The sequence below is a fragment of the Allokutzneria multivorans genome (assembly GCF_039537405.1).
Taxonomy (GTDB): domain Bacteria; phylum Actinomycetota; class Actinomycetes; order Mycobacteriales; family Pseudonocardiaceae; genus Allokutzneria; species Allokutzneria multivorans.
Genome location: NZ_BAABAL010000008.1, coordinates 1 through 115,343, shown reverse-complemented (window position 1 = coordinate 115,343; position 115,343 = coordinate 1). Strand labels below are relative to the sequence as shown.

The window sequence follows — 115,343 nt, the reverse complement described above, 5'->3', positions numbered from 1 at the left end:
CTGCGTCAGCGTACTTCGCGGCCGGAGCCGCCTGACGGGACGTATTCAAGCTTCTTGCTCACAGCGTCCCAGAGCAGAGCCGCGAGTTCAGCTTTCCCACCAAGTGGGAGCTCGGTGGCCACCGCGCCCGCGTCCTGCGCGCTGAGCAGCCAGCCGGAGTTCTGCTCGACCTCGAAGGCCCGCCCGTCGCCGACGGCGTTGACGACCAGCAGGTCACAGCCCTTTCGGGCCAGTTTGGCCCGGCCGTGCTCCAGCGGCGTGCCCTCGGCGTCCCCGGTCTCGGCCGCGAAACCCACGACGAGCTGTCCAGGGAAACGGTGTACAACCAGCTCGGCGAGGACGTCGGGGTTGCGGGTCAGCTCCACGACGGGGTCCGGCCGGTCGTCCGACTTCTTGATCTTGTGTTCGGCCGTGGCCACCGGGCGGAAGTCCGCGACGGCCGCGGCCATCACCACCACGTCGGCGGTCTTGGCCGCGGTGCGCACCGCCTCGCGCAGCTCCAGCGCCGTGCCGACCCGCACCAGGTCCACCCCGGCGGGCGTGGCCAGGTCGGCGGTGTGCGCGGCGACGAGCGTCACGGTGGCTCCGCGCTGCGCGGCGACCCTGGCGAGCGCGAAGCCCTGCCGCCCCGAGGAGCGGTTGCCCAGGAAGCGCACCGGGTCCAGCGGCTCGCGGGTACCACCGGCGGAGATCACCACGTGCCTGCCGTCGAGGTCGCGGGGCAGCGCGTCGCGGCGGGCCAGCAGCAGGCGGCACAGCTCGGCGATCTCGGCGGGCTCGGGAAGGCGGCCCTTGCCGCTGTCCTTGCCGGTCAGCCGCCCGCTCGCGGGTTCGGCGACGATCACGCCCCGCTCGCGCAGCAGCGCCACGTTGGCCCTGGTCGCCGGGTGCTCCCACATCTCGGTGTGCATCGCCGGGACCAGCAGCACCGGGCAGCGCGCGGTCAGCAGGGTGTTGGTCAGCAGGTCGTCGGCCAGCCCGTGCGCGGCCTTGGCCAGCAGGTCGGCGGTGGCCGGCGCGACCACGACCAGGTCGGCGTTCTGGCCGAGGCGCACGTGCGGCACCTCGGGCACGTCGGCGAAGACGCCGGTGTGCACGGGGTTGCCGGAGAGCGCCTCGAAGGTGGCCGCGCCGACGAAGTTCAACGCCGCCGAAGTCGGAACGACCCGCACCTCGTGACCGGTCTCGGTCAGCCTGCGCAGCAGGTCGCACGCCTTGAAGGCGGCGATCCCACCGGCGACGCCGAGAACGACCCGAGGGCGGGTCCCGTCCGTGTTACTCACTCGCCTTCGGTGTGCTCAAGCATCCCGGCGTGGATCTCGCGCAGCGCGATCGACAGCGGCTTCTCGCGCGGACCCGGCTCCACCAGCGGGCCGACGTACTCCAGCAGGCCCTCGCCGAGCTGGGCGTAGTAGTCGTTGATCTGCCGCGCGCGCTTGGCGGAGTAGATCACCAGGGCGTACTTCGAGCTGACCTTCTCGAGCAGGTCGTCGATCGGGGGGTTGGTGATGCCCTCGGCGCCGGTGATCGGCTGCGCGAGCGCGCCCAGCTCTGCGGGGATCGTCACTGAGATTGCTCCAAAAGTCTGCAAATCCGGGGTGCGGCCTAGTCCCGGGACGGGGCCGCCGTACTCGGTGCGGTACTGGGTGCGGCCGGGCCGACCATCAAGTTTACCAAGTCGGCGGCGGCTTGACGCACGTCGGCGTTGACCACGTGGTGGTCGAACTCCTCGGCGGCCGCCAGTTCCTCGCGCGCGACCTGGAGCCTGCGCTCCACAACCGCCTCGTCCTCGGTGCCGCGCCCGGTGAGCCGGTCGACGAGCACCTCCCAGGACGGGGGCATCAGCATGACCAGCCGGGCCTCGGGCATCGCCTCCCGGACCAGCCGGGCTCCCTGGAGTTCGATCTCCAGGACGGCCGGGCGGCCCGCCTCCAGCGCGGCCAGCACCGGCGCGCGGGGCGTGCCGTAGTGGTTGCCCGCGTACTCGGCGTGCTCCAGGATCTCGCCGGAGTCGATCATGCGGTGGAACCAGTCGCGGTCGACGAAGTGGTAGTGGGTCCCGTCGACCTCGCCGGGGCGCGGGGACCGCGTCGTCGCCGACACGCTGAAGTACAGGTCCGGGGCCATCCGGCGCACCTCGGCCAGCACGCTGGACTTGCCGACGCCGGAAGGGCCCGAGACGACGGTGAGCCGGGGCCGGACGACGATGGCGCTGTCGTCCGGCCCCGGCCGCTCCGCGGTCACTCTGCGCTGAACTCCGCGAGCAGCGCCTTGCGCTGACGGTCGCCGAGACCACGAAGACGACGGCTGTTGGCGATCTCCAGGCGCTCCATGATCTGGGCGGCGCGGACCTTGCCGACGCCGGGAAGGGCCTCCAGCAGCGCCGAGACCTTCATCTTGCCCAGGATCTCGTCGCTCTCCGCGGAGGTCAGCACCTCCTTGAGGTTGGTGCCACCGCGCTTCAGGCGCTCCTTGAGCTCAGCGCGAACGCGACGAGCAGCAGCCGCCTTCTCCAACGCTGCAGCCCGCTGCTCCTCGGTCAGCTGGGGAAGGGCCACGATCATCCTCCGTGGGGTGGGGGTTCTATCCAGTAGGAACGGTGCGGCGACCGTACCGACCGGGTCTGACAGGACACAACGCGGGTCACATCCGAACACGTCTCCAGCGACTCGCTCTAGCGACAGTGTCCGCCGTGTCCCACATTCGACATCAGTCCCGAGGATGACTACCCATTCGGGTTGTCCTCCTGCTGGCGGACGGTCAACGAACGTTAGCCGTGAATGCCCGTGAAAGCGGTATCACCCGCACGACATTCCCGCCAAACGCTCGGCACCGGGCGCAAGTACTACCAGTACCGGCGCCTTCACCGCTACTGACCCGCTACAAGGCCCCGGATCTCCTACATCACACATTTCGTACGCGAGCCGAAACAACCCCTCTTGCCAGAGGGGTCCCCGCACGGTTTTCCGAAGCCCTTTCGGGGCTGCCCGGACACTCTCAGACACGCAGCGAAGCGGCTATCGCGGCACTCGCGCGCAAAGCCGCCGAACGCACTTCCGAGACGCCGGGACCGTGCCGGAGAACGTCGCGGGAAGTGGTCGGCAGAACGTGCGCGATCTGATCTCCGAAGACCGTTCTCAGATCCGCGCCGCTCGCGCCCTGGGCACCGATGCCCGGAGCCAGCAAAGGCCCGTTGACCTGCGAAAAGTCCAGTCCAGTCCGGCCGACGGTCGCGCCGACGACGAGCCCGACCGAGCCCAGCGGATCGGCGCCGGAATTGCGCGCGGCGGCCTCGTCGACCATGGCTTGGGCGATGCTGCGGCCGTCCCCGTCCAGCGCCGCGGTCTGCACCGGCAGAGCCTCCGGATTGGACGTCCTGGCGAGCACGAACACCCCCCGCCCGGTGCGCTCGGCAAGGCTCAGCGCGGGCTCCAGAGAACCGAAGCCGAGGAAGGGTGAGAGCGTGACCGCGTCGGCCGCCAGCGGCGAGGAATCGTCCAAGTAGGCATTGGCGTACGCCGACATGGTTGACCCGATGTCACCCCGCTTGACGTCCAACAGGACCAGGGCACCGGCCTGCCGGGACTCCGCGATGACCCGCTCCAGGACGGCGACGCCCCGCGAACCGTGGGCCTCGAAGAAGGCCGACTGGGGCTTGATCACCGACACGGTGCCCGCCAGCGCCTCCACGGCGGTCAGCGCGAACCGCTCCAGACCTCCGACGTCTTGGGCGAGTCCCCAAGACTCCAGCAGGGCCGGGTGCGGGTCGACGCCCACGCACAGCGGTCCCCGCTCGGAGACCGCTGTGACGAGGCGAGCACCGAAGGGACGGGGGCTCACGCGCGGGCCTCGCGGACCGCCGCCTGGAGGTCCTGCAGCGACCGCACTCCGATGTCTCCCCTGATGAGGGCCTCGATGCCGTGCACGGCGGCAGCCGCGCCCTGGACCGTGGTGACGCACGGGATGTCCCTGGCGACGGCCGCCGTGCGGATCTCGTAGCCGTCGAGGCGGGGCCCGTGGTTGCCGTACGGAGTGTTGATCACCATGTCGACCTCACCGGCGAGGATCGTGTCGACGACGTTCTGCTCGCCCTCGAAGTGCTTGCGCACCACCGTGCACGGGATGCCGTTGCGCCGCAGCACCTCGGCCGTGCCGTCGGTGGCAAGAACTTCGAAGCCGAGGTCGGCCAGCCGCTTGACGGGGAAGATCATCGCGCGCTTGTCGCGGTTGGCCACCGAGACGAAGACCCGGCCGCTGGTGGGCAGAGACCCGTACGAAGCCGCCTGCGATTTGGCATATGCCTTACCGAAGGAGGCGTCGATGCCCATCACCTCGCCGGTGGACTTCATCTCCGGGCCGAGCAGCGAGTCCACGCCGCGCCCGTCCGGGGTGCGGAAGCGGTGGAAGGGCAGCACGGCCTCCTTGACCGCCACCGGGGCCGACACCGGCAGGTCGCCGCCGTCGCCCTTGGCGGGCAGCAGGCCCTCGTCGCGCAGCTCGGAGATCTTGGCGCCGAGCGCGATCCTGGCCGCCGCCTTGGCCAGCGGGACCGCCGTGGCCTTGGAGACGAACGGCACGGTCCGCGAGGCGCGCGGGTTGGCCTCCAGCACGTAGAGGACGTCGTCCTTGAGCGCGTACTGCACGTTGAGCAGGCCGCGCACGCCGATGCCCCTGGCGATCGCCTCGGTGGTGCGGCGGACCGCCTCCAGGTCCGTGCGGCCGAGGGTGATCGGCGGCAGCGCGCACGCCGAGTCGCCGGAGTGGATGCCGGCCTCCTCGATGTGCTCCATGACGCCGCCGAGGTAGACCTCCTGGCCGTCGCAGAGCGCGTCCACGTCGATCTCGATGGCGTCGTCCAGGAAGCGGTCGACCAGCACCGGGTGCTCCGGGCTGACCTCGGTGGCCCTGGCGATGTAGCCGGCCAGGGTGTCCTCGTCGTAGACGATCTCCATGCCGCGCCCGCCGAGCACGTAGGAGGGCCGCACGAGCACCGGGTAGCCGATCTCGTCGGCGATCCGCTTGGCGCCCTCGAAGGAGGTGGCCATGCCGTACTTCGGCGCGGGCAGCCCGGCGGCGGTGAGCACGTCGCCGAACGCGCCGCGCTCCTCGGCGAGGTGGATGGCCTCCGGCGAGGTGCCCACGATCGGCACGCCCGCGTCGGCCAGCCGCTGCGCCAGCCCCAGCGGGGTCTGCCCGCCGAGCTGCACGATCACGCCCGCGACCGTGCCGGAGCGCTGCTCGGAGTGCACGACCTCCAGGACGTCCTCGAAGGTCAGCGGCTCGAAGTAGAGGCGGTCGGAGGTGTCGTAGTCGGTGGAGACCGTCTCCGGGTTGCAGTTGATCATGACGGTCTCGAACCCAGCGGCCCGCAGCGCCATGGCCGCGTGCACGCAGGAGTAGTCGAACTCGATGCCCTGGCCGATCCGGTTCGGCCCCGAGCCCAGGATCAGCACCTTCTGCCGTTCCCGCTGCTCGGCGACCTCGCACTCCGCGTCGGGGTCCAGCTCGTAGGCGGAGTAGTGGTACGGCGTGTTCGCGGCGAACTCGGCCGCGCAGGTGTCCACGGTCTTGAAGACCGGGCGGACGCCGAGCCGGTGCCGCAGCACCCGCACGCCGTCCTCCCCCGCGAGCTCGGGGCGCAGCGCGGCGAGCTGCCGGTCGGAGAGGCCGTTGCGCTTGGCGCGGCGCAGCAGCGGCTCGTCGAGCACCGGGGCCGTCTCGATCTCCTGGCGCAGCTCGATGAGCGCGGCGATCTGGTCGACGAACCACGGGTCGATTCCGGATGCCTGGCAAACCTGCTCGACGGTGGCGCCCATGCGCAGCGCGCGGTCGACGGTGTAGAGCCGCCCGTCGTGGCCCTTCTTCAGCGCTTCGAGCGTCTGCTCCAGCGTCACGTCCGGGTCCGCCACGGTCCAGAAGCCCGCGGCCTTGGTCTCCATCGAGCGCAGGACCTTGCCCAGCGCCTCGGGGAAGTTGCGGCCCATGGACATGGCCTCGCCGACGCTCTTCATCGTCGTGGTCAGCTCGGGGTCGGCGCCGGGGAACTTCTCGAAGGCGAAGCGCGGCACCTTCACCACGACGTAGTCCAGCGTCGGCTCGAAGCTGGCCGGGGTCTCGCCGGTGATGTCGTTGCGGATCTCGTCCAGGGTGTAGCCGATGGCCAGCTTCGCGGCGATCTTGGCGATCGGGAAGCCGGTGGCCTTGGAGGCCAGCGCGCTCGACCGCGACACCCGGGGGTTCATCTCGATGACGACCATGCGGCCGGTCTCCGGGTGGATGGCGAACTGGATGTTGCAGCCGCCGGTGTCCACGCCCACCGCGCGCAGCACGTCGATGCCGACGTCGCGCATGTGCTGGTACTCGCGGTCGGTCAGCGTCATCGCCGGGGCCACGGTCACCGAGTCACCGGTGTGCACGCCCATCGGGTCGATGTTCTCGATGGAGCAGACCACGACCACGTTGTCCTTGCGGTCGCGCATGAGTTCGAGCTCGTACTCCTTCCACCCGAGCACGCTCTCCTCGATGAGCACCTCGGTGACCGGGCTCTCCGCCAGGCCGACCGAGGCCAGGCGCTCCAGGTCCTCGGGGGTGTGCGCCATGCCGGAGCCGAGGCCGCCCATGGTGAAGCTGGGCCGGATGACCACGGGCAGGCCCAGCTCGGCGACGGTCTCGCGGACCTCCTCCATGGAGTGGCACACGCGGCTGCGCGGGGTCTCGCCGCCGATGGTGGCGACGATGTCCTTGAACTTCTGCCGGTCCTCGCCGCGCTGGATGGCGTCGATGTCGGCGCCGATCAGCTCGACGCCGTACTTCTCCAGCACCCCGCGCTCGTGCAGGGCGACCGCGGTGTTGAGCGCGGTCTGCCCGCCCAGGGTGGCCAGGATGGCCTCGGGGCGCTCGGCGGCGATGACCTTCTCGACGAACTCGACGGTGATCGGCTCGACGTAGGTGGCGTCGGCGAACTCCGGGTCGGTCATGATCGTCGCCGGGTTGGAGTTGACCAGGCTGACCCGCAGGCCCTCCTCGCGCAGCACGCGGCAGGCCTGGGTCCCGGAGTAGTCGAACTCGCACGCCTGGCCGATCACGATGGGACCGGAGCCGATGACGAGGACGTGCTTGATGTCAGTGCGCTTGGGCATCTACTTCTTCCCGTCCATGAGCTCGACGAACTGGTCGAACAGGGGCGCGGCGTCGTGCGGACCCGCGGCGGCCTCCGGGTGGTACTGCACGCTGAACGCCGGAACGTCCAGGCAGCGCAGTCCTTCGACCGTGTCGTCGTTGGGGCAGTAGTGGCTGACCTGGGCGGCGCCGAACTCGGAGTCGAAGCGCTCGCCGGGGGTGCCCTCGACGGCGAAGCCGTGGTTCTGGGCGGTGATGGCGACCTTGCCGGTGGCCACGTCGATCACCGGGATGTTGATGCCCCGGTGGCCGTAGCGCATCTTGTAGGTGCCCCGGCCCAGTGCGCGGCCGAGGACCTGGTTGCCGAAGCAGATGCCGAACAGCGGCAGGCGGCGGCTCAGGAACTCCTTGGTGAGCGCGACCGCGTGGTCCTGGGTGGCGGGGTCACCCGGGCCGTTGGACAGGAACACGCCGTCCGGGGACACCGCGAGCACGTCGTCCACAGTGGACCCGAGCGGCAGCACGTGCACCTCGATGCCGCGCGCGGCCATCATGCGCGGGGTGTTGGACTTGATGCCGAGGTCCAGCGCGGCGACGGTGAAGCGGCGTTCGCCGTCGGCCTTGACCACGTAGGGCTTGGCCGTGGTGACGTCGCGGGCGAGATCGGAGCCCGCCATCTCCGGCGCTTGGCGGACCTCGGCCAGCAGCTGGTCGAGGTCGGCGACGGCGTCACCGGAGAAGACCCCGGCGCGCATGGCGCCGCGCTCGCGGATGTGCCGGGTGAGCGTGCGGGTGTCCACACCGGAGATCCCGACGATCCCCTGGTTGGTCAGCTCCTCGTCGAGGGAGCGGACGGAGCGCCAGTTCGAGGGCACGCGCGCGGGGTCGCGCACGACGTAGCCCGCGACCCAGATGCGCTCGGACTCGTCGTCCTCGTCGTTCCAGCCGGTGTTGCCGATCTGCGGCGCGGTCTGCACCACGATCTGGCGGTGGTAGGAGGGGTCGGTCAGGGTTTCCTGGTAGCCGGTCATGGCGGTGGAGAAGACCACCTCGCCGAGGCTGCGGCCGAGCGCCCCGTAGGACTCGCCTCGGAAGCTTCTGCCGTCCTCCAGCACCAGGACAGCGGGGGTGCGAGAACTCATCGCGCCGAGTTCCTCTCGGGGTCGTGATTCGGGGTCATAGTCTGCAAGGCGGCCTCCCACTCGGGGTAAACCGAACGGTCATCGCCTCGGAACCCGGTGTCCAGCAGCCAGTTCTCGTCGAGCGCCCAGGTCAGCACGAGCACGCCCTTGATGCCCATGGCCTTGCCCGCGAGGCCCCTGGCCGAGCGGGCGCCGCGGAAGGTCTGCGCGGGAATCCACAGTGGACTCGCGCCGACGCGCTCGACGTGCAGTCCCTCGGCGGTCAGCCGCGCGGTGGCCTCGGCGCGGTGGCCGATGTCGCCGACGGCGATGCGGTCGTGCCAGTCCCTGGCGTCCACGGTTCCCACGTAGACGCCCTTGAGCGGCGGCAGCAGGTCCGCGCCGATGCTGGTGGGCTGGGCGAAGAAGCCGGGCATCACGGCGGCTTGGCGGCGGGCCCGGTAGCGCCAGCCGCGCAGCATCGCCAGCAGGCTCAGCACCAGCAGGCCGACGACGATCAGGGTGAGCAGGGCGCGCATCAGCCGCACACCTTTCCCTCGTGCGCGGTGATCCGCCCGCGCAGCATGGTGAGGACCACCCGGGCGGGCAGTTCCATGCCCTCGAACGGGGTGTTGTCGGAGATGCTGGCGAAGTCCGCGCCGCGCACCGTCCACCGCGCGTCGGGGTCGACCAGCGCCAGGTTGGCGGGCTCTCCCTCGGCGAGCGGGCGGCCCTGGTCGGGCAGTCCGGCGATCTGCGCGGGGCGCTCGCTCATCACCCGCGCCACGCCGCGCCAGTCCAGCAGCTCGGTGACCACCATCGTCTGTGCCACAACCGAAAGCGCGGTCTGCAAGCCCAGCATGCCCGGCCGCGCGCTCGACCACTCGCAGTCCTTGTCCTGCGGCGCGTGCGGGGCGTGGTCGGTGGCGACGCAGTCGACGACGCCTTCGGCGAGCGCGGCCCGCAGGGCTTGGACGTCCACGGAGGTCCGCAGCGGCGGGTTGACCTTGTTGACCGGGTCGTAGCTCGCCAGCAGCTCGTCGGTCAGCAGCAGGTGGTGCGGCGTCACTTCGGCCGAGACCCCGGTGCCACGGGCCTTCGCCCAGCGCAGCACGTCGACCGTGCCGGTGGTGGAGACGTGGCAGACGTGCAGCCGACCGCCGGTGTGCTTGGCCAGCAGGCAGTCCCGCGCGACGATCGCTTCCTCGGCGACGGCGGGCCAGCCCGCGAGCCCGAGCCGCGAGGCGACCTCGCCCTCGTTCGCTTGCGCCCCCACGGTGAGCTTCGGCTCCTCGGCGTGCTGGGCGATCACCGCGTCCAGTGCCTTGCTGTACTCCAGCGCGCGGCGCATCAGCAGCGGGTCGTGCACGCAGTGCCCGTCGTCGCTGAAAACCCTGACCCCGGCGGTGGATCGGGCCATCGTGCCGAGCTCGGCGAGCTTCTCGCCCTTGAGCCCCACCGTGACCGCGCCGACCGGGTGGACGTCGACCAGGCCGACCTCCTGGCCCTTGCGCCACACGTGCTCCACGACGAGCTGCGTGTCCGCGACGGGATCGGTGTTGGCCATGGCGAACACGGCGGTGTAGCCACCGAGCGCCGCGGCGGCCGAGCCGGTCGCGATGGTCTCGGTGTCCTCACGCCCCGGCTCGCGCAGGTGCGTGTGCAGGTCGACGAACCCGGGCAGCAGGACTTTCCCTTGCGCCTCAATGACTTCGGCGTCGCCCTCGTCGAGCCCGGCGCCGATCCGCGAGATCACACCGTCCTCGATCAAGACGTCGACGGGCTCTCCTTCGCCGTAGAGGAGAACCCCCCTCAGCAGCGCGCTCACAGCGCATTCCCTTCTCCGACAAGCAAGTGATAAAGCACAGCCATCCGAACGTGCACGCCGTTGGACACCTGGTCCACGATCGCCGCACGCTCGGAGTCGGCCACGGCGGAGGAGATCTCCATGCCGCGCAGCATCGGCCCCGGGTGCAGCACGACGGCGTGCTCCGGCAGCAGCTTCATGCGGTTCTCGTTGAGCCCGTAGGCGATCGAGTACTCGCGCGCTGACGGGAAGAACCCGCCGTGCATGCGCTCGGCCTGCACGCGCAGCAGCATCACCGCGTCCAGCCCCGGCAGCTCCGCGTCCAGGTTGTAGGACACGGGCACCTTCCACGCCTCGACCCCGGCGGGCACGAGCGTGGGCGGTGCGACGAGAACGACCTCGGCGCCCAACGTGGTCAGCAGGTGGACGTTCGACCGCGCGACCCGGCTGTGCAGGATGTCGCCGACGATCCCGATCCGCCTGCCGCGCAGATCTCCCAGGCGCTCCCGCAAGGTCGCCGCGTCCAGCAGCGCCTGCGTGGGGTGCTCGTGCGTGCCGTCGCCCGCGTTGATCACGCCGGTGCCGGTGTGGCCCAGCCAGCCCGAGAGCCGGTGCGCCGCACCGGATGCCGGGTGCCGCACGATCACGCAGTCGGCTCCCGCGGCGGAGAGCGTGAGCGCGGTGTCGCGCAGGGACTCGCCCTTGTTCACCGAGGACCCGCTGGCGGAGACGTTGATCACGTCCGCGCTCATCCACTTGCCCGCGATCTCGAAGGAGACGCGGGTGCGGGTGGAGTTCTCGTAGAACATCGTGATCACCGTGCGGCCGCGCAGCGTCGGCAGCTTGCGCACCTCGCGGCCGAGCAGCGTGGCCTTGAGCTCGGCGGCGGTGTCGAGAACGGCGGTGGCGGTGTCCAGGTCCAGGTCCGCGGCGGAGAGCAGGTGCTTCACCGCGAGCCCCCCTGGCTCAGACGGTGTTGGCTCAGGAAGGCACCGTCGTCACCGTCCACTTCGGACAGGTGGACCGCGATGTCCTCGCTGCGCGCGGTCGGCACGTTCTTGCCGACGTAGTCCGCGCGGATCGGGAGTTCGCGGTGGCCCCGGTCGACCAGCACGGCCAGCTGCACCGCGCGGGGGCGGCCGTGGTCGCGCAGGGCGTCCAGCGCGGCGCGGACCGTGCGACCTGAGAACAGAACGTCGTCCACGAGGACGACGAGCCGATCGTCCACTCCGCACTCCGGGAGCTGCGTGTGCTCGAGGGGGCGCGCGGGTTTGCGGCGCAGATCGTCGCGGTAGAGCGTCACGTCGAGGGCGCCGACCGGCACCTTGACGCCGCTGAACTCCTCGATCTTCTCGGCGAGCCGCGCGGCGAGCGGGGCGCCCCGCGAGGGGATGCCGAGCAGCACCACCGACTCGTGGTCCGCCGCGTCCAACGCGGTCTTCTCGATGACCTGGTGGGCCATCCGGGCAACAGTGCGCGCGACATCCCCGGCCGACAGCAGCTCGCGCCGCTCGGCCGGGTCCGCCGCGGCACCGGAAGGTGACGCCACGGAAGGGACCTCCTTCCCCGCCTCACTGGACGGGTCCTTAAAGGACGTCTAGCAGGGCTTTTGCCCAGCCACCCGAGACCGTATCAAGAACTCGCGATCAGCCGTCCGAGTGGTGTGTCACTACTCGCCCGCCTGCCGCAGTGAGATCAGCTTGACCTGGTGAGTTCGAGCGGCAACCATTACTCTCCGTATTGGATGTGATGTTCCCTGCGGCAACTGGTGCCTGCCGACGGGGCGAACGAACGGAGAACCGCCACATGGGCGATTACGCCAAGGCGCTGGGCGCCAAGCTCCGCGCGATCCGCCAGCAGCAGGGCTTGTCGCTGCACGGCGTCGAGCAGAAGTCCGGCGGTCGCTGGAAGGCGGTCGTCGTCGGCTCCTACGAGCGCGGCGACCGAGCGGTGACGGTCCAGAAGCTGGCGGAGCTGGCCGACTTCTACGGCGTGCCGGTGGCGGAACTGCTGCCCGAGGGCCGGGTCCCGTCCGGGGCCGAACCGGCGACGAAGATCGTGATCAACCTCGAACGGCTCCAGCAGCTACCAGCGGACAAGGTGGGCCCACTGGCCCGCTACGCCGCGACGATCCAGAGCCAGCGCGGTGACTACAACGGCAAGGTGCTCTCGATCCGCACCGAGGACCTGCGGTCGCTGGCGATCATCTACGACATGACCCCCGGCGAGCTGACCGAGCAGCTCATCGACTGGGGCGTGCTCCCGCCCGAGGCCAGGCCCTCGAAAGAGGACTGAGTGGACTGACCCGGAGCAGGCACCACGACGAGGCACCCGCGAGCCAGTGGCTCACGGGTGCCTCGTGGGTTTCGGTGCCGGCGCGGGTGCTAACCGTTGAGCGAGGCCCGCAGGTGCCCGGCGATCCCGGCGATGCGGCCGAGCACCCCGTTGACGAAGCGCGGGGAGTCGTCCGTGGACAGCGTCTTGGCCAGCTCGATCGCCTCGTCGATGGCGACCGCGTCGGGCACGTCGGCGGCCCAGAGCAGCTCGTAGAGGCCGATCCGCAGGATGGCGCGGTCCACCGCGGGCATCCGGTTGAGGTTCCAGCCCTCGGCGTGCTCGGAGATCAGCTGGTCGATCCGGGGCGCGTTGTCGCGCACGCCCTCCACCAGGGTGATCGTGTAGTCGTTGACCGGGGCGACCTCGGTGGACCCGACCCGCTCGGAGATGAGCGTGACGGGGTCCACCTCGCGGGCCTCGGCCTCGTAGAGGACGTCGACGGCCCGCTTCCTGGCCTTGCTGCGCGCACCCATGTCAGCTGTTGACGCGGCCGAGGTAGCGCGCGTCGCGGGTGTCCACCTTGACCTTGTCGCCGGTGTTGACGAACAGCGGGACCTGGATCTCCGCGCCGGTCTCCAGGGTGGCGGGCTTGGTGCCGCCGGTGGAGCGGTCGCCCTGCAGGCCCGGGTCGGTGTGCTGGATCAGCAGCTCGACGGAGGCGGAGAGCTCGACGTAGAGCGGGGCGCCGTCGTTCGAGGCGACCATCGCGGAGGTGTTCTCCAGCATGTAGTCGGCGGCGTCGCCCACGATGGCACCCGAGACGGTGATCTGGTCGTAGGTGTCGCCGTCCATGAAGATGAAGTCGGCGCCGTCCTTGTACAGGAAGGTCATCTCCCGCTTGTCCACGTTGGCGGTCTCGACCTTGGTGCCGGCGTTGAAGGTCTTGTCCACGACCTTGCCGGAGAGCACGCTCTTGAGCTTGGTGCGCACGAACGCGGGGCCCTTGCCCGGCTTGACGTGCTGGAACTCCACGACGGTCCAGAGCTGGCCGCCGTCGAGCCTGAGCACCATGCCGTTCTTGAGGTCGTTGGTGGTGGTGGCCACGGTGGTGATCTCTCCTGAGGTGATGTCGGAGGGTCAGACGACCACGAGATCCTTCGTGGTCAGGGTGAGGAGTTCAGGTGCGCCCGCGCGGACGACGAGGGTGTCCTCGATACGGACGCCGCCCCGCCCAGCGAGGTACACCCCGGGCTCGACGGTGACCGCCATACCGGCGGCAAGTGTACCGACCCCCACCTTGGACAACGCCGGAGCCTCGTGGACCTGCAGGCCGACGCCGTGGCCGAGCCCGTGCAGGAAGCGCTCCCCGTGCCCGGCCCCCTCGATCACCGCGCGGGCCGCCGCGTCCACGTCGGAGACCTTCGTCCCCACCACGAGCGCACCCCGCCCGGCCGCCTGGGACGCGGCGACGAGCTCGTAGACCTCGCGCTGCCAGTCAGCGACCTCGCCGAGGGCGAAAGTCCTGGTCATGTCCGAGTGGTAGCCGTCGACCAGCGCCCCGAAGTCGATCTTGACGAAGTCCCCGCGCCGCAGCACGGCACCGGTGGGTCGGTGGTGCGGGACCGCGGAGTTCGCCCCCGCCGCCACGATCGTCTCGAACGCCGGGCCGGCCGCGCCGTGCTCCAGCATCCGGCGCTCCAGATCGCGCGCGACCTCCAGTTCGGTCCGCCCCGGGCGCAGCCCACCGTGCTCGACCAGCGCCGCCAGCGCCCGGTCCGCCGCCGCGCAGGCCATCCGCAGGGCTTCCACCTCGGCCTCGTCCTTGATCAGCCGCAGCTGCTCCACCAGCCCCGCCGCGCGCACCAGCTCCGCGCCGCCGGCCTCCTTGAGGAGGTCCAGGCCGTCCACGGTGACCTTGTGGCTCTCGAAGCCCAGCCGCCCGCTCGCCTTCTTCGCCAGCGCCGTGTCGCAGGGCCGGTCGATCACCCGCTCCAGGTCCGGCACCTGGGCGTCCGACTGCGTCAGGTACCGGCCGTCCGTGCAGAACACGCTGCGCTCGTCGCCCTCGGCGTGCAGCAACAGCGCGCCGTTGGACCCGGTGAACCCGGTGAGGTAGCGGAGGTTGAGCAGGTCGGTCACCAGCAGCGCGTCCAGCTCCTTCGCACGCAGTTCCGCGCGCAGCAGTGAACGCCTCCGGGCGTGGGTTTCTGGCATATCCGCAGCGTACGTGGGCCCTGTCGCACCGGTCGACCATCGCCGCTCTTCCGTAGGCTGCCCCAGTGCGAACCTGGATGACGCGCGGCCTCGCCCTCGGTGCCCTGCACGCCGTGGCCCACATCGCGGTCGCGGCGGTGCGCGTGCACTCCCCCGAGGCCCTGACGCTGCCCCGTGTCCTCGCGCTCTCCGTCCTCGTCCTCGCCGCCGCTGCCTGGGCTGTCTTCGACCGCGCCCGCACCAACTGGCTCCTCGCCGCCGTGGTGGCCGGTCTCGTCGCGGGCGTCCTCGGCGTCGTCGGTCAGGCGCTCCTCGTCGACGCCACCGAACTCTCCGCGCTCGGTGTCGCCCTCACCGGCGGCGCCGCGTTCACCGCCCTGCTCGTCCTGGCCCCCGCCACGCTCGGCACCGCTTTGGGCAACCGCCTCAGGGCGTCACCTTCTCCTTGATGGTGGTACCGGGATGGTGGTACCGGTCGCAGGTTCGTCAGTCTTCAAGACCCACAAACCCCCGCCCTTGCGGTCTTCAACGAGGGCAAACCCTCGGCCTCATCGGAGCAGGGGCGGTCAACGATGATCGACAGGGGGTTCGGTGACCAAGTCCTCAGCTCGACCACTTTCCGGACGGGACCTGCACGAGCCGCTTCGATCCGGCGCGTGAAACAAATTCCACCCAAGCCCCCTCGAACGTGGCGTCACAAGGCCATTCCGAGGCATCGTTGTTGTAGGGGTGCCCCCGGGTGGGTGGGGGCTGTCAACGCGCGCGCGAAGAAGTCGTGGGCGATGGGCGCGGGCCGCGGTCAGCCGCCGAGCGTGGAACCGGCGCGATAGGCGTCCCAGCGGTCGACGGGGACGTCGACAATGGGGGATTCGTTGGCGAGGGCGGCGGGTTCGGAGCCGAGGCGCCAGAGCCTGCCGTCGTCGAGCAGGAAGGCGAAGGGGCGGCCGGGGGCGCGGATCGCCGGGGCTCCGGGGCGCAGGCGGGCCAGGACGGGCAGGCGCAGCAGGGCGGGCACGGAGGTCGGGAGCAGGCGCACGGCCAGGCGTTCGGCGACCGACTTGCGCTCGACGCGGACGCGGTTGCCGCCGATGACGACGTCGATGGTGCGGTCGGGGGCGGGCAGGGCGAAGCCTTCGAGGACCTTGCGGGCGCGGGTGGTGTCGGCGCAGCCGTCGAAGCCGCGCACGTCGATGCCGAAGTGCTGGAGGTCGGTGGGCGCGCTGGGCTCGCGGGTGGCGCGGACGACGTCGAAGGACGCGCGCCCGCAAGGGTCCTCGGCGGAGATCGTCGCGTGGCCCTCGGCGGTGCGGACGAGGCCGGGACCCTCCTGCCAGGGGCCGGGGATGTGCACGGGCCGGTAGGGGTGCCGGGCGAAGGCGCGGTCCCAGAAGGTGAGGGTGGTGCCCTCGCCGGTCTCGTGGGCGATGGCGACGGCGTTGAGCGCGGGCACCCACATCCAGTCCGCGCTGAAGGCGTCGACGACCGAGCGAGTGCGGCTGGCCTGCGCGGAGCCGACCGGCACGAAGCCGTCCCTGGTCAGGGCTTGGACCTGCTCGGCGAACAGCGGGTCCTTCGCGCGCAGGACGAACTGACCGGCCCCGTTCGGCCCGGCCCCGGCGGCGGTGGTGTCGGTGAACATGAGGTGGAACCAGCCGTCGAGGTGGAACACGGCGGGCTGCCCGGCGCCGTAGGTGTTGGCGCGGCGGACCTCGCCGGAGGCCCGCACGATCGGCCCGCCCGCGGCCAGCCTGCGCCAGTTCACGCCGTCGTCGCTGGCAGCGACCCCGATGCTGTTGTCGTGGGTGTGATCGCTCGGCGCGCCGGTGTAGTAGAGGTAGTAGGTCCCGCTGACCTTGATCACCGACGGGTCGCAGGTGTGCATGGCGTCGAAGCCGCCACCGCTGCCGCTGAACACGGCGCCGACCGCCTCGAACGGCCCGGCGGGGGTGGCGGCGTCACCGTGCACGATGTCGTCGCCGGGCGGGCCCGCGCCGATGAGCTGGCTGCACCACCACATGCGGACGCGGCCGTTCTCCTGGAGCAGGGTGGGGCCGTAGTTGTAGGGCGCCTGGGGCCCGCCCGCCGCGACGACCCCAGCGCTCTGGCGCGGCCGGTCGATGCCCAGGATCGCGGGCAGCAGGTCGGCGGTGCCGCCAGCGCCGCCCCGGTTCGGCGGGACCGCGACGGGCCCGGTCATCGCGGGCGGGGGCGGTTCCGGTGGTGGGGTCGTCGTGCACGCGGACAAGATCGACGCGGCCAGGACGAGCACGCAGAGCAACGCCGCGAGCAGGTTCCGAGGCCGCCGCAGTCCCACCGCTCACCTACTTAGTGCAACGACAAAGCCGGCACAGTCTAAGCAGGCTCACCCGCACGGGTTAGAGCGAGGGAACGCAGCGTCACGCCTCGACGGGTGCGGCCACCAGCTCCACCTGGAAGCCATCAGCGTTTTCCAAGTAGGCCGCGTAGTGGTGCTCGCCGCCCGCGTGCGGGTGCCGGTCGCCGAACATCAGCCGCCAGCCGTGCTCGCGCGACTGCTCGGTCAGCCGGTCGACCGTCGCGCGGTCCCCGGCGTGCAGCGCGAGGTGGTTGAGGCCGGGCAGCATGCGGTCGTGGGTGTCCCCGGCCAGCGCGGGCGAGCGCTCGGCGACGACGTAGGTGGGGCCCAGCCGCCAGCTGATCCCGTTCTCCCACAACTGGTGCTGCCGGAAACCGAGTTCGGTGAGCAGCCAGCCGAAGGTGTCGCGCGCGTGCTCCAGGTCGCCCACCCACAGCTCGACGTGGTGCAGGCCAGTCCTCTGTGGACGCTGCACGAGCTGCACGCGGTGCGTCGCGCCGTAAGCGAAGCGCTCGCCGACGTCCAGGAAGCCCAGCCGCTCGGAGAGCTTGAGGCTGCCGGTGTTCTCCGGGTGCACCAGCGCCCACACCGTCGGCAGTGCTAGGTCGTCGAAAGCGTGGCGCAGCAGGGCTTCTGCTGCTTCCCTGGCATACCCGGAACCCCAGTGCGGGCGGCCGACGAACCAGCCGATCTCGGGCAGGTCCCCGGGCAGCTCCGCCGACGGACGGAGGTGGCCGATGCCGACCGCCGCACCGTCCACCGTGAACAGGAAGTGCCCCATGCCGTCCGGGTAGTCACCGCTGATCCGGCTGTAGACGTTGACGAAAGCAGCCTCGCGGTTGCTCAGGTCGGTACCCAGCCACTTGCTCATCTCCGGGTCGGCGAAGATCCCCGCGACGGCCTCCGCGTCCGAGGCGCGCAGCTCGCGCAGCACCATCCGCTCGGTGACTAATTCGGGGACCTTCACGATGCCGCCTCCGGTGAGATGATCCCGTCGGCGGTCATCTCGCCGCCTTCTTCGCCAGGAAGCGCAGCGCCAGTTCGTAGCCGGTGAGCCCGAGCCCGACGATCACGCCGGTCGCGATGGCGGAGATGTGGCTGTGGTGCCGGAACTCCTCGCGGGTGTGCACGTTGGAGATGTGCACCTCCACCAGGGGTTCGGTGAGCTGCGAGCAGGCGTCGCGGACGGCGATCGAGTAGTGCGTCCACGCTCCCGCGTTGAGCACCACCGGCCAGCCCGCGTCGGCCGCCTCGTGCAGCCAGCCCAGCATCTCGCCCTCGTGGTCGGTCTGCCGGACCTCGACCTCAAGGCCCAACTCCGTCCCGGTCGCCTCGCAGAGCTGGACCAGGTCGGCGTAGGTCTCGCTGCCGTAGATCAGCGGCTCGCGCGAACCGAGCCTGCCGAGGTTGGGGCCGTTGAGGACGAGGACCTTCACAGCAGCAGACCTCCACCGTCCGAAGTGGACTCGCGAGCGACCGCCGAGTACGCGGCGGCGAGCAGGCCCGGCTCGGGGCCTTCGAGGCGACCGGGCTTGGCCAGGCCGTCGAGCACGACGAAGCGCAGCACGCCGGAGCGCGTCTTCTTGTCCCCGCGCATGGTTTCCAGCAGCTGCGGGAGCGCGTCGGCGTCGTAGCTCGTCGGCAGGCCGATCGCCTTGAGCACGCGGTAGTGCCGGTCGACCGTCTCGTCGTCGAGGCGGCCCGCCAGGCGCGCCAGTTCCGCGACGAAGACCATGCCGACGCTGACCGCCGCGCCGTGGCGCCAGCGGTAGCGCTCGCGCCGTTCGATGGCGTGGCCGAGGGTGTGGCCGTAGTTGAGGATCTCGCGCAGGTTCGACTCGCGCAGGTCCGCCGCGACCACGTCCGCCTTGACCTGGATCTTGCGGCGCACCAGCTCGGCGAGCACGTCGCCGGTCGGGTCCAGCGCGGCCTCCGGGTCGGCCTCGATGAGGTCGAGGATCACCGGGTCGGCGATGAAGCCGCCCTTGACGACCTCGGCCATGCCCGCGACGAGTTCGTTGCGCGGCAACGACTCCAGCGTCGCGAGGTCGACGAAGACGGCCATCGGCTCGTGGAAGACGCCGACCAGGTTCTTGCCCGCGTCGGTGTTGATCCCGGCCTTGCCGCCCACCGCGGCGTCGACCATGCCCAGCAGCGTGGTCGGCACGTGCACCACGCGCACACCGCGCATCCAGGTGCCCGCGATGAACCCGGCCAGGTCCGTGGTCGCCCCGCCGCCGAGCGAGACGATCACGCCGCCGCGGTCCATGCCGATGCGTCCGAGCACGTCCCAGCAGAACCCGGCGACCGCCAGGCTCTTGCCGTCCTCGGCGTCGGGCAGCTCGACGCGGTGCGCGGAGGCTCCCGTCGCCTCCAGCTCCTCGCGCAGGCTCTCGGCCGTCGCGGTGAGCGTGGGCTGGTGCAGGATCGCGACGGTCCCGACGCCCTTGAGCGTCTCCAGGATCTCGCTGAGCAGCCCCCTGCCGATGACGACGTCGTAGGGCTGGGCGGTGGCGACCCGAACCCGCACGGGCTCAGTGCTCATGACTTCACTTCCAGAGCTTCGAGGGCCGCGTCAACGACCTCCTGGGGTGTGCGGGAGTCGGTGCTGACCTCGACGGTGGCCACCTCGCGGTAGAGCGGCAGCCGCGCGTCGAGCAGCGCCTTGAAGGTGGCGCGCGGGTTCACGCCCGCCAGCAGCGGACGCGCGCTGGACAGCCCGGTGCGCCGCACCCCCTCCGCCATGCCGACGCCGAGGAACACCACCACGTGGTCGGCCAGCAGCGCGCGGGTGCGCTCGGAGAGCACGGCTCCGCCGCCGAGCGCCACGACTCCGTCGTGCTCGGCGACCGCCGTGGCAACGGCGCGCTCTTCGATCTCGCGGAACGCCGCCTCACCGTCGACGGTGAAGATGTCGCTGATCGACTTGCCGGTGCCGGCGACGATGTCGGCGTCCACGTCGCGGAAGCCCACCCCCCACGCCTGCGCCAGCAGACCGCCCACGGTGGTCTTGCCCGCGCCGGGCGGACCCACGACGACCGCGCGCGGAGTCACCAGCGCTCCTTCAGCGTCGCGAGGTACGCCTCGGCGTTGCGCTTGGTCTCGGCGACCGAGTCACCGCCGAACTTCTCCAGCACCGCGTCCGCGAGCACCAGGGCCACCATCGCCTCGGCCACCACGCCGGCGGCGGGAACCGCGCACGCGTCGGAGCGCTGGCTGATCGCCACGGCGGCCTCGCCGGTCGCGGTGTCCACAGTGGACAGAGCGCGGGGCACGGTGGAGATCGGCTTCATCGCGGCGCGCACGCGCAGCGGCTCGCCGTTGGTGATGCCGCCCTCGACGCCGCCCGCGCGGTTGGACCGGCGGCTGACGCCGAGCTCGCCGTCGGAGCGGTCGATCTCGTCGTGCGCCTTGCTGCCGCGCCGCCGCGCCGTCTCGAAGCCGTCGCCGACCTCGACGCCCTTGATCGCCTGGATGCCCATGAGCGCACCGGCCAGCCGCGAGTCGAGCCTGCGGTCCCAGTGCACGTGCGAGCCGAGGCCCGGCGGCAGCCCGTAGGCCAGCACCTCGACCACACCGCCGAGGGTGTCGCCGTCGGCCTTGGCGGCGTCCACCTCGGCGACCATCGCGGCGCTGGCGTCGGCGTCGAAGACCCGCACGGGGCTCGCGTCGATCGCCTCAAGGTCCCGCGGTCCCGGGAGCACGCCCGTGGGCGCCTCCACGGTGCCGATGGACACCACGTGGCTGATCACCTCGACGCCCAGCGTCTGCCGCAGGAAGGCCCGCGCCACCGCTCCGAGCGCCGTGCGCGCGGCCGTCTCGCGAGCGCTCGCCCGCTCCAGCACCGGACGCGCGTCGTCGAAGCCGTACTTCTGCATGCCGGGGAGATCGGCGTGCCCGGGCCGGGGCCGCGTGAGCGGAGCGCTGCGGGCGAGGCCCGCCAGCTCCTCCTCGGCGACCGGGTCCGGCGACATCACCTTCTCCCAGCGAGGCCACTCGCTGTTGGCGACCTGCACGGCGACGGGGCCGCCCTGGGTGAGCCCGTGCCGGACGCCACCGAGGAAGGTGACGACGTCGGCCTCGAACTTCATCCGGGCGCCACGGCCGTGGCCAAGGCGTCTCCTGGCCAGATGGCCCGCGACATCACCACTGGTGATCTCGACCCCGGCGACCAAGCCCTCAAGCACGGCGACCAGGGCAGGTCCGTGCGACTCTCCAGCGGTGATCCAGCGCAACACGCCGTGATCCTGCCATGTCCGCGCGCGTCAGCCCTGCGGAACCCCGGCGAGCGCGAGCGCCTGCCCACTGGGTGGAACCAGCGTGAGCACGAGCGTGGCCAGCAACAACCCGGGTCCGTGCGGGACAGAATCACCCCCTTCCCGGTGACGGTGCGAGCGCGGGGAGAGCGCTCCGACTATGGCGGTAATCACCGCCGCGAGGACCACGACCACGGGCAGGGCGATCCATTCCACCGCGCCGGCGACCGCGCCGAGACTGCCGGAGAGCTTGACGTCACCCGCGCCGAGCGCAGCCGGGGACACCGCTCGCACGACCGCGTGGACGGCAAGGAAGACAACGGCTCCGCAGAGAGCGCGGACCGCCAGCGGTGGCCCTGGACCGGAGAGAGCGGCGGGGAGCAACAGCAGCCCTGCTGCCGGATATGCGGGCAACGTCAACGCATCCGGCAAGCAGGAGTGCCGGAGATCGACCACCGTCAGCGCGACGGCGAACCACGCCACCGCGAGCTGAACGGGCAGCCACCACAACGGCGCGGGCACCGCGCACGCGAGCGCCCAGAGCCCGCCGACAGCGCACTCGCACAAGGGAAAGCGCACCCGCGCGCCACGGTCGAGCCGAGCGAGGAGCAACCGCGCGCCGGCCCCCGCCGCGAACCCCGCGACGAGACCGAACAGCGCTCCGAGACCATCCATGCCCAGAGGATGCGCACGGGCAGCTCTCCCCGTCGAACGAGCGCGGCGCCTGGGTGAAAATCGTGTCACCGAGCGTCCACAGTGGACGGTCAGCGGCGAAGCCCCCGACGTACCCAATGTGGCATTTGTTTCGCTGAGCGCAACAAATGCCACATTGGGTACGAACCCGATCGGGGGGCGAGGGGTCAGGCGGACCAGATGAAGATCTGGTCGCCGTGCTCGACCTCGTCGGACTCGCGGAGCTCGGCCAGCTGCTCCGGCTTGGCCTCCACCGCGACGACGGGGCAGACCGGGGAGTAGCCGTGCCGCTCCACCTCGGCCGGGTTCCAGGTGATCATCCGCTGGCCCGCGCGGACGGTCTCGCCCTTGACCGCGTGCAGGGTGAACCCCTCGCCCTTGAGCTTCACGGTGTCGATGCCCAGGTGCACGAGCACGGCCCGGCCGGAGGGCGTCAGCACGACGAAGGCGTGCGGGTGCAGGGTCACCACGGTGCCGTCGACCGGGGCCACGGCGTCGGTGTCGGCACCCTCGGCGCGGTCGGGGTCGATGGCGATGCCGGGGCCGACCATGGACTCGGCGAAGACCGGGTCCGGCACCGACCTCATCGGGATGGCCCGGCCCTTGACCGGGCAGTGCACGGGAAGCGTCACATCAGGTCCTGGATGTCCTCGGCGATGTTGTCGGCCTCGGGGCCGACGATGACCTGCACGATGGTGCCCTGCTGCATGACGCCCATCGCGCCCGCCGCCTTGAGCGCGGCCTGGTCGACCTTGGAACCGTCGTGCACCTCGCACCGCAGCCGTGTGATGCAGGCCTCAATGTCCTCGATGTTCTCGGCCCCTCCGAGCCCGGCGAGGATCGCCGCGGCCTTGTCGTCAGCCACTCAAGTCTCCCTTGCCTCACACCCTGCGAGCAGGGCGTACGTGGTTGGGCCAGATGCTGGCACACCCGACACGAAGCCATAACGGGTGTTGACACCCCGAGGACGCCGGGAGCATCCTCCGCAGCACTGGTTTAGACCGGACCGTACCAATCCGCCAGCCTGGATTCGAGGGGAGTGAGCGTGCCGGTTCCGGAGACTCCTCCCGCACGGCTGCTGGACGGGCCGACGCCCAAGCACGCCCAGCTGCGCGAGATCCTGCGCGGACTGGCCCAGGACCAGCTGGCGCCGGGAACCCCCGTCCCGTCCGAGCGCGAACTGGCCACCCGCTACGGCGTCTCCCGGCTGACGGTGCGCGAGGCGATCAGCCAGCTGGTCACCGAAGGACTGCTGACCAGGGTCAGGGGCAAGGGCACCTTCACCGCCAAGCCGAGGGTGGACGCCCAGCTGCACCTGGCCTCCTTCACCGAGGACATCCGCAGGCGCGGGATGACCCCGACCACCGAGCTGCTCGACCACGGCGAGCTGGTCCCGCCGACGGCGACCGCGAGCGCGCTCGGGCTGGAGACGGGGCAGACCGCGTACTGGCTCTTCCGGCTGCGCCGCGCCGACGGCACCCCGATGGCCGTCGAACGCGGCTGGTACCACCCCCGCGAGGTCCCGGGGCTGTTGCGCAACGACCTCACCCGTTCCCTGTACGGCCTGCTCGCGCGGGAGTACGGGGTCCAGCTCGACCACGGTCGCCAGACCGTGTGGGCGGACGCCGCCGACCCGGTGACCGCCCGGCTGCTCGGCGTCAAACCGGGCAGCCCCGTCCTGGTCTTCCGCAGGATCTCCACCGCCGCCGGAGCTCCGGTGGAGGACATGACGTCCTGGTACCGGGGCGATCTGTACCAGGTGACCATGCAACTCGACCGGGGCCTTCCTGACCCCGGTCCCCACCCTCAGCAGGGAGGTACCCGATGAGCGCCACCCCGGGCGGTCGCGACATCAAGGGTTTGGCGGTACTGCAACGGATCGGTCGCAGCCTGATGCTGCCGATCGTCGTTCTCCCGGCGGCCGGTCTCCTGGTCCGCCTGGGAGACACCGATCTGCTCGGGGCGATCCCGGGCTTCGAGAAGGGCGCCGCGGTCATCGGCGGCGCGGGCGGTGTGCTGCTGAACTACCTGCCCCTGCTGTTCGCGGTCGGTGTCGCGGTCGGGTTCGCCAAGAAGGCCGACGGCTCCACCGCGGTGGCGGCCGTGGTCGGCTACCTCGTGCTGAGCCGGGTGATCATGGTGATCAACCCGATCGACGACCCGAACAAACCGGGCACCCAGAAGATGGCCGACGCGCTCGGGGTGATGCCCGGGAGCTGGCCCTACGGCGTGCTCACCGGCGTCATCGCCGGTCTGGTCACCGCGGTGCTGTGGCAGCGCTACTACCGGATCAAGCTGCCCGCGTACCTGGCCTTCTTCGGCGGCAGGCGGTTCGTCCCGCTGATCACCGCGGTCGTGATGATCGGCCTCGGCATCGTGATGGGCCTGCTCTACCCGCTCTTCGACAAGGGCATCACCGCGGTCGGCGAGTGGGTCACCGGCAGCACGATCGTCGGCGCGGGTGCCTACGGCGCCGCCAACCGCCTGCTGCTGCCGTTCGGCCTGCACCACATCATCAACACCTTCGTGTGGCAGGTCTTCGGCGACTACACCAACCCGGCCGGTGAGGTCCTCAAGGGCGACTACAACCGCTTCCTCGGCGGCGACACCTCGGCCGGAACGTTCATGACCGGGTTCTTCCCGATCTTCATGTTCGCCCTGCCCGCGGCGGCGCTGGCGATCTGGCACACGGCCAAGCCCGCCCAGCGCAAGATCGTCGGCGGCATCATGGCCTCGGCGGCGCTGACCGCGTTCATCACCGGCGTCACCGAGCCACTGGAGTTCGCGTTCATGTTCGTGGCGTGGCCGCTGTACCTGATCCACGTGCTGCTGACCGGCGTGTCGCTGGCGGTGTGCAACGCGCTCGGCATCCACCACGGCTTCTCCTTCTCCGCCGGTGTCATCGACTACCTGCTGAACTGGGGCAAGGCCACGAACCCGTTCCTGATCATCCCGATCGGGCTCGTCTTCGCGGTGGTGTACTACTTCCTGTTCAGGTTCGTGATCACCAAGTGGAACCTCAGGACGCCGGGCCGCGAGGACGAGACCGTGGACCCGCAGGCCGAGCCGAGCAAGGCCTGAGCACCCCCTCCAGGAAGGACCTCGCAATGCCGGAACGACGGGTCACCGTTGCCTCCTCGGTCGGACTGCACGCCCGGCCGGCCGCGCTGCTGGCCAAGGCCGCGGCGGCGCAGCCGGTCACGGTCACCATCCGCAAGGACGGGGGCGAGCCGGTGGAGGCGGCCAGCGTGCTCGGGCTGATGACGCTGGGCGCGATGCACGGTGACGAAGTGGTGCTCAGCGCCGAGGGCGAGGGTGCGGAGGACGCGCTAGAAGCGCTCGCCTCGATCATCGCCAAGGACCTCGACCAGGCCTGAGCGGCAAGACCACGGTGGGACCCGTCCGGCGGACGGGTCCCACCGGCGTATAACGGGCGGTCGACCTTCCGGGGGATATCCGGGAAAACTCTGATGTACCCCGGTTGTGCAGGGGCGATGATCGCAGGTATGGATCTCAATCTCACCGGAGCCCCGGCCGCGACCCGGGTGCCCCGGGTGGGGATCACCGTCGCGTGGCTGGGAGTCGGGGTCTCCGTCTCCCTCATGGCTGTGCTGCACAGCCAGCCCTTCCCGAGCCCGTACTCCCAGACGATCAGCACCTACGGCGTCGGCCCGTTGTCGCAGGTCTACATGTGGTCGCTGGTGGCGCTGGGCGTGGGCTCGCTCGCCTTCCTCGCGGGCATGGTCCGGTGGGAGGCCCCGTACTCACCGCTGGCGTGGACCTGCGTCGGCATCTGGAGCGGCGGCCTGCTGCTCGCGGGCGTGCTGCCGATGGACACCACCAGCACCGAGCGGACGCCGTTCGGGATGCTGCACAACCTCGCCGCCGTCGCCGCCTTCCTCGGGCTGCCGACGGCGGGCCTGGTGCTCGGCAGGCGCTACCGCGAACACCCCCGCTACGGCGGCTACGCGCGGCTGAGCAGGCGTCTCGGGATCTTCGGGTTCGTGATGCTCTTCCTCTTCGGAGTGAGCTTCTTCGGAATGATGGAACCGCTGCTGGTCGACTGGTTCCCCGGCCCGAACCCGGTCGGCCTCACCGAACGGCTGCTCGTGGTCGGCGAGGTGGTGCTGCTCGCGGTGCTGATGCGGTGGTCCTCGGAGGTCACCAGGACCGTCCGGATCACCTGACCCGGACGACCTAGCCCAGGGGCAGCGGGAGGACGTTGCCGGTGGCCCGGCGCAGGGCCGAGCGCATGGCCTCGCGCGGAGCGGGGCGGCCGGTGAACAGCTCGGACTGGCCGAAGGCCTGGTGCAGCAGCATGTCCAGGCCGGTCGCGACGGGGTTGCCCGCCTTCTCCGCCGCCGCGGCGAGCGGGGTCGGCCACGGGTGGTAGATCACGTCGAGCACGCTCGGCGCCTCGGCGAGGTCGGTGACCCACGGCTCCACGGCCTCGGTCGGCACGGTGCTGATCAGCACGGAGCAGCCGTCGACGAGCTTCGCGGGGGCGGCTTCGGCCCACGTCACCACGGTGACGGCGAGGTGCAGCCGCTCCGCGCACGCCAGGGCCTCGCGAGCGCGCGCGGGGTCGCGGACGACGAGCCGGACCTGGCGCACGCCCAGCTCGGCGAGCCCGACCAGCGCGGCCTGCGTGGTGCCACCCGCGCCCAGGATGACCGCCGGACCCGCGGCGATGGTGAAGCCCGCCGCGGCGCGCAGCGCTCCGACCACGCCGTCCACGTCGGTGCAGTCGGCACGCCAACCGGCCTCGACGGGGATGAGGGTGTTCGCGGCGCCCGCCAACCGCGCGCGGGGCGTGACCTGGGCGGCCAACGCCAGCGCGGCGCGCTTGCCGGGCATGGTGACCGACAGGCCCGCCCACTCCGGGCCGAAGCCGCTGACCAGGCCGGGCAGCGCCTCCTCCGAGCACTCGATCGACTCGTAGGTCCAGTCCAGGCCGAGCGCCTCGAAAGCGGCTCGGTGCAGCACGGGCGAGAGCGAGTGGTCGACGGGCGAACCCAGGACGGCGGCCTTGCGGGCCATCAGTAAGCGCCCTTCGCCTGGGCCTCGCGAACGTTGGCGTTGTGGTCGTCGAGGTCCTTGGCGAAGCAGGACTTGCCGTTCTTGTCGCAGCGCACGAAGTACAGGTAATCGCTGGGCTCCGGGGTGACCGCGGCGGAGATCGCGCCCGCGCCGGGCGAGCCGATCGGCGTCGGCGGCAGGCCCTGAACGGCGTAGGTGTTGTACGCCCCCGCCTTGTCGCGGTCGGCGCTGTTGGTGCGGATGTTCGGCCGGTCCAGCGGGTAGTTGACCGTGGAGTCGTACTGGAGCCTCATACCGATGGCGAGGCGGTTGCGGGTGACCTGCGCGATCTTGCCGAAGTCCGGGGTCGCGGACTCCTTCTCCACCAGCGAGGCCATGATCAGCAGCTGGTAGGGCGAGAACCCGGTCTTCTCCGCCGACTTCGGCAGCCCGGCCGCCTGGAGCCTGGCCGAGCCCGTGGTCAGCAGCGCGCGCAGCACGTTCTCCGGGGTGTCACCGGGCTTCACGTCGTACTTGCCGGGCATCAGCAGGCCCTCGAAGCGGCGACGGGGCTCGGTGACCTTGGAGGCCTCGGTGATGACCCACTCCGGCGCGCCGATCTCGGCGAGATCGGCCTTCTCCATGGCGGAGCGCACCTGCTCGACGGTCAGGCAGGTGTTCTTGCCGTTGAGCTCCGCGCAGCTGGCCTTGGCGATCATCGAGATGATGCCCTGGTTGACCTTGCCGCTGGCCACGGTCACGTCGTCGAGCTGGTTGCCGCCGCGGATCTCCATCTCGCCGACCCTGGCGTTCTTGCGCACCAGGCCCGCGACCGCGTTGGCCCCGGACATCTTCGTCTTGAGCACGTAGTAGCCGGGCTGCACCGAGCCCGCCGAGTCGTTCTCCTGCGCGGCGGCGGTGTAGGCGCGGACGCTGCCCACCACACCCGCCTCCACCAGGCTCTGCCCGGTCTGGGAGATGGTGCCCGGCTCGACCTTGACCACGACGTCGGACTCACCGGCGCCCTCGAAGTCCTCGTAGCTGGTCAGCCCGAACAGCGAGGTCACGCCGTACCAGACGCCGATGCCGAGCACGATGACCGCGGCGATCCCGCCGAGCAGCAGGACCTTGCGCCGCCGCTGCTTGTCGGCGGAGGCGGCGGCCCTGCCGCGACGCGGGCGCTCCTCGGCCGGGGCCTCGTCGAAGAGGTCGAGGTCGTTCACTCAGATCAACCCTCCTGGGTGGCAGGTCGGGTACGGGCGCGCAGGTCGAGCCATCCCTGGAGGATCTCGACGGCGGCGGCCTGGTCGATGACCGACCGCTGCTTCTTGCCGCGCACCCCTCGGTCGGAGAGCATCCGGGTCGCGGAGACCGTGGTCAACCGCTCGTCGGAGAGTCTGACGGGCACCGGTGCGATCCGCTCCGCCAGCACCCTGGCGTAGGCCGTCGCCGCCTCGGCGGCCGGGCCGTGCCGTCCGGCCAGCGTGCGCGGCAGTCCGACCACCACCTCGACCACCTCGTGCTCCCCGACCAGTCCCACGAGCTGGTCGAGATCACGACCAGCCTTCTCGTCGCGGGCCAGGGTAGCGAGGGGGCTGGCGAGCACCGGCGCGGGATCGCTGAGCGCGACGCCGACCCGCACCGAGCCCACGTCCACCCCGAGCCGCCGCCCGGGACCCGGATCGTCCGGGCCCGGGCGGTCGGGGCTGATCGCCTTCTCGTTCACGAGCCGCCGAGGGCGCGGCGCAGCGCGGTGACGGCCTCGGCGACACCGGACTTCTTCGAGCCGCCGCCCTGGGCCATGTCGGGCTTGCCGCCGCCGCGGCCGTCGATGGCCGGGAGGAAGCTCTTGACCAGCTCACCGGCCTTGAGCTTGGCGTCCCTGGCGGCCGGGGTGGTGGCGACCACGAAGCTGACCTTGTCGGTGTCCGGCTCGGCGGAGAACAGGGCGACGACGCCGTTGGCCCCGCCGAGGCGACCGCGCACCTCGGTGGTGAGGGCGCGCAGGTCGTTGCCGGAGACGCCGTCCGGAACGCGCTCGGCCACCACGACCGTCTCGCCCAGCTTCTCGCCCTTGGCGGCCAGGTCACCGGCGGACTGGAGCACGGAGGCCACGCGCATGCGGTCGATCTCGCGCTCGGCGTCGCGCAGCCGCGACAGGATGCCGGAGACGCGCTCGGGCAGCTCGTGCGTGGGCACCTTCAGCTGGTCGGCGAGCTGCGAGACGAGCAGCCGCTCCTTGCTGGTGTGCCGAAGGGCGTCCATGCCGACGAGGGCTTCGACGCGGTGCACGCCGGAGCCGATCGAGGAGTCGCCGACCAGCTTGACCATGCCGAGCTGGCCGATCCGCTTGACGTGGGTGCCACCGCAGAGCTCGCGGGAGTACTCGCCCATGTCGACGACGCGGACGTCGCTGCCGTACTTCTCGCCGAAGAGGGCGACGGCGCCCAGTTCGAGGGCCTTGTCCATGGTCGTGGTGAACGACTTCACCTCGATGTCGTCCAGGAGGTAGGCGTTGACCTCCTCCTCGACGCCGCTGAGCACGGAGGCCGACACCGGGCCGGGCGTGGTGAAGTCGAAGCGCATGCGCCCCGGCGAGTTCAGCGAACCGGCCTGGGCGGCCCGCTTGCCGTAGGCGGAGCGCACGGCGGCGTGCACCAGGTGCGTGGCCGAGTGCGAGCGCTCGACGGCCAGGCGCCGGTCCTCGTCGACGTGGGCCTGGATGACGTCGTCGATGGCGACCTCACCGGCGAGCACCTTGGCCTTGTGCACGAACAGGCCGGGAACGGCCTTCTGCACGTCGGTCACGGAGAGCTGCACGTTGTCGCCGACGAGCACGCCGGTGTCGCCGACCTGGCCACCGCTCTCGGCGTAGAACGGCGTGCGGTCCAGGACCAGCTCGACCTCGGTGCCGGTGCCGGCGCTGCGCACGGGGACGCCGCCGACCAGCAGGCCGATCACCCGCGAGTCGGAGTCCAGGTCGGTGTAGCCGAGGAACTCGGTGGTGCCGTGCTGCTCCAGCACCGAGCGGTAGACGGTGAGGTCCCCGTGCCCGGTCTTGCGCGAGGCGGCGTCGGCCTTGGCCCGCTGCCGCTGCTCGGACATCAGGCTCCGGAAGCCCTCCTCGTCCACGGTGAGGCCCTGTTCGGCGGCCATCTCCAGGGTGAGGTCGATCGGGAAGCCGAAGGTGTCGTGCAGCTGGAAGGCCTTGTCCCCGGCCAGCTGCTTGCTGCCGGCGGCCACGGTCTCGGCGGCGGCCACGTCGAAGATCCTCGAACCCGAGGTGAGGGTGGCCAGGAAGGCCTCCTCCTCGGTCCGCATCACGGCCTCGATCCGGTCGAAGTCGCTGACCAGCTCGGGGTAGGACGGGCCCATGGCGTCGCGCACCACGGCGGTGAACTCGGCCAGCACCGGCTCCTGCACGCCCAGCAGGCGGGTGGAGCGGACGATGCGGCGCAGCAGGCGGCGCAGCACGTAGCCGCGGGCCTCGTTGCCGGGGGTGACGCCGTCGGCGATGAGCATCACGCCGCTGCGGGCGTGGTCGGCGATGACGCGGAAGCGCACGTCGTCGACCGGGTCGGTGCCGTAGGTGCGGCCGGAGAACTTCTCGGCGGCGGCGATCACCGGGCGGACCAGGTCGGTCTCGTAGACGTTGTCCACGCCCTGGAGCAGGAAGGCCACCCGCTCGACGCCCATGCCGGTGTCGATGTTCTTGGCCGGGAGCTGGCCGAGGATCGGGTAGTTGTCCTTGCCCCCGCCCTCACCCCGCTCGTTCTGCATGAAGACCAGGTTCCAGATCTCCAGGTAGCGGTCCTCGTCGGCGACCGGGCCGCCCTCGACGCCGAACTCGGGGCCGCGGTCGAAGTAGATCTCCGAGCACGGGCCGCACGGGCCGGGAACGCCCATCGACCAGTAGTTGTCGGCCATGCCGCGGCGCTGGATGCGCTCGGCCGGGATGCCCGCGACCTTCTTCCACAGCTCGATGGCCTCGTCGTCGTCCTGGTAGACGGTGACCCACAGGCGCTCGGGGTCGAAGCCGTAGCCGCCGTCCTCCACCGACCCGGTCAGGAGGGTCCAGGCGTGCCGCATGGCCCCTTCCTTGAAGTAGTCGCCGAAGGAGAAGTTGCCGGCCATCTGGAAGAAGGTGTTGTGCCGCGTGGTCTTGCCGACCTCGTCGATGTCCCCGGTGCGCACGCACTTCTGCACGCTGGTGGCGGTGGCGTAGGGCGGCGGGGCCTCGCCGAGGAAGTACGGCTTGAACTGGACCATCCCGGCGTTGACGAACAACAGGTTCGGGTCGTCCAGGATCAGCGGGGCGCTGGGCACCAGGGTGTGCCCGGCCTTCTGGAAGTGGTCGAGGAAGCGCTGGCGGATCTCATGCGTCTGCACGGTGGTTCCTTAGGAGGAGGTGCGAGAAGGGGGCCCGGGTGCGGCGGGGAGCACAGCGCTGTACGGCGCGGGAGTCAGCTCCCCGCCCTGCGCGCTCGCCTGTTCCGCACGTTTCCGTCCTCTGCTTCCCAGCTCCTGCGCTCCCTGGACTGGGAGACGCGGTCCGTGCTCCTACTGTAACTGGAGTGTCGACCGGGATCGTTCGCCCTGTCGACGACCTCCTTCAGCTCACCTTCGCGCTCGTTCATGCCCGCGCGCACGTCAGCCCCGAAGGAACCGACGGCGCTGGCGAGTTCGCTGATCGCGTCGCCGAGATTGGCCGCGACACCGGCCGGGGTGAACGCCTGGGCCTTGGTGCCTGCCTTGCGCGAGAGCACGACACCGGTCAGCACGCCGATGCCGAGCCAGAACATGCGCCTCATCGACGGCCGCCTCTGGACTTGCGGGAGCCCTTGCGCGAGTGCTTGCCGGGCTTCTCGTCGGCGGCGCGGCGACGGGCGCGCACGGCCTTGCTCACGCCGTAGGACAGCGCGGCGGCCTTCACCAGCGGACCGCCGAGGGTGGCGGTGAACAGCGAGGTGAGCGCGGAGACGTTGCCGCTGACAGCGCGGGCGTTCGCGGTGATCCCGTCCACGCGCTCCAGCTGCGTGTTGACGTGGTTCAGCGTGGTGTTGGCGCCGGTGAACAGCGGGTCGGCGTTCTCGTGGGCCTTGCGCAGGGCCACGGTCGCCTCGTCGAGGGTGCGCCCGAGCTTGATCAGTGGAACCGCCAGCAGCAGCACCAGCAGCACGAAGGCGCCGGCTGCGATGAGCGCGGCGATCTGCCCTGGTGACACGTGCCCTCCTGGGGAAGTTGGGGTGGGAATCTACGGCGCGGACAGGCTACCGCGCGGTGATCTCGCGCTCTTTCGGGGCGTGTGCGCCGCGCGCCCGGGTACCCGGGTGAGGCGGATCGGCCAAAGCGGCGTGGCTCACTCAGCGGTTGACACGTGAAGCTCTGTTCACTTGGGTAAGGCTTGCCTAACTAAGATGTGGCTAGCCTAAATGGATCAATCCCCCTGCTTCACCACCGGAGGTGCCGTGTTGCCGGCCGCAGAGGCTCCGCCTCGCCCTCGCACTACCTCGACTGTCCCGTTGGCCGGAACCGGTGAGGGCCTGGCCGAGGTCGCGGCCGCGCTCACCCGCGCCGTCGGCGGGGCCAGCACCGCGCTGCGCCCGTCCGGCCCGCTGCCCTCGGGCTCCCCGCAGGACGTGCTCGGCGCGGTCACGAGCAGGCTCGGGCCCGCGGTGATCCCCGCGACCGGTATCGGCGCGGACGCCGCGCTGCACCGCGTCGCCAGGCTGCTCGTGGAGCAGGGCATCGACCTGACGCACCCCTTCGCCGCCGCGCACCTCCAGCCGCCGCCGCTCGCGGTCGCGGTGGCCGCCGACGCGCTGGCCGGGGCGAGCAACGCCTCGCAGGACACCTACGACTCCGGTCCGGCCGGGATCGCGGTCGAGCGCTGGCTGGTCTCGGCGCTCGCCGGGCTCGCGGGGCTGGAGAAGCGCGCGGACGGCGTGCTCACGCCGGGCGGTTCGCTGTCCAACCTGATGGCGATCATGCTGGCCAGGGACTCGGTGGCGCGGCGGCTGGGCATCGACATCCGGACCGACGGCGTTGCCGCGCTCGGCAAGCCGGTGGTGTTCTGCTCGGAGCTGGCCCACTTCTCCACGCACCGGGCGTGCGCGGTGCTCGGGCTCGGCGAGGCGGCGGTGCGCGCGGTCCCGGTGGACGCCGAGCGCAGGATGCGCCCGGACGCGCTGGCGGAGATGCTGGCGGAGCTGAACGCCGACGAGATCCCGTTGGCGGTGGTGGCGACGGCGGGCACCACCGACTTCGGCTCGGTCGACCCGCTCTCGGAGATCTGCGAGATCGCCCGCGAGCACGGCATGTGGTTCCACGCGGACGCGGCCTACGGCTTCGGGGCGCTGTTCTCCGACCGGCTCGCGCCGAAGGTGGCCGGGCTCCAGCTGGCCGACTCGATCACGGTGGACCTGCACAAGATCGGTTGGCAGCCCTCGGCGGCGAGCGTGCTCCTGGTGGCCGACGGCACCGCCTTCACCTCCCTGGAGCGCCAGGTCGACTACCTCAACCCGGCCGATGACGGCGAGCAGGGCTACGACGGCCTGCTGGGCGTGAGCTTGCAGACCACGCGACGCCCCGACGCGGTGAAGGTCGCGACGACGCTGCTCGCCTACGGGCGCACCGGACTCGGTTCGATGCTCGACACCTGCCACGACCTCGCGCTGCACGCCGAGGCGCGCATCCAGGACGAGCCCGAGCTGGAGCTTGTCGCGGGCGCGAACCTGACCACGGTCGTCTTCCGCTACCGGGGCTCCGACGAGCTGAACGGCGCGCTGCGGCGAGAGCTGCTGCGATCGGGGCGGGCCCTGCTCGGCCGCACGTCCGCGTTCGTCGACAAGCCAGGTTCTCCTTCCGTCACTTGCCTGAAGTTCACGTTGCTCAACCCGAACGCCGGTGTCGCCGACATCGACGCGCTGATCGACTTGGTCATCAGCACTGGCCGCACGCTCGCGCACCAGGAGGGCGCAGCATGACCACCACCACAGAAGCGCTTGTACTGCAAGACGATCCGCTCGATCATCCGGACGCCCGCGCGACGGCCGAGCACGCGCACCTCGAAGCGCTGCTGCGCTGCTGGCTCCAGGAGACCGGCGTGGACGTGCTGCCTGGGCCGCTCTCCGTGGAGCTGCCCTCGTCCGGGCTGGCGCTCGTCACCGAGGTCACGCACTGCTCCCCCACCGGGTGGCACCGCTTCGCGCCCGTGCGCATCCGGCGCGCTGACGGCGGCGAGCTGTCCCCCGCCGATCCCGTGCTCGCGGTGAACCTGATCGGCACCGAGGCCGCTGCGCGCGGAGGTGCTCGCACTGGTGGTGTTCCGACCGGCGAGGTCGCTGATCTCGTTGAGCGGACTGCGGAATCGGTGCGGCGCATGACGGAGTTCGTCGCTGATCGTCGCTCCGCGCCGGACGATCACGCGGACGCGTTCCTCAACGCGGAGCAGGCTCTGCTGTTGGGGCACCTGCACCACCCGGCGCCGAAGAGCCGGGACGGCGTGCACCCCGACGAGGCGCGCGCGTACGCGGCCGAGCTGCGCGGGAAGTTCCGGCTGTCGTGGTTCGCGGCCGACCCGTCCGTGGTGTCGCACGACGCCGTCGAAGGCGCGCCGTCGCTGGGCGGGCGGGACACCGTGCAGTTGATGGCGGACCTCGCGGAGGGCGGCCCGAACGACGGCCGCGTGCTCATCCCGGCGCACCCGTGGCAGGCGCGGAACCTGTTGCTGCGCCCCAGGATCAAGGCTCTCGTCGAGTCCGGTCAGCTCCAGCCGCTCGGCGAGTTGGGGCCGGAGTGGTACGCCAGCTCCAGCCTGCGCACGGTGTACCGCTCGGACGCGCCGGTGATGCTGAAGCTGTCGCTGGGCCTGCGCATCACCAACTCGCGGCGGGAGTCCACGCGCACGGAGCTCAAGCGCGGCCTGGAGATCAACCGGCTGATCGACGCCGGGCACACCGCGTCGACCTACGGCGCTTTCCCGGGCTTCTCGATCGTCCGCGACCCGGCGTGGATCGCGGTGGACGAGCCCGGTCGCGCGGGTGGTCCGGAGATCACCGGGCTCGACGTGGCGGTGCGCGAGGTCCCGGCCGACGTCACCGACTACCGCTGCCTCGCCGGGCTGGTCGCGCCGCGCCCGGGTCTCGGTCGGAGCGCGCTGGGCGAGATCGTGGCAGCTCAAGGTTCCGGCGCGGCTTCGCGGTGGGTCGCCGACTACACCGACCGCGTGCTCGTTCCGATGCTGCACCTGTACTCCGCGACCGGTATCGGCCTTGAGGCTCACCAGCAGAACACGTTGGTGCGCCTGGACTCCAGCGGTGGGGTCGCGGGGTCGGCGTTCCGGGACAACCAGGGCTACTACCTGGCTTCCTCGTACCTGCCCGCGCTGTTGGAGCGCCTCGGCATCGAGGAGTCCACGCTCGCGGTGGTCGATGACTCCATTGTGGACGAACGGCTTTCCTACTACCTGCTGCGCAACCAGGCGCTGGCGATCATCGGCTGCCTCGGCGTGGAGGGTCTGGCCGACGAGCGCGAGCTGCTGTCGGTGATGGCCGGTCGGCTCACCGCCGCGCTGCCCGCGCTCGCCGATGCTGGCCCGGACGGCGACCGGCTCGCGACGCGCTGGCTGAGCGCGGACAGCTTGCCCGGCAAGGGGAATCTGCTGACGCGCCTGCACGGCATCGATGAGGTGCTCGCCCCGCTGGACGCGCAGTCCGTGTACCTGGACATGCCCAATCCGCTCGTTCAGGTGATCTCGTGATCCCGATACCCGCGCTCTCCGGCGAGTGGACCTTGCGCCTGGTGTCGCCCGACGGCGATGACCTGGAGCTGCTGCACCGCTGGATGAACGAGCCGCACGTGTCCCGCTTCTGGAAGCAGGACTGGCCGATCGAGAAGTGGCGGGAGGAGCTGGCGGGACAGCTCTCCGGCGATCACTCCCGGCCGTGCCTGCTGCTCAAGGACGGCGAGCCCGTGGTGTACGTGGAGATCTACCGCGTCGTCCGCGACCAGCTCGCCGCTGCCTACGCCGCGCTCCCCGGCGACATCGGCGTGCACCTCGCGATCGGCGACCCGAAGTGGACCGGACGCGGGATCGCCAGTACGACTATGCCGTTGCTGGCCAAGGCTTTGCTGGACGCCGACGAGAACTGTCGGCGCGTCGTGCTAGAACCTGATGTGCGCAACGTGCCCGCGATCCGGGCGCTGCGCAGCGGGGGTTTTCACCACCGAGGTGAGATCACCCTGCCCACCAAAACGGCCGCGCTGCTGGTCTACCCACGAACTGAGGAGGACTTGCCGTGACCGACCAGGTCGAGAGCAAACACGACGTCATCGCGATCGGCGCGGGGCCGTTCAACCTGGGCCTCGCCGCCCTTGCGTCCACTGTGGACGATCTGGACCTCGTGGTGCTGGAGTCGCGGTCGGACTTCCGGTGGCACCCCGGGCTGATGTTCGACGACGCGATGCTCCAGGTGAGCTTCCTCGCCGACCTGGTGAGCCTGGTCGCGCCGACGAACCCGCTGTCCTTCCTGTCCTACCTGCACGACACGGACCGGATGTACCCGTTCTACGTGCGCGAGCAGTTCCACCCGACGCGGCGCGAGTACGAGCACTACCTGCGCTGGGCCGTGTCGAAGCTGCCGTCCGTGCGGTGGTCGCACCGCGTGGAGGCGGTCCGCTGGGACACGGGCGCCTCACTGTTCACCGTGCACGTGGTGCACGCGGACGGGCGCCGTTCGGTCATGCAGGCCAAGGACATCGTGCTCGGTGTCGGCACCGAGCCGAACGTGCCCGAGTCGCTGGCCGCGCTGCCCGGCGACAAGCTGCTGCACACCGCCGACTACCTGCACCGCACCCCGGACGTCGAGGCCGCGGGCCGGGTGACGGTGATCGGCTCCGGCCAGTCCGGCGCCGAGGTCGCCCTGGACCTGTTGCGGCGCAACGCCTCCGGCGGCGGGGCGATGAGCTGGCTGACCAGGACGGTGTCCTTCGCGCCGCTGGACTACACCAAGCTCGTGCTGGAGATGACCACTCCGTCCTACATCCGCTACTTCCACGACCTGCCGCAGAGCAAGCGCGACGACCTGGTGGCCGAGCAGTGGCGGCACTACAAGGGCATCTCCACCGAGACCCTTGAGGCCATCCACGACGTGCTCTACCAGCGCGATCTGGCCACGGGCCTTGCCGATGTGGAGCTGCGCAACGGCATCGCGATCGAGGGGTCCACTGTGGACTCCGCAGGGCGGGCCGTGCTGACCTGCCGCCACCGCGACACCGGTCGCACGTTCGAGCACGTGACCGACCTCGTGGTCGCCGCGACCGGCTACAAGCAGCGCAAGCCCGCTTTCCTGTCGCCGGTGGAGAACCTGGTGCGGCGCGACGAGAAGGGCCGCTACAAGGTCGCGCTCGACCACTCCATCGAGCTGGACCCGTCGGTCAGCGGACGCGTTTTCGTGTCCAACGCGGACCTGCACAGCCACGGTGTCGCCGCGCCCGACCTGGGCATCGGCGCGTTCCGCAACGCCACGATCCTCAACTCGGTGAGCGGGCGGGAGCTGTACCGGCTGCCGAAGAACACCGCGTACACCAGCTTCACCGTTCCGGGAGGTGCCGGGTGACCAGCGACCGCGAACTGTGGCGGCAGTGCTCCATCGCGTTGCTGGCCAAGGCGATCGGCGAGCTGTCCTTCGAGGGCATCCTGACGCCGGTCTCGTTGGAGGACGGTGCTTGGGAGTTGCGTTTCCCGGGCGCGCGTTATGTTTTCTCCGCGTCTCGGACGGCTTTTGGTGGCTGGCGGGTCGACCCGTCGTCGGTGACCCGTGCCGCGTCGGGGATTCTCGGCGACGACATCGCCCAGCAGGCCGACAACGTGCAGCAGTTCTTCACCGACGCCGCGCCCGGAGTGGGAATCCATCCGTCCACTTTGGCCAACTACCTCAACGAGGTCACGTCGACGCTGACCGCCGACGTGGCGATGACGCGCACCGCTGTGCCTTCGGCGGAGCTGGCTTCGTTGGACCACGCGGAGCTGGACGGCCACCTCACCGGTCACCCGTGGCTCGTGGCGAACAAGGGCCGCGTCGGGTTCTCCGCCTCGGATCAGGCCGTGTACGCGCCGGAGGCTCGCCAGCGCATTCAGCTCCCCTGGATCGCCGTGCACCGTGGCTTGGCGGAATTCCGTGGCACGCCAAAGCTTTCTGAGCACGTGGTGGTGTCGCAGGAGCTGGACGAGTCCACGCGCGCCGAGTTCACCAAGGTGCTCACCGACCGCGGTTTGGACGCCGAAGCCTACGTGTGGCTGCCGGTGCACCCGTGGCAGCTGGACCACGTGGTGCGCACGCTGTGGGCGCCGGAACTGGCCACTGACCGCATCGTGGTGCTCGGTTCGTCGACCGATCACTACCGGCCGACGCAGTCCATTCGCACGATGTGCAATGTGGACAGACCGAAGCGGCTCCAGGTCAAGCTGCCGCTGCGCATCCTCAACACCGCCGTGTGGCGCGGGATTCCGCCGCACTGCACGCTCGCGGCGCCGGTGGTGACGCAGTGGCTGCGCGGGCTCTGGAACTCCGACAAGCTCCTGGCGGAGTGGGGCGCGGTGATGCTCGGCGAGGTCGCGTCGGTGACCGTGCGCCACCCTTCGCTGTCCACTGTGGACGGAGCACCGTACACGTGGCTGGAGACGCTGGGCTGCATCTGGCGCGAACCCGTGCCCGAGGCCGGGCACTCGTGGTCGCTCGCGGCGCTGCTGCACGTCGACCCGGCGGGCCGGCCGCTGGTCAGCGAGTACATCGCGCGCTCCGGCGGTGACGCGGAGGCGTGGTTCGCCGCGTTGACGCGCGTGCTCGTGCGGCCGCTGCTGCACGTGCTCTACCGCTACGGGATCACCGTGAACCCGCACGGCGAGAACGTGCTGATCGTCAGCGGCCCGGACGGACTGCCCGCGCAGGCGGTGATCAAGGACCTCATCGACGACGTGAACGTGTCGGTGGAGCCGGTCGCCGAGCGCGGCCCCGAACCCGACTCGCACGACCGCGTCCTGCCGCGCAAGCCGTGGCGCATCCTGCGGCAGTACTTCGTCGACGCGCTGCTGGTCGGCGTGTTCCGGCCGCTGTCGGAGCTGCTCGAAGCGCACCACGGCCTGCCTTCGGAGCGGCTGTGGGGCATCGTGCGCGGCGAGATCGAGGCCTATCGCGCGCGGTTCCCCGACGTCGCGGAGCGGATGGACGCCGGCGACCTGCTCGGGCCGACGTTCGCGCGCTACCCGCTCAACGGCGACCGCCTGGTGCAGACCGGGTACGTGGAGCTGTCGTACCGGCACGCCATCCACCCCAACGGCACGGTCCCCAACCCCCTGCACTCCGTCACCCCCATCCCACCCCGGGACGGCTGGTAGCTCTTAAGCCCTGAACGACCCGTTTGGTGCGTTGAACGCACTGAACGGGTCGTTCAGCGCGCTCAACGCACCAATGGGGCCGTTGGCGTTGTGTGTGGTCAGGGACGCAGACGTACCCAATGCGGCATTCGTTACGTCTGGCGAAACAAATGCCACATTGGGTACACCGCAGCAACCTCGACACCCACGCAAAGAAGATCCGCGAAGGCTCTGCGCGCCGTCAGGTTCACCAGTCTTCAAGACCACCCAACACCCTTCGCCGAGGTCTCCAACGACGGCAAACCGTCGGCTGCCTCGAAGTAGGGGGCGGTTAGCGATAAGCGAAAGCGGGGTTTGTGGGTCTTGAAGACGCCCCAACCCTCCGGGCCTACGCCAACGGCTCGTTTGGTGCGTTGAGCGCACTGAACGGGTCGTTCGGCGCGCTCAACGCACCAATGGGGCCGTTGGCGTTGTGGGGGGGCGCGCCATTGAGGCCCGGGGTTTGCTGGCGTTGAAGACCGCTGGGGTGGGGGTTTGTGGGTCTTGAAGACTGGCGAACCCGGCGGCTTGAGGGACGGGTGCGCTGCGATCTCCGGCGCCTCGCCCCCGTCGGTGGTGCGTACCCAATGTGGCATTTGTTTCGTCTGACGCAACAAATGTCACATTGGGTTCACTCCGGCTGGGGCAGGAGGTGCAGGAGGGGGGCGGTGAGCGTGGTGCGGCCGTGCCAGTGCAGGCGCGCGGTGGCTCCCTCGCGGATGAGCACGGCGGAGGTGGAGGCGGTGCGCGTGGAGGCGGTGCCGGGGGTGTCGCGCAGGCGGTCGGAGAGGTCGCCGGGCTGGGTGGAGATCGGCACGATCCACCGCCAAGCGCGCTGCTGGGCGAGCCGGGCGAGCACGTGCGGCGGGACGGGCGCGAAGACGGCGATGGCGGTGCGCTCGCGCAGCCAGGGGACCTGGGCGTCGAGGGCGTCGACGTCGCGCGCGCCCTCCTCGTCGGGCTCCTCGGACAGGATGTCGAAGGCCAGGTGGTAGGCGAGCAGTGTGCGGTGGTCGCCGAAGACGTCGTCCAGTGTGATCGGTTTGCCGCCCGCCGTGGTCAGCGGCGAGGAAGCGTCGACATCGGGCCCCTGCGGGAGGGCGGCGCGGAGGGCTGCGACGGCGGCAGCGGCAGCGCGCAGCTCCCCCTCGGCCGCCAGCAGTTCGGCGCGGGCGCGCCGGTAGTCCGCGCTGGCGGCGACGTGCACTGTGCTCATGCGGAAAGAACTTAGTCCGAACGGCGGCACTGCGGAGCCGGTTCGGTCAACGCATCAACGCGACGCGAGCGCGTTGGGCAGCATCGACGGGCAACCGCCCACGTAGGACGGGTCGTACTCGAAGTGCCACGGCTCGTTCTGGTAGCGCCTGCACCACCCGTGCTTGCCGTTGCTGCGCTCCACCCACGACGCGGCGGACAGCGGCTGGATGTCCACGGCGATCCCCTTGACGTGGTTGGACGCCTCGGGGGTCAGCACGTACTTGCTGGCCTGGTCGGCGCTGCCGAAGCGGCGGACCGCGCTGTCGAACTCGGCCTGTTGCTGCCACGCGCTGCGCTTGCCGTCGTTGAGGCACATCTTGACGTTCTCGGCGGCGGCCTTGCCCTTCAAGGAGTTCCACGCGGCGAGCACGTCATCGCGCAGGCCCCGAGGAGCTTCGTCGGAGTAGCGCTGGTCCAACGCGCACTTCGGTGCTTCGTCATCTCCAGTGACGTTGACCAGTTCCACGTAGGCCTCACCGGGCATCGGCCTGGTCGGCTCCATGTAGAACAGCACACCCAATCCGACGAGCAGCGTGACCGCTAGGGTCACCACGATTCGCATCCGGCCGTTTCTCCTCTAAACATGCTGCTGCACAAGTGTTTCACAGCGGTGTGTGGCGTGGTGCCTGCCGGTCGCCGCCGGAGCGCGGCGCCCCAGCTCCGTGCCGTGAAGCAGGGCGACGAGCGCGAGCGCGATCACCGGCGCGCCCACGGCGGCGATGACGATCGAGTCGTCCAAGCGCTCAGCGGCCGTGGTGGCCGACCCGAGCATCACGCGACCGACGAGCGGCACGATCGAGGGAACGAAGAGCGCTCCGATGAACCACGCGGGGTGCGGGTGGACACGGCCACGTCCGGCGAACGCGGCGACAAGGCAGCCGATGAGCGCGGCAACCAAGCAGCCGCCAAGCGTGTCGCTGGGCCGGTGCCAGCCGAGTCCGACGGTCGCCACGGCGACCGCGGCGACGACGACCGAGCCACCGCCGAGCACGAACGGGCGCACTTTGCGCGGGCTGACCAGCGCCAACGCGACCAGCACGGCCATCGCGCCGGTCACGTGCCCGCTGGGGAAGCTGTTGTGCCCGGCGACCGAGGTGACGTAGAGGTCGGGCCGCTCCAGCAGCACTTCCTTGAGCAGCTCGGTCGTCAGCGTCGAGCCGCCGATCACCGCGACGACGGTGACCGCGCCGACGAACCTGGCCCGGAACACCCCGACGCCGAGGGTGAACAGCGCGACGGCTCCGAGCAGGAAGGTGCCCATCCCGCCTTTGAGCAGGTAGGAGAACGCGGGGTCGGTCAGGCCGCCGGTCTGGGCCTGGTGCACGGCGCCGTTCTCCGCGCGCTGCCCGGTGACCGTGTGCACGTAGGCGAGAAAGGTCACGCCGAGCGCGATCAGGGCTCCTAACGCGCCCGCGACGGGAAGCGGCCAGGTCCTGGGCTGTGCTTCGTCGCTGGTTGCCATGACGCTGGTTGCCATGACACCGATGCTCCAGCCGTGGTGTCCGCGTTCTGTGCTGGGTTTGTCATGGTTGTGCAACAGACCTGGATAATGGGCCGCGTGGCGATTGTCCTGGTAGTCGAGGACGACCGTGCCGTGCGCGAAGCGCTCCAGCTGTCTCTTCGCAGGCAGGGGCACGATGTGCACGTGGCGGACAGCGGTGAGCAGGGCTTGGCGTTCCTCCGGGAGCAACGCCCGGACCTGGTGCTCGTCGACCTCATGTTGCCCGGCATCGACGGCTTCGAGACCTGTCGCCGCATCCGCGCCGAGGGTGATCTGCCGATCATCGTGCTGACCGCGCGCAGCGACGACTTCGACGTGGTGGCGGGTCTGGAGGCGGGCGCGGACGACTACGTGGTCAAGCCCGTGGAACCGAGGGTGCTCGACGCGCGCATCCGCGCCGTGCTGCGCAGAGCCGCGAGCGAGCAGCAGACCAGCGACGAGCACTTCGGCGACCTGGTCGTGGACCGCACCGCGCTGGTCGTCACCAAGAGCGGCGAGCCGGTCCCGCTCACGCCGACGGAGCTGAAGCTGCTGCTGGAGCTGACCAGGACGCCCGGCCGGGTGCTGTCCCGCCAGCAGCTGCTGAGCGCGGTGTGGGAGCACGACTACCTCGGTGACTCGCGGCTGGTCGACGCGTGCGTGCAGCGGCTCCGCTCCAAGATCGAGGACGATCCGGCGAGCCCGAGGCACGTGCGCACGGTGCGCGGCTTCGGCTACCGGTTCGACCGGGTGTAGCGGGTGGCGGGCAGGCGGTGGTCGGTCGGGCTGAGGCTGCGGCTGGTCGCCGCGTTCGCGGTCGTCGCGCTCGGCGCGGTGATCGCCACCACCGGCGCGAGCTACCTCTCCGCGCGCAACACGATCTTGCAGGGCGTCCAGGACCGGGCGATGGACACGTTGCGCACGCAGGTCAGCACGTTCGCGGCCACCGTGCCGCTGCCACCGACCCAACGCGACCTCGACGCGTTCCAGCGCAGGCTCAGCGGCTACGTCGCGGTGTTCTACCGGGACCTCCGCTCCACCGGCGGACCGCCGACCGAGGAGCTGCCCGCCGAGTTCCGCGCCGCCGTGCACGACAACGACCGCGTGCTGTTCCAACGCGGGTTGTGGTCGGAGACGGCGCCGTTCCTGATGGTCGGCATGACCGTGCGCACGCAGAACACCGTGGGCGCCGTCGAGCCGACCGGCTTGGAGATCTACGCGCAGATCAGCCTGGCCAGCTCGCAGTCCGACATCTCCGAACTGGCGGCGTGGGCGTGGGTGACCGGCGCGATCGCCTTGCTCGTCGCGGTCGGCATAGCGCTGCTCGCGGCGCGCAGCGTGCTCCGGCCGGTGCGCGAGCTGAACTTGGCCGCGCGCGGCCTCGCCGACGGGCAGTTCGACACGCGGTTGCGGGTGCGCGGCGGTGACGAGCTGGCCGAGCTGGCGCACACCTTCAACACCTCAGCGGCCACCTTGCAGCACAACGTCGGGGAACTACGGCGGATGGAGTCGGACGCGCGGCGCTTTGTCGCCGATGTCTCGCACGAGCTGCGCACACCGCTGACCGCGATGACCGCCGTGATCGAGATCCTGGAGCAGGAGACCGATCACATGCCGCCGGACTCCGCCGTGGCCGCGCGCTTGGTGGCCGGGGAGACGCGCAAGCTGTCCCGGCTCGTGCAGGACCTGATGGAGATCTCGCGCTTCGACGCGGGCCGCGCCGGGCTCGAACTCGACGAGTGGGACGTGGCGACCGCTGTGCGGGACACGATCGCCGCGCGCGGCTGGCAGGACTCCGTCTCCGTGGAGCTGCCGGAGGGTTTGGTGGCGCGGGTGGACCGTCGGCGGCTGGACATCGTGGTGGCCAACCTGGTCGGCAACGCGCTGCGCCACGGTGCTCCGCCGGTGCTGGTGCGGCTGTGGCGGGAGGACGACGGCGTGGTGATCGAGGTCAGCGACAACGGCCCCGGTCTGCCGGAATCGGTGTTGCCGCACGTGTTCGACCGCTTCTACAAGGCGGACTCCGCGCGGGCGCGCTCCGAGGGCAGCGGGCTCGGGCTGGCCATCGCGCGCGAGAACGCCCGGCTGCACGGTGGTTCGCTGACCGCCGGGAACCACCCCGGCGGGGGCGCGCGGTTCGTGCTCCGGTTGCCGGAGGTGTTGGTGTGAAACGCTTTCTCGTGCTCGTCTCACTGTTCTTGTTGGTGAGCTGCGGGGTTCGGCCGACCGAGATCGTGCGCGCGGGACCGGCTCCGATCCTGCCCGCCGGTGGTGAGGGCGCGGTGCTGTACTTCCTCTCCGGCGAGCAGTTGCAGCCCGCGAGCCGGGCCACCGGCCAGCCCCTCGCCCCCGCTCAGGCGGTGGAGTTGCTGTTGGGCGGGCCGACGGATGCCGAGCGCTCGGCGGGGCTGGTGACCAAGCTGCCGTTCACCTCGGGCCGGGTCACCCTGTCCGGCACCACGTTGACCATGCCGATCCCCGTGCTCGGCCTGCCCGAGGAGGCGGTGCAGCAGCTCGTGTGCACGGCTGTCCGGGCGCTCGCACCGACCGAACAGCACCTGGGCCTGTTCCTGGCCGGGCGCACCGGTCCCCTCGGTTACCGCGAGTGCTCCGCCATGACCTAGGGAGCGTCGTCGCGGGTCATGCGGCGGAGCTTGGGGAGGCGTTCGGCCAGCACGCGCTCGGCCCCGTGGTTGGTGGGGTGGTAGTAGTCCTTGCCGACCAGCTCGTCGGGGGCGTACTGCTGCGCGAGGACTCCGCCGGGCGCGTCGTGCGGATAGCGGTAGCTCTGCGCGTGCCCCAGGCGTTCCGCGCCCTTGTAGTGGCCGTCGCGCAGGTGGGGTGGCACCGGGCCGACCGCGCCCTTGCGCACGTCGCTGGACGCCTCGTTGATGGCGACTATCACCGCGTTGGACTTCGGCGCGGTGGCGAGGTGGATCGTGGCCTGCGCGAGTGCCAAGCGTCCTTCGGGGAGGCCGATGAGCTGCACGGCCTGCGCGGCGGCGACGGCGGCCTGGAGCGCGGTGGGGTCGGCCATGCCGATGTCCTCGCTGGCGTGCACGACGAGACGGCGGGCGATGAAGCGCGGGTCCTCGCCCGCCTCGATCATGCGTGCCAGGTAGTGCAGCGCCGCGTCCGGGTCGGAGCCCCTGATGGACTTGATGAACGCGCTGATCACGTCGTAGTGCTGGTCGCCGTCGCGGTCGTAGCGCACCGCCGCTTTGTCCACAGTGGACTCCAGCGTGGCGAGGTCGATCTCCGCCGCGCCCGTGGAGCTGGCCGACTCGGCTGCTGCTTCCAGTGCCGTCAACGCCCGGCGCGCGTCACCAGCGGCGAGCCGGACGAGGTGGTCCTCGGCGTCCTGCGCGAGGCTCGGCGCTCCCCCGAGCCCGCGCTCGTCCTCGACCGCCCTGCGCACCACCGCGCGCACGTCGTCGTCGGTGAGCGAACGGAGCTGGAGCACCAAGGACCGCGAGAGCAGGGGTGACACCACCGAGAAGAACGGGTTCTCCGTGGTCGCCGCGACGAGCAGCACGACCCGGTCCTCCACCGCGCCGAGCAGCGCGTCCTGCTGCGTCTTGGAGAAGCGGTGCACCTCGTCGATGAACAGCACCGTGGACTCCGACGTTCTGCCGAGGCGACGACGAGCTTCCTCGATCACCGCGCGCACCTCTTTGACGCCCGCCGACAGCGCGGAGAGTGCGACGAAGCGCCGCCCCGTCGCCTTGGAGACGAGCGTGGCCAAGGTGGTCTTCCCCGTGCCGGGCGGGCCGTAGAGCAGCACCGATGCGGGCGCGGCACCTTCGACCAGCCTGCGCAGCGGTGCTCCCGGGCCGAGCAGGTGCTGCTGGCCCACCACCTCCTCCAGCGAGCGGGGGCGCATGCGCACGGCCAGCGGCGCGTTCGCGGCGAGCTGCTCGTCGGCCTTCTCGGCCACCTCCTGCCCGAACAGCCCCTCCTGCCCAGAAGGACCGCTGTCGAAGAGTGCGTCGTCCACGCCCGCGACGCTACCCGCCACCCCTGACACTCCCGCCACCGCTCGGTACCCCGCCTCCAGAGGTCTCTAACGACAGCAAACCGGTTGAGCGCGATCACGGCCAGGGTCGGGGCTCACGACGGGGTTTGTAGTGGTTGATGACAGCAGCGGTGGGGGTTCGGGGGTCTTGAAGACTGGGGAACCCGCCTGGTTACGTGGGCGGAGGGGTGGGGTGGGCGGGAGTGTCGCCGTGGGGGCTCGCGGCGTGAGAGACTCGTTTCCCGTGTCGTCTTCCACCCTTCGCGCGCGCGTCGTGTTGCTGGCCGGTCCGTCCGGCTCCGGGAAGTCCACCCTCGCCGCCCACCTGGGCTGGCCCGTGCTCCGGTTGGACGACTTCTACCGCGAGGGCCGCGATCCCCGGCTGCCCAGGGACGACGCCGGGGCGGTGGACTGGGACCACCCGGAGGCCTGGAACGCCGAGGACGCCGTCACCGCGATCACCGAGTTGGCCGAGTCGGGCGAGGTGCGGGCGCCGATCTACGACATCGCCTCGGACAGCCGGTCGGGCGAGCGCACGGTCTCGGTGCAGGACTCGCCGCTGTTCATCGCGGAAGGGCTCTTCGCGGACCGCATCGTGGACGGCTGCCGTGACGCCGGGGTGCTCGCCGACGCGCTCGTGCTGGCGCCGTCGGCCTCGCTGACGGCGGCGCGCCGGTTCGCCAGAGACGTGGCGGAGGCGCGCAAGCCGGTGCCGGTGCTGCTCCGCCGAGGTCTGCGCCTGTGGCGGGAGCAGCCGCAGGTCGTGCAGCGGTGCGTCGCCGCCGGGATGCGGCGCAGCAAGCCTACGGCGGCGCGCGCGGAACTGCGACTGCTTGCCTCTCCGAATGCCTTGTGGGGCAACGAAAAGGTCAGTTGAGCCGATTTCGCCCGTAGTCGATCTACCTTCGAGTCGTTCCGCGAACGAAGGAGATCGGAATGCGCGTCTTTTCCCGGTTCGCCAGCGTGGTCGCCGCCGCGGCGCTCGTGCTGACGTCCCTCGCGGTGCCCGCGTCGGCCGCCCCGCTGGTGAGGTACCGGACCGGCCTGCACTTCGGCCTGTGCCTGGACGTGCGCGGCGGGGCCGGAGCCTCCGGCCAGGACATGCAGCTGTGGCACTGCGGCGAGGTCCCCGGCCAGCGCTGGGAGAAGCGCGGCGAGCAGTTGGCGAGCGACCTCAACCGCGGGCTGTGCCTGGACGTGCGCGGCGGGATCGGCGCCGCCGGTCAGGACGTGCAGCTCTGGCGCTGCGGCAACATCGCGGGGCAACGGTGGGTTCGGGACGGTCTGTTGCTCAGGAGCGGACTGAACTACCACCTGTGCCTGGACGTCCGCGGCGGGTCGGGCAAACCGGACCAGGACGTGCAGCTGTGGACCTGCGACTCGAACAACGCGGCGCAGCACTGGTACGAGGTCTGAGCACCTGAACGGCGGGGTTGCTCGCTGATGAACACCTGATCGTCGGGCTTCCGCTCACGGCTCGGTTGCCGGTAAGCCAGAAACATGAGCATTCCTCTCGACAGGCGCACCCTGCTGCGCGCCACGGGGGTCGCGGTCGGCGCGGCCGGGCTGACGGCCCTGCCCGCCACCGCGACCTCCGGCGAGGTCTTCCAGCACGGCCTGGCCTCGGGTGATCCGTTGCCGACGACCGTGCTGCTGTGGACCAGGGTCACTCCGACGCCGGCGTCGCTGCCGGGCTCCGGGGTCGGCCCGAGCGTCGACGTCCAGTGGCAGGTCGCGGCGGACCGGGCCTTCACCCGGGTGGTGGCCGGCGGCACCGTCGCGACCGGCCCGGACCGCGACCACACGGTCAAGGTGGACGCGACGGGGTTGAGCCCCGCGACGACCTACTACTTCCGATTTCGGCTCAACGAAGCCGTTTCGGACGTTGGCACCACCAAGACGGCTCCGGCGGCGGAGGCGAACGTCCAGCACCTGCGCTTCGGCGTGGTGTCGTGCGCGAACTGGCAGGCGGGGCACTTCGCGGCCTACCGCCACCTCGCCGAGCGCGGTGATCTGGACCTGGTGGTGCACCTCGGCGACTACCTCTACGAGTACGGGCCCGGCGAGTTCCCGGTCGGCTACGCCGTGCGCCCGCACGTCCCGCCGCGCGAAGCACTGACGCTGTCGGACTACCGCCAGCGCCACGCGCAGTACAAGACGGACCCGAACCTGCGCGCGCTGCACGCGGCGGCGCCGTGGACGATCACCTGGGACGACCACGAGTCGGCCAACGACGCCTGGTCGGGCGGGGCGGGCAACCACGACCCGGCGACCGAGGGCGACTGGGCGAGCCGTCGCGCTGCCGCGCGCAGGGCGTACTTCGAATGGATGCCGGTGCGCAACACCGGTGACCGGCTCTACCGCAAGCTGCGCTTCGGCAAGCTCGCCGAGCTCTCCATGTTGGACCTGCGTTCCCACCGCTCCAAGCAGGTGAAGATCCTGTCCGGCGAGGCTGACGACCCGAACCGCTCGATCGCGGGCGCGGAGCAGCTGTCGTGGCTGATCGACGGGCTGGTCTCCTCGACGGCGAGGTGGAAGCTCGTCGGCACCCGGTGATGATCTCGCCGACGCTGATCCCGCCGCTGCCCTCGCACGTCCTGGGGCCGCTGCTGTCGTTGCTGGGCCTGCCCGCCGAGGGCGGAGTGGTCTTCACCGACCAGTGGGACGGCTACACCGCCGACCGCCGCGCACTGCTCTCCGCCCTGGCGCGCAACAAGGTCAGCAACACGGTGTTCCTCACCGGCGACGTGCACTCGTCGTGGGCGTGCGACGTTCCCGCCGACGCCGGGATGTACCCGCTGAGCCCCTCGCTGGCCACGGAGCTGGTCTGCCCGTCGGTCACCTCCGACAACATCGACGACGTGCTGCACGTCCCGCCGCGCACGGCGTCGGTGATCGCGGAGAAGGCGCTGCAAGGGCTCAACCGGCACGTCAAGTGGGTGGAGTACGACTCGCACGGGGCCGCCGTGCTGGACGTGACGCCGTCCTCGGTGCGGATGGACTGGTACTTCCTGGCCGACCGGACCAAGCCGGACAGTTCGGCGCGCCTGGCGAAGTCCTTCCGCGTCGCCGACGGGACGCAGCGGGTCCAGGAGATCAACCCGGCGTGAGAGGGCGGTTTCGGGCTTAGTATCCCGCCATGACCAAGCAAGGTCTGCGCGAGCTGAAGAAGCTGGCGACCCGCAAGCACATCTCGGACGTGGCGACCGGGTTGTTCCTGGCGCGCGGCTTCGACAACGTGACGATCGCGGAGGTCGCGGCGGCGGCCGAGGTCTCGAAGATGACGGTGTTCAGCCACTTCCCGCGCAAGGAGGACCTGTTCCTCGACCGGCACGCCGAGCGGATCACCCAGCTGCGGCGGGCGCTCGGCGAGCGGTCGCCGGAGGAGTCGGTGGTCAGCGCGCTGCGGCGGCAGCAGCACCACCTGCTGGCCTCACGGCACCCGCTCTCCGGCGCGGTCGAGGGCGTGATCCCGCTCTGGCGCGTGCTCAGAGCCAGTCCGGCGCTGGTGAACCGGATGTACGAGCACGGCGCGGAGATGCACGTCGCGCTGATCGCGGCGCTCGAAGCCGACGGCGCCGAGGCAACCGCTGCCCGGCTGTTCGCCGCGCACATCTCCGCCACGCTGATGTCGATCTTCGAGCTGGCCGTGGACCGGGTGCTCGACGGCACGCCGGTCGAGGAGGTCAGGCGGCGCCAGGCGGACGTGATCGACAGGGCTTTCGACCTGCTGGAGAAGGGAATGGGCGACTACGGCGTGCGCAGCCGGGCCTCGATGCCGGAGAGGTGACCGCGCAGGGCGTGTTCGAAGAGCTCGTCCAGGTTCTTGCCCGGCTCGTCGGTCAACGTGGCCAGCCGGGGGAAGCGTCCCGAGGCGAACAGCGCCCGCACCTCGGCCTCCTGCTCCATCCACCACTCGCTGCTGGTCATGCCGCTCGCGCGCACCGCGTCCAGCTCGGTGGCCCGCGACAGCGCCAGTCCGCGCACGAAAGCGGGCAGCGTCAACGCTTCCCTGATCTTCTCCTCCTTCGACATCGGCAGCGCGTGCAGCGCTTCCAACGTCCACTCGGTGTGCAGCATCGCCTCAGGGATGAGCAGCGGACGGGTCACTGAGATCAGCTCGGCGAGCCACGGGTGCGCGCGGCAGAGCGCCCACTGCAACCGGCACACGACGCTGAGCTGCTCCTTCCAGCCCTTCGGCGGCGGATCGGGCAGCGGCCGGGTGCGGAAGACCTGGCGCAGCATGAGGTGCACGAGTTCGTCCTTGCCCGCGATGTGGCGGTACAACGACATCGGCCCCACCGCGAGTTCCGTGGCGAGCCTGCGCATCGACACCGCTTCCAGTCCTTCGGCGTCGGCGACGCGGATGGCGGTCGTGGCGATGCGCAGGCGCGTCAGGCTCTGGCCGAGCGGCGGTTCCCGGCGCGGCTTGGCGCCCCGCGTGCGCACGACGGTTCCCGCTCCGGGATGGGCTTCGACGAAACCCTCCTGCCGCAACAGGTCCAGCGCCTTGGCGGCGGTCGCCATCGCGACGCCCCACTCCCGGGTCAGCGCGCGCGTGGAGGGAACGCGCTCGCCGGGGCGCAGCTCCCCCGCTTCGATGCGGGACCTGATGGCGGCGGCAATGCGCTGGTACGGCGGGCTCACGCCAGCAAGTGTACTAGTACGCTTTGGTCAACTGACCTGGGATTTTGCCTTCTTACAACCTGTTTCGTTGCGATGAGCGTACGCCCGTGGGCAGAGTCGCCTCATGAGTTCGATACAGCGCGCCACGGAGATCCTGTGCGATGCCTTCGTGGCGGACCCGGTGGTCGAGTGGGTGTTCCCCGGCCCGGTCGAGCAGCGCAGAGCGGGGGCGGCACGGGTGTTCGCCCCACTCGTCGCGGCGTCGGCGGAGGCGGGGGAACTGGCCGTGCTCGATGACGGCGCCGCCGCCGTGTGGCTCCCCGTTGTCGCAGGCGAGTCCTTGGCGCCGGGGCCCGGAGCGGAGTTGCCGCCGCGACTGCGCGTGCTCGTGGACACGTTGGCGCGCAACCATTCCACCGAGCGGGAGCACCTGTATCTCGCGTTCATCGGTGTGGCGCGGGAGAAGCAGGGGCAGGGGCTCGGGGGCAGGCTCCTCGAAGAGCGGCTGCGAAGTGTCGACGTGCCGGTCTACCTGGAGGCGAGTGCGGAGCGCAACGTGGCGCTGTACGCCCGCCACGGGTTCCGGCTCACCGGAGATCCAGTGACGTTGCCGGACGGGCCCACGGTGTGGCCCATGTGGAGGGAGAGCTGACATGGCTGTGCAGAAGGAGATCGTCGCGGGCACGAACGAGGACTTCATGATCGTTCGAGAGCTGGCCGTCACGGGTGGGCAGGCGGAGATCGGTCACGCGCTGGCGGAGGAGGCGGCGCGCTCCTACGGCTGGCGCCCGCAACCGGCCGACCGGCGCACGGCGCGAGCGCGACGGCTGTGGTTCGAGCGCAACTGGCCGCAGCACCACGAGCGGATGCGCGGCGCTGCTTCGGCTCTGGGACTGGACTTCGAGTCCGATGAGTTCTTTGTGGACGGCCTGAGCGGGGTGCCCAACGGCTCCGCGTGCTCGGCGACCTTCCTGCCGCCGAGTGCGACCGAGGAGGGCCGGGGAACGCTCGCCCGCAACTACGACTTCTTCACCACGAGCGCCGCCGATCTCTTCGCGATGCTCAGTGGTGGCCAGCCGACAGGCGGCGCGGAATTGCCGATGGCTTCGCGGCCGTTCGTGGTTCGCAGCAAGCCGACCGACGGTCCCGCGACCACCGTGTTGACCATGGACACGTTGGACGGTTGCATGGACGGCATCAACGAGCACGGCCTGGCCGTGGTGCTGTTGATCGCCGACGCGGAGAACGCGGGCGAGCCGACCTCCGCCGGTCCTCAGGTCGGTCTGTCCAGCATCCAGCTGCCGCGCTTCGTGCTCGACACCTGCGCGACGGCGGAGGAGGCCAGGGCCGCGCTGCTCGGCGCGAAGCAGTACGACCTGGGCACGCCGTTGCACTACCTGATCGCTGACGCGAGCGGGGACTGCTTCGTGTGGGAGCGCGGCGCGGGCGGGGACGAGCACATCACCGACGGTGGCGGCGGAGCCCTGTGCGTGACGAACCACTTGCTGCACAAGCACTCCGGCGAGCTTCCCGCCGACAACGACGAGACGATGCTGACCTACGAGCGGCATCGCAGGCTCAGCGGGGAGACCAAGGACGTGCTGTCCGGACCGGGCGTGCGCGCGGCGATCGACTCGGTGAACTTCGACGCGGTCGGCGCCGACGTGCCCTACCCGATCCGGACCCTGTGGCGTTCGGTGTTCGACCTCGGTGAGCGCACCATGGCCGCGCGCTTCTACCTCGGCGACGGCCGCTACACCGACGAGCTCGTCTTCGGCTGCTAGGGCGTGTTTCACAGGTCCGTGCTCGCGATAGCCGGGCCGATCCCGGCTCTCATCGAACGAGACCTATGAAACAGCCCTAGAGCACCTTCCGCAGGGCGCCGAGGAGCATCTCGACGCGCTCCGGCCTGGCGTTGTGGCCCATCAGGCCGATCCGCCAGACGGTCGCGACGAACTCCTTGGCGCCCGCGCCGATCTCGATGCCGAACTCCTCCAGCAGGCGCTTGCGCACGGCCGCGGAGTCCACGCCGTCCGGCACCCACACCGAGGTCAGCTGCGGGAGGCGGTGGCCCTCGGCCGCGAAGAGCTTGAGGCCCATCTCCTCCAAGCCGTTCTGCAGCGCCGTTCCGACGATCTGGTGCCGCTCGAAGACCTCGGGCAGGCCCTCGTCGAGCACCCGGCCGAGCCCCGCGTGCAGCGAGGCGATCATCGCGACCGGCGCGGTGTGGTGGTAGGTCCGGCCGCCGCCCGCGCCGCCGCTGACGTAGTCGCCGATCAGCCCGAGGTCGAGGTACCAGGTCGGCGGGTGCGGGACGCGGCGCGCCCACGCCCGCTCGGAGACCGTGAACGGCGCAAGCCCCGGCGAGACGCCGACGCACTTCTGCGTGCCGGAGTAGGCCAGGTCAACGCCCCAGTCGTCGATGAGCACCGGCGACCCGGCCAGAGAGGTCACGCAGTCCGCGATCACCAGCACGCCCTCGTCCCGCGCGCGCACGGCCGCGGAGAGCGCGCCGATGTCGCTGCGCACGCCGGTGGAGGTCTCCGCGTGCACGGCCGCGACGATCGCGGGCTTGGGGTGCGCGTCGAGCACGCGCTGCACGTCGACCGGCTGCCCCCACTCGTGGTCGACGCGGACGACCTCGGCGCCGTAGCGCCCGGCCACGTCGCACATGCGCTCACCGAACAGGCCGTTCACCGCGATGACGGCGACATCGCCCCGGCGCACGGTGTTGGCAAAGGCGGCTTCCATGCCGATGGAGCCGGTCCCGGACAACGGCAGCGTCCGGCGGTTGGCGGTGCCCCACACGGTGCGCAGCCGCGCGCAGGTCTCGTCGAGCAACCGCAGGAACTCGGGGTCGAGGTGGCCGAGCAACGGCGCACCGAGGGCGAGCGTCGCCTCCGGGTACGGGTTGGACGGACCGGGACCCAGCAACACGCGATCGAGCAGAGCCATGCACGCACCCTAGCTCGGGTGTGTGCTCGCCACATTTAGGTAGATTGAATCTACGTAGATTCAATCTACCTGCATCGGAGCTGGTGGGGCAGCCTGGGAGGTTTGAGCGTGGAGAGCTGCGTTTTCTGCTCCATCGTCGCCGGGCGCGCGCCCGCCGTCGTCCTCGCGGAGTGGCCGGAGGCCATCGCGATCCGGCCGCACGGCGGGGTCAACGAGGGGCACGTGCTCGTGCTGCCGCGCGTGCACGTCGAGGACGCGGGCACCGACCCCGACGTGACGGCGGCCGTGATGCGGTGCGCCGCCGAGCTGATGGCGGAGCAGCCTGCCGCGAACTTGATCACTTCGAAGGGCGCCGACGCGACGCAGACCGTGTTCCACCTGCACGTTCACGTGGTGCCGCGGGTGGCCGGGGACGGTTTGGCGCTGCCGTGGACGTCAACGTCGAAATCTCGGGATTAGCTCCGTCCCAGGGCCATGGAGCGCAACGAGATCATTGAGGTCCTGAACCGTCCGGGCAGCCAGGAGCTGCTGGCCCGCGACATCGCCCGCCTCGCCTACGTGGCCAAGGACGGCACGCCCCGCACCATCCCGATCGCGTTCACCTGGAACGGCTCGGAGATCGTCATGTGCACTTCGACCAACGCGCCGAAGCTGCCGTCCCTGCGGGCGAACCCGGCCGTCGCGCTGACGATCGACATCGAGGTGCACCCGCCCAAGATCCTGCTCGTCCGCGGGCGCGCCGAGCTGGACGTGGTCGACGGCATCCCCGACGAGTACCTCCAGATGAACGGCAGCTACGACATGTCCCCCGCGCAACGCGTCGAGTGGGAGGCCGAGGTCCGCTCGCTCTACCAGGGCATGGTCCGCATCGTGGTCACTCCGACCTGGGCCAAGCTGATCGACTTCGAGAGCACTCTGCCCACCGCCGTCGAACAACTCGTCCAGGAGCGTGCGGTTCGTCGTCGTTGAAGACCTCCGCGAGCGGGGTTCGTGGGTCTTGAAGACCGCCGAACCCATCGACGCCCTCTCCAACGGCCCGTTTGGTGCGTTGAAGGAGCTGAACGACCCGTTCAGTGCGTTGGGAGCCCTGAACGGGTCGTTTGGTGCGCTCAAGTACCCGAAAGGGCCGTTCGGGGCGTTGAGGTAGCTGAATGACTCATTGGGGGCCCTCAACTCCCCGAATGAGTCATTCAGGGAGTTGAGGTACCTGAAAGGGTCATTGGGGGCGCTCAAGTACCTCAATGAGTCATTCAGCGCGTTAGGGGTGAGCGGGGACTTGCCAGTCGCGGGCGCGGAGTTGGGCGGACCACATGTCGGCGTAGCGGCCGGGCTGGGTGATGAGGTCCTGGTGGGTGCCGCGCTGCGCGACGGTGCCGCCGTCGATCACCACGATCTGATCAGCGCCGACGACGGTGGACAGGCGGTGAGCGATCACCACTACGGTTTTGCCGCGCACGAGGTTGTCGATCGCTTGCTGCACAACGACTTCGGATTCGGTGTCGAGCGCGGCGGTGGGCTCGTCGAGCAGGACGACGGGGGCGTCCTTGAGGATGGCGCGCGCGATGGAGATGCGCTGGCGCTCGCCGCCGGAGAGCGCGGAGCCGATCTCGCCGACCCGGGTCTGGTAGCCCTGCGGCAGCCGGGAGATGAACGCGTGCACGTTCGCGGCGCGAGCGGCTTCGATGATCTCCTCCTCGGTGGCGTCGGGTCGGCCCATCGCGATGTTGGCCAGGATGGTGTCGTCGAAGAGGTAGACGTCCTGGAACACCACGGCGATGTGGCGCAACAGCTCTGTGGGTTCGAGGGTGCCGACGTCGACCCCGCCGATCTTGATCACGCCGGACTGGGGGTCGGCGAAGCGGGTGATCAGCTTCGTCACGGTGGTCTTGCCGGAGCCGGACGGGCCGACGAGCGCGGTCAGACTCCGTTCCGGGACAACGAGATCGACCTCGTGCAGCACTGGCGACGTGCGACCGTCGTAGGTGAAGCCGACCTTCTCGAAGGTGATGTCGAAGGACGTGGGCGCGGTCCCTCCCGGCCGCACGGGCAGAGGCTCGACGGCGAGCACGGAACCGATGCGGCTCAGAGCGGCCTCGGCCATCTCGAAGAGCTTGGTCATGGTGACGGCGGCCCCGAGCGGCTCGGCGAAGCGCGCGGCGGCGACGACCACGGCGAGCAGCAGCGGCAACGACAACCGCGCGTCGAGCACGAACGCGGCTCCCAGAGTCACGAGTGCCACGACCGCGACCTGAACCAGGAACTGAAGTGCCGCAACGGGAACGGAGGCGGAGCGGTTGGACACCGCGTTGGCTTCCTGCTGATGGGTGAACACAGAAACCAAGCGCGAAGAGTCCGCGCCGGCCTGGCCGGTGGCCTTGAAGACCGGCAAACCCTGGACGTACTCGACGATGCGGCTCGCAGCACCCGCGTTCGCCTCGTCGACGCGCCGGAAACCCGCGTTGGACAGCGCGCGGAGCTTGCGCACCAACGGGATCGAAGCGATGGTCGCCGCGACGAGCACTAGGCCGAGCCGCCAGTCAACGACCAGAACGACCACGCCGAGCAGCGCGGGCACGGTTACCAGCTGGACGAAGAGCGTGGAGAACGAGGAGATCCCGGTGGCCGCGCTCGTGACGTTGCTGCCGACGACGGTCGTCAGGTCTCCGGCCGCACGGCGGTTGAGTTCCTGTTGCGGCATCGAACGAAGCCGCTCGCCGAGCCGGGTTCGCGTGGCGCCGGTGACGAGGTGCCAGTAGTCGTAGGTGAAGGCGCTCTCCCGCACGCGAAGCGCGCCCTCGGTGATCACGAGCACGGCGAGCGCGCCGACCCACGCCCAAGCCTCGCCGATGCGCCCGGCCGACAGAGCGGCCAGCAGCGGGATGAAGGTCGCGTAGGCGGCGGCCTGCACCAAGGAAGCGATCACGGAGATGCGCAGCGTTGAGCGGAACTGCGGCGCGTACGGGCCTGCGGCCAGCATCATGAGGCGACGAATGCGCTTCACAGCTTCACATCCTTCTTGTCGCTCGACCCTGCAAGCAGGTCTTCGGCCCGGTTTCCAACAAGCCCCCACGTGGAAGCCTGTTCGTGCCGAGCCCACAGCGCGGCGTAGCGCCCGTTCGCGGCGACCAGGTCGGGGTGCTTGCCGCGCTCCACGACCTTGCCGTTGTCCAGCACCACGATCCGGTCCACATCGACCACAGTGGACAGTCGGTGCGCGATCACCAGGACGGTGCGGCCCTTGGTCAAGCGGGCGATGGCGTCCTGGATAGCGGCCTCGCTCTCCGGATCGGTGAACGCGGTCGCCTCGTCGAGCACGACGATCTGCGCGTCGGACAGGATCGCCCTGGCGATGGTGATCCGCTGGCGCTGGCCGCCGGAGAGCCGTCCACCGCGCTCGCCGACCTGGCTGTCGTAGCCGTCCTGGAGTTCGGTGACGATGAAGTCGTGCGCTGCGGCAGCCCGGGCGGCGGCCTCGACCTCGGCGTCGGTGGCACCAGGCCTGCCGAGGCGGATGTTCTCCGCGATGGTGCCCTCGATCAGGAACGGGTCCTGGAAGACCAGCGCCACGTGCTGGAGGAGGACTTCGCTGCGCATGTCGCGGACATCGACGCCACCGACCCGCACGGAACCCTCGTCCACGTCGTAGAAGCGCGGGATCAGTCTGGCCACAGTGGACTTTCCGGAGCCGGACGGCCCGACCAGCGCGCACACCGTGCCCGCCGGGATCTCGATGTCCACATCGGACAGCACTGGAGCGCCGCGATCCGTGGAGTAGCTGAAGGTCACTCCGCGAAGCGACACCGACGAATCTGAAGGAACACGCGGCGAAGCAGGTTCGGGCAGCGGCGGGATCGCGAGGAGTTCACCGATCCGCACGGCCCCGGCCTTGGAGTCGTTGACGTAGTTGGTCAAATGCATCAACGGGGAGATCGCTTCGATGGGCATCGCACCGATCAGCAAGCCCAGCAACAACTCCGGCGCGGTGATCCAGTCGAGCGCGAGCATCGGCACGCCCGCCGCCGCGATCACCAACAGCGTCGGCAACGGCACGATCACCAGCTTGTTGAACACCGAAGCCGTGCGCGAGGTCGCGGTCCACGCGCCGATCGCCTCGGTGAACGCGTCGACCGAGTCGGAGAAGCGGCGGAAGGACGTGCGGCCGTCGTCGAAGGTGCGCACCACGGGCATGCCCTGGACGAACTCCACCACGGCGGCGTTGACGTTCTCGTTGGCGTCGTTGTACTTCGCGCGCTGAGTGGTGTAGTCGCGGGCCATCAGCGAGAACGAGACCATCGCCACGGGTACCACGAGCAGCACCACGATCAGCAGCTTCCACTGCACGATGCCCAGCGCGATCAACGCCGCGATCGGTTGCGCCGCAACGGCTCCGAAGAACGGCATGGCGTCGGCCACCACGTTGTGCAGCGCGGCGACGTCGTCCTGCATGACCTTCTTGATCCGCCCGGAGCCCAGCCGCTGGACCACGCCGAGGGGCATCTTGGCGAGCGCGTCGGCGAGGCGGCGGCGGAGCACCACTTCGAGCTCGAAGCTCGCGTGGTGGGCGACCTGCTCGGCCAACCACCGCGACCCGAACGACACCACCAGGCCCACCAACGCGAAGCTGACCCACCATGCCAGCGCGGAGCCCGAAGGCTGCGCGGCGAACAGCTCGCCGACGGCCATCGCAACGCACACGTAACCCGCGACACCGGCGGCTCCACCGAGAGCCCCGAGAGCCAGTGCCCGCGTGAGCTGACCGCGCACTCCCGGGGAGAGCCCGACCAGGTCTGACACAGGCTTCATACCGCTGTCACTCACCGAAGACCCTCTGCGATCTGCTCAACGAGCGGCTCGTTCATGCACGAGAAGTGATTACCGTCCACATTGGACACGGTGAAATCGCCGAGGCAGACATCGCGCCAGAACTCCAGCATCTGCTCGGTCATCCCCGGCGCCAACGTCGTGGTGGGGCACAGGAACTTGATGTCGCCTACGTAGGGAGGCGGGACGAAGCGCGCGGACTGGAAGCTCTGCTTGAAGACGCGGTACATGCCAATCGCCATCTCCGGCATCATCGAGGCGGCTTCGGCGTAGCGGGCGAAGCGCTCCTCCTGACTGAGTGATCCGAGCCGTCCGAAGAAGTCGTCGATCTTCGCGAGAGAACCTTCCGGGACGCGGCCGTCGTTGTCGCGCACCAGCTTCGGGAACTCCTCCGAGACGGCCTGCGGATCGACCGAGCCGAGGCCGATCTGGTCGAGCGTGATGCCGAGGTTCGGCACGAACAGGGTCTCGAACATCAGCTCGTCCTGGATGTCGAAGGACACCAGGTGGCTGCTGACCAGGACCAGCTCCTCGACCTCCATCCCGCGCTCCGCCAGCCGCCGCGCGACCTCCGTGGCGAACATGCCGCCGAGGCAGTAGCCGATCAGCTGGAACCGCGTGTGCCCCTCGGCCAGCAGGCGTTCGGTGTAGTCGTCGGCGAGCTTGCCCACGACCTCGGCCGGATCGAGCGCGAGGTAGACATCGGTGTCGGCGATCGCGATGCCGAGCACCGGGCCGAGGTCCTGCGCCACCAACCGCGCGGCCAGCGGACGGAAGCACTCCATCGTGCCGAGACCGGCGTGGAACAGCACGCGAACCGGACCGTCGCTGGTGGTGCTGAAGGGAACCAGGGCCGCGTTGCTCCCGCTGACGAGCTGCGTCTCGGGCTCTGCCTTGCGACGCAGGAAAGCCGCGAGCTGCGCCACGGTCGGCTCGTTGAGCAGTTGCCGCAGCAGGGTGTCGAACGGCACGGGCTCGGCCTCGGGCAGCTCCTCGCGCAGGCGCCCGGCCATGCGCGCCATGATCAGCGAGTCCGCTCCCCTGGTGAAGAAGTTCTCCGTGCGGCCGATCGCCGGGATCTGCAACGCATCGGCCCAGCGCCTGGCCAGCGCCTCCTCCAGCTCGTCCTCCGGCACCTCCGACGCGGCGGACTCGACCGGGGTCGGGCGCCACGCCTGGAGCGCGCGGCGGTCCACCTTCCCGTTTCCGGTCAAGGGAAGCGCGTCCACGACCTGAAGCTCAGCGGGGATCATGTGCTCCGGCAGGCGCAGCGCCAGGAAGTCGGCCAACCCGGTCACCTGCGCGCGATCGGTCTTGAACCGCTTCACGTAGAGCGAAGGAAGCTCCAGAACCGAATCATCCCAAGGCCGGGAGCCGTTCACCACGAGCCATCCGCCGGGCACCAGGAGGTCGACGAACGCGCTCCGGAACGAGGTCGCGACGATGGCGTCATAGGTGTTGGGCGCGAAGCCCTGCGCGCGGTAGTCGAGATCAACATCAAGCACGCCGAGCCGGTAGTCAGCGTCCAGCCCCGCCAACACCTCCACGACCTCCGGACGTGAGCGGTCGAGTTCGAGAATCCGAAGTGGACGGTCGGACTCGACGGCCGCGCGGTGCAGCACGGCGGCGATCGCGTGATCGGTGGACCGAGCCGCGCTGGCGATGCGAATCAGCCGCGAGTCGTCAGGAACAGCGGGCGCGACGCGCGCGGTTTCGACGACGCCGAACAGCGCGCCGTCCGAGACGACCACTCCGGCCGCCGCAACCGCCGGGTGCTCGCAGAGAGCGGCTTCGATCTCGCCGAGCTCGATGCGGTGGCCACGGATCTTGACCTGCGTGTCCGCGCGGCCGAGGAACTCGATGTCCCCGCCGGGGCGGTAGCGGCCGAGGTCACCGGTGCGGTAGAGCCGTTCGCCGTTGTGCGTGATGAAGCGGTGCGCCGTGGTCTCCGCGTCGCCGAGGTAGCCCTGCGCGAGCCCGGCGCCGCTGATGCACAGCTCACCGACAGTCCACACAGGACAGTCCTGCCCGAGAGCGTCGAGCACGCGGAAACCCTGATTGGCCAAGGGCTTGCCGTACGGGATGCTGTGCCAGCCCGCAGGAACGCCGTCGATGCGGTGGTAGTTGGACCAGATCGACGCTTCGGTGGCACCACCGAGGCTGATCAGCTCCATGCCGGGCAGCTTCACAGCGGCCTCAGCGGGCAGAGTGGTCGGAATCCAGTCGCCCGACAGCAATGCGATCCTCAGGCTGGGCAGCTCGACGTTGAGGTAGGTCAACAGCATCTGCATGAGCGCGGGAACGGAGTTCCACACCGTGATGCCGTGCTCCGCCACCAGGTCCGCCCAATGCGAGGGGTCCGCACGGCGAACAGGTGATGGGTAGACCAGGGCCGCGCCGAGCGACAGCGGGCCGAAGATGTCGTAGACGGACAGGTCGAAGCCGAGGTTGGCGACGCCAAGCACCCGGTCGTCGGCCGTGATCCCGAAGCGGGAGTTGATGTCCACGATGGTGTTCGCGGCGGCGCGGTGGCTGATCACCACGCCCTTGGGCTTGCCGGTCGAGCCGGACGTGTAGATCACGTACGCCGCCGCGTCGGGGTCTCCAGGGGCGAGGTCGACAGGACCAGCGGCCGTCGAAAGGGTGTCGACGTGGATGCCCTCGCCCACCCAGGACTGCGTGAGGACGTGCCGCACATCGGCGTCGCGCAAGATCGCTTCGCGCCGCAGGACGGGCTGCACGGTGTCGACCGGCAGGTAGACCGCGCCCACGAGCAGCGTGCCGAGCACGGCGCTGACCTGCTCGATCCCCTTGTCCATGACGATCGCCACGTGGGAGCCGGGCGTGCATCCCGCCGCGCGCAGGGCGACAGCCACGGCGTTGGCCCGAGCCGCGAGGTCCGCGTAGGTCACCGATCCGCGCGAGTCGATCACCGCGATCCGGGACGGCGTCCGGACAGCCCGCGCGAAGACCTCTTCGTGCAGCAAGGAGTTCGGCAGCGGCGCGGCGGTGGAGTTGGCAGCGCGACGCTCCTCGATTTGCCACCACGGCAACTCAAGCGACGCGGAGTCCCAAGTCTCGTCAGAGGTGGCCAGACGCAGCAGCAGCGACTGGAAGGCCTCGAACATGTCGTCGACGAGGCCGTCGGGGAACACACCGTCGCGGATGTCCCAGTTCACGCGCAGGCCGTCCGCGTCGTCCATGGCCTGGCAGTCGATGAACACCTGCGGGGTCTGGGTGATGCCGAAGCCGTCGAAGCAGCCGGTCATCGTGCTGCCGATGCCGATCGCACTGGTGAACACGATCGGCATGAGCGCGGCCTCCCTGCCCCGCCGCCGCGCCAGCTCCCTGATCACCTCCACACCGGAGTACAGCCGGTGGTCCAGGTCGTCGAAGAGCTGCGTGCCGATCACCGCGGCGCGCTCGGCGAAGGTCGTGCCCGCGCTCCAGTCGACCTCAAGGAGGTTGACCGAGGTGAAGTCGCCGACGACCTCGTGCACCTGCGGGTGCAGCGGCAGGCGGTTGAGCACGGTGAGGTTGAGCGAGAACCGCGACGACTGGCTCCACCGCTCGACAACGGCGGCGTAGGCGGAGAGCACGGTCGACGACGGCGTGAGGCCACGGCTCTGCGTGCGGCGCTTGAACTCCTCCCACTGCGGCGCGGTCAGCCGGAGTTGCTTGCGGGAGAACGACGGCGCCTGCTCGCGCTGGTCCATCGGCAGCTCGGGCGCGGCGGGAAGCTCGTCCAGCCGCGTCGTCCAGTACTCGCGATCACGCTGGTAGCGGCCGGTTTCCCGCATCTTCAGCTCGGTGATCAGGTAGTCCCGGAACTGCATCTCCAGCTCGGGCAGCTCGCGCGCGGGGTCGGCGTGCAATGCCTCCAGCTCCCCCAGCAACATCGCGATGCTGGCCCAGTCGGCGATGAGGAAGTCCAGCGACACGTGCAGCACGGCGTGCTCGTCGGTCCGCGTGGCGCGCAGGTCGAACAACGGCCACTGCGTGGTGTCGTAGACGTGGTGGCCGAACTCCTCGCGGATCGAGTCCAAAGTGGACTGCGCGTCGGCCTTGCCACGGAGGTCGGTGACAGGCACGGTCACCTTGGGAACCTCGGGAAGCACGCGCTGGTAGCCGTCCGCGGCGATCACCGCGCGCAGCATGTCGTGCCGCTCGATGAGGCGGTTCCACGCAGCCGTTAAGCGCTCCTCGTCCAGCGTCGGGTAGCTCACTTCGACGTAGACGTGGCAGGCGACGCCGCCGAAGCCGAACGCGTCGTTGCGGCCGAGCAGGTAGGCGGCCTGGACGTCGGTCAGCGGGAACGGCTCGTTGCGCGCGGCGGGGTCTGGAACCAAGACGCCGCTTTCGTTCTGCAGCAACGAAAGGACGGCGTCCTTGCCCGCGCGGAGAGCTTCGAGGAGGTCGCCGGTGAGCACGCCCTTCGGGGCGCGGTAGCGGAGCTTGCCGTCCTCCGCCCAGAGCTTCACGCCTGCCCGGTTGAGGTCTGCGACAAGGGTTTCTGGCGTGGTCACGACTGGGACTCCTCAACGGGGACGGGGGTGAGAACGGTGCCGTGCAGCTTCGCCGGGTCGAGTTCGGCGCGGAGGCCGTGCAGCTGCACGCCGATGACGCCGGTCGTGAGCGCGGGTTCGGGGCGGAGCCACTGGTCGGAGCGGACGTAGCGATCGAAATGCGGGCGCTGGACACGGCTCACGCCATAGCGGACCGTGGCGATTCCCGTTGCGCCGTTGGTGTGTTCGACCTCGGCGGGGCGCTGCGGCGGGTCATAGGAGGAGACGACGAACGGCAGCTCGACCGGGCTCGGAGCGAGCATCTGGTAGCGCACGCGCTGGCCGTCCGGGCGAGTGCGGCCGTTGCGGAAGATCCGCGAGACGTCAACGCCGGTCGCGGTGAGCTGGGCCCTGGTCGCGGTCAGGTCGGTGTCGTCGGTCTCCAGCGCGAGGTCACGCCAGCCCTTGCCCGGCCTGGACCACTTGTGCAGGCGCGCGCCCATGCCCCGGCCGAAGCGCAGCGCGACCGGCCAGCGGAGAGGGGCGAGCTTCGACGGGAACTCGAAGAACTCGATGAACGGACCTTCGGAAAACCAGATCAGCGCATTGTGCGCTTTCTTGGGATCACTTCCCCAAGCCACTTCAAAGCCCAAGTCGGTGAAATTCTGGACAGTCTCGTGAATGTCCTCCACGCGACACAGGACGTGACTCGTCCTCAGCATGACGAAAATCCCTTTCTTGACATCCACGCAGCTAGACGAGTTAGGGTGACCGCATGAACGTCACCGACATCGATTTCCTGCGCCGTCGCGTCGATGAGGACGACGCTTTGCGGTCGGCCCCCGAACTGCGCGAAGCCCTCGATTCCGGAGCGCCCGGAGTCGGCCCGTGGCTGGCGGCTTTCGGCGGCCGCGCGGAACGCAATCTCGTGCTGTTCCCGTTGCGCGGAGCCGGGAGCGACATCGTGCTCGCGACGCTGCTCGCGGGCGGGAGCGTCGTGCTCGGTGACCTCGACGCCCACCCGGCGCGCACGCTCGCGCAGCTGGAGCGCAGCGGCGCCACGGCGGTGACGCTGCCGTCGAAGATGGTGGAGCGCTTGAACTCCGAGCCCTCCGCGCCGATGACCGACCTGTCCGAGCTGCGCCGGATCTACTACGTCGGCGAGCCCGCGCGCTTCGACATCCCCGGCCCGCAACTGTCCCGTGTGGACACTCTCACCCTCGATCACGTGGAGCAGTTCGTTGTGCGCTTCCGGGACGCCGTACTGGCGTCGATGTTGCTTACACTGCAAGCCAACGACGTTCTCCACGATCCCGCCGTCAGCCACTCCGCCGACGAGATCCTGACGGCTGCGCACGTCGCGGCGCGGCACCACGGCGTCGTACTGCGCTGGCTGGTCGCGCTCACAGAGCACGGAGTCCTTGCGCGCCAGGGTGATCGTTTCCTGGGGACCGATCCGATCAGCCGCGATGCGGTCGAGAAGGCTTGGGACGCCTCGGAGAAGCTGTGGACGGGGCATCTCGGAGCCGCCGAGGTCGCCGCGTACTTCTGGCACAACGCGGAGCGGCTGCCGCAGCTGATGACCGGCGAGGAGCAGGCGACGCTGCTGCTGTTCCCCGAGGGGCGCACGGACATCGCCGATGCGCTCTACCGGGACACTGCCGTCGCGCGGCACCTCAACGCCCGGGCGAGCGAGACCGTCCAGCGGCTCGGCGCCAAGCGCATCCTGGAGGTCGGCGCGGGCACCGGCGCCACCAGCGAGGTCGTGATCCGCGACCTGGCCGGGCAGGAAGGTGTCGACTACCTCTTCACCGACCTGTCCGCGTTCTTCCTGACCACGGCGAAGGAACGCTTCGCCGAGCACCCTTGGGTGCGCTACGGGATCTACGACATCGACGGTGAGAACCCTGCGGGCATGGGCACTTTCGACGCGGTGATCGCGGCGGGTGTGCTCAACAACGCACGTGACGCGGACGCGACATTGAAGCGGCTCAAGGAACTCCTCGTGCCCGGCGGCTCGCTGCTGATCATCGAGCCCACCCGCGAGTACTACGAGATCCTGATCTCCCAGGCGTTCATGATGACCGCCGCCGAGGACGCCAGGCTGCGCAGCGGCACCACGTTCCTCTCGCGGCAGCAGTGGGTCGAGGCGATCGACCGAGCCGGACTGTCCCTTGTGGACGTCACACCCGACGACGCGCACCCGCTGTCGCCGATGTCGCAGTACCTTTTCGTCGCGCGTCACTGAGGGAGCCCGGTGAGGAGAGACGCGTAGCCGAGCTGGGACGTCAGGTCCTGCCACATCCGGCACAGGGTCAGGTGGTACTGGTCCGGCCGCGCGCTCTCCGCCATCGCCAGGATGTCCCTCCCGATGGCCTCAGGCAGCTCCGCAGTAAGGAACTCCTTATAGCTGCTGGGGTTTCCCGCCAGCACGGACGTGCACGGCTCGGCCAAGTGCGCGGCATCCGGCGCGTCGAAGTCGAAGGACGTGCGCACGGACTCCGGGATGTGCAACCGAGGCGTCCACGACACAGGCCCGTGCGCGTCGTTCAGCGTGAGCGCGCCGCTGTCGGTGCCGATGGTGATCCGGTGCAGCACGTGCATGTGGTTGTCGGGGTCGTCCGGGTTGATCTGGTTCTGCACGCGCAGCGTGATCGGTACACCGCCGATCTGGCCTCCCACAACGGAGAACGGCTCGCCGTCCATCAGCTTGGTGAAGCTCCACGGCCGCACCGTGCCGAGCGCGTCGCCGATGACGTGCAGCAGCGGGAAGGAAACCTGCACCCCGCACACGGCGTCCACGTACAGCGGCTTGCCCATCTCCCCTGCTGCGGCGATGAAACGACGCGCGGCGGGCAGCTGTGCGTACAAGTCACCGAGCCGGTAGGTCACGTTGTTCCTGCGCGCCACGCGAAGCGACTCGGCGAGGTCGTCGTGGTGCACAGGTTGTTCTTGCAGCACGTGGATTCCGCGAGCGAGGAGTTCGCGCGCCAACTCACTGCCCGGCCCGCCCATCGACGACGAACGCACCACGACGCACGCCAGGTCGATGTCGTCGGGAAGCTGATCAACAGCGGTGTAGAGCGGCACGCCGGCTCGTCGTGCCGTGTCCACGGAGCGCTCGCTGCCGCGCCCGAGGACTCCGGCCAGCTCGTAGCGCCCGGCCAGCTGGGCGACGGCGGCGATGTAGGACTGCCCGAAGGTCGTCCCGCACACGAGGACCTTCACAGCGCGCCCTCCTCGACTGCAAGCTCCGAAAGCGGCGCGTCGAACACCGTGACGTCCAGGCCGTCGAAGGGCTCCAGCACGGTCGCGGCGCGGTGCAGTCCACTGGGCACGTCGCCGCGCAGCACGGCCTTCGTGGCGGCCACGGTCACGGCCGCCGTCAGCTCCGCGACGCTGCCCGCGCGCAGCACAGCCGTCCTGCCGTCGAGCTCGGCAACGAAGGTCGCCCTCGGGCTTCGCCCAGCGAGGTCCAGCGCGGACGCCTCGCACAGCCCCTTCCGCTCGCCGAGCGCGCGCAGGAGGTGCTTGCCCTCCACGACGCTGTACCAGTCACCGTCCACAAGCGACAGTGAACGAGCGACGGCTTCGTTTTCAGCGTCCATGAAGGGGAAGGCCGACACCGGCTCGTCGAAGAACGGAATGTCCACATCGGACACGCGGGTCAGCGCACCACGTTTGACCTGGCCGTTTCGCCAGGCGGCCAAGGGCTCGTTGACCCCGTTGAGATAGTCCTCCGCCCCAGCTGTGGTGAACCGGTCGAGCACTCCGCAGTACATCGCCAGCTTCGTCCCGCGCGAACCCAGCCAGCGCGGAAGCAGCCCGGACAAGCCCGGCGAGGCCCCCGCCGCGAAGACCACGCGCCGTCCGCGCGGATCGATCACGGCGTCGGCCCCACCGGCGTCCACGTGGTCAGCTCCGGCCTCAACAGCAGCGGTGGCGACCCGGGCGGCGGTCTTGTGCGACGGGCCGACGCAGTTCACCACCACGGACGCACCTGCGACGAACGAAGCCAGTGAGCGGTCGTCGTCAATGTCCACTCCGGACGATCGACTTCCCGCACGGACCTCACCCGGCAACGCGCGGAGGACGTGCCTGCCGACCGCGCCGGTGGCACCGAGGAGCGCGATCACAGCTCGCCCTCCTCAAGGTCGACCTCGAACACCGGGGCGGCGCTGGCGATGGTCGGCGCGGCGAACAGTTGCCGAAGCGGCAAGACCACGCCGAAGCGCTGTTCCGCCTCCTGGATGAACCGCGTGGCCAGCAGCGAGTCACCACCGAGCGCGAAGAAGCTCTGATCGCGCCCGATGTCGCTGACGCCGAGCAGCTCCGACCACATGGCCGCGAGCTGCGTCTCCACCTCACCGCACGGAGCTTCGCCGGCGGTCTCCTCAGCGGGGCCGGCCAGCGCAGAGCGGTCGACCTTGCCGTTGGCGCTCAACGGCAACCACGGCAGCACTTCGACGTGCTCGGGGATCATGTGCGCGGGCAGGCGACCGCTGACGTGGCGCTGCACCTCAACCAGGTCGACATCCAGCGCGTCGGCCGGACGACGACCGTGGATGGTTGCCAGGCCGGAGTCGCCGACCGCGCGGTGCGCCACCTCGGCGAACCCGGCTTCGGCGAACAACTCCGCCCACCGCTGCGCGTCGAGCATGGGCGACCCGTTGGCCCGGCGCTCCGCGTCGAGCCCTTCGAAGCCGTTCTCCAGCACCGCCGCCGTGAGCAGGCCGATCGGCGCGAGCACGGTCGGCTCCACCGCGATCACCCATCCACCGCGCCGCGCGAGGAGGCTCGCGACGGCGATCCCGTGCCGCACATCGGTGTAGCGGTGCAAGACGTTGTGCGCGAGCACCATGTCGAACTTGTGCCGCAACGACTCCGGAACTCGGTCGTCGGGAACCCGTTGGCAGTCCACACCGCCGAGCCTCCGAGCCGCCGCTTGGACCATCGACGTGGAGGGATCGATGAGCGTGTAGCGCGCCTGATCAGACCGCAGCGCCGCCAGAATCCGCTGAGCAGCCACACCTTCACGGCCGCCCAGTTCGACGACCTCCACAGGTCGTCCCAGTTCTTCGGCCAGCTCAGCGATCTCGCGGGCGATCACCGGCACGCTCTCCGCCCCGGCGTTCGCAGGCGCGAGGACCGGGTCAGCCAGGATCTCCGCGGTGTTGCCGCTCTCCAGCACTCCGCGGAACCAGTCGATCCGCTGCCGGACGTGGTCGACCACCTCGTGCTGACCAGCCGCGTCAGCTCGCCCAGCCAGCCAGTTCTCCCACAGTTCACGCAGCTGCGGCGAAGCAGAGGGCAGCAGTTCGCGAAGCAGAGGGGTGACCGCCGCTGCTTGATCGTCCAGGTCAACGGCCTCGGTGACTCCGGTGATCGCGGACGTCGGCGGGAGCGGGGCGGGAACGACGGCCGCCGCGAGGGTCTGGCTGACCACCGCCTGCCCCACCGCAGGGTGGGATTGCAGCGCCGCTTCGACCTCGCCGAGCTCGATGCGGTGGCCACGGATCTTGACCTGGTGGTCGCGGCGCCCCAGGAACTCCAAGGTGCCGTCCGGCCAGTAGCGGCCCATGTCGCCCGTGCGGTACCACCCGTCGATGAACTGGGCGGCAGTCGCTTCGGGCGCTCCGCGATACCCCAGGGCGACGCCCGCGCCGCCGATCCACAGCTCGCCGGGAGTCCAATCAGGACAGTCGCGGCCGAAGGCGTCCACCACGCGGAACTGCTGGTTGCGCAGCGGGAAACCGTACGGAATCGATTTCCAGGCCGGATCGACCGCGTTGACCTCGAAGTGGTTGGACCAGATGGACGCCTCGGTTGCGCCACCCAGCGCGATGAACCGGCAGTCGAGCTTGCCGGGCAGGTCGAGGCCGACCCAGTCGCCGGAGACCAGCACCAGTCGCAGCGGCACCTCATCCGCGACGATCAACAGCATGTCGAGCAACGCGGGCACGGTGTTCCACACGGTCACCCCGTGCCGCTGCACCAACTCCAGCCAGCGGCGGGCGTCGCGGCGGGACTCCTCCTCGACAAGCACCACCGCGCCGCCGGCGGACAACAGGCCGAACACGTCGTAGACCGACAGGTCGAAGTCCAGCGCGGACACTGCGAGCACGCGATCCGCGGAGGTGACCTCGAAGCGGGAATTGATGTCCGCGATGGTGTTCATCGCCGCGAAGTGGGTGATCTCCACACCCTTCGGCTCTCCGGTCGAGCCGGACGTGAAGATCACGTACGCGAGCTGGTCAGCACCCAGCACGACCGGCGCGGGCTCAGCGCTCTCCGACTTCCTGAGCAGCTCCGGCGTGACGACCACGCGCGCCCCGGACAGCCGGAGAATGCGCTCGCGCCGCACAGGCGGCTGGTCGACACCGATGGGCACGTAAGCCGCACCGGCGGCCAGAACACCAAGCACCGCAACGATCTGGTCGACGCCCTTGGGCAGGGTGACCGCGACCGTCTCCCCTGGCCGCACCCCCTCCGCCAGCAGCAGGGACGCCACCCGCCGAGCGCGGTCAGCGAGCGCGCCGTAGCTCAGCGAGCCGTCAGTTCCCCACAGCAGCGCGGGAAGCGACGGCGACTCCTCCGCGATGCGGAAGAACTCCTGGTGCAGCAACATCTCCGGGCTCGGCCCCTCCGTCGCGTTGACGGTGGCGCGCACCTCGCGCTGGGCAACGGGCAGGAGATCAGGGGCCGGAGCCGACCACTCGGTCGTGGCCAGCCAGTCCAGCTCTTCGAGGTAGGCGGCGAACATCGCGTCCACCATCCCCGCCGGGAACAGCTCCTCCACGGCGTCCCACACGAGCGCGATCCCACCATCCACTTCGGACACCTGGTGGTCGAGCCACACCTGCGGGGTCTGCGAGATCCCCCACACCGGCTCCGCCAGCAGGGAGTTCTCCGGGAACGGCAGGCCGAGCGCGCTGGTGAAGACCACAGGCATGGTCACCTCGGCCTCGCCCGCGCGCTTCGCCAGCTCGCGCAGCACCCACACCGCCGACGCCTCGCGGTGATCAAGCGCTCCCCACAGGCGTTCCTGGAGCCTGCGCGTGCCGTCGGCCCACGCCTCCCCCGCGACGGGGTGGTGATCGACCAGGATCAACGACGTGAAGTCGCCGATCACGTTGGCGATGTCCGGGTGCGCCTCGCGGCGGTCGAACAGCGTGACGTTGAGGGTGAGGTCGGCGCGCCCGCTCCACCGGCCGAGCACATCGGCGAAGGCCGACATCAGCACCGCCGACGGCGTGACGCCGCACTCCCGCGCTCGCTCGGTGATCGCCTCCCACCGCCGCGCGTCGAGCACCGATTCCCGGCGCAGGAAGCGCGGGCGCTCGATCTCGGCGGGGTCCACGGCCAACGGCAGCTGCGGCGCGGGCGCCAGCTCGGGCAGGCGCGCGGTCCAGTACTCCTCGGCCTTATCAGCGGCCGGGGTCGCGGTGAGGACGTAGTCCCGGAAGGACATCCCGACCGGCGGCAGCTCGGCCTCAAGGTCGGCGTAGAGCGCGCCGAGCTCGGAGTAGAACGTCAGCACGCTCAGCGCGTCGAAGATCAGGTTGTCCGTGCCGATGCCGAGCACGCCGTTCCGGGACACTGTCACGGAAAACAACGGCCACACCGCCGGGTCGAAGACCTTGTGCGACATCTCCTCGCGGAGGCTGTCCACAGTGGACACGCGATAGTCGGGCACCTCGGCGAGCACGCGCTGTTGACCGTGCTCGTCGAAGACCACTCGGAGCATGTCGTGCCGGGACACGAGCGCGTTCACCGCAGCTTCGAGCCGAGCGACGTCAAGGTCCGGGACGGAGTACTCGCGGTAGAAGTGGCTGCCGATGCCGCCGAGCGTGAAGTCCTCACCGCGACCGATCCAGTACGCGCGCTGCACATCGGTCGGCGGGAACGGCTCGAAGCGACTGGCGTGGTCGGCGACGACCTGCGTGACGAGCGCGGCGCCCTCGGTCAAGGTCGCGGCGAAAGCGGCGAGCGTCGGGTTCGCGAACAGCGCGGCCAGCGCGACGTTGCCGAGGCCCGCCGCGTTGAGCCTGCCGACGAGGCGGGTCGCGAGCAGGGAATCCCCGCCCAGCAAGAAGAAGTTCTGCTCACGCCCGAGCACCGGCACGCCCAGCAGCTCCGACCAGGCGTCGGCGACGATCTCCTCCACAGGGCCGATCGGAGGCGAGAAGACCTCAACGTCCTTAATGGACAGATCGCGCTTGAGCGCGGCGCGGTCGATCTTGCCGTTGGCGGTGATCGGCAGCGAGGGCAGGACGACCACGCGGTCCGGCACCATCACCGCAGGAAGCCGCTCCACCAAGGATGCTTGCAGTGCTTCGAGATCGACGTCTCCGAGCCGGTCGAACTCCGTGATGTCGCCGTCTCCGTGCAGGATCGCGACGAGTTCGTCCGTGCGCTCAGCGAGCGCGTGAGCGAAAGGCCCGCCCTGCCACCGAGCGGTGGTCCACGGCGCGGGGTCGCGGTCGACGAGCCACTGCGTCACCGAAGGCGCGTCGGTGTCGGGCGCCATCTCCAGCAGATAGTCCACAAAGGACGCGATGAGGTCGCGGTCGGGTGCCATCGTGACGGCGGCAGCGAGCCTGCGCTCATCGGTGACGACCGCGATCGCCTGCGCGACACCGGGGAAGGCGGTGAGTGCCGCCTCGATCTCCCCCAGCTCGATGCGGTGGCCACGGATCTTGACCTGGTGGTCCGTGCGGCCGAGGAACTCCACTGTGTCGTCCGGCCAGTACCGGGCGAGGTCGCCGGTCCGGTACCACCGCGCGCCGTCGAACTCGACGAACTTCTCCGCAGTCCGGGAAACGTCGTTCTGATAGCCGCGAGCCACACCGGCTCCGGAGACCCACAGCTCTCCCGCGACCCAGTCCGGGCAGTCGCGGCCGTGCGCGTCGACAACGCGACATCGCATGTTGCGCAACGGCTTCCCGTACGGCACGGCTTTCCAGCTCGGGTCCACCTCGTCGACCTCGAAGACCGTCGCGTGGATCGCAGCCTCGGTCATGCCGCCGAGCCCGGCGAACCGGCAGCCCGGCCTCAGCTCGCGCAGCCGTCCGGGCAGGTCGACGGTCACCCAGTCGCCGCCGAGCATGACCAGCCGCAGGCGGTCGCCGAAGTTGCCCGCGACGATCAGCATGTCCAGCAAGGCAGGCACACAGCTGACCACGCTGACGTCCCACCGCCGCATGAGTTCCGCCCACGCGTGCGCGTCGCGGCGCTGCTCCTCGTTCAGCAGCACGACGCTGCCACCGAACGCGAGGAAGGCGAACAGGTCGTAGGCGGAGAGGTCGAAGTCCAAAGCGGACAGTGCGATCGTGCGATCATCTCGGCTGACGCCGAAGTGCTCGTTCACCGCTTCGACCGTGTTCGCGACCGCGCGGTGCGGGACTTCAACACCCTTGGGCACACCGGTCGAGCCCGAAGTGAAGATCACGTACATCAGGTGTTCACCGGACACAGAAACCACGGCGTCCAACGGCCGGTGGTCGATCGCGTCCGCCATGACGGACTCCGTCAGCACGACCTTCGCGGCGGCGTGGGCCTGCGCGCGGCGTGCGGCGGGAATGTCCACACCGGACGGGATGTAGTAGGCCCCGGCCGCGAGCACGCCGAGCACCGCGACCACCTGATCCGGCCCCTTGGGCAGGGTGATGCCGACCGCGTCACCGGGCTGAATGCCTTGGGAGATCAGCATCGTGGAGACCCGGCGAGCCTTGAGCGACAGGTCGCCGTAGCTCATCACGCCGTCCTCGCCCCACACCAAGGCGGTGCGCTCGGGCTCGGTCTCGGCGACCTCGAAGAACCTCTGGTACAGCGGCTTCCCCGGGGCTTCGCCCTCGGTCCACGCCCTGACGGGCCCCATCGCGCCGACCGGCTCGTCCCAGGGCAGGTCGGTGACCAGGTCGGTGAAGGCGGCGAACATCGCGTCGAGCACGCCTTCGGCGAAGATCGCCTCGCGGGCGTCCCAGCTGAGCAGGATGCCGCCGTCCAGCTCGGTGACCTGCGCGTCGAGCCACACCTGCGGCCCCTGCGAGATCATCCACACCGGCCGTCCGAGCCCGTTCAGCTCGCCGAAGTCCAAGGTGCTCGCGAAGACCACCGGGGCGACCACTTGTTCGCCGTTGGCGCGCGTCAGCTCGCGCAGCACGTCCACGCCGGTGAAGCCGGAGTGGCTGGAGGCCTCGCGCAGATCGCGCTGAACACGGCGACACGCCTTCACAAAAGGAGATCCCGTGCGCACGCCCAGCAACACCGAGCTGGAGAACGCGCCCACCAAGGAATCGACATCGTCGTGCAAGGGCTCACGGCCGAAAACGGGGATGTTCAACAGGAAGTTCTGCTCGCTGCTCCACGCCCCGACGACCTCGGCGAAAGCGGTGGCGAGAACGACGGAGGGCGTGAGGCCGAGGCTGCGCGAACGCTCGCGGAGCTGCTCGGAAGCCTTGGGGTCCAACCAGAACTGACGGCGGTTGACACGTAAGTCCTTGCTGGGCACCACGGGTAATGACGGCGCTCCGGGCAGCTCGCCGAGCTTGTCGAGCCACCACTGCCTGTCCTGCTCCACCTCGCGGCTCGCGGCGCGGTCGGCGAGGTAGCGCGGGAAGCTGTAGTCCAAGGGCGGCAACACTTCGCCGTGGTAGGCGCGCGCGATGTCGTTGACCAGGATGCGCAGGCTCATCGCGTCGGCGGCGACCATGTCAAGGTTCACGTGCACCCTGAATCGTCCGTCCACACGCGACAGTTGGACGTCGAAGACCCTGCCGTCAGCGATTCCCTCGGAAAGCTCGGCCCGCACGTCCCCGTCGTGGATCTTCAGGCCGGGCCACGTGCTCACCGGGGAAATGCGCTGCCGCCCATTGGCGTCAACGGAAACGCGAGTCATGCCGTGCCGGTCGATCACCGCGCGGACGGCCGCTTCCAGGCGCTCCGGGTCGATGTCCTCAACCTCGAACTCGGCGTAGAAATGCGCGGCGACGCCCTCTTCGCGGCCGATCCACATCGCATGCTGGAGCGGGTCCAGGTCGAACGGCGAGAGCTCGTCGACCTGCGCGCTGACCACCGGGGAAACCTTCTCCCCCAACAGTTCCCGCCACGCGGCCACGGCCGGGCGCTCCGCGAGGTCGGCGAAGCTCACCTTGGCGCCCGCGCGGCGGAGCTTGCCCGCCACCCGCATCATCGCGATGGAGTCCATGCCGGACTCGATGAGGTTCGCGTGCTCGTCAAGGGAATCGGCGGGCACCTTGAGCACGGCCGCGACGGTGCCGAGCAGGTCGATGGTCACCGCAGGACGTCCTTCACTTCGTTGAGTTGACATGTCAGCAAGTCGAGGAGCATCGCGTTGTGCCGCACGGGGTAGAAGTGATCACCCGGCACCACGCGCAGGTCGAAGCCGCCCGTGGTGAAGTCGCTCCAGCGCTCCGCCTGAGCGGGAGTCACCTCGCTGTCGTCCTCACCGACGACGGCGGTGATCGGCGCGCGCAGCGGTGCCCCGGCAAGGTGGCGGTAGGTCTCCTCCACGCGGTAGTCCGCGCGAATGGCGGGCAGGAACACCGGCCACAGCTCGGGATTCGCTTTGAGCACCTCGGCCCCGGCACCGCCGACGCGCACGACCTCCTCGACCAGCCCGGCGTCGTCGCGGAGGTGGATGTCGCCGCCGACCAGCTCGTCCGGGGCGTGCCTCGCGGAGGCGAAAACCCTGGTCGGAGCCTCACCGCGAGCTTCGAGCGCGCGAGCCACCTCGTACGCCGCGACCGCGCCCATGCTGTGCCCGAACAGGGCGAGCGGGCGGTCCAGCAGCGGGCCGAGGTCGGCGAGCACTCCGGCGACGACCTCGGCCATCGAGGCCGGGACCGCGTCGGCGATCCGGTCCTCACGCCCGGGGAACTGCACGGCCCACAGCTCGACGTCCTGCGGCAGCCCGGCGCCCCAGGTGCCGAAGAAACTCGCGGAGCCCCCCGCGTGCGGGAAGCAGACCAGGCGCGTGCGCGCGGCGGCACGGGGGGTGCGGCAGCGCAGCCAGCGTGGGCTCATCGCGATCCTCTCCAGACGAAGCTCTTGTTCAGCGTTCAAGAGACTAAGGTAACCCTTACCAAATATCGAGGCGGTCGCCCCGCACGTGATCCAGAACCCATGCGAACGCCCGAATGTGTACACAGTGGACGGTCAAGGATTCGCGTTTGTCCGTGGATTTCCTTGGCGCACCAGCACACTAAGCGCGGATTCCGGCATCGTCACATGCTGATGTACGCACGGGTCACGCAGCGTTCGCCCCGGTCACGGACCGTTCACGTGACGAAGCGCGCTCTTGGAATCTGGCCGTTGAACTCGCCTGGACGGCTTGTTACCTTGACCGCGCTTAGGTCGACCTAACATCCCCGCTCGGCCCGTTCCGGAGGTTCCCCATGCCGTTCAGTCGTCGTGCCCTGCTGCGTTCGGCCGGGCTCGCGCTCGGGACCGCGACGCTGCTCGGCGGCTGCGGCCCGAGCGCTCCGGGTTCGGCGCCCGTGGAGAACGTCCCGGGTCGCCTGCCCCGCAAGGGCGGCAGCCTGCGCGCGGTGTTCACCGGCGGCGGCACCGCGGACACGCTCAACCCGTTCGACTCGATGTCGCCGGTGGACTTCGTCCGCAACGACGTGCTCTTCGACTCGCTGTTCTCCATCGACAACGGCCGCGCGACGCCGCGCCTGGCGCTGTCCGCCGAGCCCGCGCCGGATCGAAGGTCCTTCGTGCTCAAGCTCCGCGACGGCGTGGTGTGGCACGACGGTTCGCCGTTCACCGCCAAGGACGTCGCCTACAGCTTCCGCTACATGAGCGCGCCGGAGCGCCCCATGCCCAGCGAGCTGCAGAGCTACTTCGACCTGGCGAAGGTCCAGGTGCGCGACGACCGCACGCTGGTCGTGCCGACGCTGCAACCGATCGGCGACCCGGCGCTGATCATCGCCGCCTTCCTGACCAAGGTGGTCAAGGACGGCGCCACCTCCTTCGCCCCGGCCACCGCCATCGGCACCGGCCCGTACCGCGTCGCCGCCTTCGACGCCGGTCGCGAGGCGCGGCTGACCAGGTTCGACCGGTACTGGGACTCTCCCGGCACCGTGGACGAACTGGTACTGCTGAGCCTCACGGACCCGCAGGCCAAGGTGAACGCGGTTCGCACCGGGCAGGCCGACTACGCCGGTGACATCCCGTTCAGCATGGCCAAGGCGGGCAGCGGCAGCCCCGACGTCGAGGTGCGCACGGCCGGTCGCAAGAACCGCGTGGGCTTCGGTTTCGTGCTCAACGCCACGATCGCGCCGTTCAACGACCCGCGGGCCCGCCGCGCGATCCGGCTCGCCGTCGACCGCCAGTCCCTTGTGGACAGTGTGCTGCTCGGCTACGGCGAGCCCGGCAATGACCTCTACGGCTTCGGTACCGAGTACTTCGCCGACCGGGGGCCCGTGCAGCGCAACGTCGACGAGGCCCGGAAGCTGCTCCGCGAAGCCGGTGCCGAGGGCGCGTCGATCACGATTCGGTCGACGGAGTACGAGGTCGGCTACAACGCCTCCACCCAGCTCCTCGCCGAGCAGCTGCGCGAGGTCGGCCTCAAGGTGAAGCCGGACATCGTTGGGGTGGCTGAGTTCTTCGAGCCGAAGGCGATGGCGGCCAGCCACGGCGTCACGTTCTCCATCGGCGCGCTGCCGCTGCCGGTGACCTACGCGCGCCTGGCGGCCTACCCGTCGCTCGCGCTGAACGACACGCAGCTCAACGCCGCCCTCGCGGAGGGTCTCGCCGCCGTCGATGACGCCGCCAAGCGCAAGGCGTGGACGACCGTTCAGGACGTGATGGCCGATCGCGGCAACACGATCGTCTGGGGTCTGGCCGACACGTTGAGCCTGGAGCGCAAGGCCGTCGCGGGCGTCGAGGTGCGCGGTCTCGCCAAGTACCCGTACCTCGGCAAAGCCGGACTGGCGTGATCCGCAGGCTGGCTACCGGCGCTGTCCTGCTCGCGCTGTTGTCGTTCCTGGTCTTCGTCGGCGTGGAGCTGCTTCCCGGTGACCCCGTCACCACCCGGCTCGGCCCGACCGCGACACCGGAACGCGTTGAGGCCGCGCGACATCAGCTCGGCCTGGACCGGCCCGTGCTGGTGCGTTACGGCGAATGGGTCAGCGGCCTGGTCCAGGGGGACCTCGGCCGGTCGGCCACGGGCAAGCCGGTGTCGGAGATGCTGAGCGATCGCGTCGGGAACTCCGTTCTGCTGGCCGGGATCAGCCTCGTGCTGCTCGTGCCGCTGTCGCTCGGGCTCGGCCTGCTCGCGGCCACTCGGCGATCGGTGTCGGCCGGAGCCCTCGTGCTGGCGTCGATCCCGGAGTTCGTGCTGGCCGTGGGCTTGGTGCTGCTGTTCGCGATCACGCTCAGGTGGTTCCCCGCGGTCTCGTTGATCCCGGCCGGTTCCAGTCCGCTCGCGTACCCGTCGGCGTTGGTGCTGCCCGTGTTGAGCCTGCTCGCGCTCGGCATGTCCTATGCCATCAGGGTGATCCGCTCAACGGCTTCGACAGCGCTGCGGTCGCCGCACGTCGAGTTCATGCGACTGAACGGGGTTCCTTCGCGAACCGTGTTCCGCACGGCGGTCGTTCCCGCGGTGCTGCCGGTCGCCGTGCAGGTCTGGCTCGTGACCGGTGTGAGCCTCATCGGCGGCGGAGTGCTGGTGGAGAAGGTTTTCGGCTATCCGGGGATCGGCGAGCTGCTGGTGGTTTCGGTGCAGTCCGGAGATCTCCCGGTCGTGCAGGCGTTGACGCTCATCCTCGGCGGCGCGATGGTGCTCGCCCTGCTGTTCGCAGATGTCGCGATCCGCCTGCTCACGCCTCGCCTTCGGACCACGTCGTGAAGCGCGCGTTCGCCGCCGTCGCGGCGCTGATCGTGCTCCTGGGCCCGGAGTTCGCCGCGAACTCGCCGACCAAACCGGTCGGAGTGCCGTATTCGTGGCCGACCTGGGTGCTGCCTTTCGGGACCGACCACCTCGGCCGCGATGTGCTGTCGCGCATGCTGCACGGCGGTCGGCCGTTGGTGCTGACCAGCCTCGCCGCCGCGCTGGCCGGAGTCCTGCTTGGCGCGGTGATCGGCCTGGCTGTTGCGCTGACGAAGCGGCAGGCATTGATGTGGCCGTTGGACGCCATCGCCGCCGTGCCACCGATTCTGGTGCTGCTGCTGACTTTGACGGCCATGCCCGACCGCGTGGGGCTCGTGCTCGCGGTCGCGGTAGTCGGCGCACCGCTCGCCGCGCGGGTCACGCAAGCCGCTGCCGCACAGGTCGTTGGGCGTGCGCACGTGGAGATCGCGATCGCGCGCGGCGAGAACTGGGCGTGGTTGCTGGGCCGGGAAATCCTGCCTCTCGTAGGCGGAACAGTGTTGGCTGACGCCGGTATGCGCTTCGTCACGTCGGTTCATCTCGTTGCGGCTGCGGGCTTCCTGGGGTTGAGCGTGTCCGACTCCGACTGGGGTTTGCTGATCGTGGAAGCACTGCCCGGGGCGTCCTTGCAGCCGTGGGCGTTGCTCGTGCCGGTGCTCGGCGTGGCCTTGCTCGCGGTGAGTTCGAACCTCTTCGCTGACCGCGTGGCGCGGCACTCCAGGGGGATGCTCGGATGAAACCACTGGTAGAGCTGGACGATCTTTCCCTCGCGGCCTCCGGTCGCCTGCTGCTGGACGGCGTGAACCTCACGATCGCGCCGGGCGAGGCCGTCGGAGTGCTCGGCCCGTCGGGCTCCGGCAAGACCACACTGGCCCTGGCGGTGCTGGGCCATCTGCGCCCCGGAGTGCGGCACGTCGGCGGTCAGTCCTATGTGGACGGCCACGCGATGCTCCCCACCCCGGCTCCCGGAGTGCGCGGAGGCGTCGTCGGCTACCTCGGCCAGGACCCGGGCCTGCTGCTCAACCCGTATGCGAAGGTTGGCGCTGACCTGCCGCTCGCCCGAGTCGGGCTTCCTTCCACGTTGGTCGGCCGCTACCCGCACCAGCTGTCCGGCGGTCAGCAACAGCGCGTCGCGCTCGCCATTGCCCTCGCTCGCGAACCACGGCTGTTGGTGCTGGACGAACCGACCACCGCGCTGGACGTGCTGGCCAAGGCGGAGGTGCTGGAGGAGCTGAAGCGGCTTCGCGACAGCGGCGTCGCTCTGTTGTGGATCAGCCACGATCTGGACACTGTGGACAGTCTCGTCGACCGCGTGTTCACTGTGGACGGTTCCACGCCGACCCGCACTTCGGTTCCGCGCACACCGTCCACTTCGGATGGTCCGGTTGCGCTGCACGTCAACGGCTTGCACGCGGGCCACGGCTCGAACCGCGTTCTCAAGGACGTTGACCTCGACGTCCGTGAGGGCGAATGCCTGGCGATCCTCGGAGCTTCCGGCGTCGGCAAGAGCACGCTCGCGCGGTGCCTGGTCGGCTTGCACAAGCCCAGCGACGGGTCGGTGACCGGCTCGGACATCCAGCTCGTGCCGCAGAATCCGGCCGAGTCGCTGCACCCGCGTCAGGACGTCCGCACCGCACTCGTCCGACCGCTGCGCAAGATCCGAGGAATGCGCAAGCCTTACGACGCCGAGGTGGACCGCCTGCTCGACGCGGTCGGGCTCCCCACCGAGTTCGCTTCACGACTTCCCGGTGAGCTGTCCGGCGGCCAGCGGCAACGCGTCGCGCTCGCCAGAGCGCTTGCCGCGCAACCGAAAGTCCTCGTCTGCGACGAGATCACCTCAGCGCTGGACGCTTCGACGCAGGCGGGCGTGCTCGGCCTGCTCGGCGAACTCCGGCAGCGGCACGGGCTCGCGGTCGTGTTCATCACCCACGACGCCCATGTTGCCGCCGCGGTCTCCGACCGCGTTCTCGTGCTCGTCGACGGCCGTGTCGCCGTCAGCGGGCACACCGATGACGTGCTCGCGCGGCCGGAGGACCTGCCCGCGCTGCTTCTGGAGGAACGACCATGCAGAACGTAGAGGAGCTGCCCCGGCTCGACGCGGAGTACTTGCAGAACCCGCACGAGCTGGCCGACCGGCTGCGCCGCGAGGGGCCCGCGCGGCCGGTTCTGATGCCCGACGGGATGCGGGTGTGGCTGGTCACCGGGCACGCCGAGGCGCGGTCGCTGCTCACCGATCCCCGGCTCAGCAGCGACGGCGTCTACGACCGCCTTGAGCACCAACGGTTGCTGGCCGAGGGCAAGAAGATCGAGTTCTCCCGCTCGCTGGCCGCGCACATGCTCAACGTGGACCCGCCGGATCACACGCGGCTGCGCAAGCTGGTCACCAAGGCGTTCACCACGCGCACGATCGCCCGGCTCCGCCCGCGCATCGCGGAGATCACCGACCAGCTGCTGGCCGAGATGTCCACTGTGGACAGCGTGGACCTGATCAAGGCGTTCGCGCTGCCACTGCCGATCATGGTGATCTGCGAGCTGATGGGCATTCCCGCCGAGGACCAGGAGCAGTTCAGCGGCTGGTCCAACGCGATGGTCTCGACCGCGCCACCGGAGCAGATCGGTGCCGCTTCCGGCGCGATGGCCGGCTACCTCGCGGGCTTGGCCGAGCAGAAGCGGGCCGCGCCGACCGACGACCTGCTCTCCGCGCTGGTGCACGCTTCCGAGGACGGCGACCAGCTGGCGGTGCCCGAGCTGATCGCGATGACGTTCATCCTGCTCATCGGCGGCTACGAGACGACCGTGAACCTGATCGGCAACGGCGTTCTCGGGCTGCTGCAACACCCGTCGCAGCTCGCGGCGCTGCGTGCGGACCCCGGGTTGCTGCCCAACGCCATCGAGGAGTTCCTGCGCTACGAGACGCCGAACAACATGGCTTCTCCGCGCTACACCACGGCCCCCGTGCTGGTCGGCGAGGTGGAGATCCCCGAGGGCGAGTTCGTCATGGTGTCGCTGCTGGCCGGAAACCGTGACGCCACAAGGTTCCCCGAGCCCGACAAGCTCGACATCACCCGGCCGACCGGCGCGCACCTCGGCTTCGGCCACGGCATCCACTACTGCGTCGGCGCTCCGCTGGGCCGCCTCGAAGGCGAGATCGCGATCGGCCACCTGCTGGCCCGGTTCTCGCGGATCGAGCTGGCCGTTGACGCTTCCGAGCTGCGCTGGCGCAAGAGCACGCAGATGCACGGCCTCGAAGCCCTCCCCGTCCGCCTCCACCCCTAGGGACGCACGATGTGTGGCATCACCGGTTGGGCCGCCTACGACACTGACCTCACCCAGCACGCGGACGTGCTCGCCGCGATGACCGACACCCTGTCGCGCCGCGGCCCCGATGAGACGGGCACGTGGCTGCGCCCGCAGGTCGCGCTCGGCCACCGCCGCCTCTCCGTGATCGATCTTGCCGGCGGCGTCCAGCCCATGGAGGCCGACGGCGTCACCCTCGTCTACAGCGGCGAGGTCTACAACTTCACCGAGCTCCGCGCTGAGTTGGGTCCGCAGAACTTTCGGACGCGCAGCGACACCGAGGTCGTCCTTCGCGGCTATCTCCGTTGGGGCGCGGCCGTCGCGGAGCGCCTGAACGGCATGTTCGCCTTCGCCCTGTGGGACTCGCGGGAGCAGAAGCTCGTTCTCGTCCGCGACCGCCTCGGCGTCAAACCCTTGTACTACCAGCGAACTCCGGACGGCCTGCTGTTCGGGTCCGAGCCGAAGTCCATCCTCGCCAACCCGTTGGCTTCGCGGGTGATCGACCGCTCCTGCCTCCAGGAGCTGTTCGGCCAGACCAAGGCGCCCGGCTGGTCGCTGTGGAAGGACATGCACGAGGTCCCACCCGGCACTGTGCTCACGTTGACTAGTTCGGGACTTCGTTCCCACAGGTACTGGTCGCTGGTCACTGCCGCGCACCCCGATGATCGCCACACCACGATCGAGACCGTCCGCGATCTCCTCACCGACACCGTCGCCCGGCAGCTCGTCGCCGATGTGCCCCAGTGCGTTCTCCTGTCCGGCGGCCTCGATTCCAGCGCGCTCACCGGCCTGGCCGCCCAGGCGATCCCCGACCTCCGCACGTTCTCCGTCGACTTCACCGGCGAGTTCATCCCCGACGAGCTGCGCTCCACCTCCGACGCCGGATTCGTCCGCGAGGTCGCCGACTTCGTCGGTTCCAAGCACACCAACGTGATCCTCGACCCCACCGCCCTGTCCGACCCCTCGCTGCGCCGCGCCGTCGTCAGCGCGTGGGACATCCCGTTGGGCCTCGGCGACATCAACGCCTCGCTCTACCTGCTGTTCAAGGCGATCCGCCAGGAGTCCACCGTCGCGCTCTCCGGCGAGTCCGCCGATGAGGTGTTCGGCGGCTACCCCTGGTTCCGGACCAAGGCCACCCACACGTTCCCCTGGCTGACGTTCTCGCACTCCATCAACACCGATCGGACGGCCGTGCTCCGCGAGGACCTCGACCTCGATCTTGATTCCTACGTCGCCGACCAGTACGCGGCGGCCGTGTCAGAGGTGGAGTTCCTCGACACCGAGTCCGCGTCCGAGCGCCAGATGCGGGTCATCTGCCACCTGCACCTGACCCGCTTGGTCCGGGCGCTGTTGGACCGCAAGGACCGCATGTCCATGGCCACCGGCCTCGAAGTGCGCGTTCCCTTCTGCGACCACCGTTTGGTCGAGTACGTTTACAACGCCCCTTGGGCTTTCAAGCACTTCGACGGCCGTGAGAAGAGCCTCCTCCGCGCGGCTGTCCGCCACGTGCTCCCCCAATCCGTCGCCGACCGCGTGAAGAGCCCCTACCCTTCCGTCCAGTCCGCCCAGTACGTCACCGCTCTGCAAGCCCAGGCCGCCGATGTGCTGTCCGAGAAGGACAATCCCGTGTTCTCGCTGATCGACCGCTCCTGGCTGCACGCGGCCGTCGGCTCCACGTCCGTCTCCGGTCCCGTTCGGCAGGGCTTGGAGCGCGTTCTCGACCTCTACCACTGGGTCGACCTCTACCGCCCCACGTTCGCCCTGTGACCGCGCGCGATGGTCGACCGTAAGACCGCCGAGGCGTTGCAGTTCCGTGGCAGCTCCGCGCTTTCCGCACAAGCATGGGACGCCGTCCTGTGCTCGGCGCCGAGTCGTTCCCCTGCGGAGCCCTTGCCACCCAAGGCGTCCCGCTCAGGTTTGTCCACCCGCCGATGGCAGCCGCCGTCACCGCACACATGGCAAGCACGATCTCCCGGGCCCGCGACTTGTACGACGGCGAGGCGATGACCGCCGGTCCGTCTACAAGGGTCCATGGGAATGCCACACACTCGTCGACCTGCTGGCGCGATACGCCCAGCTGTACCGGAGTGCCACCGAGCGGGGTGAGTAGGTGCGCGACTGATGCGCTCGTGTCAGAAGGGCGCCGGTTCCGCGATCGGCACCGGGTGCACGTCCTCGGTCTTCCCGTTCGGCGTGGTCCAGGTGTGTGTCCCGTCGGGTTGGTTCTCGCATTTCCAGTTGGAGTGCGTCTTCATCCGGTGATGCCTGCGGCATTTCGGCCGCAGGTTGTTGAGTGTGGTGTTCGTCCCGTCGAACGGGCAGCAGTGGTCGAGGTCGCAGCGGTGTGCGGGTTGGTTGCATCCGATGGCCATGCACGTGGGATACCGGGCGGCGATCAACTCCCGTTGTTGCGGGGACGGCCGGTAGACGTGGCTGATCTCTTCAGCCATGCCGGTCATTGGATCGGTCAAGATCCGCTTCCAGATCCCACCCGCTGCGATATCCCGGCCGATCCGGGCCGGGATCGGCCCGTAACCGCCGAGGATCGCCGGGTCGTTGGTCATACCGAACGCTGAGGTGATCGGCATCGTCAGGTACACCATCGTCTGCCCCTGCGGTGCCGGAGTGTCATGGCCCAACAACAAGTCCCGGGCGACATCGGAGCGCTTCTGATCCAGGGTCCGGTCATCTTTCGGGAGGGATCGGGCGATGCGGTTGACGTGGTCATAGACCATCGCCGCGTCATGGGCGGTCATCATCAACCTGATGAGAGCCATGCCGTCGTCGAGGTTGATCTTCTCCACCATGCGGGCCTTGCGCTTCTCCGTGAACCGGCGTTCAGCAGCCTTCGGATCGAGTCGGTGGATGAACCGGACCGCGTACTGACGCGTCGTCGAGTAGGAGTTCTTCTCCGCATGCGCCAACAGAGCTTCTTCGGCGATCGCGGCGTGCGCGACCGAGAGAACTCGGAGCAGGTCGATGATCATGAGCGCTTTGCCCTCATCGACCCGGCCTTCGACCATCGCCTTCAACACTCCCGGGCGGGAGGTGAGGTCGGTGGCACGGTCGATCAACCAACCCGCTTTCACCCTCGACACGCGCAGTTCACGCATCAACAGCTCTTCAGAGAATTCCCGATCACGAGGTTCAAGATCGGACACATAGTTGAGCAGGGTCACCGAAAACTCAGCTACGGCTTTACCCATGCCCGTGAAGGCCGCCTTCAGGACGGCGTCAGGGTCCATACTCCTATTCTACGTGAATAAAATAGACGATCATGGCCCTAAAGGATGAATTGCCAGGCGTCGACAACGCCAAAAACGCCCCACGCTGGAACGTAAGTCGCGAGACAAACCGGGTCGGCTTTACCTGGGGTGCGCGTGCCATACGCTTCCCAGCGGGGCCGGGATCCATCCCGTGCCCGCCCGGCCTACGACGGCACGCGCAAGGGGCCCCCAGGTCAAGCCGACCCCACGCTGGAACCGACGCGGGCTGGAAGCCCAGCCGTCCCCGACCCGGAACCCCAGCCGTCCCACACCCGGAACCCCAGCCGCCCCCACCCGGAACAGCCCCACACCCAGAAAACCCCACTCAACCAGAAAGCCCAGCCGGAACAACCCCAGACAAATACCCCACAATCGCCCCCACAGACGGATAGTTCCACAACAACGTCGCAGGCAAAGCCACCCCCACAGCCTTCTCCAACTCCACCCGCACAGCAGAAGCCAGCAACGAATCCACCCCCAACTCGCTCAAAGCCCGCGACTCCCCCACCACAGAAGCGTCAACCCCCAACACCCCCGCAACAATCTCTCCCACGGAATCCACAGAAACCGTAGAAACCACAGAAGCCGCAACAACCGGAGCAGAAGAAGCAACCACCGAGGACAGCACCAACGGCCGAGGCCCGGCGTGCTCCCGCAGCACCCGCAACACAGCCACCACGTTCTCCCCACACCCCACGGACTGGTCGAACGCCCGCAGAGCCTGAGCCGCCGTGATGTCCGCGGTTCCCCGAGCCGCCAACTCCACGTCCGTCGCCGCAGCCGAAGTCGACATGCCGAGCCCGCGCCAGCTCGTCCACGCGAGGCTCACCGTCTCCCCGCCCCGACGACAAGCCAGATCGTCCAGGAACGCGTTCGCCGCCGCATAAGCAGCCTGCCCCGGCAACCCCAACAGCGGCCCAGCGGAGGAGAAGAAGACCATGAACTCCAACGAGCCCGGCGGGAACAAGGCGTCGAGCACGCACGCGCCTGCAACCTTGGGCCGCATGACGGCATCGATGTCCGACGACGACAACGACCCGACGAGTCCACTGTGGACAATGCCAGCCGCATGAACCACGCCGGTGATCGGCGGAGCCTGAACCGCCTCCAAAGCCGACCGCACAGACGAAAGATCAGCGATGTCCGCCGCGACGGGGAACACCGTCACTCCGGCGGCCTCCAAAGCCAGGATCGGGGAAGACGAAGGCCACAAAGCACGAGGAGGCAGCGGTGTCCGGCCGAGCAGCACCAATCGGCGAGCACCGCGCTGTGCCAGATGTGAAGCCATTTCCAAGCCCAGAGCACCAAACCCACCGGTGATCAGATAGGTACCCGAAGGGCTGCACTGGAACGAAGCGGAACCCGAAACCGGAGTCAACCGTGGCACGAAAACAGAGCCGTCCCGCACAGCCAGAACAGGCTCGCGAGAAGACAACGCGCGTGCCAGAGCCGACACGTCCAGCGCGGTCAGCGACGAGGGCAGCTCGATGGCGCCGCCCCAGAAATCAGGATGCTCGCTCGCCAGAACGCGACTCACACCCATCAATGACGCTGAAGACGTGACACACCACAACCGCGAATCGGAGGAGTGCGACCGCACAAGAGACAGCAACGACGAAACGGAGTCCACGGAACACAACACGTGCGAGCCGGAAGTCCCTTCGGGAACCCCCAACGCGGCAGCCAACTTCGGGTCACCAAGCACCGAAACCGACGAGAGCGGAACAGAATCACCCTCGGGCAAAGAACACCAGTCGACCGAGTACCGAAGCTCGGCCAGCGAATCAGCCTCTGCGGCGAGCTCTCCGTAGCGCAGTCCCTCGAACCACGCTGAGCCACCAACCCCAGAAACCCACACGTCCACAGTGGACGGACCTGACACGCGAACCGAGATCGCGGCCGAGGAAGGAGCAGTCCCAGATACTCCGAACCGCGCCAAGTGCGAAGGCATCCGCAACACGGCAGGCCCGTCGAACACCACGGAAGCCATGGACAGCGCCGCGTCCAGCACCGAAGCCCAGCCAGGGGCGTCCGTGATCATCTGTCCACAAAGGACGTCATCACCACGCCGAAGCTCCGAGAAGCGCCACGGGTATCCCATAGCCGCAACGCCCAACTCCGCCAGCCGCGAGATCACGTAGTCCGGCGCCAACTCCGTACAGGCATCAACTGAAAAGCCGGTGCCAGAACCGAAGTCCAACAAAGCCGAAGTCGTCACCGCACCATCGGAAACGATGCGCATGATGTTGCCATCACGGACAATCTGCACCTCGCGCGCACCCGACGACGGCACGACCACGGGGTTCCGCAGCGAGACATCCCGAAGCCCAGAACACTCCCCCGCCGTCAGGAACGTGTTGAGCAGAACGGCGGCAGGCACGATCTCCGTTTCCAGCACGGGATGCCGCCCAGGATAGGGCCGCGTACGCACGTTCAACGTCGTATTCCACACCCGCGTTGAAGAACCGTGCACAGTCACCGGCGTACCGAGCAACGTGTCAGCTGGGAACGACGCGCTAGGTCCGGAAACCCAATGACGCTTGTGCTGCCAAGCGACTCCCGGCAAATCGGCCAGCACCCCATCGGGCTGAAGCACCGACCAGTCCACGTCGACACCGTGGCAGTACAACGACGCAACAGCAGCAAGCAGGCCAGCAAGCTCCGGCTTGTTCCGGCGAAGGCACGGCACCACAGCCCCCTTGCCGCCAAGCACCTCGTTGATCGAGTGGCTGACCACCGGATGCGCGGAAACCTCCAAGAACACGCGGAAACCGTCCTCGACCGCAGCCTCCACCGCGTCCTTGAACAGAACGGGATTGCGCAGGTTCTGCGCCCAGTACGAAGCATCCTGACGCGGAGCAGAACGCGGATCAGCAACAGCGGTGACGTACAGAGGAACAGAAGGAACCGAAGGCGAAAGATCCGCGACAGCCGAGGCGAGCGAAACGGCCAGCGGCTCCATCTGCGGCGAGTGGAAAGCGACATCGGAGTCCACCCGCCGAACGACATGTCCGTCCAAAGTGGACAGGAACGAGTCCAGAGCAGCAGGCGTACCAGCGAGAACCGTCGAAGCCGGAGCAGCCGCGATCGCGGGCACAACGTCCGTGCGCCCGGCCAGCAAAGAAGAAGCCGTCGAGAACGACATGTCCACCATCGCCATCGCGCCCTGCCCGGCAGCCAACGGCAGCAGGCGGGAGCGGCGGCACACCAACCGCGCGCCCTGCTCCTCCGTCAGCGAGCCCGCGACGACGGCCGCCGCGATCTCGCCGACCGAGTGGCCGATCACCGCCGCCGGACGAACACCGCGCGACGTCAGTACCGCCGCGAGGCCGATCTGCATCGCGAACAGCATCGACTGGATGCAGTCCACTCCGCCCAGCGAGCCGGACTCCAGCACTTCGCGCGGGGAAACACCGAGCTCGGCGAGGAAGATCGGCTCCAGTCGGTCGATCACCGCCGCGAACTCGGACGAATCGGCCAGCAGCGAGCGGCCCATCCCCGACCACTGCGCGCCGTGCCCGGAGAACACCCACACCACGTCCGAAGCAGTGGAAGCCACCGGGGAAACCGATTCCAGCCCCGCGGTGAGGGTCGCGTGATCGCTGGCGACCACCGCCGCGCGCGTCGGCAGATGCGCGCGGCGGTGGGCCAGTGTGTGCCCGACGTCGGCAAGAGAGCGCTCGCCGATCGCCGACACGAGCCGGGAAGCCTGCTCACGCACCGCATCCGGAGACCCCCCGGACACCGGATAGACGCGAAGTCCGGGCGAGGCGACCGGCGACGGAGCGCGCGAGGAACCCTGCTCCAGCACGACGTGCGCGATCGTGCCGCCATACCCGTAGCTGGCCACGCCCGCGAACCGCGACTCCAGCGGACGCGGCGAGGTCACCACCTCCAAGCCCGCCCAGTCGATGTCCTGGCGGAGCCCGGCGTCCAGCACGGTCGGCGGGATCACGCCGGCGTCCAGCGCGAGCACGGTCTTGATCACTCCGGCGATGCCCGCGGCGGCCTCGGTGTGACCGAGGTTGGTCTTCACCGACCCGACAAGGCATCCACCTTCACCGACCACAGTGGACAGTGCGCCGACCTCGATGGGATCACCGACGCGCGTCCCGGTTCCGTGCGCCTCGACGTAGCCGACCTCGCGCGGATCGACCCCGGCGTCGGCGTAGGCCGCGCGCAGCAGGTGCTCCTGCGCTTCCCTGGACGGAGCCATGATCCCGTCGGTCCGGCCGTCCTGGCGAACCGCGCCGCCCCGCACGACCGCCCACACGTGATCACCGTCGGCGAGCGCGTCCGAGAGGCGCTTGACCACGACCACGCCACACCCTTCACCGCGCCCGTACCCGTCCGCGGCATCGGAGAACGCCTTCGAGCGCCCGTCCGGCGAGATCGCCCCGGCCTCGTCGAGCACGGCCGTCAACCCCGGGCCGGACATGAGCATCACGCCGCCCGCCAGCGCCAACGGGGACTCGCCGGAAGCGACGCTCCGGCAAGCTTGGTTCAACGCCACCAGCGACGAAGAACAGGCTGTGTCAACGGAGAAGCTCGGCCCGCGCAAGTCCAACGTGTACGAAATGCGGTTCGCGACCGCGCACGCCGATGCGCCGATCCCCGTCCACGCACGGACTTCGGGCAGGTCTTCAAGCAGTCTCCGCCCGTAGTCGTCCGAGCCGACGCCCATGAACACGCCGGTGTCCGTGCCCGCGAGCTTCGTCGGGTCGATGCCCGCGTGTTCGAGCGCTTCCCACGCGACTTCGAGCGCCACGCGCTGTTGCGGGTCGAGCTGCTCGGCCTCGGTTCCCGAAACGCCGAAGAACGCGTTGTCGAAACCTGAGATGTCGTCCAGGAAAGCTCCTCGCGAAGTCACCCGCGACAGCACCGCCGCGTTCTCCCGCGACTTCGACCATGCCGCGTCCCAGCGCCCGTCCGGCACTTCGCCGACGGCACGGGAACCGGACATGAGGAACGACCAGAACAGCTCCGGGGAAGTGACTCCACCGGCGAAACGACAGCCCAGGCCCACGATAGCGACGTCCACGGAACAAACCTCAGCACGCACGCGGGGGCGTGCGCGTGAGTAGCGGGGCAAGTTGAGTACCCGGCTACTCACGCCATCGCGGGCACTCCGTGTTGAGCTTCCACCGTGCGGACCGAAAGCCTCTTCCTAGCCGGTATCGGCAGCTACCTGCCGCCACGTGTGACGACCGACCACGCGGTGGCTCAGGGCTGGTACGACGCGACGGAACGTGAGTTCGGCGAAATGGAAGCGGTCACGGTCAGCCCGGACGAGCCCGCGCCGGACATGGCGATCGCCGCCGCCAGGAAAGCGCTGGAGAACCTCGATCCCGACGAGTTCGGCGTTCTGCTGCACAGTTCCACGCATCCGCAAGGACCCGAGGGCTGGTCGGCCGCGCACTACGTTCTCCTCAACACCCTCAACCGGCCGATCCCCGCGATGGAACTGCGCCAAGGCTGTTTGGGCATGCTCGCCGGAGTCGAAGCCGCCGCGCACCGGTTGATCGCCGATCCCGCGCACGACACCGCACTGATCACCACCGCCGACAACTTCTCCACGCCGATCGTCGACCGTTGGCGAGCCTCGAAGCTCTTCGTGCTCGCCGACGGCGCTTCCTCGGTAGCGGTTTCCCGGCGAACGGGATTCGCGAAAGTGCACGCGATCGGCTCGCTGTCCAACCCCCGCATGGAAATCCTGCACCGCGCGGGCGAGAACCTGTTCCCGCCGGGCGCCACGATCGGCCGTGGACTGAACTTCCACGAGCGCAGCGAACGCGTGCGCGAGCAGTGGGCAGCGGGCGAAGCTCCGCCGATCCTGCACTTCGGGGAACAGGTCGCCGAGATCGTCGAGCGCACGCTGAAGGAAGCCGGGATCACCTTCGACCAGGTGAGCCGTGTCTGCCACCCGGGCTATTCCCGAGGTGCGCTGGACGCCATTTTCCTGGACTCGCTGGACATCGACGACGAGCGCGGGATCTGGGACTACACCAAGACCGTCGGGCACACGGGTGCCGCCGACCTGTTCCTGGGCTTGGAAGACTTGTGGCGCAACGGAAAGGTCCGGACCGGAGAGTTCGTGCTGCTGGTCGGCGCGACCACCGGCATGGAAGCCGGGTGCGCCGTCGTGGAAATCCTTTCGAAGGACGCGTGATGCTGGACGGATGCACGCCCTGGCCCGCCGAGTTCGCGGAGCGCTACCGGGCAGAAGGCTATTGGCGCGGTGAATCCCTCGGCGCGGTGCTGCGCGCCACGGCGGAGGAATTCGGCCCACGCACCGCTCTCGTGCACGGTGACCGCCGGATTTCCTATGCGGAACTGGACGCGTGGGCCGATCGTCTCGCGACTGGATTCGCCGACCACGGCATCAAGCGCGATGAGCGCGTTGTCGTGCAGCTGCCGAACGTCCCGGAGTTCGTGGCGATCTGCTTCGCCCTGTTCCGGCTCGGCGCGAAACCCGTCTTCGCCCTGGCCGCGCACCGGCACACTGAGATCCGCCACCTCCAGGAACTCAGTGGAGCAACGGCGTACATCGGTCCCGGCACGTATCGCGGTTTCGACTACCGCGACATGGCCGAGCAGATCGACTTCCGGCTGCGCTTCGACCTGGACTCAGACCTTGAAGGAGCACCAAGGGACTTCCCCGAGGCCGATCCATCGGACGTCGCGTTCTTCCTGCTTTCTGGTGGTACAACAGCACTTCCCAAGCTGATTCCGCGCATGCACGACGACTACGTCTACCAGACGCGCACGGCGGCCTCCGTCTGCGAGCTCTCCGCCGATGACGTCTACCTCGCCGCGCTGCCGATCGAGTTCAACTTCGCATGGGGCAGCCCTGGCGTTCTCGGAACCCTGTGGAACGGCGGCAAAGCCGTCATCGCCGACACCCCGTCGCCCGATGAGTGCTTTTCGCTGATCGAACGCGAAGGCGTCACCGTCACCGCACTCGTGCCCTCGCTCACCCAGATCTGGGTCGAGGTCGCGGAATGGACGGACTCCGACATCTCCACGTTGCGGTTGCTCCAAGTCGGTGGCGCGCGCATGCGGCCCGAGTTCGTCAAGAGCATCGGCCCGGCGCTGAACTGCCGCTTGCAGCAGGTTTTCGGCATGGCGGAAGGACTGCTCACGTTCACCCGGAACGATGTCGACGCACTGGACACACAGGGCACGCCGATCTCCCCCGCCGACGAGATGCGCATCGCCGACGAATCAGGAAATGACGTTCCCACCGGGGAGATCGGCGAGCTGATCACGCGCGGCCCGTACACGCCGCGCGGCTACTACCGCGTGCCCGAGCACAACAAGAAGGCGTTCACCGAGGACGGTTTCTACCGCTCCGGCGATCTGGCGAGGCTGACCGAGAACGGTGAGCTGGTGATCGAGGGCCGCATCAAGGACATGATCATCCGGGGCGGCGACAAGATCTCCTCGGGCGAGGTCGAGTCGCACCTCGGCGAGCACGCGGGCGTCGCCGGGGTCGCGGTGGTCGGCGTTCCAGACGAGTTCCTCGGCGAGCGCATCTGCGCCTACGTCGTCCCCAAGGGCAGGGCGCCGAGCCTGGACGAGCTGCGCGCCTTCATGCACGGCCGCGACGTCGCCGAGTACAAGCTGCCCGACCTCATCAAGATCATCGATGCCTTTCCCCTGACACCACTGGGAAAGGTCGACCGGAAGGCCCTGCGATGACAGTGACTGAACTCGAACTGCGCGAGACCCTGGCGGCTGTACTGAACCGGCCGACGCGGGAGATCGCGGGCGACGCGAACCTGGTGCTGCTCGGCATCAGCTCGCTGGAGATCATGCGCCTTGTCAGCCGCTGGCGCAGGCAGAAGCTGCCGGTGTCCTTCGAGGCGCTGGTCACCGAGCCGACGCTGGACCAGTGGCTGGCCCACCTGAACGCTGCGGCCTGACCGGTGAGCGTTCTCCTCGTCCAAGACGCCTGCGTCTACCCTGCCGACCCAGAAAACCGTTTCCTACCAACGGGTTCTCTGCTCATCATCGACGGGCACATCGCCGAGGTGGGCACGGCGGCGGAGATCGGCCCAGCGGTCGCGCAGATCCCGCCGGACGAGCTGACCGTGCTCGACGCGCGGCACATGATGGCGCTGCCGGGCTTCGTGAACGCGCACTGGCACGAGACCTTCGCGATGCGGCTCGCCAGGCCGAACTCCGGTTTCCTCAGCTGCGGCGGCGATCTGCACGCGGTGTCGGCGTCCTTCGACTCCTCAGCGGACTTCGGCGACCTGCTGACCCCCGACGAAGCCACAGCGGTCGCGCGCTATTCGCTCTGGACGCAGCTCCGCAGCGGCGTCACCACGCTCGGCGACGCGGGTTCGATCAACCGCCCCGAAGCACTCGCATCGGCAGCCGAAGAGCTGGGAATGCGCTGCGCCGTCAGCACTTGGGCGGCCGACGCGGTGTGTTCGCCCGATGAGGACAAGCCCACTCGGACTCGCGACGCCGATGCGATCCTCGCGCGGATCGAGTCGCTCGTGCCGTCGCGCTCCGAACTGGTTCGCTGCCGCCCGTCCTCCATCTACGTCACCAACATGACCGATGAGCTGGGCCGAGGACTGGCTGACCTCACCACTCGCCACGACCTCCCCTTCGCGACCCACGTCGCAGCGCTGCGCAACGAAGCCGACGTGATGCTGCGCTACTACGGCACGACCGGTGTGCGGCGCCTCGCCGAACTCGGTCTGGTCACCGACCGTCTGCTGGCTGTCCACTGTGGATTCGCGGACGCCGACGAGCGCCAGCTGCTCCGCGACGCGGGCGCCCAGGTGAACATCTCACCCGCGAAGTACGGCATGTCCGGCGAGACCGCGCTGACGGAGGGCTCGGTCGTCGATCTTGAGCTTTCCCTTTCCACGGACGGGCTTCCGCTGCCGCTGCCGGGCATGGTCGAGGCCATGCGCGCCGCCTGGCAAGGTTTCGGCGAGCGCACTGGCGACCCCGAAGCCCTCACAGCGACCGACGCGCTCGCGATGGCCACACGGGTCCCCGCACGCGGACTGCGCTGGCCAGGGATCGGCAGCCTGACCAAGGGAAACCGGGCGGATCTCGTGCTAGTGCCGACCGACGACTGGCGATACGTGTTGCAGCCCAACCCCTTGGAGGCCTTCCTGTCGCTCGGCTGCTCCAACGACGTGGACACGGTCATCGTCGACGGACAGGTGCTGATCTCCGGTGGGCGCGGAACTCGGACCGACGAGGACGTGTTGCGCGAGGACTACCTCAGCGCACTGGCGTCCTTCAGTTCCCGTTGCCTCGGCATCGACGCCGCGCCACTAGTGCGCCGCGCTAGGCGGAAAGCACCGCGGCGAGCGCGGCACGCGTAGTGATGCCGAGCTTGCCGTACACGCGTTGCAGGTGGTTCTCCACCGTGCGCACCGAGACCACAAGGAGGTCCGCGATGTCACGGTTGGTCAGTCCGCCCGCAGCGTGCTGTGCGACCTCGCGCTCACGTGAGGTCAAACCGGGACTCGCCCCCACACAGGGGAGAACGACGCGGCGAACAGGCTTCCGCGTCGTCGGCGCCAAGAGCGCACGGAGCCTGCGCGCGGTCAGCTCCGGCATTCCGGCCGCGACGACCTCACCGCACAACGGGTAGGTCATGCGCACATAGGCCCCCTCCGCCACAAGCACTCCACGGCGGTTGAGCGACTCCGCCGCCTTCGCGAGCGCCGGGAACCGATCCACGCACAGCGTCCCGGCGAGCGAGACCATGTCGATCAGCTCGGCCTCGTCGGGAGCGAGCCTGCCCAGCCGCATCCGCACCACATCGGCCAGCCTGCCGTCCGCGCAGGCGAGCCCCGACCAGCGCCACACCCCGTCGGCGCGGCGCAGGCTGCCCTCGGCGGCCGCGTGCTCGGTCAGCTCGCGCAGCAGCAGCGCGTTGCCCGCGGTGAGCAGGCCCATGCCCTCGGTCGTCGCGTCGTCGACCACCGCGCCGAGCCGGGCGAGCAGGACCGCGCGGATCTCGTCGAGGTCGAACGGGCGCACCTCCACGCGCTCGGCCAGCCCGTCCAGCCACAGCCTGCTGATCCCCTCCGGCACCCACGCCCCGGTCCGCACGGCGATCACCGCGGTGACCCGGTCCAGTGCGGCGGCGCGGCGCACCCGGTCGGCCACCTCCGGCTCCAGCAGTTCGGCGTCGTCGAGCACGAGCACGATCCGCCCGGTCGCGGGCCAGCCGTCGAGGGAGTGCACCACGTGCCCCTCCGCCAAGCCCACCGCCAGGTCCACCGCCTCGTCCAGCAAGCGGCTCCGGCCGGTGCCGGCCTCCCCGGTCAGCACCACGCCGCGTCCCCCGGAGAACGCGGCGCCGATCCGCGCCAGCTCGGCGTCCCGCGCGACCAGCGGCCAGACCATGACTGTCACCCCCCGTATCACAGCGTCATCCCTTAGGGGAGGCTAACTACTTAATACGGGTGCGAACAAGGCGTATCGCCGCACGTGAGATAGCACTCTGTGCGCGAGATCCTCACGTTCGACGGGCGAAAAACCCTTCAACAGCGATCTAGGGCGTGTTTCATAGGTCTCGTTCGATGAGAGCCGGGATCGAGGTCGTTCCTGGCAAGACGGCGGGAAGACCGCGTACCGGTGTTGTACGTGGGCTTTCCGACGGCGCGGCCAGGGGCGGGCTCGGCCCGGCTATCGCGAACACGGACCTGTGAAACACGCCCTAGCGGCGACGACGCCGGATCGCGACCAGTCGCGCCTGCGCTCCGTCGAGCGCCCGCTCCACGCAGTAGCGGTAGAACTCGGCGTCGTAGGCACGCAGCTTGTCCAGGTCCGTCGAGCGAGCGCGCAGCCACTCACCCATCGCGGCCAGCCCGGAGCCGCCCTGCTCGTCGGCCAGGTCCGCGAGCGTCCGCGCGTGCTCCAGCCGGGACTCGGGCTGGGCGTTGCGGTCGTCCTCCACCGCGATCAGGTTGAACGCGGTGTTGACCAGGAAGCTGTAGATGGTGGCCGCCTCGTCGCCGAAACCGGCGGCCTTGAGCACCCCGACGCCCTCGCCGATGATCTCCCGCGCCGCGTCGACGACGGGACCGAGCAGCACCATCTGCCGCGCGACGCCGTGGTAGTGCAGCGCCACCTTGCGCACGTCGGAGAGCAACGCGCCGAACCAGTCCCGCCACGGCAGGTCCGCGCCGGGCACCGGGACCTGGGCGATCACGCGCTCGGTGACCGCCATCGTCACCTTCTGCCGGTCGCCGACGTGGTGGTAGACCACGGCGGCGCCGACCCCGAGCTCCGCGGCGAGCTGGCGGACCGACCAGCCCTCCAGCCCGTCCCGGACGGTCAGCCGCACCGCCGCGTCCACCACCAGCTCCGGTGTGATCGGCGGCAGCCCGGCCGAGGCCCGCGACCGGTTCACTAGCGGAAAGCCGGGTACAGCGGCAGCCGCTCGGCCTCCGCCCCGAACCGGGAAACGATTGCTTCGGCAACAGAACGGGCGTGCTCGGCCACCGCGATCCGCCCGCAGGCCACGGCATCGGTGTGCAACCGGCGCCAGCGGTCGGCGAGCGCGGCGCTGCGGCGCGGCGACACCGTGTTCGCGTCGATCGGGCCGTCCTGTTCGGTCGTCCGCGGCAGCAGCCACCACGTCGACAGCCACACCCACAGCACCTGCGCGTCCAGCAGCCTCGGCAGCAGCACCGCGTCGTCGTCCAGGTCCGGCCACACCACGCTGACCTCGGCCCGCCACGCGGCGAGCATCGCCTCGGTCATCCCGGGCGGCAGCGAGAAGGAGCACCAGCAGGACGGGAACGGCACCCGCAGGTAGGCCGCGTCCAGCGCGATGTCGCGCATGCAGCCCCACTCGAAGTCCAGGAAGCGCACGCCCCGGCTGGTCACCAGGTTGTTGTCCGGGCAGACGTCCGAGGGGCTGAACGCCCGGTAGCGCGTGCCCTCCACCAGGTGCGAGGTCCCGGCCGCGTACTTCTCGGCGTCCGGGTTCCGTTGCACGCCAAGGGCATCGGCCAGCAGCTCGGGCAGCTCGGTGAGCGCGACGCGCGCCTCGCCCGCGATCGGGTCCCTCCACGAACGTTCGCCCAGACGGCGCATCAACGCGTCGAAGTCCGCCTCGCGGCCCGCCGTGGTCGCGTGCAGCCTGCCCAGCGCGCGGGCCCACGCCAGCAGCGAACTCTCAGCGGCCCTGGGGTCCTCGCCGAGCAGCTTGTCCGCGAGCGTCGGCGCGCGGCCCAGGTCCTCCATCACCAGCACGCGCTCGGCGACGCCGTGCGCCATCAGCTCCGGGCTGACCCGCTCCGGCGCGGTGAGCGCGGTGAAGAGCTGGCTGCTCGCGGCCTCGTGGGCGAAGGGATCGGGACGGCTGCCGTCGACGTGGTCGTGGTAGTGCTTCACGACCATGGTCCTCGGCAACGAGAAGGGCGTCTCGGCCACGCGGACGCGCAGCACGACCGAGCGGTCGCTGCCGCCCAGGTCCTCGTCGGCGTCCAGCCGCACGGGCGCGCCGAAACGGCGGCTCAGCACGGACTCGGCCGCCGCCACCGTCGTCGCGGTCTCCGTGTCCGAGCGAACGCCGTTGTGCGGCCCCGTGTCGTGCGGTGCCGCCAGGCCGGTGGTGATGTCCACGCTCATCGTCACCGAACCTACCCCCGCCGCTCGCTACGTTCCGACATGATCTGATTACACTCCGGCAAACACGCACCACCGCCGAGGGACACGGCCACGGTGATACCTCCTGGGATCGCTACCCAAACATCTCAAGGATGACGTTTCCGCACGGTCTCGTCACTCGCGGAACGGGTGATGAGGGGATGACAGTCGGGTGTTCACCCGGCTGCCAGCGGGCGCCCACCCGCCTCGGGTGAGCTGAACCGGTTCCGCCGGTACCTCGGCAGCAGAACGAGCACCGCGGCCACCACGATGCCCACCAGGTTGACCGCGAGCTGGGCACTGGACTCCAGCGCCTTGCCCCAGTCACCGAGCACCACCGCGACGGCCGCGTAGCCCGCGGCGGGCACGGTGGTGACCGAGATGAACACGCCGACCAGCGCCGCGGACTTGGCGGAGGTCAGAGCGAGCATCCCGGCCGCGCCCGCGAGCAGCGCGACGATCAACGAGAACGGTCCCACCTGGTAGACGAAATCCACCTGGTGCTCGGCGCCGTTGAACACTTCTCGGTCGAACAATCCACCCGTTTCGCCCAACGCGGCGGCGCCCGCCGTCACCACCATGGCGAGCGGGAAGCCCACGCCGACGGCGAGGGCCGCCCTGCGGACGAGGTCCCAGCGGCGCAGGACGAGCCCGACCGCGATCGCGGCGAGCGGCCCGAACTCCGGGCCCACCACCATCGCGCCCACGATCGTCACCGGCGAGTCGGTCACCACCCCGACCGCCGCGAGCAGGCAGGCCAGCGTGATGAACCACTGGAACGTGGTGGTGAGGCGGGACTCCTCGCCCGTGCGCGCGATGAGTTCCTCCCACACCACCGCGTCCGCGCCGTCGCCGGGCGCGTTCTCCTCGGCCCGGTCGGCCGCGTCGGAGAGCGAGGTGTCGATGGTCTCCAGCGTGATGGCGCCCTCGTGGTCCAGCCGCATCTCGCACAGCCGGGTCAGCACGGCGTCGGCGGCCTCCCGCGCGACGTCGGCCTCCACCACGTCGCCCACCGGGTCCAGGCCCGCGCCGGGCAACAGGACCAGGTGGGTCGCTCCCGCCTCCGCGCGGAGCACACCGATCACTGCTTCGGTGCGCTCCGGCGGACAGACGATCCGCAGGTGCAGCACGGCGGTCAGCTCGCCGCGTCACCCTTCGGCTCGGCGGGCTTGGGCTTGAAGTCGACCCCGGCCTCCTTGCGCTGCTGCGGCGTGATCGGCGCGGGCGCGGAGGTCAGCGGGTCGAACCCGCCACCGGACTTCGGGAAGGCGATGACATCGCGCAGCGAGTCGGCCTTGGCCAGCAGCATGCAGATGCGGTCCCAGCCGTAGGCGATGCCGCCGTGCGGGGGCGCGCCGTACTTGAAGGCGTCGAGCAGGAAGCCGAACTTCTCCTGCGACTCCTCCTCGGTCAGGCCCATCACCTCGAACACGCGCTTCTGCACGTCGGCGCGGTGGATACGGATGGACCCGCCGCCGATCTCGTTGCCGTTGCAGACCATGTCGTAGGCGTAGGCCTTGGCCGCGCCCGGGTCCTGCTCGAAGGTGTCGATGCTGTCCGGGGTCGGCGAGGTGAAGGCGTGGTGCAGCGCGGTCCACTTGCCGGAGCCCACCGCGACGTCGTCACCGATCTGGTCGGTGGCCTCGAACAGCGGGAAGTCCACCACCCACGCGAAGGCCCACGCGTCCTCGTCGATCAGGCCGCAGCGGTGGGCGATCTCCACGCGGGCCGCGCCGAGCAGCGCGCGCGCGTCGTTGGGCTGGCCCGCCGCGAAGAAGACGCAGTCGCCCGGGTTCGCGCCCGCCGCCTTGGCAAGGCCGTCGCGCTCGGAGTCGCTGAGGTTCTTGGCGATCGGGCCGCCCAGCGTGCCGTCCTCGGTGACCAGCACGTAGGCGAGGCCCTTGGCGCCGCGCTGCTTGGCCCACTCCTGCCAGGCGTCCAGCTTCTTGCGCGGCTGGCTCGCCCCGCCGGGCATGACCACGCAGCCGACGTAGGGCGCCTGGAAGACGCGGAAGGGCGTCTCGGCGAAGTACTCGGTCAGCTCGGTCAGCTCGACCTCGAAACGCAGGTCCGGCTTGTCGCTGCCGTAGCGCGCCATGGCGTCGGCGTAGCTGATCCTCGGGATCGGCAGCGCGATCTCGTGGTCGGCGAGCTCCTTCCACAGCGCGGAGATCACCTGCTCGCCCAACGAGATCACGTCGTCCTGGTCGACGAAGCTCATCTCGATGTCGAGCTGGGTGAACTCCGGCTGCCGGTCGGCGCGGAAGTCCTCGTCCCGGTAGCAGCGCGCGATCTGGTAGTAGCGCTCCATGCCGCCGACCATCAGCAGCTGCTTGAACAGCTGCGGCGACTGCGGCAGCGCGTACCAGGAACCCGGCTGCAACCGCGCGGGCACCACGAAGTCGCGGGCGCCCTCGGGGGTGGAGCGGGTCAGCGTCGGCGTCTCGATCTCGACGAAGTCGTTGGCGTGCAACACCGTCCGCGCGATGCGGTTGACCTCGCTGCGCATCCGCAGCGCCCGGGCCGGGCCGGAGCGGCGCAGGTCCAGGTAGCGGTGCCGCAGCCGGATCTCCTCGCCCGCCTCCACGTGCTCGTCCAGCGGGAAGGGCAGCGGCGCGGACTCGTTGAGCACCTCGAGGTCGGAGGTGGTGATCTCCACGGCGCCGGTCGGGATGTCGGCGTTCTCGTTGCCCTCGGGGCGGATCTCGACCGTGCCGACGATCTTGAGGCAGAACTCCGAGCGCAGCCGGTGCGCGCGGTCGGCCATCTCGCCCTCGCGGAAGACCACCTGGACCACGCCGGAGGCGTCCCGGAGATCGATGAAGATCACCCCGCCGTGATCGCGACGCCGCGCCACCCAGCCGGTGAGGGTGACGGTCTGGCCTGCATGCTCGGCGCGGAGACTTCCGGCCTCGTGCGTGCGCATCACGGGAGTGCTTCTCCTTGGTCAAAGGTGTAGAGCCCGTCAAGGCTAGCTTGACGTGCCGACGCACCTCGTCCGGGTACTAGCGCAGCGGGCCGCTGAACCTCGGGCCCGCGAGCCTGCGCTCCAGGCGGCTCAGCCCGGTGCGCACCGGCTGGGCGAGGTACTCGCCGAGCACCACGCCCGCGGCGAGGGCCAGTCCGATGCCCAGCGCGAGGAACAGCGCGCGCATCCCGCCCGACAGGTCCTGGTCCACCGTGAGCTTGAACAGCGCCTGGTAGGTGGTCAGCCCCGGCAGCAGCGGCGTGATCCCGGAGACCGCGATCGCCAGCGGGGACATCTTGAGCCGCCTGGACACCACGCCGCCCACGAAACCGATCAGCGCGGCCGCCCCGGCGGAGGCGATGATCATCTCGGCGCCCGCCAGCATCAGCGCGCCGTAGCTGGCCATGCCCGCCGCACCGGCCAGCCCGGCGAGGAAGAGCGTGCGCAGCGTGGCGTAGCTGGCCAGGGCGAAGCAGAACGAGGTCGCCGCGCCCGCCGCGATCATCGCGGGCAGGTGCGCCAGCAGCGGCGGGATCGGCTCGCCCACGGTCAGCGGGGACCCGACGGCCACCCCCAGCTTGAGCACCAGCACCACGCCGATGATCAGCCCGATGGTCATCAGGGTGATCTCCATGGCGCGCCCGGCCGCGGTCACGTTGAAGCCGGTGATCGCGTCCTGCACGGCACCGACCAGCGACAGCCCGGACAGCAGCACCACGATGCCCGCGGCGATCACCAGCGTCGGCCGCATCCCGCCGAGGCTGTCCGGCAGCGCGTTCACGCCGAGCGCGATGCCCGTCGCCAGCGCTCCGCCGATCACCTGCTGGAAGAAGAACGGCAGCGCGATCCGGTTGACCAGCCTGCCGATCCGGTCGATCAGCGCCGTCGCCAGCGCGGCGATGCACGCGAGCACCAGCCCGCCGCCGAGCAGCACCGCCACCGCGGCCGCCATGCCGGACCACGCGAGCGTGGCCACCCAGCGCGGGTAGGGGTGCGGCGCCGAGCTGATCTCGTCGAGCACCATCCTGGCCTGCTCCGTGGTGAGCGCGCCCCTGGCGATGCGCCGCACCAGCCGCTCCACCTCGGCCAGCCGCGTGTAGTCCATGCTGCGGGAGCGGACCACGCGGGTCGCGCTGACCGGAGCGGCGGCGTACCCGCGGTGGCAGCAGATGGTGATGGACGTGAAGGTCACGTCCACCTCGCAGGTGGGCATGCCCAGCGCGTCGGTCACCGCGAGCATCGTCGAGGTGACGTCGGCGGCGCCGGCACCACTGGCCATCTGGAGCTCGCCGATGCGCAGCGCCAGGTCGAGCACCTGGTGCACGGAGGCGTCGTCGGGGACTTCGGGGCCGTACAGCATGGTGGGCATGATCGCCGGTCGCGCAACCGCCCGCTGATTGGTGTCACCACCTTCACCGCGCCGCACCCGGAACGCCCGAAACGCCAGCCCCACCGCTACCCCCACCCCGTAGTCACCTCACCTGGGGCATCGACGGATCGACCCGGCGCGTTGCAGGAGTGGATCATTGCGCTCGTCACATCACCTCCATCCCGAAACCACTTCACGAAACCGCCACGTGCACGCACGCTCCGGACCGCCGCACCAGACCGCTGCGACCGTGGCCACCCAACACGGCCCAACACCGCCCACCGGCACTGTCGGCCAGCACTGTCGGCCACGAAACAGAGAGGCCACAGCCGGTCTCACACCGCGGTTCGCGTCCGCGGTCAGCGCACTCCCGGGCCGGGCCCTCCGCACTAGGCCGCCGCACTGGGCCGCCGCACGGAGCTGTCCTCCGACTGCGAACGAGGACAGTCGTCAGCGCCGCAGCACCGAGCCATCGGGGACACAGGACCGCCGGAGACACGGGGCCGCTAGCGACACCGAACCGTCGGAGACACAGGACCGTCAGGTACACGGGACCGTCAGGTATAGCTGGGACATGGCCACCTCAGCGCAGGAGAACTTCCTGAAAGCGTTTCACGCCAACCATCCGATGGCGACGTCGCAGACGTTCGGCAGTGGCCGTGGACCGGACGGCCACTCCAGCTACGACCTCCTCGCCGCGCGGGTGGCGGGCAGCGAGCGCGTGCTGGACCTGGGCTGCGGGGACGGCGTCCTGCTGGACCTGCTCGCCGCTCCGTCCAGGCACCTCACCGGGATCGACCTCTCCCCCGACTCGCTCGCCGTGGCCCGCCGCCGTCCGACGCTGGCGAACGCCCGGCTGGTGGAGGGCCGCGCTCAGCGACTTCCCTTCCCTGACAACGATTTCGACGCATGCACCTCCCACATGGCGTTGATGTTGATGGACGACGTCGACGCGGTGGCGGCCGAGGTCGCCAGGGTGCTCGCCCCCGGAGGGACCTTCGCCTGCGCACTCGGTGGCGGGGCCGCCGGTGGCGAGGCGTTCGAGCTGTTCCTGTCGCTGCTGCGGCCGGTGCTCGCGTCAGCACCACCGCACCAGCGGATCCCGTCACTGGGTGACCGGCGCACCCGGAATCGCGCGGGGCTGGACGAGATCCTGGGTCCGGCCGGATTCGCGCCGGTCTCCTGGGAGACGGTGGTGATCGATCTGAGCGCTCCCGCCGACCAGCTGTGGCCGGTGGTCTCCTGCCTCTACGACGTGCTGCCGCTGCCCTCCGACACCCTCGCCGGACTGCGGGCGGAGTTCACCGCCGAGGCCGCCGCCCTCACCCGCGCGGACGGCACCGTCCCGTGCGGGTTCCAGGTCCACCTCGCGACCGCGTCCCTCCCTTCTTCGACGGAGTCCCTGTCCTAGATCCCTTGTCCTAGTAGGACTTCGGCAGTCCCAGGCTGTGCTGGGCGACGAAGTTGAGGATCATCTCCCGGCTGATCGGAGCGATCCTCGCCACGCGCGCGGCGGCCCAGAGCGTGCCGACGCCGTACTCCGTGGCCATGCCGTTGCCGCCGTGGGTCTGCACGGCGGTGTCCACCGCGTTGATCACGGCCTCGCCCGCCGCGTACTTCGCGATGTTGGCCGCCTCCGCCGCGCTCGCGTCGTCGGAGTCGTAGGCCCACGCCGCGCGCTGCACCGCCAGCCGTGCCAGCTCCAACTCCACGTGCGCCTTGGCCAACGGGTGCGCGATCGCCTGGTGCGCGCCGATCGCCTCGCCCCACACGCTCCTGGTGCGCGCGTACTCGTTGGCCTTGCCGAGAGCGTGCCTGCCGATCCCGGTGGCGTAGGCCGCGACCGTGATCCGCTCCGGGTTGAGCCCGGCGAACAACGCGGCCAGCCCCGCGTCCTCGCCGCCGACCAGCGCGTCGGCCGGGAGCTTCACGTCGTCGAAGAACAGCGTGTACTGCCGCTCCGGCGAGGTGATCTCCATCGAGATCTCGTGCCGCTCGTACCCGGGCGCGTCGGTCGGCACGATGAACATCGCGGGCCGCAGCGTGCCGGTCCGCGCGTCCTCGGTGCGGGCGACCACCAGCGTCGCCTCGGTCTCGTCGACGCCGGAGATGTAGTACTTCCGCCCGCTCAACCGCCAGCCGTCGCCGTCCTGCCGCGCGGTGGTGGTGATGTTGTGCGCGTTGGAGCCCGCGTCCGGTTCGGTGATCGCGAAGGACATCTTCGCGGAACCGTCGGCGAATCCGGGGAGCCAGGTCTTGCGCTGCTCCTCCGTCCCGGACTTGGCGATCACGGTCGCGGCGATCGCCGGGGAGACCACGATCAGCAGCAGCGGACAACCGCCCGCGGCCAGCTCCTCGCACACGATGGCGAGTTCGGTGATGCCGCCGCCCCCGCCGCCGTAGCGCTCCGGGACCGCGACGCCGAGATAGCCGAGCTGTCCCGCCTCGCGCCACAGCTCGTCGGTGCGCTCACCGCGCTTGGCCTTCTCGACCCAGTAGCCGTGGCCGTACTTGGCGGCCAGCGCGGCGACGGCGGACCGCAACGCCCGCTGCTCGTCGGTCTCGCGGAAATCCACTACCCCTCCTCAGCAACGCCGACAGGAACACCCACCACGGCCAGCACGGCGCCGGCCTCCACCTGCTCGCCCACCTCCACCTCGATCACCTCGACCACACCCGCACCCGGGGAGCGCACCGAGTGCCGCATCTTCATCGCTTCCAACACGATCAGCTCCGCGCCCGCCTCGACGCGCTGGCCCACCTCGGCGACCAGGTCGACGACCGTCGCGGGCATCGGCGCGAGCAGCGACCCCTCCGCGACCGTCTCGGCGGGATCGGTGAAGCGCGGCATCCGTTGCAGCGCAACCGATCCCAGATCGGAATCGACGAAGACCCGGTCGCCGTGCACCGCGACGTGGAAGGTCCGTCGCACTCCGGCCACATCGAAAGTAGCTCGATTCTCCGTGCTGTCAAACAGGACCACGTCCTCCTCGCCGAGCAGCCGCCCCCGCTCCAGCCGGTAAGCGACCTCGATCTCGCCACGCGATCCGGCGAATCTCTTGCGCTGCAACTGAGATGGCAGGTTGCGCCATCCGGGTGGAATCGCCGGATGGGTTCCGCGAACGGCGCTGGTCTCGGCCACGGCGGCGGCCAGAGCGGACAGTCGCTCTGTGCGATTTTCACCCAGGCGCACCACCACCCGATTGGTTTCGAGGAAAGAGGTGTCCGTTTCCCCTGCTACAAATCCCTCGTGCCGCAGAACATCGACGAGAAGATCGCGATTGGTCGCCGGACCGTGCAGCCGCGCTCCGGCCAACGCCGTGGCAAGCCTCCTGGCCGCGGCGACCCGCGTCGGCGCCCACGCGATCACCTTCGCCAGCATCGGGTCGTAGTGCGTCCCGACCACCGAACCGCTCACCACACCGGAGTCCAGCCGCAGCCCGTGGTCGGACGCCCCCACACCGAACTCGACGTCCACGGTGGACAGTTCGAAGCGGTGCAGGGTCCCGCTCTGCGGGCGCCAGTCGGCGGCGGGATCCTCCGCGTAGAGCCGCGCCTCGATCGCGTGACCGCGCGGGACGGGTGGCTCCGCCGGCAGCCGCGCGCCCTCAGCGATCTCCAGTTGGGCGCGGACCAGGTCGAGGCCGGTGACGCACTCGGTCACCGGGTGCTCCACCTGGAGCCGCGTGTTGGTCTCCAGGAAGAAGAAATCTCCCTTGGGGGACAACATGAACTCGACGGTTCCCGCACCCACGTAGTCGATCGCGCGCGCCGCCGCCACCGCGGCCGAGCACAGTGCCGCGCGCAGGTCCGCGTCGACGGCGGGCGAGGGCGTCTCCTCGATGACCTTCTGGTAGCGGCGCTGGATCGAGCACTCCCGCTCACCGAGCGCCCACACGGTGCCGTGCCGATCGGCGAGCACCTGGACCTCGATGTGCCTGCCGCGCTCCAGGTACGGCTCGCAGAAGACGGTGTCGTCGCCGAACGCGCTGGCGGCCTCCGCGCGGGCGGAGCGCACGGCCTCGTCGAGCACGTCGAGGGAGCGCACGATCCGCATGCCGCGACCGCCGCCCCCGGCGGATGCCTTCACCAGCACGGGAAGATCGGCGTCCGTGACCGCGCCCGGGTCCAGCTCCGGCAGCACGGGCACCCCGGCTTCGGCCATCAACCGCTTCGCGGCGACCTTGGAGCCCATGGACTCGATCGCCGCCGGTTCCGGCCCGACCCAGGTCAGGCCCGCGTCCTGGACCGAGCGCGCGAACTCGGCGTTCTCCGACAGGAACCCGTACCCGGGGTGCACCGCGTCGGCACCCGCGTCGCGAGCCGCGCGGATCAGCAGCTCACCTCGGAGATAGGTCTCCGAGGGAGAGGCCCCGGGCAGGCGCACGGCCACGTCCGCCTCCCGCACGTGCGGGGAATCGGCGTCGGGGTCGGCGAACACCGCGACGGTCCGGATGCCGAGCACCCGGCAGGTGGCGATCACCCGGCGGGCGATCTCGCCCCGGTTGGCGATCAGCAGGCTGGAGATCACTGCCGCTCCTCACATCCGGAACACGCCGTACCGCTCGGCACCGCGAACCGCACCGCTGTGGATCGCGGAGAGGCAGATGCCGAGAACGGTCCTGGTGTCCCTGGGGTCGATCACGCCGTCGTCGTAGAGGCGCCCGGACAGGAAGGGTGCGAGGGACTGCTCCTCGATCTGCTGCTCGACCACGGCCCGCAGCCCGGCGTCGGCCTGCTCGTCGTAGGGCTGCCCCTTGGCGGCCGCGGCCTGCCTGGCGACGATCGAGAGCACTCCGGCCAGCTGGGCGGGGCCCATCACCGCGGACTTGGCGTTGGGCCAGGTGAACAGGAAGCGTGGGTCGTAGGCCCTGCCGCACATGCCGTAGTTGCCCGCGCCGTAGGAGGCGCCCATCACCACGGTCAGGTGCGGGACCGCGCTGTTGGACACCGCGTTGATCATCATCGCGCCGTGCTTGATGATCCCGGCCTGCTCGTAGTCCTTGCCGACCATGTAGCCGGTGGTGTTCTGCAGGAACAGCAGTGGCGTGTCCGAGGCGTTGGCGAGCTGGATGAACTGCGTCGCCTTCTGCGCCTCCGCGCTGAACAGCACGCCTCTGGCGTTGGCCAGGACTCCGACGGGATAGCCGTGCAGCGAGGCCCATCCGGTGATCAGGCTCGTGCCGTAGGAGGGCTTGAACTCGTCGAAGTCCGAGCCGTCGACAACGCGCGCGATCACCTCGCGCGGGTCGAACGGCTCGCGCAGGTCCGTCGGCGCGATACCGAGCAGATCCTCGGGGTCGTGCACCGGTTCGACGACCGGGAACGTCGGTCCAGGACCGTGCTTGCGCCAGTTCAGCCGAGCGATGACGCGGCGGCCGATGCGCAGGGCGTCCTGCTCGTCCTCGGCGAGGAAGTCGGCGAGCCCCGAGGTCCTGGCGTGCATCTCGGCGCCGCCGAGCGACTCGTCGTCGGACTCCTCCCCGGTGGCCATCTTCACCAGCGGCGGTCCGCCGAGGAAGACCTTGGCCCGTTCCTTGACCATCACCACGTAGTCGCTCATCCCGGGCACGTAGGCGCCGCCCGCAGTGGAGTTGCCGAAGACCAGCGTCACCGTGGGCACCCGCGCCGCCGACGCCCTGGTGAGGTCGCGGAAGAGCCTGCCGCCCGGGATGAAGATCTCGCTCTGGCTCGGCAGATCGGCTCCGCCGGACTCCACGAGGTTGACCACCGGCAGCCGGTTCGCCATGGCGATGTCGGTGGCGCGGAAGGTCTTGCGCAGCGTCCACGGATTGCTGGCGCCACCGCGCACCGTCGGGTCGTTGGCGACGATCAGGCACTCGACCCCGGAGATCACGCCGATGCCGGTGACCACGCTCGCGCCCACCGCGTAGTCGGTGCCCCAGCCCGCGAGCGGGGACAGCTCCAGGAACGCGGAGTCCTCGTCGATCAGCAGCTCGATGCGTTCCCTCGGCAGCAGTTTCCCGCGCTTGTGGTGCCGCTCGACGTACTTCTGCCCACCGCCCGCCAGCGCCTTGGCGTGCTCGGCGGCCAGCTCGTCGAGCTTGGTCAGCATCGCCGCGCGACGCTCCCGGTGCACAGGATCACGTGTGTCCACTGTGGACTTCAGAACGGTCACGCCGTGTACCCCATCCGCCGTGCGGCGAGATCCGCGAGCACCTCGCTGGCCCCACCGCCGATGCCCAGAATCCTGGAGTCCCGGTAATGCCTCTCCACCTCGGCCTCCCGCATGTACCCGAAGCCGCCGTGCAGCTGCACGGCCGCGTCCACCACGGAGTCGCACGCCCGCACGGCGGCGTTCTTGGCCATGCACACCCGCGCGATGACCTCCTCGCCCGCCGCGACGGCGAGCACCACCGACCGCACGTAGGTCCTGGCGAGCTCGATCTGCTGGGTCATCTCCACCAGCCGGTGCCGGACGAGCTGCCTGCTGACGAGCGGCCTGCCGAACGTCGAGCGGTCGCGCACCCACGCCAGGGTCAGCTCCAGGCACCGTTCCGCAGTCGCGTACGCCTGCACGGCCAGGCTCAGCCGCTCCACCTGGAACTGGCGCATGAGGTGCGCGAAACCGCTGTCCTGCGCGCCGACGAGGTTCCGCACCGGCACCCGAGCGTCCACAAAGGACAGTTCAGCCGTGTCCGAGCAGTGCCAGCCCATCTTCTCCAGCCTGCGGCTGACCGCGAACCCCGGCGTGCCACGCTCCACCACCAGCAGGCTCACGCCGCCGTGGCCGGGCTCGCCCGTCCGGACGGCGGTGGTGACGAAGTCGGCCCGAGCACCGGAGGTGATGTAGGTCTTGGCGCCGTTCACCACGAAGTGGTCTCCGTCGCGCACGGCACGCGTGCGCAGTGCGGCCACGTCGGAGCCGCCGTCCGGCTCGGTGACGGCGAGCGCGCCGATCAGCTCTCCGGCCAGGGTCGGTCGCACGAACCGGTCGATCAGCTCCGCACCACCGGCGTCGACGATGTGCGGCAACGCGATGCCGTGGGTGAACAGCGCCGCGACCAGGCCCGAGGAACCGCCCGCGCGGATCAGCTCCTCGGTGACCACGGAGACGTCGACGAGGTCACCGCCCTCGCCGCCGACCGCCTCGTCGAAGCCGATGCCGAGCAGCCCCGCCGCCGCGGCCTTGCCGTGCAGGGCGCGGGGCACCTCACCGAGGCGTTCCCAGTCCGCCAGGTGCGGGCGGACCTCTCGCTCCACGAAAGCGCGGACGGAGTCCCGAAGTGCTTGCCGTTCCGGGGTTTCGAAGCTCATCGCGCCCCCTCCACCAACGAGACGGGGAGGTCGGCGACGCGGGCTCGGAGCCATTCCCCGAGCGCCTTGGCCTGGGGGTCGAACCGGGTAGAGGAAGCGACACCCTCACCGAGCAGCCCGTGCACCACGAAGTTCACCGCGCGCAGGTTCGGGAACTGGTGGCGCTCCACCTCCAGATCGGCCACCTCCGGCAGCAGGTGGCGCAGCCGGTCCACGGAGAGTTCGTGCACCAGCCAACGGAATCCCGCGTCCGACCGCGCCCACACGCCGAGGTTGGCGTCACCGCCCTTGTCACCCGAGCGCGCTCCGAACAGGGTGCCCAGCGGGACGGCCGTCGTCGGCTCGGACGGTGACGGCGGGACCTCGTCCTCCCAGGAAAGGTCCCGTTCCGGTTGGTCGTGGACGGCATCGGCGATCTCGACGCGCTCGCCGCCGGGCAGCACCGCGACCTGCTGAACGTCTTCCCTGGCCACGTAACCGGCGCGGTAGACGCCGAACGGTGTGCCGTCCGAGGGTGGTGCGGTGACGTGGAACCCCGGGTAGGACGCCAGCGCGAGTTCGATCGCCGCGCGTGAGAAAGCCTTGGCCCGCTTGGGGTCCGAGGTCTTGATCGTGACGTGCAGGAGGGCGCTCGCCGCCTCCTCGGTGTCGGCGTCGGGGTGGTCGGTGCGGGCCAGCGTCCAGGTCAGCCCGTCCGTTCCGATCGCGGATTCGAGCTGGCCTCGCGCGAGATCGGCCTTCGCCTCGACGTCGAGTCCGCACAGGGCGAACGTGGTGGCGTTGCGCCACCCCCCGACCGAGTTCAGACAGACCTTCAGCGTGGAAGGAGGTGGGAAACCGCGGACCCCGGCGATCCGGACCCGGTCCGGGCCCTGCTGGGTGAGTTCGGCGGTGTCGAAGCGGGCCGTGACGTCCGGTCCCGGGTAGTCGGCGCCACCGATCTCGTAGAGCAGCTGCGCGGTCACGGTGTCCACCGTCACCGCTCCCCCGGTGCCCGGGTGCTTCGTGATCACCGAGCTGCCGTCGGCGTGCAGCTCGGCCACGGGAAACCCGGGGTGGGAGGGGTCGGCGATCTCGGTGAAGAACGAGTAGTTGCCCCCGGTGGCCTGGGTGCCGCACTCCAGGACGTGGCCCGCCGCGGTCGCTCCGGCGAGCTGGTCCAGGTCGCGCGGGCTCCACCCGAAGTGCGCGATGGCGGGTCCGACCACCAGCGACGCGTCGGTGACCCGCCCGGTGACCACCACGTCCGCGCCCGCACGCAGGCACTCGGCGATGCCCCACGCGCCGAGGTAGGCGTTGGCGGTCAGTGGCTGACCCGGTCCGTGTCGCGCGAGGCCGAGATCGACCGCCCGCTCCCGCAGGTCGTCACCCTCGACGTGGGCCACGGACACGGCGAGGCCGAGCCGCTGCACCAGCTCGCGCAGCGCGTCGGCCAGTCCCGCCGGGGTGAGGCCACCCGCGTTGGCGACGATCCGCACGCCCTTGTCCTTGGCCAGCCCCAGGTTGGCCTCCATCTGCCGGAGGAACGTCTTGGCGTAACCCAGCTTCGGGTCCTTCATCCGGTCCCGGCCGAGGATGAGCATCGTCAGCTCGGCCAGGTAGTCCCCGGTGAGCACGTGCAGGGGGCCGCCGTCGAGCATCTCGCGCACCGCGTCGAACCGGTCCCCGTAGAAACCGGACGCGTTGCCGATGAGGAGAGGAGAACCAGCGCTCATGAGAACTGCCCCGCCTTCCGGCCGCGCCCGGGAGGTCCGGCGAACGCCTGCGCGAGGCCCAGCCACGTGCGAGCCACCTCGCCGGTCGCGGTCACGTCGAGGTCGTCGAGGTGGCGCCGCTGGGTGACGAGCAGGCAGAAGTCCCGTGCGGAACCGGTGACCCGCTGCTCCGCGTCGTCCGGCCCCCACGCCCAGAGCGTGCTCTCGGGTCCGGTCAGCTCCACCCTGACCGGGTCCTCGGGTGCCGTCTTTCCGTTGACCTGGAAGGCGAAACCCCGTGTGCGCACGCCCAGGTGAGCGATGTGCCGCAGCCGGGCGGTGGGGCGACGAGTGACGCCGAGCGCGTCGGCGACGTCCTGGCCGTGCGCCCAGGTCTCCATGATCCGGGCGGTCGCCATGGACAGCGGCTTCATCGGCGGGCCGAACCACGGCAGCTTCGCGGTGGGGTCGGCCAACGCGAGCGCGGCGGTCAGCTCGCTGCGCCCTCGGCGCCACCGGCGCAGCAGCTCCGACGGGTGCTCGGTCGTTCCCTCGGCGGCCCCGGCCTCCACGAAGGCGGTCGGGTCGGCGAGCGCGCCGCCGAGTTCCGCGGTGAACGCCTCCGGGTCGCGGAGGGAGAGCACCGACAACCGGTCCGTCCACGCCAGGTGCGACACCTGGTGCGCGACGGTCCAGCCCTCGGCGGGTGTCAGCGTGCGCCAGCCCGGGTCGTCGAGCCCAGCGACCAGGGCGTCGAGCTCGTCCCCCTCGGCGCGCAGGTCGGCCGACAGGGCGATCAGGTCCGTCATCGGTTCCCCTCGTGGTCGCTGCTCTGCTGCTCTAGCGCTCGGTCCCCTGGTGGTCCGGGCTCGGGTGGTCGCCGCGCTCGCGCGCGGTGGCCAGCTCACGGTCGAGCGTCCGCGCCCAGCCCCGGACGATGCGGTCGCGGCGGCGGGAGTCGTCGGCGAGCTGTGCGGCCAGCGCCAGCCCTCGGGCGAGGTCGAGCGTGGTCTGCACGGCCAGCCGAACGTCGGCGTCGGAGTCGTCGACGCCGAGCAGCTCCACCGCGAGCCGGTGGGTCTCCCTGCCGAGGCGGGTCTGGAGAGGGAGCACGACCTCGTGCAGCTCGGCGTCGGTGCGCGCGGCCACCCACAGCTCCAGAGCGGCGGTGAACAGCGGGCTGGCGAAGAAGTCGGCGATCAGGCCGACCACGGCGACGGTGCGCCCCTCGGTACCGCTGATCTCGGCGGCGCGGTCGCGGAGCACCTGCACGCTCTCGGCGCCGACGTGCTCGACGGCCGCGGTGACCAGCTCGGCCCGGGTCGGGAAGTGGTGCAGCTGCGCGCCGCGCGACACTCCCGCGCGCTCGGCGACCAGTGTCGTGGTCGTGCCCGCCCAGCCCCGCTCCACCAGGCACGCCACGGTGGCAGCCATGAGCTTCCTGCGGGTCTCGCGACTGCGGTCGGCCTGGCGCTGCCGGGTGGTCGCGGGTGGTGTCGCGGTCTCTGGCACGAGCCGAGTCTCACCCCGAACTAACAAACAGTCAAGCCTGCTTGTTAGTTCGCCGAGGTGGCACTCGCCTGCCGCGCGACTGGGAACCGCATGATCGATTCGACTGAGGGGAAGGGCGATGTGCGTGCGGGACAGGCCCCTGCGGCGCTGCTCGACGACCTGAAACGCAGGAGCGGCCACATCTACGAGTTCATCGGCGGCAGGGCGAATCTGATCAGGTCGACGGTGCACCGCTAGTGCAAGGGCGTGAGCTTCCCGGCCACCTTCGGCGCCGTCGAGAAGGTCGCCTCGGTGTGCGGAGCGGACCAGCGGGAGCTGTCCGAGCTGTACCGGCTCTGGGAACAGGCACAGCTCCCCGCAGCCGACGAGATGCCGGAAACCCTTGCCGCACAACCACTTCCCTCTACCAAGCGACCGCGACTGCGACTCGGCGCCGTGCTGGCGGCACTGCTCTTGGCTTTGGGGGCGAGCGGGCCGTGCTCCGCACTCGATTCGAAGATCGAACCGCAGCACGGGGTGTACGACCGGCCGAAGCTGGAGCGGCACGTCGAACCGGCGCAGCGGGCCGCCGGGGTGGGCCAGTCCGGGCGGGCTGGAGATGACCTACACGGAGCGCCCGCGCACGAGCGCGCCCGACGACCTCGCGGTGTGGGACGCGGCCAACGTCGAAGCGGCTACAGCGGGTCCGTCGAGTCGATGGTGGAGTTGACCGCGCGGGCGAGCCGGGCGATCAAGGCCGCCGACCCGAAAGCCCTCGTGGTCTGCCCCGGCATGGCGGAGCTGTGGGACCCGTCCGCGCTGGCGTGGGTGGACCCCTTCGCCGAGCTCGGCGACTGTTCGCGCTGCGGTGCCGCCGCGATCAAGCTGCACCCGCGCCGCAACTCCGATCGACCGGAGACGATGGTGGAGCTCGCGACCCGCGTCGAGCGCGCGCTCTACCGGGCGGGCCGCTGGCGCCGCCGATGTGGAACACCGGACAGGGCTCCTCGATGCAGCTGGACCTGCCGCTGCCCCGGAGACCGCCGCGAACTCCGCCGTCCGTTTCTACCTGGTGAGTATTTATGTGGAGTACAAGCGGACCTATTTCTACATTTGGGGAAGCGACAAACTTCCGATCGCGTTGCAACCGCACGGCGGCCAGCCGACCAGGGTCGCGCTGCATGTGCAGGAGTTGGGCCGATGGCTGGAGGGAACGCAGAACACCTTCGCGGCCAAGGTGCGAAGGCCGGGTTGCCCAGCAACGCGTGGGAGTGCCGTTTTTCCAGTGCTGGCAACACAAGCAGGATCTGGTGGACCGACCGCGGTACCGCGCACGTTCCGGTGCCCGCGGGCGTGGTCGCCGTGCACACCCTCGACGGCGGGCGCAGGCTCGTTCACCCCGGCGACTCGCTGGAGGTCACGGAGGGTCCTGTCCAGCTCCGCGACCGCTGAGTGACGGACGGCATTCTCTGTCGCTCCCAGGGCGTTCGCCTGTCTAACCTGAGCGCAGTTCGTGGCGGGTGCCACGACGCCGCAAGGGGGATTCTTGCTGTGAGCACTGCAAAGAAGCTGGGCGCGCTCGTCGCGGCCAGCGCGTTCGCGTTCGGTGTGCCCGCCGTGGCCGAGGCGGGGTCGACGGTCACCGCGCTGGCCGAGCTGCCCGGTGGTTCCGGCAGCGGCGCGTGGGGGATCAACAACCACCGTGTCGCCGTCGGCTGGGCCAACACCGGCACCACCTCGCACGCGGTGCGCTGGGCCGAGAACGGCGCCGTCACCGATCTCGGCACCCTGCCGGGCGACACCGGCAGCAGGGCGACCGCGATCGCCTCGAACGGCACGATCGTCGGCCGTTCTTCGTCGCCGCAGGGCCACCGCGCCGTGCGGTGGTCCCAGGACGGCGTGATCACCGCGCTCGCGAGCCTGCCCGGCACCGCCTACTGCACTGCCGAGTCGATCGACGTGCACGACATCGCCGCCGGGCACTGCTCCGCCGACTCCTCGGCGAGCAGTGGGCGCGCGGTCCGGTGGGCGCCGGACGGCACGGTCACCGAACTGGGCGCGCTGCCGGACAGCCAGGCCAGCAGGGCGGTCGGCATCAGCCACGACAAGGTCATCGTCGGCTGGGCGCGGCGTACCGACGGTTCCACGCGCGCCGTGCGATGGGCCGAGGACGGCACCGCGACCGAGCTGCCGTCGCTGCCCGGGGGCGCGCTGAGCGAGGCGCGCGGCATCAACAACGGCGTCATCGCGGGCAAGGTCTGGGTCTACACCCCGGGGCGCGGCGGCGTGAACCACGCGGTGCGGTGGAACGCCGACGGCACCGTGACCGACCTCGGTGTCCTGCCCGGCACCAGCAACGCGCAGAGCGAAGCGCGCGCCGTGACCGCCGGGGGCCTCCACGGCGCGGGCTCGGTCGCCGGCGAGTCCCAGACCGCCGAGGGGCGCTACACGGCCGTGCTCTGGTCGCCGCGCGGTGTCGCCACCAACCTCGGCGCGCTGCCGAACGCGGGCGAGGGCACCATCACGTTCGCGACGGCACTCAACGCGCTCAACGTCGTGGTGGGCAGCTCCGGCGGACACGCCGTGCGCTGGAACGCTCCCATCCAGCGCTAGCAGGGAGGCTGGGGCGTGTTGACCGAGCGGTTGGCGCTGCGACGTTTTCGGCGTGAGGACGCCGAGGCGTTCCGCGCCTACCGCTCGGACCCGGCGGTCGCCCGCTACCAGTCCTGGGAAGCACCGCTGTCCACTGTGGACGCGGAGGAGCTGGTCGCGGAGTTCGCCGGACTGGACCCGAACGCGCCGGGATGGTTCCAGTACGCCGTGGAGCTGCGCGGCCGTGGCACGCTGATCGGCGACGTCGGCGTGAACCTGCACGAGAACCGCATGCAGGCGGAGATCGGCTTCACCTTCGCCAGGGAGCACCAGGGACGCGGTCACGCCACCGAGGCCGTATCACGCGTGGTCGATCACCTCCTTGTCTCCCAAGGGTTGCGGCGGGTCTCGGCGGAGTGCGACGCGCGCAACACCGCTTCGGTCCGCCTGCTGGAACGCGTCGGTTTCCGCCAGGAAGGACACCGACCCGAGTTCACCTGGCTCAAGGGCGAGTGGACCGACGACCTCCTCTTCGGTCTGCTCGCACCCAACTGGCCACCACCACCCCGCCCCTGACCAACCCGTTCCGTACTCACCACAGCCGATGGGAGCGCTCCTTTTCCCGCTGGGAGCACGAAACGGGGCTACGAACGGGCACGGGGCTAGGCCCTGTCCTGTAAGTCGTCAGGTTTGCAGGTCTTCAAGACCACCCAACCCCCGCCCCCACCGTCTCCAGCGACAGCAAACCCCGCAAGGCCGCAGGGTTTGCGGCGGTTAGCGATGATCAACAGCGGGGTTTGCTGGTCTTGAAGACACCCCAACCCCCAGCGACTCCGTGACCGGAACATACAGCGCAACCACTTGCAGGACAAGCCCTAGTGTCCTGAGTCGGGAGTTGTAGTCATATGTAGTGTGGAGTGATGGCGCGTACT

100 protein-coding genes are annotated in these 115,343 nt (G+C 70.0%); 41 read left to right on the top strand and 59 right to left on the bottom strand.

The window, feature by feature from the left end; genetic code table 11:
* Positions 1-5 precede the first annotated feature (5 nt).
* From coaBC to pyrR, 11 genes are all read right to left on the bottom strand, one after another.
* The gene (gene coaBC, locus ABD798_RS13875) at positions 6-1,283 is read right to left on the bottom strand and encodes a bifunctional phosphopantothenoylcysteine decarboxylase/phosphopantothenate--cysteine ligase CoaBC (protein WP_344874599.1); all 1,278 of its coding nucleotides are present in this window, start codon (positions 1,281-1,283) and stop codon (positions 6-8) included.
* Positions 1,280-1,567: a DNA-directed RNA polymerase subunit omega gene (rpoZ, locus tag ABD798_RS13870; protein WP_052407405.1), complete on the bottom strand. Its 288-nt coding sequence runs from the start codon at positions 1,565-1,567 to the stop codon at positions 1,280-1,282. Before rpoZ ends, coaBC begins: the two co-directional genes overlap by 4 nt.
* Positions 1,568-1,605: 38 nt before the next feature.
* The gene (gmk, locus tag ABD798_RS13865; protein WP_344874596.1) at positions 1,606-2,244 is read right to left on the bottom strand and encodes a guanylate kinase; all 639 of its coding nucleotides are present in this window, start codon (positions 2,242-2,244) and stop codon (positions 1,606-1,608) included.
* Positions 2,241-2,558, bottom strand: coding sequence for an integration host factor, actinobacterial type (gene mihF, locus ABD798_RS13860; RefSeq protein WP_030430043.1), 318 nt, complete (start codon positions 2,556-2,558; stop codon positions 2,241-2,243). Before mihF ends, gmk begins: the two co-directional genes overlap by 4 nt.
* Before the next feature lie 439 nt (positions 2,559-2,997).
* Positions 2,998-3,840 carry an orotidine-5'-phosphate decarboxylase gene (gene pyrF, locus ABD798_RS13855; RefSeq protein ID WP_344874594.1) on the bottom strand — a complete coding sequence of 281 codons (843 nt, stop codon included), beginning with the start codon at positions 3,838-3,840 and terminating at the stop codon, positions 2,998-3,000.
* Positions 3,837-7,139 (bottom strand): carbamoyl-phosphate synthase large subunit, encoded by a 3,303-nt coding sequence (gene carB, locus ABD798_RS13850; RefSeq protein WP_344874592.1) that lies wholly within the window; start codon positions 7,137-7,139, stop codon positions 3,837-3,839. The genes pyrF and carB overlap by 4 nt, the downstream gene beginning before the upstream one ends.
* Positions 7,140-8,261 (bottom strand): glutamine-hydrolyzing carbamoyl-phosphate synthase small subunit, encoded by a 1,122-nt coding sequence (gene carA, locus ABD798_RS13845; protein ID WP_344874590.1) that lies wholly within the window; start codon positions 8,259-8,261, stop codon positions 7,140-7,142.
* Positions 8,258-8,779, bottom strand: coding sequence for a PH-like domain-containing protein (locus ABD798_RS13840; protein ID WP_344874588.1), 522 nt, complete (start codon positions 8,777-8,779; stop codon positions 8,258-8,260). The genes carA and ABD798_RS13840 overlap by 4 nt, the downstream gene beginning before the upstream one ends.
* Positions 8,779-10,068, bottom strand: coding sequence for a dihydroorotase (locus ABD798_RS13835; protein ID WP_344874587.1), 1,290 nt, complete (start codon positions 10,066-10,068; stop codon positions 8,779-8,781). The genes ABD798_RS13840 and ABD798_RS13835 overlap by 1 nt, the downstream gene beginning before the upstream one ends.
* Positions 10,065-10,997, bottom strand: a complete 933-nt coding sequence (locus ABD798_RS13830) for an aspartate carbamoyltransferase catalytic subunit (protein WP_344874585.1) — start codon at positions 10,995-10,997, stop codon at positions 10,065-10,067. Before ABD798_RS13830 ends, ABD798_RS13835 begins: the two co-directional genes overlap by 4 nt.
* Positions 10,994-11,596: a bifunctional pyr operon transcriptional regulator/uracil phosphoribosyltransferase PyrR gene (gene pyrR, locus ABD798_RS13825; protein ID WP_344874583.1), complete on the bottom strand. Its 603-nt coding sequence runs from the start codon at positions 11,594-11,596 to the stop codon at positions 10,994-10,996. The genes ABD798_RS13830 and pyrR overlap by 4 nt, the downstream gene beginning before the upstream one ends.
* A gap of 257 nt (positions 11,597-11,853) precedes the next feature.
* Here pyrR and bldD point away from each other — a divergent pair, with 257 nt between their 5' ends.
* Complete coding sequence (gene bldD / locus ABD798_RS13820; protein ID WP_030430051.1) at positions 11,854-12,342, top strand: transcriptional regulator BldD; 489 nt, start codon at positions 11,854-11,856, stop codon at positions 12,340-12,342.
* A gap of 89 nt (positions 12,343-12,431) precedes the next feature.
* On the opposite strand, the gene nusB is transcribed toward bldD, so the two are convergent.
* Genes nusB through ABD798_RS13805 form a run of 3 tightly spaced genes read right to left on the bottom strand, consistent with a single transcriptional unit; the run spans position 12,432 to position 14,538 of the window.
* Entirely contained in the window at positions 12,432-12,857 is a 426-nt protein-coding gene (nusB, locus tag ABD798_RS13815; RefSeq protein WP_344874580.1) for a transcription antitermination factor NusB, read from the bottom strand.
* Position 12,858: 1 nt separating this feature from the next.
* A complete protein-coding gene (gene efp, locus ABD798_RS13810) occupies positions 12,859-13,428 on the bottom strand; it encodes an elongation factor P (RefSeq protein WP_344874578.1) in 570 nt (189 codons plus the stop codon).
* A 33-nt stretch (positions 13,429-13,461) separates the two neighbouring features.
* Positions 13,462-14,538 carry a M24 family metallopeptidase gene (locus tag ABD798_RS13805; RefSeq protein ID WP_344874577.1) on the bottom strand — a complete coding sequence of 359 codons (1,077 nt, stop codon included), beginning with the start codon at positions 14,536-14,538 and terminating at the stop codon, positions 13,462-13,464.
* Positions 14,539-14,603: 65 nt separating this feature from the next.
* Here ABD798_RS13805 and ABD798_RS13800 point away from each other — a divergent pair, with 65 nt between their 5' ends.
* Complete coding sequence (locus ABD798_RS13800; protein ID WP_344874575.1) at positions 14,604-14,987, top strand: hypothetical protein; 384 nt, start codon at positions 14,604-14,606, stop codon at positions 14,985-14,987.
* 350 nt (positions 14,988-15,337) lie between these two features.
* Here ABD798_RS13800 and ABD798_RS13795 read toward each other — a convergent pair whose 3' ends face one another.
* From ABD798_RS13795 to ABD798_RS13755, 9 genes are all read right to left on the bottom strand, one after another.
* A complete protein-coding gene (locus tag ABD798_RS13795) occupies positions 15,338-16,852 on the bottom strand; it encodes a glycoside hydrolase family protein (protein WP_344874573.1) in 1,515 nt (504 codons plus the stop codon).
* 82 nt (positions 16,853-16,934) lie between these two features.
* Positions 16,935-17,840, bottom strand: coding sequence for a GNAT family N-acetyltransferase (locus ABD798_RS13790; RefSeq protein WP_344874571.1), 906 nt, complete (start codon positions 17,838-17,840; stop codon positions 16,935-16,937).
* 34 nt (positions 17,841-17,874) lie between these two features.
* Positions 17,875-18,309, bottom strand: a complete 435-nt coding sequence (gene aroQ, locus ABD798_RS13785) for a type II 3-dehydroquinate dehydratase (RefSeq protein ID WP_344874569.1) — start codon at positions 18,307-18,309, stop codon at positions 17,875-17,877.
* The gene (gene aroB / locus ABD798_RS13780; RefSeq protein WP_344874567.1) at positions 18,306-19,418 is read right to left on the bottom strand and encodes a 3-dehydroquinate synthase; all 1,113 of its coding nucleotides are present in this window, start codon (positions 19,416-19,418) and stop codon (positions 18,306-18,308) included. Before aroB ends, aroQ begins: the two co-directional genes overlap by 4 nt.
* The gene (locus ABD798_RS13775; protein ID WP_344874565.1) at positions 19,415-19,927 is read right to left on the bottom strand and encodes a shikimate kinase; all 513 of its coding nucleotides are present in this window, start codon (positions 19,925-19,927) and stop codon (positions 19,415-19,417) included. The genes aroB and ABD798_RS13775 overlap by 4 nt, the downstream gene beginning before the upstream one ends.
* Positions 19,924-21,111: a chorismate synthase gene (gene aroC, locus ABD798_RS13770; protein ID WP_344874563.1), complete on the bottom strand. Its 1,188-nt coding sequence runs from the start codon at positions 21,109-21,111 to the stop codon at positions 19,924-19,926. The genes ABD798_RS13775 and aroC overlap by 4 nt, the downstream gene beginning before the upstream one ends.
* A gap of 27 nt (positions 21,112-21,138) precedes the next feature.
* On the bottom strand, positions 21,139-21,804 hold the full coding sequence (locus ABD798_RS13765; protein WP_344874561.1) for a prepilin peptidase: 666 nt from the start codon (positions 21,802-21,804) through the stop codon (positions 21,139-21,141).
* A gap of 185 nt (positions 21,805-21,989) precedes the next feature.
* Positions 21,990-22,454 carry a PTS sugar transporter subunit IIA gene (locus ABD798_RS13760; protein ID WP_344874559.1) on the bottom strand — a complete coding sequence of 155 codons (465 nt, stop codon included), beginning with the start codon at positions 22,452-22,454 and terminating at the stop codon, positions 21,990-21,992.
* On the bottom strand, positions 22,451-22,687 hold the full coding sequence (locus tag ABD798_RS13755; RefSeq protein WP_344874557.1) for a PTS sugar transporter subunit IIB: 237 nt from the start codon (positions 22,685-22,687) through the stop codon (positions 22,451-22,453). The genes ABD798_RS13760 and ABD798_RS13755 overlap by 4 nt, the downstream gene beginning before the upstream one ends.
* Positions 22,688-22,861: 174 nt before the next feature.
* Between ABD798_RS13755 and ABD798_RS13750 the strand changes: the two genes are divergently transcribed.
* From ABD798_RS13750 to ABD798_RS13735, 4 genes are all read left to right on the top strand, one after another.
* Entirely contained in the window at positions 22,862-23,650 is a 789-nt protein-coding gene (locus tag ABD798_RS13750; protein WP_425549218.1) for a GntR family transcriptional regulator, read from the top strand.
* A complete protein-coding gene (locus ABD798_RS13745) occupies positions 23,647-24,903 on the top strand; it encodes a PTS transporter subunit EIIC (RefSeq protein ID WP_344874552.1) in 1,257 nt (418 codons plus the stop codon). Before ABD798_RS13750 ends, ABD798_RS13745 begins: the two co-directional genes overlap by 4 nt.
* Before the next feature lie 26 nt (positions 24,904-24,929).
* Positions 24,930-25,199, top strand: a complete 270-nt coding sequence (locus ABD798_RS13740) for an HPr family phosphocarrier protein (protein WP_344874550.1) — start codon at positions 24,930-24,932, stop codon at positions 25,197-25,199.
* Between the two features lie 129 nt (positions 25,200-25,328).
* Positions 25,329-26,009 (top strand): DUF998 domain-containing protein, encoded by a 681-nt coding sequence (locus ABD798_RS13735; protein ID WP_344874548.1) that lies wholly within the window; start codon positions 25,329-25,331, stop codon positions 26,007-26,009.
* 10 nt (positions 26,010-26,019) lie between these two features.
* On the opposite strand, the gene ABD798_RS13730 is transcribed toward ABD798_RS13735, so the two are convergent.
* The 6 genes from ABD798_RS13730 to ABD798_RS13705 form a co-directional block, all read right to left on the bottom strand.
* On the bottom strand, positions 26,020-26,862 hold the full coding sequence (locus tag ABD798_RS13730) for a shikimate dehydrogenase (RefSeq protein WP_344874547.1): 843 nt from the start codon (positions 26,860-26,862) through the stop codon (positions 26,020-26,022).
* A complete protein-coding gene (mltG, locus tag ABD798_RS13725; RefSeq protein WP_344874545.1) occupies positions 26,862-28,064 on the bottom strand; it encodes an endolytic transglycosylase MltG in 1,203 nt (400 codons plus the stop codon). Before mltG ends, ABD798_RS13730 begins: the two co-directional genes overlap by 1 nt.
* Before the next feature lie 5 nt (positions 28,065-28,069).
* Positions 28,070-28,567, bottom strand: a complete 498-nt coding sequence (gene ruvX / locus ABD798_RS13720; protein WP_344874543.1) for a Holliday junction resolvase RuvX — start codon at positions 28,565-28,567, stop codon at positions 28,070-28,072.
* On the bottom strand, positions 28,564-31,230 hold the full coding sequence (gene alaS / locus ABD798_RS13715) for an alanine--tRNA ligase (RefSeq protein WP_344874541.1): 2,667 nt from the start codon (positions 31,228-31,230) through the stop codon (positions 28,564-28,566). Before alaS ends, ruvX begins: the two co-directional genes overlap by 4 nt.
* Positions 31,231-31,304: 74 nt before the next feature.
* Entirely contained in the window at positions 31,305-31,652 is a 348-nt protein-coding gene (locus tag ABD798_RS13710; RefSeq protein ID WP_344874539.1) for a hypothetical protein, read from the bottom strand.
* Entirely contained in the window at positions 31,649-32,065 is a 417-nt protein-coding gene (locus ABD798_RS13705; protein WP_086828188.1) for a DUF948 domain-containing protein, read from the bottom strand. The genes ABD798_RS13710 and ABD798_RS13705 overlap by 4 nt, the downstream gene beginning before the upstream one ends.
* A gap of 298 nt (positions 32,066-32,363) precedes the next feature.
* Between ABD798_RS13705 and ABD798_RS13700 the strand changes: the two genes are divergently transcribed.
* Genes ABD798_RS13700 through ABD798_RS13680 form a run of 5 tightly spaced genes read left to right on the top strand, consistent with a single transcriptional unit; the run spans position 32,364 to position 39,238 of the window.
* Entirely contained in the window at positions 32,364-33,827 is a 1,464-nt protein-coding gene (locus ABD798_RS13700) for a pyridoxal phosphate-dependent decarboxylase family protein (protein WP_344874536.1), read from the top strand.
* The gene (locus ABD798_RS13695) at positions 33,824-35,602 is read left to right on the top strand and encodes an IucA/IucC family protein (RefSeq protein WP_344874534.1); all 1,779 of its coding nucleotides are present in this window, start codon (positions 33,824-33,826) and stop codon (positions 35,600-35,602) included. The genes ABD798_RS13700 and ABD798_RS13695 overlap by 4 nt, the downstream gene beginning before the upstream one ends.
* Positions 35,599-36,144 carry a GNAT family N-acetyltransferase gene (locus ABD798_RS13690; protein ID WP_344874532.1) on the top strand — a complete coding sequence of 182 codons (546 nt, stop codon included), beginning with the start codon at positions 35,599-35,601 and terminating at the stop codon, positions 36,142-36,144. Before ABD798_RS13695 ends, ABD798_RS13690 begins: the two co-directional genes overlap by 4 nt.
* Positions 36,141-37,460: a lysine N(6)-hydroxylase/L-ornithine N(5)-oxygenase family protein gene (locus ABD798_RS13685; RefSeq protein WP_344874530.1), complete on the top strand. Its 1,320-nt coding sequence runs from the start codon at positions 36,141-36,143 to the stop codon at positions 37,458-37,460. The genes ABD798_RS13690 and ABD798_RS13685 overlap by 4 nt, the downstream gene beginning before the upstream one ends.
* Positions 37,457-39,238, top strand: coding sequence for an IucA/IucC family protein (locus ABD798_RS13680; RefSeq protein WP_344874528.1), 1,782 nt, complete (start codon positions 37,457-37,459; stop codon positions 39,236-39,238). The genes ABD798_RS13685 and ABD798_RS13680 overlap by 4 nt, the downstream gene beginning before the upstream one ends.
* A gap of 649 nt (positions 39,239-39,887) precedes the next feature.
* Here the strand turns inward: ABD798_RS13680 and ABD798_RS13675 are convergent.
* From ABD798_RS13675 to ABD798_RS13665, 3 genes are read right to left on the bottom strand one after another with little or no spacing between them, the layout of a single operon-like run.
* Positions 39,888-40,472: a DUF899 family protein gene (locus ABD798_RS13675; RefSeq protein WP_344874526.1), complete on the bottom strand. Its 585-nt coding sequence runs from the start codon at positions 40,470-40,472 to the stop codon at positions 39,888-39,890.
* Between the two features lie 54 nt (positions 40,473-40,526).
* Positions 40,527-41,075, bottom strand: a complete 549-nt coding sequence (locus tag ABD798_RS13670) for a D-alanyl-D-alanine carboxypeptidase family protein (RefSeq protein ID WP_344874524.1) — start codon at positions 41,073-41,075, stop codon at positions 40,527-40,529.
* 15 nt (positions 41,076-41,090) lie between these two features.
* Positions 41,091-41,990: a phosphatase PAP2 family protein gene (locus tag ABD798_RS13665; protein ID WP_344874521.1), complete on the bottom strand. Its 900-nt coding sequence runs from the start codon at positions 41,988-41,990 to the stop codon at positions 41,091-41,093.
* Between the two features lie 81 nt (positions 41,991-42,071).
* Between ABD798_RS13665 and ABD798_RS13660 the strand changes: the two genes are divergently transcribed.
* Genes ABD798_RS13660 through ABD798_RS13650 form a run of 3 tightly spaced genes read left to right on the top strand, consistent with a single transcriptional unit; the run spans position 42,072 to position 44,617 of the window.
* A complete protein-coding gene (locus ABD798_RS13660) occupies positions 42,072-42,749 on the top strand; it encodes a response regulator transcription factor (protein WP_425549217.1) in 678 nt (225 codons plus the stop codon).
* A gap of 3 nt (positions 42,750-42,752) precedes the next feature.
* Complete coding sequence (locus ABD798_RS13655) at positions 42,753-44,162, top strand: ATP-binding protein (protein ID WP_344874517.1); 1,410 nt, start codon at positions 42,753-42,755, stop codon at positions 44,160-44,162.
* On the top strand, positions 44,159-44,617 hold the full coding sequence (locus ABD798_RS13650; RefSeq protein WP_344874515.1) for a hypothetical protein: 459 nt from the start codon (positions 44,159-44,161) through the stop codon (positions 44,615-44,617). Before ABD798_RS13655 ends, ABD798_RS13650 begins: the two co-directional genes overlap by 4 nt.
* Here the strand turns inward: ABD798_RS13650 and ABD798_RS13645 are convergent.
* Positions 44,614-45,990, bottom strand: a complete 1,377-nt coding sequence (locus ABD798_RS13645) for a replication-associated recombination protein A (protein WP_425549216.1) — start codon at positions 45,988-45,990, stop codon at positions 44,614-44,616. The genes ABD798_RS13650 and ABD798_RS13645 overlap by 4 nt on opposite strands.
* Positions 45,991-46,252: 262 nt before the next feature.
* Here ABD798_RS13645 and ABD798_RS13640 point away from each other — a divergent pair, with 262 nt between their 5' ends.
* From ABD798_RS13640 to ABD798_RS13620, 5 genes are all read left to right on the top strand, one after another.
* Positions 46,253-46,885 (top strand): uridine kinase family protein, encoded by a 633-nt coding sequence (locus tag ABD798_RS13640; protein WP_344874513.1) that lies wholly within the window; start codon positions 46,253-46,255, stop codon positions 46,883-46,885.
* 59 nt (positions 46,886-46,944) lie between these two features.
* Complete coding sequence (locus ABD798_RS13635; protein WP_344874511.1) at positions 46,945-47,424, top strand: RICIN domain-containing protein; 480 nt, start codon at positions 46,945-46,947, stop codon at positions 47,422-47,424.
* Positions 47,425-47,508: 84 nt separating this feature from the next.
* Positions 47,509-48,564: an alkaline phosphatase D family protein gene (locus tag ABD798_RS13630; protein ID WP_344874509.1), complete on the top strand. Its 1,056-nt coding sequence runs from the start codon at positions 47,509-47,511 to the stop codon at positions 48,562-48,564.
* Positions 48,504-49,118: an alkaline phosphatase D family protein gene (locus ABD798_RS13625; protein ID WP_344874507.1), complete on the top strand. Its 615-nt coding sequence runs from the start codon at positions 48,504-48,506 to the stop codon at positions 49,116-49,118. The genes ABD798_RS13630 and ABD798_RS13625 overlap by 61 nt, the downstream gene beginning before the upstream one ends.
* Positions 49,119-49,147: 29 nt before the next feature.
* Complete coding sequence (locus ABD798_RS13620) at positions 49,148-49,798, top strand: TetR/AcrR family transcriptional regulator (protein ID WP_344874505.1); 651 nt, start codon at positions 49,148-49,150, stop codon at positions 49,796-49,798.
* On the opposite strand, the gene ABD798_RS13615 is transcribed toward ABD798_RS13620, so the two are convergent.
* Complete coding sequence (locus ABD798_RS13615; protein ID WP_344874503.1) at positions 49,759-50,655, bottom strand: TetR/AcrR family transcriptional regulator C-terminal domain-containing protein; 897 nt, start codon at positions 50,653-50,655, stop codon at positions 49,759-49,761. The two genes, ABD798_RS13620 and ABD798_RS13615, sit on opposite strands and share 40 nt — an antisense overlap.
* A 103-nt stretch (positions 50,656-50,758) precedes the next feature.
* Here ABD798_RS13615 and ABD798_RS13610 point away from each other — a divergent pair, with 103 nt between their 5' ends.
* Positions 50,759-51,286 (top strand): GNAT family N-acetyltransferase, encoded by a 528-nt coding sequence (locus tag ABD798_RS13610; protein WP_344874501.1) that lies wholly within the window; start codon positions 50,759-50,761, stop codon positions 51,284-51,286.
* A gap of 1 nt (position 51,287) precedes the next feature.
* A complete protein-coding gene (locus ABD798_RS13605) occupies positions 51,288-52,418 on the top strand; it encodes a C45 family autoproteolytic acyltransferase/hydrolase (protein ID WP_344874499.1) in 1,131 nt (376 codons plus the stop codon).
* A 76-nt stretch (positions 52,419-52,494) separates the two neighbouring features.
* Here the strand turns inward: ABD798_RS13605 and ABD798_RS13600 are convergent, their stop codons facing one another.
* Entirely contained in the window at positions 52,495-53,589 is a 1,095-nt protein-coding gene (locus tag ABD798_RS13600; protein ID WP_344874497.1) for a pyridoxal-phosphate-dependent aminotransferase family protein, read from the bottom strand.
* A 108-nt stretch (positions 53,590-53,697) separates the two neighbouring features.
* Here ABD798_RS13600 and ABD798_RS13595 point away from each other — a divergent pair, with 108 nt between their 5' ends.
* The 3 genes from ABD798_RS13595 to ABD798_RS13585 are packed head-to-tail and all read left to right on the top strand — an operon-like array spanning position 53,698 to position 54,736.
* The gene (locus tag ABD798_RS13595) at positions 53,698-54,048 is read left to right on the top strand and encodes an HIT family protein (RefSeq protein WP_344874495.1); all 351 of its coding nucleotides are present in this window, start codon (positions 53,698-53,700) and stop codon (positions 54,046-54,048) included.
* Between the two features lie 15 nt (positions 54,049-54,063).
* On the top strand, positions 54,064-54,558 hold the full coding sequence (locus ABD798_RS13590) for a pyridoxamine 5'-phosphate oxidase family protein (protein ID WP_344874493.1): 495 nt from the start codon (positions 54,064-54,066) through the stop codon (positions 54,556-54,558).
* A complete protein-coding gene (locus ABD798_RS13585; protein WP_344875005.1) occupies positions 54,539-54,736 on the top strand; it encodes a hypothetical protein in 198 nt (65 codons plus the stop codon). The genes ABD798_RS13590 and ABD798_RS13585 overlap by 20 nt, the downstream gene beginning before the upstream one ends.
* A gap of 111 nt (positions 54,737-54,847) precedes the next feature.
* Here ABD798_RS13585 and ABD798_RS13580 read toward each other — a convergent pair whose 3' ends face one another.
* Genes ABD798_RS13580 through ABD798_RS13565 form a run of 4 tightly spaced genes read right to left on the bottom strand, consistent with a single transcriptional unit; the run spans position 54,848 to position 63,637 of the window.
* Positions 54,848-56,590 carry an ABC transporter ATP-binding protein gene (locus tag ABD798_RS13580; RefSeq protein ID WP_344874491.1) on the bottom strand — a complete coding sequence of 581 codons (1,743 nt, stop codon included), beginning with the start codon at positions 56,588-56,590 and terminating at the stop codon, positions 54,848-54,850.
* Positions 56,587-58,392: an ABC transporter ATP-binding protein gene (locus tag ABD798_RS13575; RefSeq protein WP_344874489.1), complete on the bottom strand. Its 1,806-nt coding sequence runs from the start codon at positions 58,390-58,392 to the stop codon at positions 56,587-56,589. Before ABD798_RS13575 ends, ABD798_RS13580 begins: the two co-directional genes overlap by 4 nt.
* 11 nt (positions 58,393-58,403) lie before the next feature.
* The gene (locus tag ABD798_RS13570) at positions 58,404-62,936 is read right to left on the bottom strand and encodes an amino acid adenylation domain-containing protein (protein ID WP_344874487.1); all 4,533 of its coding nucleotides are present in this window, start codon (positions 62,934-62,936) and stop codon (positions 58,404-58,406) included.
* Positions 62,933-63,637 (bottom strand): VOC family protein, encoded by a 705-nt coding sequence (locus tag ABD798_RS13565; protein ID WP_344874485.1) that lies wholly within the window; start codon positions 63,635-63,637, stop codon positions 62,933-62,935. Before ABD798_RS13565 ends, ABD798_RS13570 begins: the two co-directional genes overlap by 4 nt.
* A 53-nt stretch (positions 63,638-63,690) precedes the next feature.
* Between ABD798_RS13565 and ABD798_RS13560 the strand changes: the two genes are divergently transcribed.
* Complete coding sequence (locus tag ABD798_RS13560; protein ID WP_344874483.1) at positions 63,691-65,163, top strand: methyltransferase; 1,473 nt, start codon at positions 63,691-63,693, stop codon at positions 65,161-65,163.
* On the opposite strand, the gene ABD798_RS13555 is transcribed toward ABD798_RS13560, so the two are convergent.
* Genes ABD798_RS13555 through ABD798_RS13540 form a run of 4 tightly spaced genes read right to left on the bottom strand, consistent with a single transcriptional unit; the run spans position 65,157 to position 74,963 of the window.
* Positions 65,157-66,143 (bottom strand): Gfo/Idh/MocA family oxidoreductase, encoded by a 987-nt coding sequence (locus tag ABD798_RS13555; RefSeq protein ID WP_344874481.1) that lies wholly within the window; start codon positions 66,141-66,143, stop codon positions 65,157-65,159. The genes ABD798_RS13560 and ABD798_RS13555 overlap by 7 nt on opposite strands.
* Positions 66,140-67,051 (bottom strand): hypothetical protein, encoded by a 912-nt coding sequence (locus ABD798_RS13550; RefSeq protein WP_344874479.1) that lies wholly within the window; start codon positions 67,049-67,051, stop codon positions 66,140-66,142. The genes ABD798_RS13555 and ABD798_RS13550 overlap by 4 nt, the downstream gene beginning before the upstream one ends.
* Positions 67,048-74,247, bottom strand: a complete 7,200-nt coding sequence (locus ABD798_RS13545) for an amino acid adenylation domain-containing protein (protein WP_425549215.1) — start codon at positions 74,245-74,247, stop codon at positions 67,048-67,050. The genes ABD798_RS13550 and ABD798_RS13545 overlap by 4 nt, the downstream gene beginning before the upstream one ends.
* A complete protein-coding gene (locus ABD798_RS13540) occupies positions 74,211-74,963 on the bottom strand; it encodes a thioesterase II family protein (protein ID WP_344874475.1) in 753 nt (250 codons plus the stop codon). Before ABD798_RS13540 ends, ABD798_RS13545 begins: the two co-directional genes overlap by 37 nt.
* Before the next feature lie 371 nt (positions 74,964-75,334).
* Here ABD798_RS13540 and ABD798_RS13535 point away from each other — a divergent pair, with 371 nt between their 5' ends.
* From ABD798_RS13535 to asnB, 6 genes are read left to right on the top strand one after another with little or no spacing between them, the layout of a single operon-like run.
* Positions 75,335-76,882: an ABC transporter substrate-binding protein gene (locus tag ABD798_RS13535; protein WP_344874473.1), complete on the top strand. Its 1,548-nt coding sequence runs from the start codon at positions 75,335-75,337 to the stop codon at positions 76,880-76,882.
* Positions 76,879-77,793 (top strand): ABC transporter permease, encoded by a 915-nt coding sequence (locus ABD798_RS13530; RefSeq protein ID WP_344874471.1) that lies wholly within the window; start codon positions 76,879-76,881, stop codon positions 77,791-77,793. The genes ABD798_RS13535 and ABD798_RS13530 overlap by 4 nt, the downstream gene beginning before the upstream one ends.
* Positions 77,790-78,551, top strand: coding sequence for an ABC transporter permease subunit (locus tag ABD798_RS13525; RefSeq protein ID WP_344874469.1), 762 nt, complete (start codon positions 77,790-77,792; stop codon positions 78,549-78,551). The genes ABD798_RS13530 and ABD798_RS13525 overlap by 4 nt, the downstream gene beginning before the upstream one ends.
* Complete coding sequence (locus ABD798_RS13520; protein ID WP_344874467.1) at positions 78,548-79,891, top strand: ABC transporter ATP-binding protein; 1,344 nt, start codon at positions 78,548-78,550, stop codon at positions 79,889-79,891. Before ABD798_RS13525 ends, ABD798_RS13520 begins: the two co-directional genes overlap by 4 nt.
* Positions 79,879-81,090, top strand: a complete 1,212-nt coding sequence (locus tag ABD798_RS13515; RefSeq protein WP_344874465.1) for a cytochrome P450 family protein — start codon at positions 79,879-79,881, stop codon at positions 81,088-81,090. The genes ABD798_RS13520 and ABD798_RS13515 overlap by 13 nt, the downstream gene beginning before the upstream one ends.
* Before the next feature lie 9 nt (positions 81,091-81,099).
* Positions 81,100-82,878, top strand: coding sequence for an asparagine synthase (glutamine-hydrolyzing) (gene asnB, locus ABD798_RS13510; protein ID WP_344874463.1), 1,779 nt, complete (start codon positions 81,100-81,102; stop codon positions 82,876-82,878).
* Positions 82,879-83,243: 365 nt separating this feature from the next.
* On the opposite strand, the gene ABD798_RS13505 is transcribed toward asnB, so the two are convergent.
* Both ABD798_RS13505 and ABD798_RS13500 read right to left on the bottom strand, forming a co-directional pair.
* The gene (locus ABD798_RS13505; RefSeq protein ID WP_344874461.1) at positions 83,244-84,356 is read right to left on the bottom strand and encodes an HNH endonuclease signature motif containing protein; all 1,113 of its coding nucleotides are present in this window, start codon (positions 84,354-84,356) and stop codon (positions 83,244-83,246) included.
* 346 nt (positions 84,357-84,702) lie between these two features.
* Entirely contained in the window at positions 84,703-89,490 is a 4,788-nt protein-coding gene (locus ABD798_RS13500) for a type I polyketide synthase (RefSeq protein ID WP_344874459.1), read from the bottom strand.
* A 33-nt stretch (positions 89,491-89,523) separates the two neighbouring features.
* On the opposite strand from ABD798_RS13500, the gene ABD798_RS13495 reads away from it, so the two are divergent.
* From ABD798_RS13495 to ABD798_RS13480, 4 genes are read left to right on the top strand one after another with little or no spacing between them, the layout of a single operon-like run.
* Positions 89,524-90,546: a ketoacyl-ACP synthase III family protein gene (locus ABD798_RS13495; protein ID WP_344874457.1), complete on the top strand. Its 1,023-nt coding sequence runs from the start codon at positions 89,524-89,526 to the stop codon at positions 90,544-90,546.
* Positions 90,546-92,078 carry a (2,3-dihydroxybenzoyl)adenylate synthase gene (locus ABD798_RS13490; RefSeq protein ID WP_344874455.1) on the top strand — a complete coding sequence of 511 codons (1,533 nt, stop codon included), beginning with the start codon at positions 90,546-90,548 and terminating at the stop codon, positions 92,076-92,078. The genes ABD798_RS13495 and ABD798_RS13490 overlap by 1 nt, the downstream gene beginning before the upstream one ends.
* On the top strand, positions 92,075-92,302 hold the full coding sequence (locus tag ABD798_RS13485) for a phosphopantetheine-binding protein (protein WP_344874453.1): 228 nt from the start codon (positions 92,075-92,077) through the stop codon (positions 92,300-92,302). The genes ABD798_RS13490 and ABD798_RS13485 overlap by 4 nt, the downstream gene beginning before the upstream one ends.
* Positions 92,303-92,305: 3 nt before the next feature.
* Entirely contained in the window at positions 92,306-93,733 is a 1,428-nt protein-coding gene (locus ABD798_RS13480) for an amidohydrolase family protein (RefSeq protein ID WP_344874451.1), read from the top strand.
* Here the strand turns inward: ABD798_RS13480 and ABD798_RS13475 are convergent.
* Entirely contained in the window at positions 93,696-94,766 is a 1,071-nt protein-coding gene (locus ABD798_RS13475) for a helix-turn-helix transcriptional regulator (RefSeq protein WP_344874449.1), read from the bottom strand. The two genes, ABD798_RS13480 and ABD798_RS13475, sit on opposite strands and share 38 nt — an antisense overlap.
* Positions 94,767-94,942: 176 nt before the next feature.
* On the opposite strand from ABD798_RS13475, the gene ABD798_RS13470 reads away from it, so the two are divergent.
* The gene (locus ABD798_RS13470) at positions 94,943-95,071 is read left to right on the top strand and encodes a hypothetical protein (RefSeq protein ID WP_344874447.1); all 129 of its coding nucleotides are present in this window, start codon (positions 94,943-94,945) and stop codon (positions 95,069-95,071) included.
* 8 nt (positions 95,072-95,079) lie between these two features.
* Here ABD798_RS13470 and ABD798_RS13465 read toward each other — a convergent pair whose 3' ends face one another.
* The 5 genes from ABD798_RS13465 to ABD798_RS13445 all read right to left on the bottom strand — a co-directional run bounded on the left by ABD798_RS13465 (position 95,080) and on the right by ABD798_RS13445 (position 101,356).
* A complete protein-coding gene (locus tag ABD798_RS13465) occupies positions 95,080-95,775 on the bottom strand; it encodes a TetR/AcrR family transcriptional regulator (protein ID WP_344874445.1) in 696 nt (231 codons plus the stop codon).
* Entirely contained in the window at positions 95,775-97,001 is a 1,227-nt protein-coding gene (locus ABD798_RS13460; protein ID WP_344874443.1) for a phosphotransferase family protein, read from the bottom strand. The genes ABD798_RS13465 and ABD798_RS13460 overlap by 1 nt, the downstream gene beginning before the upstream one ends.
* Before the next feature lie 194 nt (positions 97,002-97,195).
* The gene (locus tag ABD798_RS13455) at positions 97,196-98,149 is read right to left on the bottom strand and encodes a DUF389 domain-containing protein (protein ID WP_344874441.1); all 954 of its coding nucleotides are present in this window, start codon (positions 98,147-98,149) and stop codon (positions 97,196-97,198) included.
* Between the two features lie 5 nt (positions 98,150-98,154).
* Positions 98,155-99,948 (bottom strand): aspartate--tRNA ligase, encoded by a 1,794-nt coding sequence (gene aspS, locus ABD798_RS13450; protein ID WP_344874439.1) that lies wholly within the window; start codon positions 99,946-99,948, stop codon positions 98,155-98,157.
* 76 nt (positions 99,949-100,024) lie between these two features.
* A complete protein-coding gene (locus ABD798_RS13445; RefSeq protein WP_344874974.1) occupies positions 100,025-101,356 on the bottom strand; it encodes a threonine/serine exporter family protein in 1,332 nt (443 codons plus the stop codon).
* A 574-nt stretch (positions 101,357-101,930) separates the two neighbouring features.
* Between ABD798_RS13445 and ABD798_RS13440 the strand changes: the two genes are divergently transcribed.
* On the top strand, positions 101,931-102,767 hold the full coding sequence (locus ABD798_RS13440) for a class I SAM-dependent methyltransferase (protein ID WP_344874436.1): 837 nt from the start codon (positions 101,931-101,933) through the stop codon (positions 102,765-102,767).
* Between the two features lie 10 nt (positions 102,768-102,777).
* On the opposite strand, the gene ABD798_RS13435 is transcribed toward ABD798_RS13440, so the two are convergent.
* The 7 genes from ABD798_RS13435 to ABD798_RS13405 are packed head-to-tail and all read right to left on the bottom strand — an operon-like array spanning position 102,778 to position 111,762.
* Entirely contained in the window at positions 102,778-103,932 is a 1,155-nt protein-coding gene (locus ABD798_RS13435) for an acyl-CoA dehydrogenase family protein (protein ID WP_344874431.1), read from the bottom strand.
* Positions 103,932-105,887, bottom strand: coding sequence for an acetyl/propionyl/methylcrotonyl-CoA carboxylase subunit alpha (locus tag ABD798_RS13430; RefSeq protein WP_344874429.1), 1,956 nt, complete (start codon positions 105,885-105,887; stop codon positions 103,932-103,934). Before ABD798_RS13430 ends, ABD798_RS13435 begins: the two co-directional genes overlap by 1 nt.
* A 9-nt stretch (positions 105,888-105,896) precedes the next feature.
* Entirely contained in the window at positions 105,897-107,495 is a 1,599-nt protein-coding gene (locus ABD798_RS13425; protein WP_344874427.1) for an acyl-CoA carboxylase subunit beta, read from the bottom strand.
* On the bottom strand, positions 107,492-108,634 hold the full coding sequence (locus tag ABD798_RS13420; RefSeq protein ID WP_344874425.1) for an acyl-CoA dehydrogenase family protein: 1,143 nt from the start codon (positions 108,632-108,634) through the stop codon (positions 107,492-107,494). The genes ABD798_RS13425 and ABD798_RS13420 overlap by 4 nt, the downstream gene beginning before the upstream one ends.
* Positions 108,631-110,349 carry an acyclic terpene utilization AtuA family protein gene (locus ABD798_RS13415; RefSeq protein WP_344874423.1) on the bottom strand — a complete coding sequence of 573 codons (1,719 nt, stop codon included), beginning with the start codon at positions 110,347-110,349 and terminating at the stop codon, positions 108,631-108,633. Before ABD798_RS13415 ends, ABD798_RS13420 begins: the two co-directional genes overlap by 4 nt.
* On the bottom strand, positions 110,346-111,137 hold the full coding sequence (locus tag ABD798_RS13410; RefSeq protein WP_344874421.1) for a TIGR03084 family metal-binding protein: 792 nt from the start codon (positions 111,135-111,137) through the stop codon (positions 110,346-110,348). Before ABD798_RS13410 ends, ABD798_RS13415 begins: the two co-directional genes overlap by 4 nt.
* A gap of 31 nt (positions 111,138-111,168) precedes the next feature.
* Positions 111,169-111,762, bottom strand: coding sequence for a TetR/AcrR family transcriptional regulator (locus ABD798_RS13405; protein WP_344874972.1), 594 nt, complete (start codon positions 111,760-111,762; stop codon positions 111,169-111,171).
* 168 nt (positions 111,763-111,930) lie between these two features.
* Between ABD798_RS13405 and ABD798_RS13400 the strand changes: the two genes are divergently transcribed.
* Positions 111,931-112,077 carry a hypothetical protein gene (locus ABD798_RS13400; RefSeq protein WP_344874419.1) on the top strand — a complete coding sequence of 49 codons (147 nt, stop codon included), beginning with the start codon at positions 111,931-111,933 and terminating at the stop codon, positions 112,075-112,077.
* 437 nt (positions 112,078-112,514) lie between these two features.
* Here the strand turns inward: ABD798_RS13400 and ABD798_RS13395 are convergent, their stop codons facing one another.
* Entirely contained in the window at positions 112,515-112,703 is a 189-nt protein-coding gene (locus ABD798_RS13395) for a hypothetical protein (RefSeq protein WP_344874417.1), read from the bottom strand.
* Positions 112,704-113,019: 316 nt separating this feature from the next.
* Here ABD798_RS13395 and ABD798_RS13390 point away from each other — a divergent pair, with 316 nt between their 5' ends.
* The 3 genes from ABD798_RS13390 (at position 113,020) to ABD798_RS13380 (ending at position 114,987) form a co-directional block, all read left to right on the top strand.
* Positions 113,020-113,271, top strand: coding sequence for a hypothetical protein (locus tag ABD798_RS13390; RefSeq protein ID WP_344874415.1), 252 nt, complete (start codon positions 113,020-113,022; stop codon positions 113,269-113,271).
* Between the two features lie 99 nt (positions 113,272-113,370).
* Positions 113,371-114,432 (top strand): hypothetical protein, encoded by a 1,062-nt coding sequence (locus ABD798_RS13385; RefSeq protein ID WP_344874413.1) that lies wholly within the window; start codon positions 113,371-113,373, stop codon positions 114,430-114,432.
* A 15-nt stretch (positions 114,433-114,447) separates the two neighbouring features.
* Positions 114,448-114,987 carry a GNAT family N-acetyltransferase gene (locus ABD798_RS13380; RefSeq protein WP_344874411.1) on the top strand — a complete coding sequence of 180 codons (540 nt, stop codon included), beginning with the start codon at positions 114,448-114,450 and terminating at the stop codon, positions 114,985-114,987.
* The last annotated feature ends 356 nt before the right edge of the window (positions 114,988-115,343 follow it).

Excerpts from the sequence above, each read along its gene's own strand:
- carB (WP_344874592.1), bottom strand. The coding sequence starts at position 7,139 with ATGCCCAAGCGCACTGACATCAAGCACGTCCTCGTCATCGGCTCCGGT.
- carA (WP_344874590.1), bottom strand. The coding sequence starts at position 8,261 with ATGAGTTCTCGCACCCCCGCTGTCCTGGTGCTGGAGGACGGCAGAAGC.
- ABD798_RS13840 (WP_344874588.1), bottom strand. The coding sequence starts at position 8,779 with ATGCGCGCCCTGCTCACCCTGATCGTCGTCGGCCTGCTGGTGCTGAGC.
- bldD (WP_030430051.1), top strand. The coding sequence starts at position 11,854 with ATGGGCGATTACGCCAAGGCGCTGGGCGCCAAGCTCCGCGCGATCCGC.
- nusB (WP_344874580.1), bottom strand. The coding sequence starts at position 12,857 with ATGGGTGCGCGCAGCAAGGCCAGGAAGCGGGCCGTCGACGTCCTCTAC.
- ABD798_RS13805 (WP_344874577.1), bottom strand. The coding sequence starts at position 14,538 with ATGCCAGAAACCCACGCCCGGAGGCGTTCACTGCTGCGCGCGGAACTG.
- aroB (WP_344874567.1), bottom strand. The coding sequence starts at position 19,418 with ATGAGCACTGAGCCCGTGCGGGTTCGGGTCGCCACCGCCCAGCCCTAC.
- ABD798_RS13765 (WP_344874561.1), bottom strand. The coding sequence starts at position 21,804 with ATGGATGGTCTCGGAGCGCTGTTCGGTCTCGTCGCGGGGTTCGCGGCG.
- ABD798_RS13745 (WP_344874552.1), top strand. The coding sequence starts at position 23,647 with ATGAGCGCCACCCCGGGCGGTCGCGACATCAAGGGTTTGGCGGTACTG.
- ABD798_RS13740 (WP_344874550.1), top strand. The coding sequence starts at position 24,930 with ATGCCGGAACGACGGGTCACCGTTGCCTCCTCGGTCGGACTGCACGCC.
- ABD798_RS13735 (WP_344874548.1), top strand. The coding sequence starts at position 25,329 with ATGGATCTCAATCTCACCGGAGCCCCGGCCGCGACCCGGGTGCCCCGG.
- ABD798_RS13730 (WP_344874547.1), bottom strand. The coding sequence starts at position 26,862 with ATGGCCCGCAAGGCCGCCGTCCTGGGTTCGCCCGTCGACCACTCGCTC.
- ABD798_RS13710 (WP_344874539.1), bottom strand. The coding sequence starts at position 31,652 with ATGAGGCGCATGTTCTGGCTCGGCATCGGCGTGCTGACCGGTGTCGTG.
- ABD798_RS13695 (WP_344874534.1), top strand. The coding sequence starts at position 33,824 with ATGACCACCACCACAGAAGCGCTTGTACTGCAAGACGATCCGCTCGAT.
- ABD798_RS13675 (WP_344874526.1), bottom strand. The coding sequence starts at position 40,472 with ATGAGCACAGTGCACGTCGCCGCCAGCGCGGACTACCGGCGCGCCCGC.
- ABD798_RS13670 (WP_344874524.1), bottom strand. The coding sequence starts at position 41,075 with ATGCGAATCGTGGTGACCCTAGCGGTCACGCTGCTCGTCGGATTGGGT.
- ABD798_RS13665 (WP_344874521.1), bottom strand. The coding sequence starts at position 41,990 with ATGGCAACCAGCGTCATGGCAACCAGCGACGAAGCACAGCCCAGGACC.
- ABD798_RS13635 (WP_344874511.1), top strand. The coding sequence starts at position 46,945 with ATGCGCGTCTTTTCCCGGTTCGCCAGCGTGGTCGCCGCCGCGGCGCTC.
- ABD798_RS13630 (WP_344874509.1), top strand. The coding sequence starts at position 47,509 with ATGAGCATTCCTCTCGACAGGCGCACCCTGCTGCGCGCCACGGGGGTC.
- ABD798_RS13620 (WP_344874505.1), top strand. The coding sequence starts at position 49,148 with ATGACCAAGCAAGGTCTGCGCGAGCTGAAGAAGCTGGCGACCCGCAAG.
- ABD798_RS13610 (WP_344874501.1), top strand. The coding sequence starts at position 50,759 with ATGAGTTCGATACAGCGCGCCACGGAGATCCTGTGCGATGCCTTCGTG.
- ABD798_RS13605 (WP_344874499.1), top strand. The coding sequence starts at position 51,288 with ATGGCTGTGCAGAAGGAGATCGTCGCGGGCACGAACGAGGACTTCATG.
- ABD798_RS13600 (WP_344874497.1), bottom strand. The coding sequence starts at position 53,589 with ATGGCTCTGCTCGATCGCGTGTTGCTGGGTCCCGGTCCGTCCAACCCG.
- ABD798_RS13590 (WP_344874493.1), top strand. The coding sequence starts at position 54,064 with ATGGAGCGCAACGAGATCATTGAGGTCCTGAACCGTCCGGGCAGCCAG.
- ABD798_RS13575 (WP_344874489.1), bottom strand. The coding sequence starts at position 58,392 with ATGAAGCCTGTGTCAGACCTGGTCGGGCTCTCCCCGGGAGTGCGCGGT.
- ABD798_RS13565 (WP_344874485.1), bottom strand. The coding sequence starts at position 63,637 with ATGCTGAGGACGAGTCACGTCCTGTGTCGCGTGGAGGACATTCACGAG.
- ABD798_RS13560 (WP_344874483.1), top strand. The coding sequence starts at position 63,691 with ATGAACGTCACCGACATCGATTTCCTGCGCCGTCGCGTCGATGAGGAC.
- ABD798_RS13545 (WP_425549215.1), bottom strand. The coding sequence starts at position 74,247 with ATGTCAACTCAACGAAGTGAAGGACGTCCTGCGGTGACCATCGACCTG.
- ABD798_RS13540 (WP_344874475.1), bottom strand. The coding sequence starts at position 74,963 with ATGAGCCCACGCTGGCTGCGCTGCCGCACCCCCCGTGCCGCCGCGCGC.
- ABD798_RS13535 (WP_344874473.1), top strand. The coding sequence starts at position 75,335 with ATGCCGTTCAGTCGTCGTGCCCTGCTGCGTTCGGCCGGGCTCGCGCTC.
- ABD798_RS13520 (WP_344874467.1), top strand. The coding sequence starts at position 78,548 with ATGAAACCACTGGTAGAGCTGGACGATCTTTCCCTCGCGGCCTCCGGT.
- ABD798_RS13515 (WP_344874465.1), top strand. The coding sequence starts at position 79,879 with ATGCAGAACGTAGAGGAGCTGCCCCGGCTCGACGCGGAGTACTTGCAG.
- asnB (WP_344874463.1), top strand. The coding sequence starts at position 81,100 with ATGTGTGGCATCACCGGTTGGGCCGCCTACGACACTGACCTCACCCAG.
- ABD798_RS13505 (WP_344874461.1), bottom strand. The coding sequence starts at position 84,356 with ATGGACCCTGACGCCGTCCTGAAGGCGGCCTTCACGGGCATGGGTAAA.
- ABD798_RS13490 (WP_344874455.1), top strand. The coding sequence starts at position 90,546 with ATGCTGGACGGATGCACGCCCTGGCCCGCCGAGTTCGCGGAGCGCTAC.
- ABD798_RS13485 (WP_344874453.1), top strand. The coding sequence starts at position 92,075 with ATGACAGTGACTGAACTCGAACTGCGCGAGACCCTGGCGGCTGTACTG.
- ABD798_RS13475 (WP_344874449.1), bottom strand. The coding sequence starts at position 94,766 with ATGGTCTGGCCGCTGGTCGCGCGGGACGCCGAGCTGGCGCGGATCGGC.
- ABD798_RS13470 (WP_344874447.1), top strand. The coding sequence starts at position 94,943 with ATGAGAGCCGGGATCGAGGTCGTTCCTGGCAAGACGGCGGGAAGACCG.
- ABD798_RS13460 (WP_344874443.1), bottom strand. The coding sequence starts at position 97,001 with ATGAGCGTGGACATCACCACCGGCCTGGCGGCACCGCACGACACGGGG.
- ABD798_RS13445 (WP_344874974.1), bottom strand. The coding sequence starts at position 101,356 with ATGCCCACCATGCTGTACGGCCCCGAAGTCCCCGACGACGCCTCCGTG.
- ABD798_RS13440 (WP_344874436.1), top strand. The coding sequence starts at position 101,931 with ATGGCCACCTCAGCGCAGGAGAACTTCCTGAAAGCGTTTCACGCCAAC.
- ABD798_RS13420 (WP_344874425.1), bottom strand. The coding sequence starts at position 108,634 with ATGAGCTTCGAAACCCCGGAACGGCAAGCACTTCGGGACTCCGTCCGC.
- ABD798_RS13415 (WP_344874423.1), bottom strand. The coding sequence starts at position 110,349 with ATGAGCGCTGGTTCTCCTCTCCTCATCGGCAACGCGTCCGGTTTCTAC.
- ABD798_RS13410 (WP_344874421.1), bottom strand. The coding sequence starts at position 111,137 with ATGACGGACCTGATCGCCCTGTCGGCCGACCTGCGCGCCGAGGGGGAC.
- ABD798_RS13405 (WP_344874972.1), bottom strand. The coding sequence starts at position 111,762 with ATGGCTGCCACCGTGGCGTGCCTGGTGGAGCGGGGCTGGGCGGGCACG.
- ABD798_RS13400 (WP_344874419.1), top strand. The coding sequence starts at position 111,931 with ATGATCGATTCGACTGAGGGGAAGGGCGATGTGCGTGCGGGACAGGCC.
- ABD798_RS13390 (WP_344874415.1), top strand. The coding sequence starts at position 113,020 with ATGGCTGGAGGGAACGCAGAACACCTTCGCGGCCAAGGTGCGAAGGCC.